Consider the following 113904-nt stretch of genomic DNA (forward strand, 5'->3'; position numbering starts at 1 on the left):
TTTCGTATGGTCTGACGTGCTGCGCCGGCGAGGCTGGTCGATGGGCCGCAGGGGGCACTACCTCATCGGCGCGCCCTGGATCTACCTCCTCCATCTGGAGGCCGAACTGGGCGTCACCACAAAACGCGAGGGTACGATCTGGTATCCCTTCCATGGCTGGGAGAAGAGCTCCGTCAGGGGCGATCACGACCGGCTCGCCGCCGAAATCCGAGATGTCGAGACAGGGCCGGTAACGGTCTGCCTTTACTGGTTGGAATTCGCAAACCTGGACATCCGGCAGGCGTATGAATCGCGGGGATTTCGGGTTATTTGTCATGGTGAGCGCGGCTCCCGCTGGGACAGCAAGGGTCGCGACTTCCTGCGCAAGCAGCTGATCCAGCTGCGGCGTCACCGCAGGGTGGCCTCCAATCGGCTCGGCAGCGCGCTGTTCTACGGCGCGTCCGTGGGCTGCGAGGTCGCGGTGTACGGGGACCCCATGCAGTACGAGGACGAACGTCCCGAATATGGCGGCACCGCGCGCCGGATGCGGCTCTGGCCCGAGTTGCACGGCGTGCGTGTCGATCCGGGGCTGGCGGCCGAGGTGGCGGGGCGGGAGCTGGGATTCGAGTATCAGGCGACACCGGAGGAGCTACGGCGCATGTTCGGATGGAAGCGGGTGCGGTACGCGTGAACGAGGCACCCGAGAACGTCCGGTTGGTCGGGGGGGAGATGCTGCTGTGGTCGGATATGGCCGACATGTCCGGCGGCGTCACCGACTGGCGAGGGGCGGCACTTGAGCTGATCAGGCGGATGGTGCCGGCGAGCGGCAAGGTGCTGCTGGTCGGACCGCACCCGGAGACGGTGGTGGACGAGGTGGTCGCCCAAGCCGGGCTGACGGGGGAGGCGCCAACCGCCCGAGCCGGGCTGACCGGAGAGGCACCGACAGCCGGGTTGACGGGGGAGGCGCTGACAGCCAAGGCCGGGCTGACGGGGGAGGCGCTGACTGCCCAGCCCGGCCTGCTGGGGGAGGCGTCAACCGCCCAAGTTGCGCTGTCGGTGGACGAGACAACCCTCACCCCCTTGGCGGGGCGGGTGGCTGTGCTGGTGCGGTCCTATCCTGACGCCTGCGCCCTCGCCGAACGCCACCCCGCCCTGGACGTCTTCTGCGGCCGGCTGGAGGCGTTCGCCGCCGACGAGCCGTACGATCTCGTGCTGGCGCTCGACGGCCTGCTGCGGACGCATTCCGCCGAGGCCCCGGCCGCGTCCTGGGCCGAGTCGCTCGACGCACTGTCGGCCCTGGTCGCGCCCGGCGGGAGGCTCGTGCTCGGCGTGCACAACGACCTGGGCGTGGACCGCATCCTGGAGGCGCGCCCGGCCGACCGCGACGGCGGTGACGACCAGTGGGCGCCGCACGGTTTCGACCCCAGCTATCCCAGCGGCCCGGGAGCGCTGGACGCCGCGCTGGAGTCGGCGGGGCTGAGCGTGCAGCGCTGCTACGCGGCCTATCCGGCGCGGCAGGCGCCGCGCGCGCTGCTCGCCCGCGAGGCGCTGGCCTTCGACCTGCCGGACGCGCTGGCGTTCCCGCTGGGCGCCAGGGACGGTGACCGCATGCTGGTGGCGGACCCGCTGCGCCTGACCCGCCTGGTGTTCAGGCACCGCCTGGGCGAGGAGCTGGCCCCGGCGTGGCTCGCCGTCACCGTACGGTCCCCGCTGCTCACCAAGGAGCGGAGCGACGCCGACGAGCGCTCGTACCCGGCGCTGCCCCTCGGCCTCGTCCAGGAGGGCGGCACCCTGTACGAGCTCACCCACACCGGCCTCAGACGCCTCCCCGACGGCGGCGAACGTCCCATCCCCGCCGGCCGCGTCCTGGAGGAGATCCTCGTCGAGGCGTGCGCCCGCGAGGACACCGCGACCGTCCGCGAGCTGCTGACCGCCCTCGCGGACTGGGTGGAGGACAGCGGCGACGCGGCGGCGGCGACCGACAGCCTGGTGTACGACGGCGCCCGGTTCGCCCCCATAGGCGACCTCCAGGGCCCGGCGGTCCCGCCCGATCCCCGGATCGTGCTGTGCCGGATCCTGCTGCGGTTCGCCGTACGCCTCCAGGCCGCCGGCCACCACCACCCGTGGCCGTGGCCGCTCGACGCCGACGAGCTCACGCTGACGCTGTGCGGCATGGCGGGCCGCTCCTGCGACCCGGGCGACCTCGACCGTGCCCGCAAGCTGGACGCCGAGCTGGGGCAGCCGGCGGAGCCGGCCGGGCACGCGCCGACGTACCGCGACCTGCTGGGCGCCCGCGACCGTCTCGCGGATCAGCTCACCGCGGCCCTGGCCAGGATCGCGCGGCTGGAGACCAAGCTCTCCTACCGGGAACGCGAGCTGATACGCGCCAAGGGGAAGCTGCGCAGGACCCAGCGGAAGGCGACCGCCTACCGGCGCACGCTCGGCTACCGGCTCTCGCGCCGTCTGGCCCGGCCACGCCGGGTCGCCAAGAAGGTCATCCGCCTGCTGTCCGGCTGAGACGACAAGACGACCCGGACCACCCGACAGGCCCGGACCACCCGACAGGCCCGGACCACCCGACAGGCCCGGACCACCCGACAGGCCCGGACCGCCCGACAGACCCAGACGACGACAGATGACGCAGCGACGACGAGGAGTACACGTGCCGGTTCTCTCGGTGATCGTCCCGTTCCACAACGTCGAGAAGTACATCGGCCCCTGCCTGGACTCCATCCGCGCCCAGACCCTGGATGACCTGGAGGTGATCTGCGTCGACGACGGCAGCGACGACCACGGACCCGACGTCGTACGCGCCAGGCAGGCCGAGGACCCGCGCATCTCCCTCGTCATCCAGGCCAACCAGGGCGTGGGCCGGGCCCGCAACGTCGGCCTCGCCCGGGCGACGGGCCGCTACCTGGCGTTCGTGGACGGCGACGACACGGTCCCGCGTGAGGCGTTCCAGCGGATGGTCGCCTCGCTGGAGGCCACCGGCTCGGACCTGGCCTGCGGCAACGTCATGCGCCTGCACCGCAACCTGCTGGTCCCGTCCTGGGCGCACCGGGAGGCGTTCGCCAAGCCGAGGCGGCGCACCCACATCACCCGCCACCCGCTGCTGATCCGCGACCGGATGTTGTGGAACAAGGTCTACCGCCGCTCCTTCTGGGACCGGCTGGGGCTGAGCTTCCCCGAGCGCATGTACGAGGACCAGCCCGTCGCCATGGCCGCCCACGTCGGCGCGCGCTCGGTGGACGTCCTCGCGAGGGTCGTCTACCACTGGCGCGAGCGCGACGAGCCGGGCACCTCGATCACCCAGCGCAGCTTGGAGGCGGGCAATCTGCGCGACCGCCTGCTGTCGGTGCTGGAGACCGCCGACCTGCTGGCCCGCCGCGCTCCCCGGCTGAAACCCGCCTTCGACCGCGACACCATGGACATCGACATGGGGGTGGCCGCCGAGGCCGTGGCCGGGATGGGCGCCGAAGCGGATCCCGAGCTGGTCGAGCTGATCGTCCGCTACCTCGACGGCGTGTCCCGTGAGGCGTGGCTGAGCGTGCCGTTCGCGCACCGGCTGCGGCTCCACCTCCTGCGCGGGCACCGCCTGCCCGAGCTGGGCGACGTGCACGGGCAGGCCCGCGACGGCCGGCTGCGGCCACCGGTACGGCGGGCAGGGGTCCTGCGCAGGCGCTGGCACGCCTGGCATCCCTGGCTGCCGCGCGGCCTGTCGGATGTCTCCGAGGAGCTGGGCCTCGCCGCCCGCCTGGTGGAGCTCGGCTGGCGGCGCGGCGTCCTGGTGGGCGAGGGCCGGGTCGGTGTCGGCAGCTTCGACGTCGGCGTGGTGCGCCGGGCGCGCGTGCGCGTGTGGCTGGAGGAGCGCCGCACCGGCGAGCGCGTACGGCTGTCGGACCAGGAGTCCGCGCCCGTCTGGGAGAGCGTCGAGGAGGAGGAAGGGGTGCGGCTGCCGCAGCACGTGTTCCCGTTCGCCTTCGCCTTCGACCCGGCCGCGCTCTCGGCCGCCCAGCTCACCCGGCGCGGCCAGTGGGACCTGCGCCTGCAGCTCAGGGGGCACGGGCTGCGGCTGGAGGGCCGGGTGGCCGGGCCGCGCTGGCTGCCGCCCGGCGTCCCCGCCCCGCGCCGCGCGTCGGGCGTGTGGGTGGTGCCGGTCCGCACCGCGCGGGGGGCCTGGGGTCTGCGGCTGCGCCTGGCCGAGGTGATCATCGGCGAGTGCCGGGTGGACGGCGGCGACCTGGTGTTCTCGGGGGAGCTGGCCGACGTCGGCGACGGCGAGCCGGTGCTGCGGCTGCGCCGCAGGAGCGACGGCGAGGAGATGTACTTCCCGGTGGCGCTCGCCGGGCAGGACTTCCACGCGAGGGTGCCGCTCGCCGACCTCGACGAGAGCGTGGGCCAGGAGTCGTGGTGGGAGGTCGTGATCGACCAGGGCAAGGCGCTGCGCCCGCTGGTGCGCACCGGGCAGCGGCCGGTCGCCCTGGTGGCCGACCGGCGTTTCCTGGTGGACCGGAGCGAGGACGGCTGCCTGCTCCTCGCCGAGCGCTAGCCGGAACGGCTAACGCAGGATCGCGGCCAGCGTGTCGACCACGTGGTCCTGCTCGGCGTCGGTCAGGTCGGGGAAGAGCGGCAGCGACAGCTCCTCGGCGTAGTAGGCCTCGGCGGCCGGGCACATGCCCCGCCGGTAGCCGAGATCCTCGAACACCGGATGCCAGTAGACCGGGATGTAGTTGACCTGCACGCCGATGCCGGCCGCCCGCATGCGGTCGTAGACCTCGCGCCGCCGCCCGTGCCGGACGCGCACGGGGTAGAGGTGCCAGCTCGGCGACACGTACGCGCGCCGCGCGGGCAGCGTGAGCCCGGGTACGTCGCGCAGCAGCACGTTGTAGCGGGCCACCAGCTCGGCGCGGCGCTCGCGGAAGCGGGCCAGCCGCCGGAGCTGGCTGACGCCGAGCGCGCACAGCACGTCGGGCAGCCGGTAGTTGAGCCCGAACGCGTGCACCTCCTGGTGCCAGCCGCCCACGCCGGGATCGCGCTGCGCGGCCGGCTCGCGTACGAGTCCGTGGTTCATGAAGCGGGCGGCCCGCAGCCGCAGCTCGGGGTCGGCCGCGGCGACCGCGCCGCCCTCGGCCGTGGTCACGGTCTTGGTGGGGAAGAACGAGAACGTCGTCAGGTCGGCGAGCGTCCCCACCGGCTGGTCCTTGTAGGAGGCGCCCAGCGAGTGGGCCGAGTCGGCGATCAGCCGCGCCCCGGCCCGCTCGGCGACCTCCCTGAGCTGGTCGTAGTCGGCGGGATGGCCCGCGTAGTCGACGGCGGTGACCGCGCGCGTGCGGCCGGTGACGAGCGCGGTCACCGCGTCGGGATCGAGGTTGCCGGTGTCGGGCTGCACGTCGGCGAAGCGCACCCGCGCGCCGAGCAGCGCGGCCGTGGCCGCCGTCGCCACGAACGTCAGCGGCGTGGTGATGACCTCGTCGCCCGGCCGCACGCCCGCCGCGACGTAGGCGACGTGCAGCGCGGCCGTGCCGGAGGTGACCGCCACGCAGGGCACGCCGCCGGTCCAGCGCGCCAGCTCGGCCTCGAACGCGGCCACCGCGGGCCCGGTGGTCAGCCAGTCGCCGCGCAGCACGGTGGTCACCGCCGCCACGTCGCTCTCTTCGACGGAGTGCCGTCCGTAGGGGAGCATCAGCCGGTCACCATGTCGCGCAGGTCGTCGACGGTGAGCCACTGGTCGTTGGTGTCGGAGCGGTAGGCGAACCCCTCGGGCAGCAGCTCCCCGCTCTGCGGCGGGCGGTAGCCCCAAGTGGCGATCGTGGGCTGCACGACGTAGCGGTCGGCCAGCCGCAGCGTGCGGCGGCCGTCGTCGGGGCCGATCATCTCCTCGTGCAGCTTCTCGCCGGGCCGGATGCCGATCTCGTAGAGGGGGCTCTGCGGCGCCAGCGCCTCGGCGAGGTCGGTGATGCGCATGCTGGGGATGCGCGGGACGTAGAGCTCGCCGCCCTGCATCAGCTCGAAGGAGTCGACGACGAACCGGACGGCCTGGTCGAGGGTGATCCAGAACCGGGTCATGCGCTTGTCGGTGATCGGCAGGCTGTCGCCCTGCTCGGCGAGGCGCTGGAAGAGCGGGATCACCGAGCCCCTGCTGCCCACGACGTTGCCGTAGCGGACCACGGAGAAGCGGGTCTCGTGGGCGGCGGCGTAGTGGTTGGCGGAGACGAACAGCTTGTCGGCGACCAGCTTGGTGGCCCCGTAGAGGTTGATCGGGCTGGAGGCCTTGTCGGTGGAGAGCGCCACCACCTTGCGCACGCCGCAGTCGATGGCGGCCTCCACCACGTTCTGGGAGCCGGCGATGTTGGTGCGGACGTATTCGAACGGGTTGTACTCGGCCGTGTCGACCTGCTTGAGCGCGGCGGCGTGCACGACGTGGTCGACGCCGTGCATGGCCCTGGTCAGCCGGTCGCGGTCGCGGACGTCGCCGATGAACCAGCGCAGCCGCTCGTCGTCGGCGAAGAGCCGGCGCACTTCGTACTGCTTGAGCTCGTCGCGGGAGAAGACCACCAGGCGCCGCACCCCGACCGAGTCGAGCGCGTGGCGGATGAAGGCCTTTCCGAACGACCCCGTGCCCCCGGTGATCAACATCGACGACCCATGGAGAATGCTCACGTCGCCCCCTGAAATCGTGTGCCGGGCGGTAGCATAACGCGATCGGCCTATGACGCACTGTCACACGGGGGAATGGGGCTTTCGTGCGTATTGTCGGAATCGTTCAGGCCAGGATGGGATCCACCCGGCTGCCCGGCAAGGTGCTCCGACAACTCGGCGACGGTGGCCGGTCGGTGCTCGGCTGGGTGGTCCGCGCGGCCCGCGAGTCGGCCGCGCTCGACGAGCTGATCGTCGCCACCACCACGCTCCCCGAGGACGACGCGGTGGCCGCCGAGTGCGCCGCGCTCGGCGTCCCCTGCCACCGCGGCCCGGTCGACGACGTGCTCACCCGGTTCACGCAGGCGCTGGAGGAGCGGCCGGGCGAGGCCGTCATGCGGTTCACCGCCGACTGCCCGCTGCTCGACCCGACGGTCGTCAAGGAGGCCGCGCTCGTCTTCCAGGCCGTCCCCGGGCTCGACTACCTCAGCACGAGCCTGGCCCGCACCCTGCCGCGCGGCCTCGACGTCGAGATCATCGCGCGGGCGGCGCTGGAGCGCTGCGACCGCGAGGCCGTCGCCCACCACCGCGTCCACGTCACCTCCCACATCTACACCGAGGCCGCAGGCGACGCCCGGCTGCTCGGGCTCGCCTACCACCCGCTCGCCGCCGACCTCAGGCTGACGCTCGACACCGAGGACGACTGGCTGCTCATCTCCCGCGTGGTGAGCGAGCTGGGCGACCGCTGCGTGCCGATGCGGGCGCTGGTGAGCTGGCTGCGCGCCCGCCCCGAGTTGTGCGGGCTCAACGCCCACGTACGCCAGAAGGCGCTGCAGGACGCGTGAGCGCCGGGCCGCGCGTCGGGATCCGCTGCGACGCGGGCGCGGACAGCGGGGTCGGCCACCTCGTCCGCTGCGTCGCCCTGGCCGAGGAGCTGCGCTCGCGCGGCGCGCGCCCGGTCTTCCTGGGCGCGGTGCGCGACTCGCCCTGGGCGCTCGCCCAGCTCCGCGAGCGCGTGCTCCCGCTCACCCCCGCCCCCGAGTCGCCGGCCGCCCTGGCCGCGCTGGCCCGCGCGCTCCGGCTGGACGCGGTCGTCCTCGACTCCTACCACCTGCCGCCCGGCACGGGCGCGGAGCTGCGCCGCCACGGGCTGCCCGTGCTCGCCGTCGTCGACGGCGACCCGCTCGGCCAGCACGCCGACCTCTATCTCGACCAGAACCTCGGCGCCGAACGCCGCCCGTTCCCCGCCGGGCCGGTGCTGGCCGGCGCCCGTTACGTGCTGCTGCGCGACAGCGTACGGCGACGCGCCCGCGCCCCCCGACGCCCGGACCGCGTCCCGGAGGTCCTGTGCTTCTTCGGCGGCACCGACGCCGCCGGGGTCGCGCCCGCCTGGGCGCAGGCCCTGTGCGCGACCGGCGTGCCGTTCACCGCCACGGTGGTGAGCCCGGCCCCGTTCGCGGCCGGGACGCCGATCACCGTCATCCCGCCCACCGACCGGCTGCCGGAGCTGATGGCCGCCGCCGACCTCGTGGTCACCGCCGCGGGCTCGGCCATCTGGGAGCTGCTCTACCTCGGCGTGCCCACGGCGCTCAGCTGGGTGGCCGACAACCAGCTCATCGGCTACGACGAGCTGGTGGGCAGGGGCGTGGCGGCGGGCCTCGGCCGCGCGCCCGGTCCCGAGGCCGTCGCCGTCCTGACCCGCCTGTTGTCCGACCCGGCCGTCCGCGAGGAGCACGGCCGCCGGGGCGGCGGGCTCGTGGACGGCCGGGGGAGAGAGCGCGTCGCCGACGCCCTCCTGGCCCTGATCAGATGAGGTCCCAGGTCAGCGGCGTGCCCTTCGGCACGTCACGGACGAAACGCCGCCCCGTCACCTCGCGGACCGCGTCAGGCGGCAGCCCCCCGGCGGGCCGGACCGACCGTACGTTGCCGGGCCCCACCTCCTCACCGGCCCGCACGTCGCGCACCACGTAGAGGGAGCGGCGGAAGCGCAGCCCCTCCCGCTCGGACGGCCGCGGCCCGAGCACCGGCTGGCCCAGCGCCTCCCAGGCCCGCGCGCTCTCCGTCACCAGCGCGGCCAGCTCGGCCGGCTCCAGCGAGAACGCGGCGTCCACCCCGCCATCGGCCCGCGCCAGGGTGACGTGCTTCTCGATCAGACACGCCCCCAGCGCCACCGCCGCCAGCGGAACGCCGATGCCGGGCGTGTGGTCGGAGACGCCGACGACCTCGCCGGTGAGCGCGGCCAGCAGCGGCAGCGCCCGCAGGTTGCTCTCCGACGGCGCCGCCGGATAGGAGGCCGTGCAGGCCAGCACCGCGAGCCGGGTGCAGCCCGCCTCCCTGGCGGCGGCCACGGCCGCGCCGATCTCGCCGGCCGTCCCCATGCCGGTCGAGATGATCAGCGGCTTGCCGGTGGCCGCCGCGAGCCGGATCAGCGGCAGGTCCACCAGCTCGGACGAGGCGATCTTGTACGCCGGCACGTCCAGTTTCTCCAGGAACTCGACCGCCGTCGGGTCGAACGGCGAGGAGAAGGCGGCGAGCCCCCGCTCCCGCGCCCGCGCGAACAGCGGCTCGTGCCACTCCCACGGCGTACGGGCCCGCTGATAGAGGTCGTAGAGGCGTTCGCCGCCCCACAGCGAGTGCGCGTCGCCCAGCCGGAACGCCGGCCCGTCGGCGTCGACGGTCAGCGTGTCCGGGGTGTACGTCTGCAGCTTCACCGCGTGCGCCCCGGCGTCGGCCACCGCGTCGACGATGGCGAGGGCCCGCTCCAGGCTGCCGTTGTGGTTGCCGGACAGCTCGGCCACGACGTACGGCGGATGGCCGGGCCCGACGGCCCGGCCCGCGATGGAGATCATGTGTCTTCCCTCCTGAGCTCGATGGCGACGACGTCGCGCGGCACCCCGTCGACGTCCCGGCGGTAGGCGGCGACCTCGGCGAAGCCGAAACGGCGGTGCAGCGACCTGACCGGCGCGTTGTCGGCCAGCACCTCGCCCCGCAGGACCGTGAGGCCGAGCGGGCCGAAGGCGTGGGCGATGGCCTCGCGTTCCAGCCCGGCCCAGGCCCGCAGCAGCGCGCCCGACCGTTCGAGGCCGTCGAGGTCGAGGTAGAAGCCCCAGCTGCCGCTCGCGGGCGACAGGTCGGAGTAGGCGACCACGCCGGCGGGGACGCCGTCGTGGTCGTAGATCAGCACCTGCCGGGTGGCGTCGGCGCGGACGGCCGCCCACCAGCGGGCGTGCTCGTCGGCGCCGATCTCGTGCGTGGTGAAGCTGGCGGCGCGCACCCGCGGGTGGTTGCGCCAGCGCCGCATGGCCGGGAGGTCGTCGTCGTGCGCGCCGCGAAGCATTCCGCCCCCTACCGTTCGTGCCCGTCCTGGTGCTCAACGTAGCCGATCGCGCCGCCGGTAAAGAGCTCTTCAGGCGCGCGTCCCCGGCGCGGGCGGCGCGGCATGCTGCCCTCGAACGCACTCCCGCGAGGTCAAGGAGCCCCATCGGCCATGATCCCCCTGCTCAGCGTCATCGTCCCGTTCCACAACGTGGAGCCCTACATCACCGAGTGCCTGAAGTCGCTCGCCGCCCAGACGCTGGACGACCTGGAGGTCGTCATGGTGGACGACGGCTCCGCCGACGGCAGCCGGCGCGTCGCCGAGGACTTCGCGGCCGCCGACCCCCGGTTCGTGCTGGTCACGCAGCGCAACCAGGGCCCCGGGCCGGCCCGCAACGCCGGGATCCGGCTGGCGCGGGGCACGTACCTGGCCTTCGCCGACGCCGACGACGTCGTGCCGCCGGAGGCGTACGAGCGGCTGGTCGCCAAGCTCGCCGAGACCGGCTCCGACCTCGCCTGCGGGGCGGTGGGGCGGCTCGTGGACGGCGTGCTGGAGGAGTCCACGCTGCACGAGAAGGTGTTCAGGCGGCCGGTGCTGTGCACGCACATCACCGACAAGCAGGTGCTGGTGCGCGACCGCACGGTGTGGAACAAGGTCTACCGGCGCGACTTCTGGGAGCGCGCCGGACTGACCTTCCCCGCCGGGATCTACGAGGACGTGCCGGTCGCCATGCAGGCCCACGTGCTGGCCGGCAGCGTGGACATGCTGGGCGAGGTGGTCTACCACTGGCGGCGGCGCGAGGAGGGGGAGGACTCGATCACCCAGCGCCGCAACGAGCTGTCCAATCTCAACGAGCGCCTGGCCGCCATCCGCTCGGTGCGCGCCTTCCTCGACGAGCGGGCGCCCGAGCTGCTCGACGGGTTCGACGCGCTGGTGCTGGAGAAGGACATCCTCTTCCTGTTCCAGGCGCTGGAGAGGTGCGCGGAGCCGGGCCCGCTGCTCGATCTGGCCCGCGCCTGGGTGGCCGAGCTGGGGCCGCAGGCGGTCGCCACCGCGCCGTCGCTGCGCCGCCTGGAGCTGCACCTCATGACCAGGGGGCTGGTGGCGGAGCTGCGGAAGGTACGCGACTTCCGCCGCGCCCGCGCCGAGTCCGGCACCCGCGTGGTGCCGCGCGGGTGGCGCACCACCGGCTGGTACGGCGACTACCCGTTCTTCCGCGACCGCCGGCTGCGCATCCCCGACGAGGTGTTCGACGCCCGCGACGAGCTCAGGCTGCTGGCCAGGGTCGACGACTGCGCGTGGACGGGCGCGGAGTACCGCGTGCGCGGCGAGCTGGCCGTCCACCGCGTGGACCGCCGCATCGACCGGATGAACCTGTGGCTGAGCGACGGCCGCCGCAAGGTGCCGCTGGAGGTGAGCAGGACGGGCCGCGGCGGGTTCGTGGCCGCGTTCGACCCGGCCCGGCTGGCGGGCGGCGGGGAGGTCTGGCGGCTCCAGGCCCGTACGGAGACCCGCGGCCTCGTGCTGAAGGGCTGGTGCAGGGACGGCGAGGCCGGGGGCACGTGGCGATTCACCGTGCCGGGTTGGTCAAGAACCGGCCAGGACATCCCCCAGTAGTTCCAGACAGTAATCACCGGAGCGCGGCCCGTGTTCATGCTGGTCTGCATGAGGACCTATTCGCTCGATGACGTCCACGAGACACGCAAGCGGAGAGACTCCTGGTGGACCGTGTATTTCGTGGACCCGGTCGCCTGCCGGGTCGCCCTCCCCGTCGCCAACCACACCCGGATCACGCCCAACGGGCTGACCGTCCTCTCGCTGGTCCTCGGCGTGGCGTCGGCCACCTGTTTCGCTATGAACCAGCTCGTAGCGGGCGCCGCGGTCTTCTATCTCAGCTTCATGATCGACTGCGTGGACGGCAAAATCGCCCGGCTGAAGGGCACGGGGACGCCCTTCGGCCTCTGGCTCGACTACGTGGGGGACCGGATCAGGGTCGTGCTGTGCGCCGCGGGTCTGGCGTACGGGCAGTACGCGCTGACCGGCGAGGTCGGCTACGTGGTCCTCGGCGCGGCGGTGGCCGTGCTGGACCTGTTCAGGTACGTCAACGCGCCGCAGATGAAGCGGGTCCGCGAGGCCGTCAGGGACGAGCGCCAGGGGGTGGCGCACGGGCCGGCGGAGCCGCTGGGACCGGCACTGGAGCCCATGGGGCCGCCGGAGCCGGACGATGACACCCAGCCGCTGGAGCGGGTCCCGCGCCCGTCCGGCTTCTTCCGCCGACTGAACAGGTTCCTGGCCCGGCACCGGGTGCGCTCGCACCTGATCAGCGGCATCGAGTTCCACGCGGCGGTGTTCGTGGTCGCGCCTCTTGCGGGGGCATGGGCGCTGATCCCGCTCGCCGCGGCGGCCGGGGTGCTGCTGCTGGCCAACGAGGTCTTTCTTGTCTACCGGATGTGGCGCTTCACGCGCAGGCACGCCGTCGCCTCCTCTCGGGAGAGCCGAGAGCACGTTCTCGTCTAAGTTTTTCGGGGGTTAGTACGAAATGTCCGACAGGCCAGTCTTCGTCATCGGATGCCCGCGCTCCGGCACCACGATGCTCCAGCTCATGCTGCACTCGCACCCGCACATGGCGGTGCCGCCCGAGACCCGCTTCCTCGTACCCGCCTACTACCGCCGCCGCGCCTGGGGCGACCTGCGGATCGCCGCGCGCCGCAGGGCGCTCGCGCAGTGGATCGCGACCGACCGCAGCACCAAGTTCCGCGAGCTCAAGATCGACAAGGACGAGTTCGTCCAGCAGGCGGTCGAGGGCCCCGGCTCGCTCGGCTCCGTGATCGGCACGGCCTTCCGGATGTACGCCGACCGCTTCGACAAGGCCCGCTGGGGCGACAAGCGCCCGAGCTACGTCAAGCAGGTCGACATGCTGCTGCGGCTCTTTCCCGACGCCCAGTTCGTCCATCTCATCAGGGACGGCCGCGACTGCGTGGCCTCGCTGAAGGAGATGCCCTGGTACACCCTGGACTCCTTCCACGCCGTCTCCACCTGGGCCGAGGCGATCGACGCGGGGGTCAAGCTCAAGCGCACCCTGCCCGAGGACACCTACTACGAGCTGCGCTACGAGGACCTCACCGACGACCCCGCGACCGAGCTCAAGAAGCTCTGCCACTTCCTGGAGGAGGACTTCTCCGCCGCGATGATCTCCCCGCGCGAGGCGGCCAGCGTCGCGGTGCCCGAGCACAAGGTCTGGCACAGCAACACGCACGGCGAGGTCATCCGCAGCCGCGTCGGGAGCTGGGCCAACCGGCTGGACGACTGGGAGGTCTCGCTGTGCGAGCACATGCTCGGCGACCGCCTGGAGTCCCTGGGCTACGAGCTGACGGGCGCGGCCAGGCCGGCCAAGGAGCACATCATCGCCGCCCAGAAGACCATGCAGAAGCGCAGGGCCAGCCGCATGCGCAAGCACATGCGCGACCGCTTCAACCGGCTGCGCGAGCCCAGCCCGGTGGCCGCCCTGCTGACCACGCGCCAGCGCTCGCTGGCCGGCGTGCCGCGCCAGCGCACCGAGATCACCGAGCCCGCCATCTAGCGATCGACGTGGGCGAACAGCCGCTCCCAGCCGTCCAGCACGTGGTCGAGGCGGAACGCCTCGGCCCGTGCGCGGGCGTCGGCCCCCAGCCGCCGCCGCTCCTCCACGGAATCCGCGAGCCGGCGCAGCTCGGCCGCGAAGGCGTCCACGTCCCCCGGCGGCACCAGCACCTGGCCCGCCGCGCGCACGCCGCCCGAGACGTCGAAGGCCACCGACGGCACCCCGTGCGCCCCTGACTCCAGCAGCACGACCGGCAGACCCTCGTGCTCGCTGGTGAGCCCCAGCACCGACGCCGACAGGTACTCGGCGGACATCTCGGCGGCCGGGACCAGGCCGCGGAAGACCACCCGGCCGGCCACGCCCTCCCGCCCGGCGTGCGCGCGCAGCCGCTCCCGCTCGCCGCCGTCGCCGATCAGGTGCAGCTCCCACGGCTCCGGCAGGCCCGAACGGGCGAAAGCGCTGATCAGCCGGTCGAACCGCTTGACCCCCTCCAGCCGGCCGACGCCCAGCACCCGGGGGACGTCGAGCGCGGCCATCCGCTCCGGCCAGCGGGCCAGCGGGTTGGGCAGCGCGCGGGCGTTCGGCAGCAGGGCGTGCTCGGCGAAGCTCCAGGCGTCGTCCTCGCTCAGGAAGACCGCCTGGTCGAGGTCGGCGTAGTGCTTCCTGATCGAGCCCAGGTGCCAGCAGCCGCGCGCGTGGTCGTAGGAGCCGTGGTACTGGCCGATCGACCGGAGACCGGCGGGCAGCAGGTCGCGCACCCGGATCACCGCCGACGGCGAGGTCATCACCGCGTACCCGGGCGCGATGCGGCCGAGCAGCCGGCGCAGCCGCCGGTCGGCGCGGACGCGGGCCAGGCGGTTGCCGGGTTCGGCGCGGCTGATCACGTGGTGGTGGTAGCGCGGGCGGTCGACGTACCGGAACGGGGAGCGGGCCCGGTGCAGGCCGATGACGTGCACCTCGTGGCCGCGCCCCGCCAGGCCCTGGGCGAGGGTGTGCGTGACCTGCTGGATGCCGCCCAGCGTGTCGGCGTCCACGCAGGCGAAGACGACCCGGCTCATCGGCGGGCCCCCACCCGGAAGAAGTCGTCGACGATCCGCGCCGCCGCGTCGCCGCGCTCCTCGGCGCACCACAGCTCGCGGAAGGCCGCGTAGCGTCCGGCGTGGGCCGCGTGCTCCTCGTCCAGGCGCCGCAGCACGTCCACCAGCTCCTCGGTGGTGGTGACGCACGGGCCGGGGGCGATGGCGGGCAGGTCGTGGTAGACGCCGCGCTCGGACAGCCGGTAGTCGTCCCAGTCGTCGAGGTAGAACACCATCGGCCTGCCGGTGATCGCGTAGTCGCACATCAGGGACGAGTAGTCGGTCAGCAGCGCGTCCGAGGCCAGCATCAGGTCGTTGACCTCCGGGTAGCGCCCGGCAGGGCGGACGAAGTGCCGGAGGTGCTCGGGCGTCTCGTAGCGCTCGACCGGGTGCGTGCGCAGCACCACCACCCACTCCCCGGCCAGCTCCTCGGCCAGCAGCTCCAGGTCGGCCCGTACCGATCGGCCGCTGCCCACGGCCCGGTCGCGGTAGGTGGGCGCGTAGAGCAGGACCCGCCGTCCCGGCGGAAGGTCCAGGGCCGCGCGTACGTCGCCGGTCGGCTCGCCGCGCACCAGGGCGTCGCAGCGCGGCGTCCCGTACCGGTAGACCTTGCCGGTGTAGCCGTTGGAGGGCACGAAGAGGCGGGAGAACTCCGCGCTCGGCGCCACCAGCGCGTCCCACCGCGCCACCGCCGCGCGCCACTGGGCGCGCGGCCGGTCGAAGTCGGAGCGCAGATCGGGCGCGTCGAAGCCGATCGACTTGATGCCCTGGCCGTGCCAGGTCTGCAGGTAGCGGGTGCCGCGCGGCTTCGGGTAGTCCAGCGGGAAGCCGTGGCTGTCCACCCAGATGCCGGCCCGCGCCATCGTCCAGAGGTGGCGCCAGCTTCCGCGGCGTACCCTGCGGGCGCCGCGCGGGACGTCGGTGCGGCCCTTGGCCAGCGACCAGACGACCTCGATCGGCAGGTCGCGGCGGCGCAGCTCCTCGTAGAGCGCGCGCGGGCTGCCGCAGCAGCCCTTGCCGACGTCGGACTCGAACAGGGCGAGGTCCGGGCGCGGGCGCACCACCTTGACCAGCACCTTGTACGCCCGCAGCTTGTTGCGCGGCGTGCCGATTCGCCGCACGAACGCTCGCCACAGCCGCTCGCGCAGCCGCCGCCCGGTGCGGGTGGCCCGTACGCACAGGTAGGCCGCGTGCCCCTCGGCCTGCACCCGGCCGCCGGGCAGCTCGATCGGCCGCAGGCGCGGGTCCACGATGATCCGGTCGGTCGTGGTGTGCCCGTCAGAGAGGCGGGTGAAGCCGATCCTCGGCTCGCACTTCCCGGCGGGCGTGAAGGCGACCTCGCTGACGTAGCCGCCCTCGCCCGACGGCTCCGGCCTGATCGGCACGCGTACCCTGCCGACCTGGAGGAACGCCGTCCAGTCCGGCGGCAGCGCGCCGAACGGGTCGAAGGTGCGCACGGTCATCCGCACCCGGTCGCCGTCACGGACCAGCTCGCTCGCCTCGTGCCGCAGCCGGGCGGCGGCGAAGGGCAGCTCGGCCAGCCGCAGCGCGGTGATGTCCAGGCCGGGGGAGACCGTCGTCCCCCAGTACGTGCGCCCGTCGAGCCGTACCGCCGCCCGCGGCGCGGCCCGCGGCCCGGTCAGCGAACCGGCCGCGACGCGCAGATCCTCGATCCGGTCGTCGAGGATGAGCCGGCAGCACACCCGCTCCAGGGGCGCGGCCTGCTCCAGCACCTCGGCCGGGATCCGTGCCAGGTACGGCCGGACGATCGAGGCGAACTCCTTGACCCACACCAGGTCGCGGGAGGGCAGCGGGTTGAGGTAGACCCGCAGGTCCTGCCGGACGAAGCGGCGCTGGCGGTGCGGCACCAGGTCGCCGGCCCCGTGGGCGCGCAGCCGGTCGTCGCTCATGCGGGCGGCGAGGACCCGTTGCCGGACGTTGTCCAGGTCGTCCACGCTCAGCGAGATCGAGACGCCGTCGCAGGCGCGGTGCCAGTGGTAGACCGTCCAGGGGACGATCGCGAAGCGGCGGGCGACGGCGTACAGGTCGGCGGCGAAGACGTGGTCCTCGTAGTCGACGTCCTCGGGGAAGCGCAGCCCCCGCTCGCGCAGCCAGGCCACGTCGTAGAGCTTGTTGGTGCTGAAGGAGTCGAGGAACAGCTCCGGGTCCTCGCGGATGCCTTCCACCACGCGGCGGCGGGCGAACAGCGACGGGTAGTACGGCCGCAGCTTGCCGCCGGCCTCGTACAGGCGGGAGATCTGGCCCGAGACGAACTGCGCGCCGGTGCGCTCGATCTCGGCGAGCAGGCTCTTGCAGGCGTGCCGGGGCAGCTCGTCGTCGCTGTCGAGGAACATGACGTACGGGGCCGCCGCGGCGTCCGCGCCGTCGTTGCGCGGCGCCCCGCAGTGCCCGCTGTTGACCTTCCTGCGCAGGTAGCGCACCCGTGGGTCCTGCGCGACCAGGCTCGCGGCCACCTCCGGCGTGCCGTCCGTGCTCGCGTCGTCGGCGATGATCACCTCGAGGTCGCGCAGCGACTGGCGGAGCACGGAGCGCACGGCCCTGGGCAGGCGGGCGGCGTCGTTGTACGTGATGACGACCACGCTGCAGTCCGGCATCCCAAGTCCCCCCGCTGGTCGAACCACCTGCGGGGAGGGCCCTGCCCCCGAGCTGGGGGAAGTGTCCGGACTTGATGGACTATTTGCCGAAAATCAGCGCCGCAGGCGACGGACGACCCAGATGACGATCAGCAGCGCCGCGAGCGCGCCCGCCACCGGCGCCAGCCGCTTGAGCACCGGCTGCCCGGCGATCTCCAGCAGGTCGAGCGCCTCCTCGTCGGGCGAGCGCGAGGTGCGCACCGTGCCCTGGGCGTGGGGCGGCGGCGGCTCGGGAGCGGGCACGGCCGTCAGGTGCCGCTCCTGCTCCACCTCGGCAGGCCGCTCCTGCTCCTGCTCGGTGGGCCGCTCCTGCTCCTGCTCGGTGGGCCGCTCCTGCTCCTGCTCGGTGGGCTGCTCCTCGACCTGCTCGCGGGGCTCGGACAGCAACTCGGCGAGGTTGTCGGCGAACTTGTCCAGCAGCCGCGAGCCCACCTCCGCCATCACCCCGCGGCCGAACTGCGCGGGCCGCCCTGTCACGTGGAACGTCGTCTCCACGGTCACCGCCGTCGACTCCTCGCGCGGCGTCAGCCGGGCCTTGACGGTGGCCGAGGCCGTGCCGGAGCCGCGGGCCTCCTTGCCCGACGCCTGGATGGTGAGCGAGCGGGAGTCCTTGTCCACGTCCTCGAACCTGGCCGAGCCCCGATAGGTGACGGTGATCGGGCCGACCTTGACCTTCATCCTGCCGGTGAACTCGTCACCCTCGTAGCTGTCGAGCGTGGCCCCGGGCAGGCAGGGGGCGATCCGCTCGACGTCGAGCAGCACGGCCCACGCCTGCTCGACCGGAACCGGAACAGTGAACTCGTGCTCGAACCGCATCGCCATCGATCCGCTCCTTCTGCCGATGGTTCCCGACACTACGACGCGGCGGGGGCGCCCCGGAAGAGACGCCCCCGCCAGGTCATCCGGACAGGCCGGTCAGGGCGTACCCGTGGCGGCGCGCACCGCCCGATGGGTCAGCACCCTGGCCAGGTGCCTGCGATAGTCCGGCCGGCCGTGCAGGTCGGCCGGGGGATCGGTGTCCGCCGCCGCCTCCGCGCAGGCCTGCCGCAACCCGTCACCGAGCTCCACGCCCTGGAGCGCGGCCTCGGCCGCGCGGGCCCGGACCGGCGTCGAGCCCATGTTCGTCAGCCCGATCCTGGCCTCGGTGATCGAGCCGTTCGACCGCCTGACCGCCGCCGCCACGCCGACGATGGCCCACGCCTGCGCCGTACGGTGGAACTTCTCGTAGTGGAAGCCCCAGCCCGGCCCCAGCTTCGGGATCTTGACCCCGGTCAGGATCTCGCCGGCGTCGAGCGCGTTCTCCAGGTAGTCGACGAAGAACTCGGCGGCCGGGATCTCCCGCTCGCCTTCCGCCGAGCTCGCCACGAACACGCCGTCCAGCGCCAGCACCACCGCGGGCAGGTCGCCCGCCGGATCGGCGTGCGCCAGCGAGCCGCCGAACGTCCCCCGGTGCCGGATCGCCGGATCCGCCACGTGGGCGGTGGCCAGCGCCACCAGCGGGCAGCCCTCGTTGACCACCTCGGAGCGCATCACCTCGTCGTGCGTGGTCAGCGCGCCGATGTGGACGTGGTCGCCGCGGTCGTGCACGCCCCGCAGCTCCGCCAGCCGCCCCACGTCCACCAGCGTCGACGGGTACGCCAGCCGCAGCCGCAGCAGCGGCAGCAGCGACTGCCCGCCCGCCAGCACCTTCGCGTCCTCGTCGGCGGCGAGGACCCGCGACGCCTCGGCCAGCGAGTCCGGGCGCACATACTCGAACTGCGCGGGGATCATCGGCGCGCTCCTTCCAGCGCCCGCCACACCCGCTCCGGCGTGCACGGCATCTCGACGTCGCGCACGCCGGACGGGCGCAGCGCGTCCACGATCGCGTTCACCACGGCCGGGGTCGAGGCGATCGTGCCCGCCTCGCCGACGCCCTTGACGCCGAGGGGGTTGCTGGTGGCCGGGGTCTCGGTCCGGTCGAGCTGGAACGTCGGCAGGTCGGCCGCCGACGGCAGCAGGTAGTCGGCCATCGTCGTGGTGAGCAGGTTGCCGTCGGCGTCGTAGACGGCCTCCTCGTACAGGGCCTGCGCGACGCCCTGCGCGATGCCGCCGTGCACCTGGCCCTCCACGATGAGCGGGTTCACCACCTTGCCGACGTCGTCCACCGCCACGTACGAGCGGATCCGCACCATGCCCGTCTCGGTGTCCACCTCAACCGCGCACAGGTGGGTGCCGTGCGGGAAGGAGTAGTTGTCCGGGTCGAACGTGGCGTCGGCGTCCAGTTGCGCCTCCACGCCCTCGGGCAGGTCGTGGGCCGTGAACGCGGCGTAGGCGAGCTCCTGGATGGTCCGCTGCGCGTCCGTGCCCCGCACCTTGAAGGCGCCCCCGGCGAACTCCAGGTCGTCCGGGGAGCACTCCAGCAGGTGCGCGGCCAGCGTACGGGCCTTGTCCTTGACCTTGTCGCACGCCCGCAGCACGGCGATGCCGCCCACGACGAGCGAGCGCGAGCCGTAGGTGTCCATGCCCTTGTGGGAGATCGCCGTGTCGCCGTGCAGCACCGTGACGTCCTCGAACGGCACGCCGAGCGAGTCGGCCACGATCTGGCTCCACGACGTCACATGGCCCTGCCCGTGCGGGCTGGTGCCGGTGATGACCTCGACCTTGCCCGTCGGCAGCATGCGGATCGAGCCGTGCTCCCAGCCGCCCGCGCCGTAGTTCGACTCGCCGAGCAGCCGGGACGGCGCCAGCCCGCACATCTCGGTGTAGGTGCTGACGCCGATGCCGAGCTGCACCGGGTCGCCCCGGTCCCGCCGGTCGGCCTGTTCGGCGCGCAGCTTGTCGTAGCCGAACATCGACAGCGCCTTGTCCGTCGCCGCCTCGTAGTTGCCCGAGTCGTAGGTGAGCCCCGCGATCGTGGTGTACGGGAACTCCTCGTGCCTGATCCAGTTGCGCCGGCGCACCTCCAGCGGGTCCACGCCCAGCTCGGCGGCGAGCTCGTCCATCATGCGCTCGATGCCGAACGTCGCCTCCGGCCGGCCCGCGCCCCGGTAGGCGTCGGTCGGCATCTTGGTGGTGAACACGCCGGTGCAGGCGAACTCGTAGGCGTCCATCTTGTAGATGGCGTTGAACATGGCCGCGCCCAGCATCGGCACGCCCGGCGTGACCAGCATCAGGTACGCGCCCATGTCGGCCAGCAGATCCACCCGGAGCCCGCGCAGCCGCCCGTCGGCGTCGGCGGCCAGCCGCAGGCGCTGGAGCTGGTCCCGGCCGTGGTGCACGGTCAGGTTGCCCTCGGAGCGGCTCTCGGTCCACTTGACCGCCTTGCCGAGCCTGCGGGCCAGCAGCAGGCAGAGCACCTCCTCGGCCGTCACCTGCAGCTTCGAGCCGAACCCGCCGCCGACGTCGGGCGCCACCACCCGCAGCCGGTGCTCGGGGATGCCGGTCACCACGGCCAGCATCACCCGCAGGACGTGCGGGATCTGCGTGGAGGTCCACATGGTGAACGTGTCGCCGTCGGTGTCGGCGAGCACCGCCCGCGGCTCCATCGCGCTCGGGATGAGCCGCTGCTGGCGGAAGGTGCGCTCGATGACGACCGGCGCGTCACGGAAGGCCGCCTCGACGTCGCCCGAGACGATCTTGGTGCTGAACGCCTTGTTGCCCGCCTCGTGCACCTTCGGGCTGCCCTCGGTCAGCGCCTCCTCCATGTCGAGCACCGCGGGCAGCGGCTCGTAGTCGACCTCGATGGCCTCCAGCGCGTCGGCCGCCTTGTAGCGGTCGGTGGCGACCACGCAGGCCACGGCCTCGCCGACGTACCGGACCTCGGAGACCGCCATCGGCGGGTGGTCGGGGATGACGATGTCCTCGCTGACCGGCCACGCGCACGGCAGGCTGCCCTGCTCGTCCGCGAAGTCCTGGCCGCTGAAGGCCGCCACGACCCCGGGCAGCCCGCGTGCCCCTGACACGTCCACCCGGGTGATCCTGGCGTGCGCCATCGGGCTGCGCAGGAAGACCACGTGCAGCAGGCCGGGGCGGGTCAGGTTGTCCGTCCACCGCGTACGCCCCGTCAGCAGCCGCGCGTCCTCCTTGCGCCGCCGTGGCCGGCCCAGCTCCGGCGTGGCCGCCGGCTCGTTGACCTGGTCGCTCCGCGCTATCTGCTCGGCCACCGCGCCGGTGTCCAGCTCGCTCACTGCGTGCTCACCGCCTGACCCATCTCCTGGGCGCCACGGCGTACCGCGCGGACGATGTTGCAGTAGCCGGTGCAGCGGCACAGGTTGCCCTCAAGCCCCTGCCTGATGGCGTCCTCCGACGGGTCCGGGTCGTCCCGGAGCAGGTCGATCGCCGCCATGACCATGCCGGGCGTGCAGTAGCCGCACTGCAGCGCGTGCTCTTCGTGGAAGGCCCGCTGCATCGGGTGCATGGCGCCGGCCGTGCCGAGGCCCTCGATGGTGACGACCTCGCAGCCGTCGGCCTGCACGGCCAGCACCGAGCAGCTCTTGACGCTCTTGCCGTCCAGCATGACGGTGCAGGCGCCGCAGTTGCTGGTGTCGCAGCCGACCGGGGTGCCGGTCTTGCCGAGGCGTTCTCTGAGCAGATGGACGAGCAGCAGTCGCGGCTCGACGTCCTCTTCGTAGGTGATTCCGTCCACGGTGACGGAGATTCGGGGCATACGTCCTCCCTCTCAAGGAGCGGGGAAAGGCGGACACACCCGAAATTACGCTTGTGTTACGCCCGGTCAAGGGTCACTTACCGCGGACCGCCCTCGCGACGATCGCCACGAGGCCCGCGAAGGCCAGCCCGAGCACCAGGACACCCATCAGGACCAGGGCATCCGTGAGCGCACGGGTCACCACCAAGATCCCGAGCGCGACGAAGAGCACGCCGCTCAACAGCGCCATCCAGTCCGTACGGTGCACCCGCCGGGGCCGCTCCACCTCGTAAGCTATCCCGTCCCACGGGTCCGTCTCACGCGGCACGCCGCACCTCCATGTCGCCGAGCCCGCCCTTCAGGTCGAGCACGATCGTCGAGACCTTGCCCTCCGGCTTCGTCTCCGGCTCCAGCACCTGGTTCACGCGGACGTTCACGCCGCCGTGGATCCGCTGGTCGATGCGGATGTCGCCGACCCGGTTGCTGGCGTGCAGCTCCAGCCGCACCGTGGGCGGCACGATCACCTCCAGCTCGCCCATCGAGATCCTGGCCTCGACGGACGCGGTCGTGCCCGGAGGCAGCTCCAGCTCCGACAGGTCCAGCAGGCCCTGACCCGCGCCGACGTCGTACACGGGGACCGCGGCCAGCTCGCTCAGCGTGCTCGGCGCCCACTCGGACGGGCCGAAATTACGCGGCAGCCCGCCCACCGCGAGGCCGACGCTGACCGCGAGCGCCACCGCGGCGCCGGCGGCGACCAGCCCCGCGCCGCGGCCCCACCAGGTGGCGACCAGGAGGCCGGCGCCGATGGTGATGAGCATCGCGCCGCCGACGATGGTCGGGCTCACGCCGGCGGCGGACCTGGTCTGGACCGCCACGACGATCCCTCCAATGATGATGGCGAGCAGGATGGTGATGCCGCCGATGAACGACTTGGGGCGAGGCGCGCGCTTCGGGCGGCGCGGCGCGGGGCGGGCGTACAGGGCCGGGTCGTACGGCGAGGAGTAGCCGCCGGCGCCGGCGCGCCTGGCGGGGTCGAGGGGCCGGTAGGGGCCGTTGGGCGCGAACGGCTCGCCGTAGGCGAGTGCGGTCCGCGGCCGGTACGCGCCCGGCTCGTCCTCGGGTGACCGCTGCCCGGCCTCCTGCCGCCCGGCCGGCTCGTGCGCGAACTCGTACGCGGTCGGCTCGTGCGGCGGCACGGGGTGCTCCGCCGTCACGGCGTCCTCCCGGGCCGCTCGGCCCGTCTCGTCCCGGCCCGCTTCGTCCAAGGCCGGCCCTTCCAGGGCCGCGTCGCCCTGGCCGGCGTCGCCCTGGCCGGCGTCGCCCTGGCCGGCGTCGCCCTGGCCGGCGTCGCCCCGGCCCGGCTCGTCCCCGCCCGGCTCGTTCACGCGGAGCTCGTTCACGCGCGGCTCAGCCGCGGGCGTCGCGGGCGTCGCGGGCGTCGCGGGCGCGGCGGGCGCGAAGTGCGCGGTCGGCGCCGAGGGCATGGTGGGCATCGGGTGGGGAGCCGGGCGGACCGGGGGCGTGGGCGGCGGGCTCGCGTACGTCGGCGCGGGCTGCCCGGCCCGCGGCCGCTGCCTCAGCCGCTCCGGCATCGACCGGGCCAGCCCCAGCAGGTCGACCCCGTTGACGTGCGCGGCCAGCAGCGACACCGCCAGGAACACGCCCACCACGAGCGTCCCATCGTCGATCCAGACCGTCGCCAGGTTGAGCCCCAGCCCGAGACCGAGCACCGCCGTCAGCAACGCCAGCACGGTCTCGGCGTCGAAGTCGCGCCGCGTCCACTGCTCGATGATGCCCGGGCTCCCGTTCGGCTCCTTCATCAACAGGAACGCCGCGATGTACAAGAAGAGCCCCACGCCCGAGCCGAGCAGCAGCACGGCGAAGGCCACCCGGAACACCACCGGGTCGATCCCGGTGTGGCGGCCCAGCCCCGCGCACACCCCCATGACGATGCGCCCCTCGCCGCTGCGTCGCAGTACGGTGGGGGGAGCGGCCGGATCCCTGGGCGGAGCTTCTGTCATGCCACCATCGTGGCCCCACCGGCGCACCGCTCGCATCCGGGAGACCCCTGACCCGACCCGGGGGTCGTTCCCTGATGCCCGGTCCGCCCCTTACATGTGACGATGACGGTGTTATGGCTGACCAGAAGACACTCGCCGAGCCGGGCACCGGCGAAAAAGCGCCGTTCCGGCGGATGATGCGCCCGATGGAGGGCCGCCTGCTCGGCGGGGTGGCCCAGGGACTGGCCACGCAGCTCAAGCTCGATCCCGTGGTGATCAGGCTGATGTTCGTGCTGCTCAGCGTGGTGAACGGGGTCGGCATGGTGGCCTACGCCGTGCTGTGGATGGTCACGCCGCGTCAGCCGCACGAGGGGCCGCCGCCGCAGCGTGACTGGAGCCAGCTCGCCGCGTTCACCGCGATCGGGATGGCGCTGGCCGCGTTCGGCTGGCTGACCGGGGCGTCGGCGGGCGGCATCGGCATGTTGCCGTTCGCCGCGGGCGGGATCGGCGCGCTGATCCTGTGGCAGCAGGCCGACCCGGAGCGCCGCCGGAGCTGGATGAGCGGGGCGACGCTCAGCATCAGGAAGAACCGCGTGCGCACGCTGCTCGGCGTGGGGCTGGTGGTGATCGGCGCGATCGGGTTCCTCTACTGGCAGGGCGAGCTGGCCCAGGCCCAGCAGGGGCTGCTGTTCACCGTCGTGGTGGTCGGCGGTCTGGCGGTCATCGCCGCGCCCTGGCTGGCCGGCCTGTGGAAGGAGCTCCAGCTCGAACGGCGCGAGCGCATCAGGCAGGAGGAGCGCGCCGAGGTCGCCGCCATGGTGCACGACTCGGTGCTGCACACCCTGACGCTGATCCAGCGCGTCGCGCACGACCCGCGCGAGGTCACCCGCCTGGCCCGCGCGCAGGAGCGCGACCTGCGCAACTGGCTCTACCAGCCGGCCCAGGACGCCGACGCGACGGTGGCGGCGGCCGTGCGCAGGATCGCGGCCGAGGAGGAGGACGCGCACGGCGTGCCGATCGAGGTGGTGTGCGTCGGTGACGTGCCGTTCGACTCGGGCGGCCGGCTCGCGGCCATGATGAAGGCGGCCCGCCAGGCCATGGTCAACGCGGCCAAGTACAGCGAGAGCGACTCCATCTCGGTGTACGCCGAAGTAGAGGGTGAAGAAGTGGCCGTTTTCGTGAAGGATCGGGGCAAGGGCTTCGATCTCGACGCGGTCCCCCTCGACCGGATGGGGATCAGGGAGTCCATCATCGGCAGAATGGAACGCCACGGCGGCTCGGCCAGGATCCGCACCGAACCGGGCGAGGGCACCGAAGTGATGTTGAAGATGAAGGTGGAGAACGAATGACGCGCGTGCTGATCGTCGACGATCACCGGCTCTTCCGCTCGGGCGTACGCGCCGAGCTCGGCGACTCGATCGAGGTCGTGGGCGAGGCCGAGGACGTCGAGTCGGCCGTCAAGGCGATCGCCGAGCTGCAGCCGGAAGTCGTCCTGCTGGACGTGCACATGCCGGGCGGCGGCGGCCAGGAGGTGCTGCGCCGGGTGCTCGGCGCCGGCTCGCCGGTCCGCTTCCTCGCGCTGTCGGTCTCCGACGCCGCCGAGGACGTCATCGGCGTCATCAGGGGCGGCGCCCGCGGCTACGTCACCAAGAACATCAGCGGCAAGGAGCTGACCGACGCCGTCCGCCGGGTGGCCGAGGGCGACGCGGTGTTCTCGCCGCGGCTGGCGGGGTTCGTGCTGGACGCGTTCGCCTCCTCCGAGGCGCCCTCGATCGACCCGGAGCTCGACTCGCTGACCCAGCGCGAGCGGGAGGTGCTGCGGCTGATCGCGCGGGGTTACGCGTACAAGGAGATCGCGAAGGAGCTGTTCATCTCGGTGAAGACCGTGGAGACGCACGTGTCGTCCGTGCTGCGCAAACTCCAGCTCTCCAACCGCCACGAGCTGTCCCGCTGGGCCACCGCCCGCCGCCTGGTCTGAGGCCGATTCGGCCGGATTTGGACCGTTACAGGATAGTTATCGGCTAGCTGCCTACGAATCAGGCGTCTCGTTTGTCACACAGAGAGGTACCGAATGAGCACTTAGTCCAGGAGTAACCCCCTTGAAGCGCGTCACCCGGATGCTTCCGGCTCTGTTCGCCCTGGTCGTCGCGACGGCCTGTGCGGCGGAGACCGCCCCCATCCCGCAAGCCCGCCCCACGGCGGCCCCCCAGGGCCAGGCCGCCGTCGCCCCGGTCGCGGCCACCACCACCCCGTCGCCCACCCCCACGACCACGGCCAAGATCAAGCTGGGCATCGCGGACATCACCCCGATGGGGGAGAAGACCGAGAAGGTGGGCGTCGGTTTCCCGATCATCGTCACGTTCGACCGTGACGTGAAGACCAAGGACCGCGCCACGGTCGAGGCCCTGCTGCAGGTCGAGTCCGACAAGCCCAACGAGGGCGCCTGGCGGTGGGTGTCGGCCCGCAAGATCATTTATCGGACGAAGGCGTACTGGAAGCCGTACCAGAAGGTGCTCTTCACCGCGCGGCTGTCCGAGCTGCCCGGCAACACCGGCGGCAAGGACGTCTCCCGCCGCTTCGCCGTCGGCTCCCAGAACATCTCCCTCGTCGACACGCGCAAGCACGTCATGAAGGTCTACCGCAACGGCAAGCTGGCCAAGAAGATCCCGATCAGCGCCGGCCGCGGCGGCCTGATGCGCGGCGGCGTGGACGTCTACCTCACCACCAGCGGCACCCACCTCACCATGGGCAAGAAGGCCGTCGAGACCATGACCTCCTCCTGGATGGGCGTGACGGATCCGAAGGACCCGCGCTACTACAAGGAGGAGATCCCCTGGGCCGTGCGGATCTCCGACAGCGGTGAGTACGTCCACCAGAGCGCCGGCTACTACCAGTATCTCGGCCGCTCCAACCAGAGCCACGGCTGCGTCCGCGCCACGCCCGAGGGCGCCAAGTGGTTCTACACGATCGCCCAGCGCGGCGACGTGGTGAAGATCACCGGCACCAAGCGCAAGCTGCAGTGGAACAACGGCTGGAGCTACTGGCAGCTCAGCTACAGCCAGTGGAAGAAGGGCAGCGCCCTGAAGTAGAGCGCCCCGAACGCGAGAAGGCGCGCCGCCGGCAGATCCTGGACGCCGGCGGCGCGCCTTCGCGTCGGTGCCTCTACAACTTCTCCAGCGGCGCGTACGCCAGCAGCAACGTCTTCTCCCCGCCGCTGCCGAAGTCGACCTTGACCTTGGTCTTCTCCGCCACGCCGTCGACCGACACCACCGTGCCGAGGCCGAACTGGTCGTGCGTCACCCGGTCACCGGGCGTCAAGGAGGGCACCTTGCGCCCGCCCGCGCCCGCCGCGCCGCCCCTGGCCGGCGCCGGCCGCGCCGCGGGCTCCCTGCGGGTGGCGGCGCTCCACGCCGACTTCTCCGGATCGGTGCGCCAGTCGATGAGCGTGCCCGGCACCTCGTTGACGAAGCGCGAGGCCGGATTGAACGCCGGCGCCCCCCACGAGCTGCGCACGGCCGCCCGCGTCAGGTAGAGCCGCTGCTGCGCCCGGGTGATGCCGACGTAGGCCAGCCGCCGCTCCTCCTCCAGCTCCTTGGGCTCGCCCAGCGACCGGACGTGCGGGAACACGCCGTCCTCCATCGCTGTCAGGAACACCACGGGGAACTCCAGGCCCTTGGCGGTGTGCAGGGTCATCAGCGTGACGACCCCCTGCCCGCCGTCGGCCTCGGGGATCTGGTCGGCGTCGGCCACCAGCGAGACCTGCTCCAGGAACTCCACCAGCGTGCCCTCCGGGTTGGCCTCCTCGAACTCGGCGGCCACGGAGATCAGCTCGTTGAGGTTCTCCAGGCGGGACTCGTCCTGAGGGTCCTCGGACGCCTCCAGCTCGGCGCGGTAGCCGGTGGCCACCAGCACCTCCTCGGCCAGCGCCGACGGCGGCACGCCCTCGGCCTTGGCGATCAGCTCCTCCAGCATCGCGACGAACTCACGCACCGCGTTGAGCGAGCGCGTGGCCATGCCGTAGGCCTCCTCGGCCCGCCGCAGCGCCTCCCAGTAGGTGATCCGCTCGCGCGCCGCCAGCGCCTCGACCATCGCCTCGGCCCGCTCGCCGATGCCCCGCTTGGGCACGTTGAGGATGCGCCGCAGGGACACGACGTCGCTGGGGTTGGCCAGCACCCGCAGGTAGGCCAGCAGGTCCTTGACCTCCTTGCGCTCGTAGAAGCGCACGCCCCCGACCACCTTGTAGGGCAGCCCGGTGCGGATGAAGATCTCCTCGAACACGCGGGAGGCCGCGTTGGTGCGGTAGAAGACCGCCACGTCGCCCGGACGCACGCCCTCCTCGTCGCTCAGCCGGTCGACCTCCTGGGCCACGAACATGGCCTCGTCGTGCTCGTTGTCGGCGACGTAGCCGACGATCTTGGGGCCGTCGCCCTGGTCGGACCAGAGGTTCTTCGGCTTGCGCGACTCGTTGCGGGCGATGACGGCGTTGGCCGCGGCCAGGATGTTCTGGGTCGAGCGGTAGTTCTGCTCCAGCAGGATCGTGCGGGCGTCGGGGTAGTCGCGCTCGAACTCCAGGATGTTGCGGATCGTCGCGCCGCGGAAGGCGTAGATCGACTGGTCGGCGTCGCCGACCACGCACAGCTCGGACTGGCTGGTGCCGGAGCGCACCTGCTCGCCGTCGGCGGTGCGCAGCTCGGGGTGGCCGACCAGCTCCCTGATCAGGATGTATTGGGCGTGGTTGGTGTCCTGGTATTCGTCGACCAGCACGTGCCTGAACCGCATGCGGTAGTGCTCGGCCACGTCGGGGAAGAGCTGGAACAACGTCACCGTGTTCATGATGATGTCGTCGAAGTCCATCGCCCCGGCCTCGGTGAGCTTGAGCTGGTAGGACTTGTAGGCCTGCGCGAGCGTCTTCTCCAGGTGCGAGCCGGCCCGCTCGATCGCGCTCTCGTAGTCGATCAGCTCGTTCTTGAAGTTGCTGACCTGGGCGGAGAACGAGCGCGGCGGGTAGCGCTTGGGGTCGAGGTCCATCTCGCGGCAGACCATCGCCATGAGCCGCTGGGAGTCGGCCTGGTCGTAGATCGAGAAACTGGACGGGAACCCGAGCCGCTTGGCCTCCCGCCGCAGGATGCGCATGCACGCGCTGTGGAACGTCATCACCCACATGGCCCGCGAGCGCGGCCCGATGAGCTTGTCGATGCGCTCCTTCATCTCCTTGGCGGCCTTGTTGGTGAACGTGATCGCCAGGATCTCGCCCGGATGCACGTCACGCTCGGCCAGCAGGTAGGCGATGCGGTGGGTGAGCACCCGAGTCTTCCCCGACCCCGCTCCCGCCACGATGAGCAGGGGGCTGCCGTGATGGATCACGGCCTCGCGCTGCTGCGGGTTGAGGCCGTCGAGCAAGGGGTGGTCAACAGAGACTTGGGTCGGCACCTACCTAGGTTAAGACGCTCCACCGACAAACGGCGCCCGGAATGCGATCCGCCGGACGCCGGTTCTCCCTCAAGAACACCGTGCGAAAGGGGAGTCATGCTGCCGCAGACCGAGATCAACCGGGTGCTGTACGTGACCGCGCATCCCGACGACGTCGACTTCGGCGCGGCCGGGAGCGCGGCGCTCTTCGTGGACCGGGGGGTCGAGGTCACCTACCTGCTGGTGACCGACGGCGACGCGGGCGGCAACGAGCGCACGCTGGACAACACGGGGATGGCCGAGCTGCGGCGGACCGAGCAGCGCGCCGCGGCGAAGGCCGTGGGCGTCACCGACGTCCGTTTCCTCGGCTACCCCGACGGCCAGGTCGTGCCGTCCCTGGAGCTGCGGCGTTCGATCGCCCGCGTGATCCGGCAGGTGCGTCCCGACCTGGTGGTGACCCACCACCCCGACCGCAACTACCGGTTCGTCGCGCCGAGCCACCCCGATCACCGTGCCGTCGGCGGCGCCGCCCTGGACGCCGTCTACCCCGACGCCCGCAACCCGTACGCCTTCCCCGAGCTGCTGCTGGAGGAGGGGCTGGAGGCGTGGACGGTCCGCGAGGTCTGGCTGACCGGCGGAACCACGCCCGACCATTACGTGGACGTCACCGACGTCATCGACCGCAAGCTCGCGGCCCTGCTGTCGCATGTGAGCCAGGTGGCGCACGTGGAGGGGTTCGCCGAGGGGGTCAAGAGCCGCTTCGCCGCCTGGGGCGAGCAGGCCGGCTTCGGCGCGGGCCGCTACGCGGAGGCGTTCCAGGTCGTCCCCACGGCCTGACCGGGGCAGGCGCGCGTGCTCAGGGGATGGAGCCGGGCGGCGCCACCCAGAGCGCGGGCTGCCCGGTCACCTCGGCGATGAGGTCGAAGTCGCGGTCGTAGTGCAGCACCGTCGCCCTGTGCACCTCGGCGCAGGCGGCGATCAGCAGATCACGCACCCCGACGCCGCGGTGCCGCCCTCGTGCGAGGAGCTGCTGCTGCACCTCCAGGGCCCGCCGCGCCACCGCCAGGTCGAGGGGGAGCCAGACGCACTGCCGCTGGGCGACCAGGGCGGCGCGGCCCTGGGCGGGGTCACGGGCGCCGTGGACCGCCTCCAGATCGATGATGGCGCAGGTGGCCACGGCCCGGGCCGAGAAGAGCGGGCGCAGCGCCCTGGCGACGACCTCACTCGTACGGAGGCGGGCCAGGGCGCTCTTGTCGATCAGGTACATCCGTCCTGGTGGCACCACGCACGCTTCATGATCTCCGGGTCCAGCAGATCCGAGTTGTCCCTCGTCCGCCAGTACTCGAACGCCTTGATAGCGCTCGCCTTCTCCGCGGCCTGCTCGACGATCGCACGGAGCGCAGCGTGCACCGTCTCCGTGATGGTCGCCGTCCCGAGCTTCCGCCGGGCCGCTTCCAGAAGTTCCTGGTCGATGTCGATGACCGTGCGCATGCGGCATCACCTCCGTGCCCTCCATCAGAACAAGTGATCTTGGACGCGCTTCCCCCGGCGGCACCGGCCGTGGGAAGCACGCGCTCACGGAAGGTAGAGCATCGACATGACGAAATTTTGGAGCGGTCCAACAGCAGTGCAGGATCCTCGTCCTGCGAGGCAAGGATCTTCCTTCTCAGAGGGGGTGCGGACCCACTGAGCAAGCAATCATCTTTTGTCGTCCTTTTTCGCTGCGATCCGGGCGAAAAAGTAGCCAAGCGAGTTCGTCGACAGATGCAACATGACGGGAGCCAGCAGGCCACGGCGGCGCCGCAGTTCGCAGAAGAGCACGCCCGCCGCCGCCGTCGACACCACGCTCCCCGCCACCACCCGCGCCGTGTCGAGCCGCGCGGGCGACTCGCCGGCCGTCAGGGCGCCGAGCGCCGGGTTGGCGCGGGCCATGTCGACGGCCGGGAGGATGTGCCACAGGCCGAACAGGGCCGAGGAGAGCGCCGTGGCCGCCCCCGTGCCGTGCCTGCGGCGCAGCATGGCGTACAGGGCGCCGCGGAAGCCGACCTCCTCCAGCAGGACCGTGGCCAGCGGCACCTGGATCAGGGCCTCCTCCAGCAGGCGGGCGCGGGAAAGCGACAGGGCGCGCTCGTCGTGGAAGAGCGGCCTGGTGCGGGGCAGCGCGACCCCGGCGGTGTAGACGGCGGCCACGGCGCCCGCCAGCATGCCGCCCGTGACCGCGCCCCGCCGGCCGTGCTCGAACCCCATCTCCTCCCACGTGGCGCCCGACCTGCGGGCCATCGCCACCAGGGCGGCGGTGGCGAGGGCGGAGGTGAGCGGGCCCAGGCGGGGGGCGACCTTGTTGTTCATGACGTTGGCGGCGGCCAGCACGGCGACGGAGCGGAGGATCACCTCTGCAGGCTACGTCGGCCCCCGCCCGCCCGGCGGTCTCGTCGGTCTCGTCGGTCCCGTCGCCTCAGGAGGCGGCGGAGTCGCGCCAGCCGGCCGGGAAGCGGGAGCGGCGGCGCTCCTGCGGCGTCAGGCCGCCCCAGATGCCGTCCGGCTCGCCCGCGCGTAACGCGTACGCGCGGCACTCCTCCAGCACCTGGCAGCTCGCGCAGACCGCTTTGGCCCGCGCCTCCTGCTGCGGCGAGGGGGCGAGCGGGAAGAAGAGGTCAGGGTCGCTGGACCTGCACGCCCCCCGGCGCAGCCAGCCGATCTCCTCCAGTGGCATGGACCCACCGTACGGCTCCGACATGATCGACCACATCATCCTCCGGGTTGATGGGGGAATACGCCCCGGGATGACCTCCGCTGCCAGGAACGCCGGGGTCAGCAGGCGCCCACGCCGCTCCGGTACCCCTCGGCGAAGGCCGACTGCCGCTGCTCGGCGGTGCCGTGCGCGGCCGGGTCGAGCCAGTCGTCCGTGGGGTCGCCGGCCGCCTCCAGGCTCAGCAGCAGCTCGTCCTCGTCGCCCGGCTCCGCGCGCAGCGCGCCCCCGCTCACCAGGCCCGACAGGGTGGCGCCCGCGTAGCAGTCGGCCTGCAGCTCGGCCTGCACGTTGAGCTGGAACGTCGAGCGGAGCTGGGCCTGGACCGCGTGACCGAACTCGTGCGGGATGATCACGTACACCGAGCCGTCGCCCATGTCGCTCCACAGCCCCTCCATCCAGTCCCGGTCGAAGGCGATGAAGTGGCCGACCGGGCAGTAGAAGGCGTTGTTGGGCACGGCCGGCTGGCCGCCGCAGCTCGGCCCGGCGGAGCCGGAGTAGGGGATGAACTCGGTGATCGGCCGGTAGGTCCGGCCGAGCCGGGCGAACTGCTGCTTCCAGAACTGCTCGCTCAGCGTCCGCGCCGAGACGACGTCGTCCTCGAACGTGTCGTCCTGCTGCGCGTCACCGGGCGGGTTCATCGAGGGCGGCCGGGTCAGGCCGCAGGACAGGACGGAGGCGGCCAGGACGAGCAGGGCGAGCACGAAGCGGAGGGGCGCGCGGGTCACCAGCTCAGACTTCCCACGTATGCACGGGCTCATTCGTATGCATACGCCCGATGTAGTCCAAGGTCATCGCCCGCAGCGCCTCGTGCCGGTCGCCGCCCTCCGCGCGCACCCGGCGTACCTGCCAGTCGGCTCCCGTGACGCCGCTCAGGCAGCGTTCCTCGATGATGCCGAGCAGCCGGTCGGCGACCGGGCGGTCCACGCCCCACAGGGCCAGCCCCTCGTGCGCGGCCGGCAGCAGCCGGCGCAGGATCAGCTCCGACGCGGGCACCTCGCCGAGTCCCGGCCAGTAGAGCCGCGCGTCGAGGCCGTGCCGGGCGGCGGCGGCCAGGTTGTCCTCGGCGGTCCTGAAGGACATCCGGCTCCAGATCGGCCGCTCGTCGTACGGCAGCACGCGCATCAGCCCGTAGTAGAAGGCGGCGTTGGCGGCCACGTCGGCGACGGTGGGCCCGGCGGGCAGGACGCGGTTCTCCACCCGCAGGTGGGGCAGGCCGTCCACGACCGCGTACACGGGCCGGTTCCAGCGGTAGACCGTGCCGTTGTGCAGGGTCAGCTCGTGCAACTGGGGGATGCGGCCCTGCTCCAGCTCGGCGCGCGGGTCCTCGTCCGCGCAGAGGGGGAGCAGGGCGGGGTAATAGGTGACGTTCTCCTCGAACAGGTCGAAGACGCTGGTGATCCACCGCTCGCCGAACCACACGCGCGGCCGCACGCCCTGCGCCTTCAGCTCGGTCGGCCGGGTGTCCGTGGCCTGCTCGAACAGCGCGATCCTGGTCTCGTGGTGCAGCTCCTTGCCGAACAGGTACGGCGAGTTGGCCGCGACGGCGACCTGCGCGCCCGCGATCGCCTGGGCCGCGTTCCAGTGCGCGGCGAACGACTCGGGGCTGACCTGCAGATGGAGCTGGACACTGGTGCAGGCGGCCTCCGGCGTGATGCTGTCGGCGCGGGTGTCGAGGCGTTCCGTGCCCTCGATGCACAGGTGCAGGTCCTCACCGCGGGCGGCGAAGATCTGCTCGTTGAGCAGCCGGTAGCGGGGGTTGGCCGACAGCGAGCCCTCCTCGACGTCCCGCTCGCGCAGGGTGGGGAGGATGCCGACCAGCATCAGGTGGCCGCCCAGGGAACGGGCGCGCTCCTCGGCGTGGTTCAGCCGGGCGCGTACGTCGTCCTCCAGCCGCCGCGGCCCGTCGCCGCCCAGCTCCTGCGGCTCGACGTTGATCTCGATGTTGAACTGGCCCAGCTCGGTCGCCCAGTCCGGGCGCGCGATGGCGGCCAGCACCTCGGCGTTGCACATGGCGGCCTCGCCGCGTGCGTCCACGAGGTTGAGCTCGATCTCCAGGCCCGCGAGCGGGCGTTCGAGCTCGAACCTGGACTCGCGCAACATCTGGGCGAAGACGTCGAGGCACTGGCGTACCTTCTCGCGGTACTTCCTGCGGTCCTCACGGCTGAACACGACGACCGGCACGTCCCTGCCCATATCATGCAATGTCGCATGCCGAGCGCCACATGAACAGGCGGGACGCGCCGATCGACGGGAAAGCTCAGTACGCGTACACGTCGAAGGCGCTCTGCGGGATCTCCTCCGGCACGCCGGCGCCCTCTTCGAGGTCCTTGACGTCCACCCACGCGCTCTCGGCCGGAGCCTTGACGCTCACGCGGGAGCCCCAGCCGGTGTAGCGGGTCTCGGTGACGCCGACGGTCTTGCCGAGCACGCCGAAGTCGAGCGTCCAGGAGGTCCGCAGCAGGGTGACCAGCCCCTTGCCGTTGACGCCGAGCGCGTACGACACCTTGATCTTGCTGACCGGTCCGGTCAGCTTGCTCCCGTACGCCTTGGCGATGTCCTTGTAGGAGATCTCGCCCTTGTACGTGCCGCCCTTGTTGCTCTTCGCCTTCGTCAGCAGCAGCCTCAGCACCTTCGGCTCGAAGACGTCGACAGGCTGGTTCATGGTGGCGCCGGCGGGCGAGTCGGAATAACGCACCCACTTCTTGCCTTCGGGCAGATCCTTTCCGTAGATGCCGCCCTGCACGTACGTGTGACCGCCCACGCTGATCAGCCGGTCGGGGCTGAAGGACGTGCTGCGGCGGTTCTTGGTGGAAACGTCGACGGCGACGACGCCGCTCTTGCCGAACGCGAGCCGGCCGCTCGACTTCTCATTGGCCATGGTCTTTCCGTTGACCTTGGTGCTGGCCGTCTCGGTGAAACGCACGCCGTGACCGGGCACGTACTGCTTGCGCAGCGCCTTGACCGGGTCGATCGGCGCGGCCTGGGCGGCGGGCGCCGCGATCACGAGTGTCGCGGCGCAGGCCGCCGTCAGGCCCGCGAGAAATCGCTTCATGGGATTCCCTTGATTCGGTTATTGAGGGGTCCGGGAATCCTGTCAATCGAAGATCACGAGCATATCTCGACGCCCGCGTACGGCGGTGCTGATTCGGTGCGCAATTCGTGCAGGCGGTCTCCCTCGGGAAGTGAGATGACCGTCACACAAGGGGAGAACCGCGACCCGGTGACCTGGGCAGGGCGCGCTTCGGGCTAGGCTTCACTGGCGGAAACGCCCGGCACGCACGGGGTTGCCCGGGCCGTCGAACATCAGTCGGATAAGCAAGGACGGACCCTCGTGGACCTGTTCGAACATCAGGCGAAGGAGCTCTTCGCTGACTACGGCATCCCGGTGCCGCGCGGCATCGTCGCCAACACCGTGGAGGAGGTGCGGGCGGCGGCCGAGGAGCTGACCGGCCGCGTCGTTGTCAAGGCCCAGGTCAAGACCGGTGGCCGGGGCAAGGCCGGCGGTGTGAAGGTGGCCGACGACGCCGCCGACGCCGTCGGGAAGGCCACCGCCATCCTCGGCATGGACATCAAGGGCCACACGGTCCACAAGGTGCTCGTGGAGGAGGCCAGCGCGATCGCGGAGGAGTACTACTTCTCCTTCCTGCTCGACCGCGCCAACCGCACCTTCCTCGCGATCTGCTCCGCCGCCGGCGGCATGGACATCGAAGAGGTCGCCCACAACACCCCGGAGAAGGTCGCCAAGGTGCCGGTCTCGGCGCTGGACGGCGTCGACCGGGCCAAGGCCCGCGAGATCGCGCAGGCCGGCGGCCTGCCGGAGCGGGCGCTCGACGGCGCCGCCGAGCTCATCGAGAAGCTCTGGAACTGCTTCGTCGACGAGGACGCCACGCTCGTCGAGGTCAACCCCATGATCCTGTCCGCCGACGGCCAGGTGAAGGCGCTCGACGGCAAGGTCACGCTCGACGACAACGCCGCCTTCCGCCAGTCCGACCACGAGGCCCTGGCCGACAAGGCGGCCGAGGACCCGCTGGAGGCGCGGGCCAAGGAGAAGGACCTCAACTACGTCAAGCTCGACGGCGACGTGGGCATCATCGGCAACGGCGCGGGCCTGGTCATGTCGACCCTCGACGTCGTCGCCTACGCCGGCGAGGCGTTCCCCGGCAAGCCCTCCCCGGCCAACTTCCTCGACATCGGCGGCGGCGCCTCGGCCGAGGTCATGGCGGCCGGCCTGGAGATCATCCTCTCCGACCCCGACGTCAAGTCGATCTTCGTGAACGTCTTCGGCGGCATCACCGCCTGCGACGCCGTCGCCAACGGCATCGTCGCGGCGTTCAAGCTGCTGGAGAGCCGCGGCGAGGCCGTGACCCACCCCCTGGTGGTCCGCCTCGACGGCAACAACGCCCAGCTCGGGCGGCAGATTCTGGCCGACGCCGCGCTCCCGCGGGTCGAGCTGGTGGACACGATGGACGAAGCGGCCAAGCGTGCCGCCGAGCTCGCTGCGGTAGGTGCGTGACTTATGGCCATCTGGTTGACGGAGAACAGCAAGATCATCGTCCAGGGCATGACCGGCGGTGAGGGCACCAAGCACACCCGCCGCATGCTCGCCTCGGGCGCCAAGGTCGTCGGCGGCGTCAACGCCCGCAAGGCCGGCATCACCCACGAGGGTCTGCCGGTGTTCGGCACGGTCAAGGAGGCCATGGAGCAGACCGGCGCCGACGTGTCGGTCGTCTTCGTGCCGCCGGCCCACGCCAAGGCCGCCGTCAAGGAGGCCGTCGACGCCGAGATCCCGCTCTGCGTGGTCATCACCGAGGGCATCCCGGTGCACGACTCCACCGAGTTCTGGGCCTACGCCGTCGCGAAGGGCGGCAAGACCCGCGTCATCGGCCCCAACTGCCCCGGCATCGCCTCCCCCGGCGCCTCCAACGCGGGCATCATCCCGGCCGACATCACCACCGCCGGCCGCATCGGACTGGTCTCCAAGTCCGGCACCCTCACCTACCAGCTCATGTACGAGCTGCGTGACATCGGCTTCTCCACCTGCGTCGGCATCGGCGGCGACCCCGTCATCGGCACCACGCACATCGACGCGCTCCAGGCGTTCCAGGACGACCCTGACACCGACGCCATCGTGATGATCGGTGAGATCGGCGGCGACGCCGAGGAGCGGGCCGCGGCCTACATCGAGCAGCACGTCACCAAGCCCGTCGTCGCCTACGTGGCCGGTTTCACCGCGCCCGAGGGCAAGACCATGGGCCACGCCGGGGCCATCGTGTCCGGCTCGGCCGGCACCGCCCAGGCCAAGAAGGAGGCCCTGGAGAAGGTCGGCGTCCGCGTCGGCAAGACCCCCTCCGAGACGGCCCGCCTCATGCGCGAGGTCATGCAGTCCCGCTGAGTCAGGTGGCCCGCTGAGTCAGGTGGCCCGCTGAGTCAGGTGGCCGCGCTGACCTTCTCGCGCCGGCGGCACGGAGGCCGTGTCGCCGGCGCGGGTCACGGGTGCTTTGAGGTAAATGCCGATCGGCGGCGCGTCAACCAAGCTTTGGTTGGGAAAGATTGAGAAAATCGCCTACTGTGACGGCGATTCTCGACCAGCTGCGGACTGCCCCCCGCTCGGTCCTCGGCAAGCTCCCCGGGGTCTCCGGCGACGACGACGAGACCCGCAGGCCGCTGCCGGTCTCGGGCATGCTGGCCGCCGCCTGCACGCTGGGGGTCGGCCTGGCCGCCCTCACCACGCTCACCCTGGTCGGCTGGATCGCCGCCCCGCGTGGCGCGCTGGGCGCGGGCCTGCCGGGCGTCTTCCGTACGGCCGCGCAGCTCTGGCTGGCCGCACACCACGCGGGTTTCGCCATCCCCGGAGGCCGGGTCGGGCTGCTGCCGCTCGGCCTCACCATCCTGCCCGCCATGCTCCTCTACCGGGCCGGGCGGTGGATGGCCCGTGACGCCGACCTGCGGCTGCGCCTGCCCGCCCGGCTGCCCAAGAACAGCCCCCGCGAGCAGGCCAGGGCCCGCCGCCGCGCGCAGCTCGTGCTGGTGGCCCAGGCCGGGGTGTCGCTCGCGGCTCCCTACGCGCTGCTGGCCGGGCTGATCGCGCTCGTGGCGAGCAACGAGATCACCCAGCCGTTCCTCGGCGAGGTGCTGCTCAGCCACTTCGTGCTGGCGTTCCTCGCGGGGGCGCTGGCCACCGCGCGGATGATCGGGCCGTGGCGGGTCATGCTGCGGCTGCTGCCCGAGCGGGTGCGCGCGATGACCGTCGGCACCGCGGTCGCCACCGCGTTGCTGCTGGTGGCCGGGCTGGCCCTGGTGCTGGTCGCCGTCGTGCTCAACTTCGGCCAGGTCAAGCAGCTCTCCGACGTCCTGTCGCCGGGGTTCGTGGGCGGCGTGCTGCTGGCGTTGCTCCAGCTGCTCTACTTGCCGAACGCGGTCATCTGGGCCTCGTCGTACATCTCGGGACCCGGGTTCGCGATCGGCGCCGACACCCTGGTCGCGCCCACCGGGGTGCAGCTCGGCACGGTGCCGAGCCTGCCGCTGCTGGGCGCGCTGCCGGAGAGCGGGCCGGTGCCCGCGTGGATGATGGCGGTGATCGCGCTGCCGTTCGCGGCGGGGGCGGTGGCCGGGGTGTTCGTGGCCCGGATCTCGCCGTCGCCGTCGTACGAGGCCGCGCCGCTCTGGGGGTTCCTCACCGGCGTCTCCGCGGGCGTCGTCGCGGGCGTGCTGGCGGCGCTGTCCGGCGGCCCGATCGGCGGCGGCCGGCTGGCCACCGTGGGGCCCTCGCCCTGGGAGGTGGCGCTGTCGGTCGCGCTGGAGGTCGGGGTCGCCTCCGGGATCTCTGCGGGCGTGACCAACCTGCTGCTGCTCAGCAAGCGCGCCCGTACCCCGCTGGACAAGGCCGCGGTGCCCGTGCGCAAGGCGGGGGCCGCGATCGCCAAGGCGGCCAGCAAGGTCGGCCTCGCCGAGGCCGATCCGCGTCCGCTGCCCGGTCACTGGATGGACGCCACCGAGGCCGACACCCAGGAGATCCCGGTCATCAGGGACGACTGGCAGGACGAGCACGCCACGGCCGAGGCCGAGACCCTGGCCCAGGCCAGGCCGCGCCTGCCGGAGCCGGGCCCCGAGGGGTCCCGCCCGGTCCGCAAGGACATCGTGGACGAGTTCGACGACCGGGGCGGCCACGTCATCTACGTGGACCCGTACGCCTGGGACCGCGACTGAGCAGGCTCAGGTCTGCATGGCGCCCAGGAGCTCCAGCACATCGGGCGGCAGCTTGCGCTGGGCCGCCTCCCTGAACTGCGCGAAGCACTCGCCCTGCGACGAGACCGTGGTCGCGCCCTTCATGCACTCCTGGTAGGCGGAGTATTCGTTCATGAGGTAGAGCTGCATGCCCGTGGCCAGGGCCGACAGCACCAGCGCTATGGAGGACACGCTGATCCCGCCGACGGCCGCGCCCGTGGGTCTGCCCGCCCCCCTGAGCAGTGGCAGCGCCCGCAGCCCCGCCACGAGCGCGAACAGCGCCATGACCAGACCGGCCAGCGGCAACATGAACGTCATGGCGAGCGCCGCGATCGCCAACCAGATCGCGCGGCGTCCCGCCGACTCGGCGGGCTGCTGGCCTGCCGGTGCCTGCACCGGTGTCGACACCTGACCTCCTCTGCGTCGCCGGACCAGGAACAGATACCCTGGCAGCCCCACCCTGTTTCCTCATTGGAGTGTGCGTGTCAAAGGCTGGGCGGCTCGTCGTCCTCGTCTCCGGCTCTGGAACCAACCTACAGGCCCTTCTGGACGCTTCCGCCGACCCGGCGTACGGTGCTCGCGTGGTAGCGGTCGGTGCCGACAGGGAGGGAATCGAAGGGCTGGCCAGGGCTACCAGGGCACAAGTCCCGACTTTTGTTGAAAAACTAGGCGATCATCCGACGCGTGCGGACTGGGACGCGGCCATCGCGGCCAGGATCGCCGCGTACGAGCCCGACCTGGTCGTGTCGGCGGGCTTCATGAAGATCCTGGGCGCGCCCACGCTCCAGGCTTTTCCCGTGCTCAACACGCATCCGGCGCTGCTGCCGTCGTTCCCCGGGGCCCATGGCGTGCGTGACGCGCTGGCCCACGGGGTCAAGGTCACCGGCTGCACGGTCATGCTGGCCGACGAGGGGATCGACACCGGCCCCATCGTCGCCCAGGAGGCGGTGCCCGTGCTCCCGGACGACGACGAGGCGGTCCTGCACGAGCGCATCAAGACCGTCGAGCGCCGCCTGCTCGTCGAGATCGTCGGCCGCATGGCCCGCGAGGGCTGGACGGTCAGCGGACGCACCGTCCGCATCGGCAACCAATCAGGAGGGGAATCCACGTGACTCGCATCGCCATCCGGCGCGCGCTGATCGCCGTCTACGACAAGTCCGGCCTCGAGGAACTGGCCAGGGCCCTCGACGGCGCCGGAGTGGAGATCGTCTCGACCGGTGGCACGGCCGCCGCGATCGCGTCGTACGGGATCCCGGTGACCAAGGTCGAGCAGCTGACCGGGTTCCCCGAGTGCCTGGACGGGCGGGTCAAGACCCTGCACCCGCGCGTGCACGCCGGGCTGCTGGCCGACATGACCAAGCCCAACCACGTCGCCCAGCTCGAAGAGCTGGAGATCGACCCGTTCCAGCTCGTCGTGGTCAACCTCTACCCGTTCCAGCAGACGGTGGCCTCCGGCGCGGCCGACGAGGAGTGCGTCGAGCAGATCGACATCGGCGGGCCCGCGATGATCCGCGGCGCGGCCAAGAACCACAGCACCTGCGCCGTCGTGGTCGACCCCGGCGCCTACGGCGAGGTGTTCAAGGCGCTGGGCGAGGGCGGCTTCACGCTGACCGAGCGGCGGCGGCTGGCCGGCATCGCGTACGCGCACACGGCCTCCTACGACGTGGCCGTGGCCAACTGGTTCGGGCAGACGTACGGCGGGGAGGAGTTCCCGGTCTTCGCCGGGGTCGCGTACGAGCGCAAGGCCACCCTCCGCTACGGCGAGAACCCGCACCAGAGCGCCGCGCTCTACTCCGGCGGCACGGGCGGCCTCGCGGGCGCCGAGCAGCTGCACGGCAAGGAGATGTCCTACAACAACTACCTCGACTCCGACGCCGCCTGGCGGGCGGCCTGGGACTTCTCCGACCCGTGCGTGGCCATCATCAAGCACCAGAACCCGTGCGGCATCGCCGTCGGGGCCGACGTCGCCGAGGCGCACCGCAAGGCGCACGCCTGCGACCCGGTGTCGGCGTACGGCGGCGTGATCGCCGTCAACCGGCCGGTCACCGTCGAGCTGGCCCGCCAGATCGCCGAGGTGTTCACCGAGGTCGTCATCGCGCCCGCGTACGACGCCGAGGCCCTCGACGTGCTGCGCGAGAAGAAGAACCTGCGCCTGCTGGCCTGCCCGGAGGGCCCGTCCGCGCCGACCGAGTTCCGCCGCGTGGATGGCGGTCTGCTCGTGCAGACGGTGGACCGGGTGGACGCGCCCGGCGACGCGGCCGACCGGTGGGAGCTCAAGGCGGGCGCGCCGGCCTCGCCCGAGGTGCTGGCCGACCTGGAGTTCGCCTGGCGGGCCTGCCGCTCGGTGAAGTCCAACGCCATCCTGCTGGCCGACGACGGGGCCACCGTGGGCGTGGGCATGGGCCAGGTCAACCGCGTCGACTCCTGCCGTCTCGCCGTCACCCGGGCGGGCGAGCGCGCGAGCGGCTCGGTGGCCGCCTCCGACGCCTTCTTCCCGTTCCCCGACGGGCTGGAGGTGCTGGCCGAGGCCGGGGTGAAGGCGATCGTCGAGCCCGGCGGCTCCATCCGCGACGACCAGGTCATCGAGGCCGCCGAGAAGGCCGGCATCACCCTCTACTTCACCGGCGCCCGGCACTTCTTCCACTGATCGTCCCCGAAAGGGCGACATGATCCAATAAAGGGCGGCATGAGGAGATCATGCCGCCCTTTGGCAATTTCCGGGGCAAGCATTGGTCATGACCGGTTAGCCTAAAACCCGCTCATCTACCCATCGAGTCTCCGGAGTAACCCTTGCTCGACACGATGCTGCAGGCCTTCGTCACTCTGAACGGCGTGGCGACCAGCCCCTTCGTCCTGCTGATCGTCGCCTTCGCCGGCGCCTATCTCGGCATGCGTGTCGTGGAGATCGTGCCCTTCACCCGCCGCATCATCGAACGCCGCGAGGCCCGCTTCGCCAACCGCGACTGACCCGCTCGCGATTTCGACGGTCGCCTCGCTACCGGGGTCGGCGCCGACGTTCAGCGTGGAACAACCTGAGCGCTCACGCTGGGAAGATCGTCGAAGGCCGCGGAAGAGTCCATCGTGATCACTGTTCTGGCAGTGGCCGCCGCCGTTGCCGCTGTCAGCAGGTCGTACGCGCCGCGAGACTTCCCCGCTCGACGGACATGCGCCATGAGACGAGCGTGGATCCTGGCGACCTCCATGGTGTATTCCTCGACGGGGATCAGCGCGAGGACCTGGTCCACGAAAGCCTGTCGACGGGGTCGGCGGATCTCATCGGCCGACTCCACGCCGACGAGCAACCCGGCCACAGTGATGGTTGCGATCGCCGCCTCATCGGCACCGCTGATAACCGTGTCCGCGGACGCCTTGCCTCGCCCGGCCGCGATGAGGACACCGGTGTCGAGGACCAGACGCCGGGCCATGTGTCCCTCGTCTCGTTGCCGGTCGCTTCGCGGGCCGATGCGACGTCGGCCTCGAAGTCGGCATCCAGCGTTCCACGCTTCCAGCAAGGAACGCCTTGACCATGCGCCCCGGTGCGGTGGGCGCAGGGCCGATCACGGCGATCTGCTTGCCGCCACGTGCCACCACAATCGTTTCCCCGCGCTCGGCCTCATCGAGCACGGTCGCGAAGCTTCGGGAGGCTTCGGTGGCGGTTATCACCTTCATGAAATCAGATTGTCTGATCCCCTTGTTCATCGCTGGATGTTCCACTCCGCGGCGGCGTCTGTAGGCGTTCGTCGTTCAGGCGAAGGACTGCCAGGCCAGGTTCGCGGCGCCGGCCAGTGAGGCGCGGACGCCGAGCGTGCTCTGCCTGACCTGCACCGCCCGGACGAAGGCGAGCCCCGCCACGTCGTCGAGCGCCCGCTCCAACGGCTCGAACAGCACCTTCCCCGCCGCCGACACGCCCCCTCCGACGACCACGGTGCTGACCTCGACCGCCGCCGCCGTGGACGCGATCATCCCGGCCAGCGCCCGGGCCCCGCGCTCGAACGCGGCCACCGCCACAGGCTCCCCGGCGATCGCGGCCTCGGCGAGCAGCCGCCCGTCCGCCTTCGCCGGGTCGTCCCCGGGGATCCAGCCGTTGGCCAGGGCCCAGCGGACGAGGTTGGGGCCGCTGGCATAGTGCTCGACGCAGCCGCGCCCGCCGCACGTGCAGCGCTCGCCCCACGGATCGATGCTCATATGGCCGACATGTCCGGCGTTCCCGGTGGGACCGAGGAGCGGAGCGCCGTCGATCACCAGGCCGCCGCCGATCCCCGTCGACACGACGATCCCGAGCAGCGAGCCGCTGCCCCGGCCCGCGCCGAGCCAGTGCTCGCCGAGCGCGAAACACTGCGCGTCGCCCGCCAGCACCGTGGGCAGGCCCGTACCCTTCCGTACCTCGTCGCGCAGCGGGAACCCGCGCCAGCTCGGCATGTTGACCGGGCTCACGGCGCCGGTGGCGAGGTCCAGCGGCCCGGCGCACCCGATCCCGACGGCGACCGCCGGCGGCCCGTCGCCGGTCACCTCCTCGATCAGCGCCGTCAATGCGGCCATGACGTCCGTACGCGGCGTGGGCCGGGTGCCGGAACGCAACGCGGACCCTTCCTCGTCCACCAGCGCGGCGGCGAGCTTGGTCCCTCCGATGTCGATCGCGAGTACGTAGGGCATCAGTGTTTGTGGTGGTTGTCGGGCTGGCGAGGGTCGCCAGGGTGTTCCAGTCCGGGCACCAGCGCGACCTTCTCGGCACGCGTCCGGTCGAGCCACCGGGCGAAGGTTCTCCGACGGGCGGCCTGCAGAAGATCGGAGTAAGCGGCCTCTGGTGAACGTGGTCGCTGCTGTGGCTGTGGCTGTGGCAATTCTGGCATCGGCGGGATCGCTTCTCCTTCATCCGGCGGTCGTGTCGGAGACGGTGGTGGTGCTGCTGGGGGGCCCGGCGTGACGAGGGCTACGTGCCAGCCCAACCCGTCCTGGACCGGGCCGACCAGAGCGCCGTACGGGTGGCGGGCGATGGCCTCGGCGAGGGCGGCCGGCAGCGAGGCCAAGTCCACCTGACCGAGTGACTCCAGGTCGTCCGCGGTGGCGCGCTCTGCGGTGGCGCGGTCCGAGAACAGGCGATGGCATACGTGGTGGGCGCCGGCGCTCGGTCGGGACGGCCGGGGCCGCCACTCGGCGGGCACCGCGGTGGCCGTGGTGACGTGCTCGAACACGGCCCGCACCCAAGGACTGCCGTTGTAGGCGGCCGCGTTGATCGAGCCCAGTTCGACGGCCGCCAGACGGTCCAGCGGCGGGCCTTCGAGGGGAGCCAGCCCTTCGGCTCTGGCGATGGTCTCGCACAGGACCTCGGTCAGGACGACCTGGGTCAACCACCTGGTCAGTTGGCGGGCCTCGGCGGTGCCCGGCGAGGGAAGGGCGGCCTTGAGCGGGCCGTGCCGGAGGTCGGCGATGCGGCGGTCGAGGAGCTCACGCGGGATTGGACGACCCTCGACCCAGCCCATCACCTGACCGACACCGGGCGCGGTGGCCGCTCCCGTGGCGGGAGGACGGGGAACACCGGCCGTGGGGGTGGCGAGCGGCTGGGCGTGAGGGTGGGAGGTCATCGGGTCACCTCCAGGCGGATGGCCGGGGTGTACTGGCAGCGGCCGTACCACATGACCTTGGCGAGGGCCCAGGCGTGGCCGGTCGGCGCGTCCACGGGGACCCGGACAGGGAACGACACCTCGGCCGTCTCGCCGGCCCCCACGGCGAACCCCTGGATGACCTCCGGGAGCAGGGACCAGGTGCCCCAGGGGGAGGCGAGCTGCGCCTCGCCGCGAATCTCGTCGGCGGTGGAGTTGCGCAACCGGAGCGTGAGGGCGGCGCGGTCGCCGGGGCGCAGACTGAGGGCGTCGGCGGCGGGGGTGACGGACAGGCCGGTGGGCCGGGCGTCGTCGGCGGTGGTGCCCCCGAGAGCGTCGCCCGTGGACGGCGGCGGGCCGGGGACGGGCAGCTCGGGGAGGTCGTCGCCGACGGCGACGGTGGTGACGTCCTCGATGAGCTGGCCGCCCACGGTGGTGCGGGCGGAGACGAAGTGCAGGCCCGTGGCGGGGGAGGGAGGCGGGGTCACGGTCACCGGGAACCGAAGGTGGCCGCCGGGAGGAAGGCGGAAGGGACGCCGGGACGGGGTGACGGCCCAGCCGCCGGGGACGCGGAGGTCCACCACGCCCTCGTGGCTGTCGGCGGTGAGCTGGGAGGACAGGACCACCTCCACCTCGAACGGCTCACTCGTGGCGGGGACGAGACCCGGCGTGACGGACACGGCGATCGGCAGGTAGCCGAGCGGGGCCGGACCCTTGTTGTGCAGCCAGTAACGGCTGTAGACGGGCTGGGCGCGTTCGGCCGTGGCGCCGAGGTCAGGCGCTGCGGGGGGTGGGGGTGGAGCGGGGGTCAGGTAGGTGGCGACCTCGAAGCCGGTCAGGGTGAGGTCGCGTACGGGACTTCCGGCGTCTTCGCGAGCTTCGGGACGTTCGAGCAGGTCGGCGGGGGTGAGGGTGTCGAGGGGGAGGACCGGGGAGCTGAGCTTGACCTGGCTCCCGAGGCCGGTGGACTCGATCAGACGGAGAGTGACACTGCCCCCAGAAGGGGAGGCAGGGCCCGAGCCGGAGGTGCTGGTGGGGGCGGTGGTTGAGGGGAGGGGTGGGTCGGGGAGGTGGCCGTGGGCGTGGGGGTTGCCGGTGGACTTCAGGGTGCTCAGCAGGACGTCGCGCGGCGGCGTGACGGCCAGCAGGGAGTGGGCCGGGGGGAGTGGGCCGTCCTGGGGGCCCAGGACGCGGGGGAGCAGCGGGGTGATGTGCTCCTGCCCCCGTGCGGGCAGGTGCAGGGCGCGCCAGTCGCCCTCGCCCGCCACCAGCGAGTACGCGAACTCATGCGTCCAATGCTGAAGCTGGAACCCGGAGCCGTCCGGCGAGGTACGGCGCGGCGGATCGAGCCAGATGCCCGACGGCCACCCCGTGCACGACCGCAGCAACGACAGGTGCAGCGCCCCCGAAGGATCGACGGCGAAGCCGGGCAGGCCGTAGGTGAGGAGCGCGACCGTGCGTGCGTCGAGGCGTTCGCGGCCCAGCGGGCACAGGGCCTCGATCGTGGCGTCGGCGAGATCGGCCACCAGGTCCTCGACCGGACCGGCGACGATCAGGGCGGGCAGGGCACGCAGGTCGCGCAGGTCGGCGCTGGGCTGCCAGACCTCGGCGAGCGGCCGTTCGGCCGGGACCCAGACCCGGGGCGCGCCGGACTTGAGCGCGTCGAGATAGGCAGGGTCGGCGCGGTCCAGCAGCTCGGCGGCCACCGGATTGGTGTCGGGGCCGCCGAGGACGATGCGTACGTCCGGCAGGTTGGAGTCGACGTCGAGCCAGCCGTAGCGGGTGCCGGGCGCGGTGGACGTGGTCGCCGTCACGCCCGCCCGCGCCAGGGCCACCACCAGGTCGCGGGCCGCCGGGGCGTCGGCGGCGTCGGGCACCACGACCTCGGCCACTCCCAGCGCCCGCGCCCCCGCCTCGCCGAGATCGACCTTCGCCGTGGCGGACAGGCCGAACCAGGTGTTGGCCGGGTTGTCGAGCGTCCACGGGTGCTCGGCCGTGTCGACGTCGGGCAGCGCGAACCCACGGCCCACCACCGCGCCCGCCACGTCGGACACCGGCAGCGCACCTTCGACGAAGGCCGGGAAACGCACCCGCAGCAGGCGGTCGGCGCCCGTGTGGTCGAGTACGCGGGTGGTGAAGTCGATGCGGTCGGAGCCGGTCAGCAGGGTGACGACCTGCTCGTAGGAGATCTCGCCGACCTGGCCGGTGACGGTGAGGCGGCTGCCGACCGGGCTCTGCTCGGCGCGTACGCCCCGCGCGGCGGCCTCACCAGACCCGGTGACCGCGCCCGTGGGGATGAGATGCCACGGACCTTCCCCCATATCCGGATGAGTCGGATATTCGCGGTAGAGGCGCAGCTCGTTCCCGAGCCCGGTGAGCAGCTCGCGCCCGGTGGACAGGTCGACGACCGAGGCCAGCGCGCCGCCCCTGGCCGGGTCGGCGCTCACCCGCCAGCGCTCGTTCGCGATGGTGGCGCCGTCGAGCGGACGCCAGGCCGGCGGCGAGCCCTCGACCACCTGGTACGTCCGCCAGCCCAGCGACGGCACGTCCCGCGCCAGGAAGGTCAGCGTGCCGTCCTCGGCGACCGCCGGCACCTCCTCCGGGGACGGGCCGGCCACGGTGTGCCCCGGCGGCAGCGGCACGCGGACCAGGCCGTCGCGGGCGAACGACAGCGTGTTGGTCACCACCACTCCCGGCCCGGTCAGCCCGATCTGCCCGGTGAGCGCGTCGAGCGCGTTGTCCCTGGCGGCGCTCGCCAGGTCATAGGCCTCCCGCCACCCCGTCAGCAGGTCGATGTAGACCTGGTCGGACTCCGACCCGGTGATCGCGTCGTGGTGCGCGCCGTAGGAGAGCTGCCGCCACACCTTGTCGAGCGCGGTGTGCGGGTAGCGGCCGAGACCGAGCGCCGCCGCGAACGCCGACAGCCGCTCGGCGTCCAGCGCGGCCACCTCGGCGGCGCGCTGGGCCTGCTTGGTGTCGATGTAGGAGACGTCCTTGCCGGTGTAGACCGGGTTCATGTCCCGGGTCTGGGGGCTGTGTCGCGGCAGCTCGGCGCGTACGGCGTCCAGGAAGTCGCGCGGCGTGGCGCAGACGAACCGGGGCCACACGTAGCGGGCCGCCCAGGCGCGATGGATGTCGGTGACCCACTTGTTGGGCGGGGTGTAGTCGGTGCCGACCGGCAGCAGGACGTGCCTGGTCGCGGCCACCGGCTTGAGCGAGCGATAGAGGTCGTAGACCGCCTGGCAGGCGTCCTCCAGGGTGGGCGCGGAGTCCATCCACCAGCCCGCCGAGTAGTGGGCGGGCATGTAGTGGGTGAGCACGCCCCGCCCGGACGGCGAGATCCACTCGAACTCGCTCGGGAACTGCATGAGGGCCGCGTCCTTCTTGGCCTCGCGGAAGTTCTTGCTGATCGGGCCCCACTGGTGGAACGGTCCGCGCGCCCACGCGCTCCCGGTGAGCCCGGCCGCCGCGAGGTAGCCGGGGAACTGCGGATCGTGCCCGAACACGTCGAGCTGCCAGGCCGTACGCGGGTCGCCGCCGAGGATGTCGCGCTGGTAGCCGATGCCGTGGACGAGGTTGCGGATCGTGGTCTCGGCGCCGGTGAGGTTGGTGTTGGGCTCGTTGTAGGTGCCGCCCACCAGCTCGGCCCGGCCCTCGGCCATGAGGGCGCGCAGGTCGGCGCGGCGTTCGGGGCAGGTGTCGAAGAACGGCTTGAGATAGTCGACCTCGGCCAGCACGAAACGGTAGTCGGGGTCGCGCAGCGCCAGCTCGATGTGCGCCTCGACCAGCGCGAACGCGTTGCGCTCCCACAACGGCCTGGTGGTGGCGTCGGCCGAGAGCAGCTCCCACGGGCTGGTGTAGGCGGCCTGGGTGTTCCACCACACGGGGTCGTAGTGGAAGTGGGAGATCAGGTGCATGGTCCAGCCGGGCGCCTCGGCCGTGACCGTGACCTCCAGGGACTCCTCGCCGTCGAGGGTCAGCAGGCAGGGCACCGCCGTGCCGGGCGGCACGGCGACCTCCAGCGGCACCTCCAGGACGCCGGCCGCGTCGGCGGGGACGGTGATCGCTCCGCCCGCCAGGCGTACGCCGTCGCCGCGCAGCTCCAGGACGGCCTCGCGGTCGGCCCGGGAGGCGAGGGTGAGGCGCAGGACCTGGTGCGGGGCGGCCTCGGTGCCGACGAACAGGTCGGTCGGCTCGGCGGAGAGCAGGCGGCGGGAAGGCAAGGGGGACCTCCGGGGTGAAGCGCGGACCTCCGGGTGGAAGGTGGAAGAGCATGCCGGCGCCCGTAACACTAAGCCCTCGTGGTGGCCATGACAACGATGTCATACGCCGCCTGTGGACAACGCCGACCCCGCTCCCGCACCCTGTGGACAACGCCCGGCAAGGGGGAGCGGGTGTGCGGTGGACGGGGCCCGGCATGGAAGGATTGCGGCATGAGCGCAGTGAAACTCGACGGCAAGGCCACGGCCGCAAAGATCAAGGCAGACCTCACGACCCGGGTGGCCGCGCTCAAGGAGCGCGGCATCACGCCGGGCCTCGGCACCGTCCTCGTCGGCGACGACCCCGGCAGCCAGATCTACGTGGCGGGCAAGCACCGCGACTGCGCCGAGGTCGGCATCGCCTCCATCCGCGTCGACCTGCCGGCCACCGCCACCCAGGCCGAGGTGGAGTCGGCCATCGACGAGCTCAACGCCTCCCCCGAGTGCACCGGCTACATCGTCCAGCTCCCGCTGCCCAAGCACCTCGACACGATGGCCCTGCTGGAGCGGATGGACCCGGCCAAGGACGCCGACGGCCTCCACCCGGTCAACCTCGGCCGTCTCGTCCACATGGTCGACGCCCCGCTCCCGTGCACCCCGCACGGCATCGTGCTGCTCCTGCAGGAGTACGACGTGCCGATCAAGGGCGCCGAGGTCGTCGTCGTGGGCCGCGGCATCACCGTGGGCCGCTCGCTCGGCCTCCTGCTGACCCGCCGCAGCGAGAACGCCACCGTCACCCTCTGCCACACCGGCACGCAGGACCTCGCCGCGCACACCCGGATGGCCGACATCGTCGTGGCGGCGGCCGGGGTGCCCGAGCTCATCAAGGCCGACATGATCAAGCCGGGCGCGGCCGTGCTCGACGTCGGCGTCTCCCGCGTCGAGGGCAAGATCGCCGGTGACGTGTCGCCCGAGGTCGAGGAGGTCGCGGGCTTCCTCACGCCCAACCCGGGCGGCGTCGGCCCGATGACCAGGGCGCTGCTGCTGTCCAACGTCGTCGAGGCCGCCGAACGCCTCTGACGCCCCAGGACGGTTCAGGGCTGGAAGTCGGGGTCGACGGTCACGTCCACGTCGAGCAGCAGGGGCTCCTCCCGGGCGGCCAGCGTGGGCACCACTTCCTCCAGCGCCGCCACCAGCCCGGCGTGGTCGTCCACCTTGCGCGCGGGGCAGCCGAGCGAGCGGGCCAGGGCGGCCAGGTCCACCTCGGTGAACGGCGGCCACGGGGCCTTGCCGCCTCGCTGGTCGGCCAGCCGGTCCATGATCGCGTACCGGCCGTTCGCCAGCACCAGGAACAGCGCGCCCACCCGGTAGTGGGCGGCGCTCCACAGGGCGTGCACGCCGTACAACGCCGAGCCGTCGCCTACGACCGCGACCACGGGGCGGTCGGGGAGCGCCATGCGCAGGCCGACCGCCGCGGGGAGGGCGAAGCCGAGGCCGCCCATGGCGGCCGACACGAACCCGAGCGGGTTCCTGGCGGGGACGAGCCGGTGCAGGTCGGGGCGCGAGGACGGGGTCTCCTCGACGAGCACGGCGTCGGCGGGCAGCCGCAGCGCCAGCTCGTGCAGCACATGCGCGGCCCGCAACGGCCGCCCGCCGACGGGCAGAGGAGGCAGCCCGGCCCCGTCCGCCCCGATGGCCGGCGCAGAACCCTCGACGACGGATGCCGCGTCAGGGGAGCCGGGGGCGGGGAGGAGGGCTGACAGGCGGGTGCACAGCGCGGCCGGCGACGCCAGGTACGCCAGGTCGGCCGCGCTTCGATGGGCCTCCGACGGGTCGTCGGTGATGACCACGACAGTCGTCCCCGGCGCGACCAGCGGCCCCGGCACGTACGGGTACTGCCGGAACACCGGCGCCCCCACCGCCAGCACCACGTCGTACGCCCCCAGCACGGCCCGCAGCCGCGCCCGGTCGGCGGGCAGCACCCCGGCGTACTGCGGGTGGTCCTGCGGGAACCCGGCCCGCCCGCCGAACGACTCCTGGAACACCGGGCACCCCAGCCGCTCCGCCAGCGTCACCAGGGACCCCCAGTCCGCCCCCGCCCCGGACACGATCGCCGGCGCGCGCGCCCCGGACAACAGCGTCACGAGCGGTGCGAGGTCGGCGTCGGCCACGCCGGCGGGCCGGACCACCCGCGTGGGCGCGGCGACCACGTCCTCGGCCCATTCGGCGTCCCAGTCGTCCATCGGCACCACGACCAGGGCGGGCCCGCGGCCGGTGACCGCCTCGTGGCAGGCCCGTGCGACGGCGCCGGGGACGTCCTGGGGGCGTACCGGCTGGTCCACCCGTACGGGGTAGTCGCCGGCCAGCCCGGCGAGCCGTCCGGCCAGGAACGGCTCCAGCGCCAGGTGCCGCCGGTCCTGCTGCCCGACCAGGATCACCAGCGGCGCCCGGTTGACCCGGGCGGTGGCGATGGCCCCGACGGCGTTGCCGAGCCCGGCCGTGGTGTGCAGCACGGCGAGGGCGGGGGCCTCGCGCCCGAGGGCGAAGCCGGTCGCCATGCCGACCACCGACCCCTCGTGCAGGGCGAGGACGAAGCGCAGGTCGTCGGGGAGCCCGGTCAGCAGCGACACCTCGGTGGAGCCGGGGTTGGCGAAGATCGTGGTCAGCCCGTGCCGCCTGAGCACGTCGAACGTGGCCTCCCTGACGGTGCCCACCGCGCCTCCCTGTCCCGCCGAGCCCATGCCCGCCCCACCGCCGTGGTACCACGCCAGTACCCGCCGCTCCACCTGACGGAACAGGGCCGACAGCCCGAGCCCGCCGGCCACGCCTCTTCGAGCTCGTGTCAGGAGATCACGGTGCAAGGGATCACGGTCGCTCCTCAGCGGGCGCGGTAGCGGTCGGTCGCCTCGCGGGTGGCCCGGATGGCGGCGTCGGCCCGGTCGTACGTGCGCTGCGCGAGCCCCACGAAGATGCAGTCCACGATCAGCAACTGGCTGATCCGGCTGGCCAGCGCCCCGGGGCGGAAGGCCGTCTCGCGCCCCGCCGACACCAGCGTGTGATCGGCCAGCTCGGCGAGCGACGAGCGCGGGTTGTTGGTGATCGCGACGATCGCCGCCCCCGCCTCGGCCGCGGTGCGGGCGGGCACCAGCACGTCGGGCGTCTCACCGCTGCAGCTGATCGCGACCACCACGTCACCGTCCTTGAGCAGGGCGGCGCTGGTCAGGGCCAGGTGGGCGTCGCTGAAGGGGTGGCTGGACAGCCCGATGCGCAGCAGTTTCTGCGACATGTCGGCGGCGACCAGGCCCGAGGCGGCGACGCCGTACACGTCCACCCTGCGGGCGGCGGCGATGGCCGAGACGACCTCGCCGAGCTGCTCCGGGTCGAGCTGGGCGGCGGTGTCGGCGAGCGCGTCCGACTCGGCCCGCGCGACCTTGGCGATCACATCGGTCAGCGGGTCGTCCGGGCCGAGGTCGCCGGGCACCAGCCGCTCGGGCTCCTTGGCGACGGCGGCGGCGAGGGCGAAGCGCATCTGCGAGTAGCCGGCGAAGCCGAGGGCCCGCGCGGTCCGTACGATCGTGGCCTCGCTGGTGCCGGACACCGCGCTGAACTCGGTGATCGTGCTCCGTACGACCAGCCCCGGGTCGTCGAGGATGATGCGGGCGATGGCCTGGGCCGCCGGGGTGAGCGAGGGCAGCACGGCCCGTACGGCGGCGACGGGGCTCGCCGGTTCGACGGCGCTCATCGGGTCAGCCGTTCGGCCGCGGCCTGGGCGGAGGCGCGGGAGATGCCGTGCGTGGCGACGTGCGCGGCGCCGGTGGGCGGGCCGGGGACGCCGGTGTCCACGACGATCGCGTCCGGCCGGGCCGCGACCGCCGCGTCCACGACGTCCCGCACCCAGGCGTGCCGCGCGGCGTCGTGCACCACCAGCACCACAGGCCGCCCGCCGAAGTCGGGCAGGGGGGCGTCACGGTCCAGGCGGATCTTGGTCGTGCCGGGCAGCAGCGCGGCCAGGGCGGCGGTGATGCCGGTCGGCGTGTCCGGGTCCACGGCCTGGCTGAGCCGGGTGTTGACCTCGACGACGAGCGGCGCCCGGTCGAGCCGGGCGGTCCCGGTCACGGTGAGCGCCGCGCGGGCGGCCGCGAGGCCGACGCCGGGATCGACGTCGGCGCGGGCGGCCTCGCGGTCGGCGGGGCGGGCGGCGTACCAGTCGGACAGCGCCCGCACCCGCCCGGCCGCCTCGGCCAGGCGCTCCTCGGGCAGAAGACCGTCCCGTACGGCGGCCACGACGGTGTCGCCGATCTCGCGCAGCCCGTCCTCGTCGACCACCCCGATGCAGATGGCGTCGGCGCCCGCGTTGAGCGCGCGCACGGCGATCTCGCCGGGCGAGGCCAGCGCGGCCACCGCCCGCATCTCGATGGCGTCGGTGACGACCATGCCGTCGAAGCCGAGCTCACCCCTCAGGAGCTCGGTCAGCGCGGCCCGGCTGAGCGTGGCCGGCGCGTCGGCGTCGAGCGCGGGCACCAGCAGGTGACCGGTCATGACGGACTGAACCCCCGCCTCGATCGCGGCGCGGAACGGCGGGAGGTCGCGGGCGATCAGCTCCTCGCGGGAGGCGTGCACGGTGGGCAGCGCCAAATGGGAGTCGGTGACGGTGTCGCCGTGGCCGGGGAAGTGCTTGGCGCAGGCGGCCACGCCCGCGCCCTGCACCCCCCGTACGAACGCCGCCGTGTGCCGGGCCACCAGGTCGGGGTCGGGACCGAACGAGCGGACCCCGATGACCGGATTGGCGGGGTTGGCGTTGACGTCGGCGGACGGCGCGTAGTCGAGGGTGATGTCCAGCTCCGCGAGCATGCGGCCGATCTGCCGGCCCACCCGCTCGGTGAGCCCGGCGTCGTCCACGACGCCCAGCGCCCTGTTGCCGGGGAAGGAGCTGCCCTCGCCCACTTCGAGCCGGGTGACGGTGCCGCCCTCCTCGTCGATGGCGACGACGACGCCGGGGTTCTCGGCGCGCAACTCCTTGACGAGCGGCGCTCCGATGGCGTTGCGTGCGAACAGCACGACGCCGCCGAGACCCTCGCCCAGCGCGCGGCGCAGCCAGTCGGGGGCGGAGGTTCCCTCGAACCCCGGGTGCAGCACCGCCAGCGCCAGTCTGTACAGGTCACGGCTCATCGGCATTTTCCTTCACGGTTGTTGATCTGAAGGTAATTTTCTGTCATCGTCGGCTTCGATACAACCACTTTCGAGAGGCCACCCCCCATGCCGAGCAGAAGGACTCTCCTGAAGGGTCTCGCCCTCGCGGCCGCCGCCACGGCGGTGCCGCTGCCCGCCTTCGCCGACACCGACGCCGCGTACGTGCCCCCGCTGCACCAGATGCGCGGCATGTGGATCGCGTCCGTCGTCAACATCAACTGGCCGTCCAAGCAGGGGCTCACCGCCGACCAGCAGAAGGCCGAGTATCTCGCCTGGCTGGACCTCGCCGTGCAGCGCGGGCTCAACTCGGTGTTCGTGCAGATCCGTCCGACGGCCGACGCCTTCTGGCCGTCGCCGTTCGAGCCGTGGTCGGAGTACCTGACCGGCAAGCAGGGCCAGGACCCCGGCTACGACCCCCTGGGCTTCGCCGTCGAGGAGACGCACAAGCGCGGGCTGGCCTTCCACGCGTGGTTCAACCCCTACCGGGTGTCGATGCAGGCCGACCCGGCCAAGCTGCACCCCGACCACCCCGGGCGCAAGCACCCCGACTGGATCGTGCCGTTCGGCGGCAAGCTCTACTACAACCCCGGCATGCCGGAGGTCAGGAAGTTCTGCCAGGACGCCATGATGGACGCGGTCACCCGCTACGACATCGACGGCCTGCACTTCGACGACTACTTCTACCCGACGAACACCACGGCCTTCGACGACAGCGCCGCCTTCGCCCAGTACGGCGCCGGCTTCCCCGACCTCGCCGCCTGGCGGCGCAACAACGTCGACCTCATGGTCCAGGAGATGCAGCAGCGCGTGCTCCAGGCCAAGCCGGAGATCGCGTGGGGCATCAGCCCGTCGGGCATCTGGCGCAACAAGGGCACCGACCCGCTGGGCTCCGAGACCAACGGCGGCCAGTCCTACGACAACCTGCACGCCGACACCCGCGGCTGGGTCAAGAAGGGCTGGCTGGACTACATCGCGCCGCAGCTCTACTGGTACATCGGCCAGCCGCCGGCCGACTACTCCAAGCTCGTCCCGTGGTGGTCGGACGTGGCGAGCGGCACCCGGACGCTGCTGTGGATCGGGCAGGCCGCGTACAAGGCGGGCGACCCCGCGCAGGCCGCCGAGTGGCAGGTGCCGGGCGAGCTGTCCAGGCACCTCACGCTCAACCGCGAGCACCCGGAGATCAGCGGCGACATCTGGTACAACGCCAACGACGTCAAGGTCGACAGGATCGGCTCGATCTCGACCGCGGTCAAGGACCACTACCAGCGGCCCGCGCTCGCGCCCGTGCTGCCCAGGCTGGCGGACGGCGAGCCGCCGCGCCGCCCGGTGGTCGCGTACGCGCTGCGCCGCTCGGGCGGCGTCGAGGTGCGGGCCGTCGCCACCGGCAAGGACGAGCCGTTCCTGTTCGCGATCTTCCGCTTCGACAGGCACGCCGCCGACGGCGCCTTCGCCGACGCCCGCAACCTGGTCGCGGTCGTGCCGGGCGACCGCCAGATCCGGTGGACCGACCCCGACGGCAAGCGCGGCGACCACTACTACGCCGTGGCGGTGGACCGGGCCAACCGGACCAGCAAGCCCAGCAACGGTTTCCGGGTCCTGTAAGCAGAACCGGCCGCGCGCTTCGCGGGCGTGCTCCGCGTACGCGCGTCGCCGGCCCGTACCTGAGCGGCGACGAGCACGGCGGGCGACGGCACCGGATCTCGTGAGGATCCGGTGCGCGGCGCTCGCCGCTGCTTCGACCCACGCCGTGGCTCCGAACGCTGCCGGAACCCCTCGCCGTAGCCCCGGTCGCGACGATCTCGCCTACGAAGCCCTGCGGCCCGCCGGTGACGGCTGCTGCTCGGCCGGGGCTCCCGATGACCGCTGCGGGGGGACCACAGGGGTCGGGCGTACCAGGCCGAGCGCGACGACCTCGTTGGCGAGGCGGGTGCGCCGGTTGGTGCCCTCCGGGATCCTGAACTTCTGGTAGAGCCGCAGCAGGTGCTGCTTCACCGCGGCCTCCGTCACGACCAGGTCGTCGGCGATCTCTCGCGCGGTGGCGGGGGCGACGAACGCCTCGTCCGACAGCGCCGGCCGGCAGAGCGAGGTCAGCACGTCGACCTCGCGCCTGGTGAGCTCGGGCGCCGCGGCCCTGCGCAGCTCGACCTCGGGGGTGAAGTCCTCACGGGGGACTCCACCGATGCGACCCCGCGCCGCGCCGAACGAGACGACGTCGCCGTCGTCAAGGACCCTCCGGGCGATCGGCCTGCCGTTCACCCGCGTGCCGTTCCTGGACAGTCCCAGGTCGACGACGTACAGGTAGGGTCCTCGTCTGACGAACTCGGCATGGAGTCGAGACACGCTGGGATCGGTGAGCCGGATGTCGACACCCCGGCCTCTTCCGACCGTCGTGATCTCGGGGCGCAACGGGATCACCTCACCGGTGTCCTCGATGCGTATGAACGGCCCCTCCACGGCAGTTCCTCCCCAGGTAGCCCGCCGTAACTATTACTACAGCTCCGGCTTACCCAAACGAGGGGATGGGGAATCGCCTTTGCCGAAAGGAGAATCGTACGCGAAATTGGTCTTGACCTTCGCGGCCGGTTTTGCCTGCTCACGGGTAGACTTCGCAGGGAGATAAGCGGAGGAAGCAGTCATGGCGGACAAGTCCACGAAAGGTCTCGCCGATGTCGTAGCCGCGTCCACAGCGCTGAGCGACATTGACGGAAAGGCCGGTCGCCTCTTCTATCGCGGATACGACATCCACGACCTGGCCGGCCGTGCCACGTTCGAGGAGGTCGCGCACCTGCTCCAGCGCGGCAGGCTGCCCGACCGCGCCGAGCTCGCCGCCTACTCCGAGTCCCTGGCGGCGGGGCGCGAGCCCGGCCCGCTGGCCGCGGCCAACATCGCCGAGATCGCCGGGAAGCAGACGCCCATGGAGGCGCTGCGCTCGCTGGTCTCGCTGGCGGCCGCCGACGACCCGGACAAGGACTCGACCGCGCACGAGGCCAACCTGCGCAAGGCCGCCCGCCTGACCGCCCAGCAGCCCGTGCTGGTCGCGCGCTACCACGCCGCCCGCACCGGGGGCAGCGTCCCCGACGCCGACCCCGAGCTGAGCATCGCGGGCAACTTCCTGCTCCAGGTCACCGGCCGCCGCCCCGAGCCGCGCCAGGCCGAGATCTTCGACGAGTGCCTGGTGCTGCACGCCGACCACACCATGAACGCCTCCACGTTCGCCGCCCGGGTGTGCGCCGCGACGCTCTCGGACATGCACTCCGCCATCGTCGCCGCCATCGGCACCCTCAAGGGCCCGCTGCACGGCGGCGCGAACGAGCAGGTCATGAAGACGCTGGAGTCGATCCCCGCCGACGGCGTGGCGCAGGCCGTACGTGACAAGCTCGCCGCAGGCGAGAAGATCATGGGCTTCGGGCACCGCGTCTACAAGACCGAGGACCCGCGCGCCACGCACCTGCGCAGGATGTCCGCCGAACTGGCCGAGGCCGCCGGCGACGACACGTACTACCGGATGTCCAAGGAGATGGAGGAGGTCGTCTTCGAGGCCAAGGGTCTCTATCCGAATGTCGACTTCTACGCCGCCTCGGTCTACCACTACCTTGGCATCCCGACCGACCTGTTCACCCCGGTCTTCTCGATCAGCCGCATGTCCGGCTGGACGGCACACGTCATCGAGCAGCACGCCGACAACCGCCTCATCCGCCCGGACAGCGAGTACATCGGTGAGACCGACCAGAAGTGGAAGCCGATAGACGAACGTTGAGCGCCAACGAACGTGAGAGCTGGGGGCCGTACCCGCTGATTCTGGCGGGTGCGGCCGTCGGGGTGTCCGTGACCTTCCTGGTGGACCCGCGCTGGGGCGGGTTCGCGCTCGGGGCCGTCATCATGGTCGCCGCCGCGCTGCGGTTCGCCGGCTACGCCGGTCAACTCGCGATCAGGAGCAAGAGGACCGACGTCACCACGCTGGCCGTCTTCGGCTTCGTGCTGGTCCTGACCTCGTTGCTGCTGGACGACGATCAGCTGAAGGCGATGATCCTGTCCCTTTTCGCCCGATGAGCTGGCCGTCCGATAGCCTCAACGCATCATTTCATCGAAGGGGAACCATTCGCATGCCCAAGATCAAGGTGGAGGGTCCGGTCGTCGAGCTTGACGGCGACGAGATGACCCGGATCATCTGGCAGTTCATCAAGGACCAGCTGATCCTTCCCTACCTCGACGTCGACCTGAAGTACTACGACCTCGGCATCGAACACCGAGACGCGACGGACGACCAGGTCACCATCGACGCCGCCAACGCCATCAAGAAGCACGGCGTCGGCGTGAAGTGCGCCACCATCACCCCGGACGAGGCGCGGGTCGAGGAGTTCGGTCTCAAGAAGATGTGGAAGTCCCCCAACGGGACCATCCGCAACATCCTCGGCGGCGTGATCTTCCGCGAGCCGATCATCATGTCGAACGTGCCGCGGCTGGTGCCGGGCTGGACCAAGCCGATCGTGGTCGGCCGTCACGCCTTCGGCGACCAGTACCGCGCGACGGACCTGAAGATCCCGGGCGAGGGCACGCTGACGCTGACGTACACGCCGAAGGACGGCTCCGAGCCGATCGAGCTCGACGTGTACGACTTCCCCGGCGCCGGCGTCGCGATGGCGATGTACAACCTGGACGAGTCGATCCGCGACTTCGCGCGCGCCTCGATGCGTTACGGCCTGGCGCGCAACTACCCGGTCTACCTGTCGACGAAGAACACCATCCTGAAGGCCTACGACGGCCGCTTCAAGGACATCTTCGCCGAGGTCTACGAGACCGAGTTCAAGACCGACTTCGAGAAGGCCGGCCTGACCTACGAGCACCGCCTCATCGACGACATGGTCGCCGCGGCGCTCAAGTGGGAGGGCGGCTACGTCTGGGCGGCCAAGAATTACGACGGCGACGTGCAGTCCGACACGGTCGCGCAGGGCTTCGGCTCGCTCGGCCTGATGACCTCCGTGCTGATGACCCCGGACGGCCGCACGGTCGAGGCCGAGGCCGCGCACGGCACGGTGACCCGCCACTACCGCCAGCACCAGCAGGGCAAGCCGACCTCCACCAACCCGATCGCCTCGATCTTCGCGTGGACGCGTGGCCTGGCCCACCGCGGCAAGCTGGACAACACCCCCGCCGTCACCGAGTTCGCGAACACGCTGGAGCAGGTCTGCGTCGAGACGGTCGAGGGCGGCCAGATGACCAAGGACCTGGCGCTGCTGGTCGGCGGCGACGCCGAGTGGCTGACCACCCAGGACTTCCTGGGCGCGCTGGACGAGAACCTGAAGAAGAAGATGGCCTGACGGCCACCCCGAGACGGAACGGCCTCCACCCCGCGGCGTGCCGCCGGGCGGAGGCCGTTTCGCATGGTGTGAGCCGGTACGGGCGCCCCCGCCGTCCGGCCTTGCCCAGTCTTGACGGTCACCCGGCGTGGCACAGTTGATCACCTGGGTAAGAGCCCCCTCGTAACAGTCGTGCGCGTCTCGGGGGGTTCGAATGCGACTGCGTTTTCTGGGCGGATTGGGGGTGCTCGCCGCCGCGACGATCCTGACGACGGGGTGCGACTCGCCGCCCGCCGACACCGTCAAGATGGCGGACAGCAAGGCCGACGCGGCCGCCAAGGCCAAGGCGAGCAAGGCCGCCAAGATCCAGCGCGCCGCCGCGGTCAAGGCCAACGAGCTGGGCCAGATCCCGGTCCTGATGTTCCACCGCATCGTGGAGAAGCCGGCCACGACCGACGACCGCTCGCCCGCGCAGTTCCGCGCGGACCTGGAACGGCTGGTCAGGGAGGGGTACGTGCCGATCACGGCCGCCGAGATGGTGGCCGGCAAGATCGACATCCCGGCCGGCAAGCACCCGGTGGTCCTGACCTTCGACGACTCCTCGCCCTCGCAGCTCACGCTCAACGAGGTGGGCGTCCCGCAGAAGGACACGGCGGTGGCGATACTCAAGGAGGTGGCGGCCAAGCACCCGGGCTTCCGCCCGGTCGCCACCATGTACATCACCCGCGACATGTTCGGCAAGACCGTGCGCGAGGAGCAGGCCCAGACGCTGCAGTGGCTCAAGGACAACGGCTTCGACCTCGGCAACCACACCCGCGACCACATCAACCTGCGCGGCCGCTCGCAGAAGGAGGTCGAGGAGCAGATCGGCACGATCGGCAAGCAGATCACCTCGCTGTCGGGCGTCAAGCCCACGACGATCGCGCTGCCGTACGGCAACCAGCCGAAGAACAAGAACTGGGCGCTGCACGGCCCGGGCTACCACCACGACGGCGCGTTCCTGGCCGGGTACACGCCCTCGGCGGCGCCGTTCAGCAAGGCGTTCGAGCCGGCCGGCATCCCGCGGATCAAGGTCATGGAGAAGAAGGGCGACTGCTCCCAGTTCTGCTCGGAGGCGTGGCTGGACTGGCTCAACAAGAACCAGGACATGCGGTACGTCTCGGACGGCGATCCGCGGACGGTCGCGTATCCGAAGTTCAAGAACCCGTACCTGCGCAAGACGTTCGCGACCTGGGCCCTGCCGTACTGACGGGGCCGTACTGACGGGGCCGTACTGACGCTCATCCCCGGGTGGTGAACGAGATGCCCGCGCGCACCAGCCGGTCGATCAGCGCCTGGCCCATCGCCGAGGCGGTGGTGAGCTGGCCCGCCCGCTCCGGCAGGTCGTCGAAGGCCAGGCACAGGGCCGACTCGCCGAGCATCTTGGCCGTCTCGTCGTAACCGGGGTCGCCGCCCGCGACCTCGGTGATCACCCGCTCGCCGCCGCCCTCGCCCAGGAACGTGACCCGGAACCAGCTCTTCGCCCGTTGCTCGGGCGACGGGCCCTGGCCGGGACGCAGGCGGGCGCGGAGCAGGTCGCGGGCCGGCGGGAGCGCCGCGGCCACCGCCAGCGCCCCCGCGCCCGCCGCCACCGCGAGGGCGCGGGGGAGCGTACGGACCGCGAAGTGCTGGCGGTAGGTGAAGTCGGGGCCGTAGCGGTCGAGCAGGCGGGCCGAGCGGCCCACGATCATCGGGTCGAGGGTGGGCATCGGCAGCGCCCAGCCGCCCACGTAACGCACGCCGCCCGCCCTGGAGCTGATCCTGCGGCCCTTCGGGCGGGGCTCGGCCGCGCGGCGCTGTGCGGCGGCCTCGGCCGCCTGGCGGGCCCGGCCCGCGACCGTGAGCACGGTCGACAGCGTGCCGCCTGACGGCCGGCCGTTCACCCGCAGGAAGCCGCTGACGGTGAGCGGGACGTTCTCGGGCAGCAGGCCGACGGTGTGGAGCACGCCGAGGTCCCACGGGATCGAGTCGAAGCCGCAGGCGTGCACGAGCTTGGCACCGGTGCGGGCGGCCAGGTCGTGGTGGCGCAGGTAGGTCCGGTCGACGAACTCGGGCTCGCCGGTCAGGTCGAGGTAGTGGGTGCCGGCCTCGGCGCAGGCGGCCACCAGCGGCTCGCCGTGGACGATGTACGGGCCGACGGTGGTGGCGAGGACCCTGGTCCGGGCGGCCAGGTCGGCGAGCGCGGCCCGGTCGGTCGCGTCGGCGCGCAGGATCGGCACGTCAAGCCCGAGCCGTTCGAGCTTGGCGGGATCGCGGCCGGCCAGCGCCCAGCGCGTGCCGGGCGGAGCGGCGGCGGCGAGGTAGGCGGCGGTCAGCGCGCCGGTGAAGCCGCTCGCGCCGAAGAGCACGATGTCGTAGGGACGGTCCATGATCCTCAAGCCTCTCCGCCGAGTCGCGCCCGCGCAAGGGCCTGCGTTACTCGGCAAATTGCCGGTTTTCGTGACAAAGTGTGGCGAACCGTGACGTCACGAACGGTTAACGGATCCCTGTGAAGTAGCTGGGCGTCGTAAAGTTTGCCTCGTTGGGATCGAGTAAACGTGGGGACAGACGAATGCCGCAGATCGCGCCACTGGTGGCCGGTGATCCCCCTCACCTGGGATCATTCCGGCTGTCCGGACGCATCGGCGAAGGCGGTCAAGGCATCGTTTACCTCGGTGTCAATGACGAGGGCGAGCGCGCGGCCATCAAGTTGCTGCACGTGAAATTCTCCGGCGACACCATCGCGCGCTCCCGCTTCGCCCGGGAGCTCAAGGCGGCGCAGCGGGTGGCGTCGTTCTGCACGGCGCGGGTGATCGAGGCCGACCTCGACGGCGACACGCCGTACATCGCGAGCGAGTACATCGAGGGCCGCTCGCTCAGGGAGCTGATCGAGACTGACGGGCCGCTGAGCGGCACCCCGCTCGACCGGCTCGCGATCGGCACCGCCACCGCGCTCACCGCCATCCACCACGCCCAGATCGTCCACCGCGACTTCAAGCCCGACAACGTGCTGATCGCCGCCGACGGGCCGCGCGTGGTCGACTTCGGCATCGCCCGCATCATCGACTCCACCGGCACGATCACCAGCCGGGCCATCGGCACGCCCGCCTACATGGCCCCCGAGCAGATCGCCGGCGACGACGTCGGCCCCTACACCGACGTCTTCTCGTGGGGGGCCACGATCGCCTACGCCGCGACCGGTCAGGCGGCCTTCGAGGGCAAGTCCATCGCGACCGTGCTCAACCGGATCCTCAACCACGAGGTCGACGTCACCATGCTGCCGGAGCCGCTGCGCGGCGTGGTGGCGGGGGCGCTGGCCAAGGCGCCCGCCGAGCGGCCCTCCGCCGACCAGATCCTGCTGCGGCTGCTCGGGCAGTCCACCGGCGTGGGGGCCTCCACGGCCGTGCTCACGCGCGGGGTGCAGGTCGCGGGCGACGACACCACGCCGTTCAGCCGGGTCAACGCCAGGTCCGTCACCGACCTGCCGGCCCGCAGGGGCACGGGCTCCCTGGTGCAGACCGAGCACGGCCCGCCCGCCCAGGAACCGCACGGCACCACCGGCCAGGGACAGCCCGGAGTGACCGGGCAGGGGCAGCACGGTGTCACCGGCCAGGGCCATGCCGGTGCTGCTGGCCAGGGCCATGCCGGAGTGAGCGGCCAGGGGCAGCCCGGCACCACCGGCCACGGCCATGCCGGTGCCGCTGGCCAGGGGCATGCCGGGGTCACCGGCCAGGGGCATGCCGGGACCACCGGTCAGGGGCACGCCGGCGTCGCCGGCGGGCGGACGCACGAGAGCCAGGCGGCGGCGTTGACCACTCCGCCCGTGCCGCGGACCGGCGACGTCGCCGGCGGGCCGGGCGAGGCCGGGCAACCGGCCTACCCCGCGCCCACCCAGCCGTCGTCGGCGCCCGCGCGCCGGCGCTCCCGGTGGCGGCTGTGGGCGGCCTTCGCTGGCGTGCTCGTGCTGGTCGCCGGCGCCGCGATGGTCGCCGCGATGAACGGCTGGCCCCTGGCCTTCCGCGAACAGGGCGCCGAGCCGACGAAGGCCGGGGAGCCGTCGTACGCGTCCGTGGTGGACAAGGTGGCCACCACCGGAAAGATCGTCATCGGCGTCAAGGGCGACCTGCCGGGCGTCGGGCTGCAGAACGGCGAGGCGTTCGAGGGCTTCGACATCGACCTCGCCCGGCGCATCGCGACAGGACTCGGGGCCAGGGAGACGGAGTTCGTCCGGGTCAGCAGGGACGACCGGCCCGCCGGGCTGGCGCAGGGCAAGCTCGACCTGGTCGTGGCGACGTACGTGATCGACGGCCGCAGCCCGTTCGCCGGCCCCTACTACCTGGCGCACCGCGACGTGCTCGTCCGCGCGGGCGGCGGCGTCGACGAGCTCGACGACCTGGCGGGCAAGCGGGTCTGCGCCCCCAGCAGCCCGTCCGTCGGCGAGGTCCAGGACCGCGTGAAGGTCAAGCCGGTGCTCGCGAGCAACTACGCCGAGTGCATGGACTTCCTGCGCACCGGCAAGGTCGACGCCGTCCCCGGCGAGGACGTGATCCTGGCCGGCTTCGCCAACCGCGAGCCGCTGCGCTACAAGATCCTGGGCGCCAAGCTCAGCAACGAGCGCTACGGCGTCGGCATCCGCCCTGGCGACGCGGCCACCTGCAAGGCGGTCAACGGCATCATCGCCGACCTCTACCGCAGCGGCGCCATGAAGGGACTCATCGACCAGTATTTCGGCAAGGTCGACTTCAAACCCGAGCTACGGCAACCCGCGATGGAAACCTGCGGATGACGAGCGGGTAACATCCCCAACGTCCGACATTCTGCTGCGAGTTAGGGGAAAGGCCATGGCGTCGTCAGCCACTGCGCCCGTCAAGGTGACCGTCACCGGAGCCGCCGGCCAGATCGGCTACGCACTGCTGTTCCGCATCGCTTCGGGTCAGCTTCTCGGCGCCGACGTGCCGGTCAAGCTCAGCCTGCTGGAGATCCCGGCCGCCGTGAAGGCCGCCGAGGGCACCGCGATGGAGCTGGACGACTGCGCGTTCCCGTTGCTGTCCGGCATCGAGATCACCGACAGCCCCGACGTCGCGTTCGACGGCGCCAACGTCGCGCTGCTCGTCGGAGCCATGCCGCGCAAGGCCGGCATGGAGCGCGGCGACCTGCTCGGCGCGAACGGCGGCATCTTCGGCCCGCAGGGCAAGGCCATCAACGACCACGCCGCCGACGACATCCGCGTCCTGGTCGTGGGCAACCCGGCCAACACCAACGCGCTGATCGCGCAGCAGCACGCCCCCGACGTGCCGGCCGAGCGTTTCACCGCGATGACCCGGCTCGACCACAACCGCGCGCTCTCGCAGCTCGCGGCCAAGCTCCAGGTGTCGGTCACCGAGATCAAGAAGATGACGATCTGGGGCAACCACTCCGCCACCCAGTACCCCGACCTGTTCCACGCCGAGGTCGGCGGCAAGGTCGCGGCCGAGCAGGTCGACCACGAGTGGCTGAAGGACACCTTCATCCCGACCGTCGCCAAGCGCGGCGCGGCCATCATCGAGGCCCGCGGCGCCTCCTCGGCCGCCTCGGCCGCCAACGCCGCCATCGACCACGTCTACGACTGGGTCAACGGCACCGAGTGGACCTCCGCCGCGGTCGTCTCCGACGGCTCGTACGGCGTGCCCGAGGGCCTCATCTCGTCGTTCCCCGTCCGCGCCGCCGGCGGGCGTTTCGAGATCATCCAGGGCCTGGAGATCGACGCCTTCTCCCGCGAGCGGATCGACGCCAGCGTGCGCGAGCTGGAGGAGGAGCGCACCGCGGTCAAGGAGCTCGGCCTCATCTGAGCCGCGCCGCCCGTGCCGGACGCCCCTCGCCGACGATCGGCGGGGGGCGTCCGCGTTGCCCGGCGCGTCGGCCGTCCGTATCGCCCGGCTCGCTCGCCGTCCCGTGTCGCCCGGCTCACGGGCCGTCCGTGCCGTCGCTCTGCGCGGGACAGGTCGCCTGCGGGCCGGGATGGGCCGCCTCCGGGGTGGCGAACACCACCCCCGCGGCGGCGAGCAGGCTGCCTGCCACGATGAGAGCGCCAAAGATCGGTTTCGTGACCCTTGGTGAAATGCTCTTCACGTTTCGGTACTACAGCACATATCTCGCCGCCATATGGCTCATTTGCCGGAAAGCGCCTCCCAGGCGTCCGAGACGATGTCGTGCAGCGACGGCCGGGCGGCCTTCCACCCCAGCTCGCGCTGGATCTTCGCGGACGAGGCGACCAGCACGGCGGGGTCGCCGGGCCGCCGCTCGCCGAAGGCCGCCGGGATCTCGTGCCCGGTGACCTCGCGGCAGACCGAGATCACCTCACGCACGCTGAACCCGGAGCCGCTGCCCAGGTTGTAGATCTTGTGCTCGCCGGGCGTGAGCGCCTCCAGCGCCAGCAAATGCGCCCGCGCCAGGTCGGCGACGTGCACGTAGTCGCGCACGCAGGTGCCGTCCGCGGTCGGGTAGTCGGTGCCGAACACGTTGACCGAGTCGCGCTCGCCGGTGGCGACCTTCAGCACGTTCGGGATGAGGTGGGTCTCGACCACGTGGCGCTCGCGGAAGCGGCCGTAGGCGCCGGCCACGTTGAAGTAGCGCAGGCTCACGGCGGCCAGGCCGCGGATGCCGGCGAAGGCGCTCAGCGCCGTGTCCACGGCGAGCTTGGAGGCGCCGTAGGGGTTGGTCGGGCGCGTCGGGTCGCTCTCCTCGATGGGTGCGCGCTCCGGCTCGCCGTACGTCGCCGCCGTCGAGGAGAACACGATCCGGCCGACCCCCTTGTCCCGCATGGCCTCCAGCAGCGCGAGGGTGCCGCCCAGGTTGTTCGCCCAGTAGAGGCCGGGCTTCTCCACCGACTCGCCGACCAGCGACTTGGCCGCGAAGTGGAGCACCGCGTCCACACCGTCCAGCGCGTCACCGGGCTCGGCGATGTCGGCCCGCACGAACCTGGCGCCCTCCGGCACCGCGTCCTCATGCCCGGTCGACAGGTCGTCGAGCACGGTCACCTCGTGCCCCGCCTCGACGAGCTGGGCCGCGACGACGCTGCCGACGTACCCCGCCCCGCCGGTGACCAGCAATCTCATGTGGACTCCTGTTCAAATATGTTTGATTTTGTAAGGCTTGCCGTTCAGCATACGCGGGAAAGCACCCGTATACGCTGCCAACCACCATGTTTGACACCGTCGCGGCCAACGTCGCCCTGGTCCTGCTCTTCGTCCTGATCGGGGGCTTCTTCGCCGCCGCCGAGATCGCGATGGTCTCGCTGCGCGAAAGCCAGATCCGCAAGCTGTCCGAGCGCGGCCGCAGGGGCGAGCGCGTGGCCAAGCTCGCCCGCGACCCCAACCGGTTCCTCTCCGCCGTCCAGATCGGCGTCACCGTGGCCACCATGCTCTCGGCCGCGTTCGGCGCCGACCGGCTGGGCGCGCAGCTCACGCCCGTGCTGCAGGGCTGGGGCGTGCCCGAGGGCTTCGCCCCGGTGCTCGGGCTGGTGCTGGTCACGCTGGCCATCTCGTACGTCTCCCTCGTGCTCGGTGAGCTGGCGCCCAAACGTCTGGCGCTTCAGCGGGCCGAAGGGCTCTCGCTGTTCGTGGCCCCGTTCCTCGACTGGGTGGCCCGCCTGTCGCGGCCGATCATCTGGATGCTCTCCAAGTCCACCGACGGCGTGGTGCGCCTACTCGGCGGCAACCCGGAGGCCGACCGCGAGGAGGTCACCACCGAGGAGCTGCGCGACATGGTGGTCGGCCACCACGACCTGACCCCCGACGAGCGCAAGCTCATCGGCGAGGTCTTCGCCGCCGGCAAGCGGCAGCTCAGGGAGGTGATGCTGCCGCGCACCGAGGTCGAGTTCATGGAGGCCGACACGCCGCTCGCCGAGGCCGCCGCGGTCGCCGCCCGGCTGCCGCACTCCCGCTTCCCCGTCTACCGCACCTCCTACGACGAGATCATCGGCTTCGTGCACGTACGCGACCTGCTCGACCCCGAGCTGTCCGGGCGCGACGAGCCGGTCAGCGCGCTCGTGCCGATCCGCCCCGCGAAGTTCGTGCCCGCCTCCAAGCGCCTGCTCAGCACCCTCAACGAGATGCGCGACGAGGGCCAGCACCTCGCCATAGTGGTCGACGAGTACGGCGGCACCGCCGGCATCATCACCCTGGAGGACCTGGTCGAGGAGCTGATCGGCGACATCAGGGACGAGTACGACATCGAGGAGGACGTGGTCGTCCTGCCCGCCGGCGAGATCGAGATCGACGGCCTGACCAACCTCAACGACTTCGCCGGCGAGACCGGCATCAGGCTGCCCGACGGCCCGTACGAGACGCTGGGCGGCTTCGTCATGGCCATGCTGGGCCACGTGGCGGCGCTCGGCGAGCGGGTCGAGGTGGCGGGCTTCGACCTGGAGGTCATCGAGCTGGACGGGCGGCGGATCGCCCGGGTGCGGGTGAAACGCCGACCGGCCGTTGAGTCGCCGCCCGACCAGGATTCCTGACACAATTGCCTGCTATGGCCAGACCTCGTGTTCTCTCCGGCATCCAGCCCACCGCGGACTCCTTCCACCTGGGCAACTACCTGGGTGCGGTCCGTCAGTGGGTCACCATGCAGGAGACCCACGACGCCTTCTACTGTGTGGTCGACCTGCACGCGATCACCGTGCCGACCGAGCCCGCCGCGCTGCGCCGGCGCAGCCGCGTGGCCGCCGCGCAGCTCTTCGCCGCGGGTCTCGACCCCGAGCAGGCCACCGTCTTCGTGCAGTCGCACGTGCGTGAGCACACCGAGCTCGCCTGGATCCTGATCTGCCTCACCGGCATGGGCGAGGCGGGCAGGATGACGCAGTTCAAGGACAAGTCCGCCAAGTTCGGCGAGAGCGCGGCCAGCGTGGGGCTGTTCACCTACCCCATCCTCCAGGCCGCCGACATCCTCATCTACCAGGCCGACAAGGTGCCGGTGGGCGCCGACCAGAAGCAGCACCTGGAGCTGACCCGCGACCTCGGCCAGCGCTTCAACCACCGCTTCGGCGACACCTTCACGCTGCCCGAGCCCTACATCCTCAAGGAGGTCGAGAAGATCACCGACCTCCAGGACCCGACGGCGAAGATGTCGAAGTCGTCCTCCAGCCCGGCGGGCATCCTCGACGTCCTGGAGCAGCCGGGGCCGCTGCGCAAGAAGGTCATGCGGGCGGTCACCGACACCGGCACCGAGGTCCTGTTCGACGAGGAGAACAAGCCGGGCATCTCCAACCTGCTGCGCATCCAGTCGGCGCTGACCGGCACGCCGATCCCCGACCTGGTCGCCCGCTACGCCGGGCAGGGCTACGGCACGTTCAAGAAGGAGGTCGCCGAGGCCGTCGTCGAGACGTTCACGCCGATCCGCGAGCGCGTCGAGAAGCTGCTGTCCAACGAGGCGGAGCTCGACCGCATGCTCGCGGTCGGCGCCGAGCGCGCGAGGGCGGTCGCCCGGCAGACCATGGAGCAGGTCCGCGACCGGGTCGGCTTCCTGCCCAAGCTCTGACCCCCGGCTCAGGGCCCGGACCCCGGCTCAGGGGCCGAGGCGCTGCCCAAGCTCCGACACCTGACTCAGGGGCCGGACCCCGGCTCAGGGGCCGAGGCGGTGCCCAAGCTCCGACCCCCGGCTCAGAGGCCGAGGCGGCTCGCGAGGTCGGTGGCGGCCGCGAGGTCGTCGGCCAGGGCCTCGCGTTCCGTCTCCGTCAGCTCCAGCGCGGCGGTCTCGGCGAGCAGCGCCGCCGCCGCGTCCCGGTCGCCGGCGCGCAGCCGCAGCTCGGCCAGATAGACCAGGGCGGGCAGCCGCTGCGCGGGCGGCGCCGCCGCGTGCCTGGCGAGGCCCGTCTCCAGCAGCTTGACGCCCGCCGCCACGTCGCCGCGCGCGTCGGCCTGACGGGCGGCGGCCGCGATCACCCGCGCGAGCCGCCCCTCCGCCGGGTCCGGCTCGCCGGCGTCGTCCTCCTCCTTGCGGCGGCTGATCCGCACCCAGTTGCCGCCGGGGTCCACCACGACGAACCCGCCCGACGTGCCCTGCACGCGCCGCGGCCGGGTCATCCTCGGGATCCCGGACACCGGCACCTTGCCGAACGCCGCCCGCAGCCCCGCCGCGAACGCCGCGTGCAGCGCCCCCGTGTCCTGCACCACCACGACCACGCTGCCCATGGACTGCTCGGGATCGAACCCGGGCACGCCGAAGAAGTGCAGCTCGACGCCGCCCCGGCGGACGGCGGCGTACGGGTTGGGCCGCTCCTGGCGGTAGGTGACGTCGAAGCCGAGCGCGCGGTAGAAGGGCAGGACGTCGTCGAGCTGCCGGCAGGGCAGGAGGGGGATGACGGTCTCGCTCATGAAAACATCGTACGCTGTTCGGAGTTTAAGGAGGCCCCTGTCATGGAGTACGCGGGCCGGGGCGACCCCGCACGGACCATGGCCCTGCTCTGGGACGGGCTCCCTGCCCCCCGGCGCGGGCCCAGGCAGCGGCTGGAGCTGGCCGCCGTCGTGGACGCCGCCGTTGCCGCGGCCGACCGGGCCGGGCCGGCCGCGCTGTCCATGCGGGCGCTGGCACAGGAGCTCGGGATCGGCACGGCGTCGCTCTACACGTACGTGCCGGGCAAGGCCGAGCTGCTGGAGCTGATGGTCGACCGGGTGGTGGGCGGGCAGCCGCTGCCCGACGCCACCTCGGGCTGGCGGGCCGGGCTGCGCGGCGTCGCCGAGGCCGACCTGGCCGCCTACCGGGCCCACCCGTGGCTGCTGCAGGTGTCCACCTCGCGCACCGTCTTCGGCCCCCACGTCCTCGCCCGGTACGAGGCCACACTGGCGCTGCTGCACGGGCGCGGGCTGGCCGCGGCGGACGTGGTGGGCTGTGTGGCGGCGGTGGACTCGTACACGCGGGGCGCCGCGGCGGCCGTGGTCGAGGCCGAGCAGGCGCCCGCGCAGACCGGCAGCAGCGACGACGAGTGGTGGGAGCGGCGGGCGCCGTTCCTGGAGGAGCGCATGAACGGGCGCTTCCCGCTGCTCGCCGCGCTGGAGGAGGCCGGGGCGTTCGGGGTGTCGGACACCGCGCTGCCGTACACGTTGCAGCGGGCCCTGGACCGCTTCGCCCTCGGCCTCGGCCTGGTGCTCGACGCGGTGGCCGGACGGATCGCGGCGGGCCCGGGGCGGGCGTCCTGACGTCAGCCTTCCCTGGCCTCCCGGTGCACGCGCAGGAGCGCGCGGAGGGCGGCCAGGCTCGGCCTGGTGAGCCGGAGGTCGCCGCGGGCGGCGGTCCAGCCGGCGTGGTGTCGTTCGAACGCCCAGCCGGGGAACTCCCGTGCGGCTTCCTCAAGCAGTCGTTCCATGACGAGGTCGGCACTCGGCGCTGTGGTCATGAACGCAGCGTGGCACTGGGACGCCGGTCCGTGACGAACTCGGGCGAAAGAACTCCGGGTTCGCCAGGACCGAACTACGAGTTCGGTTCGATCAGTTCTGGATGCCGTGGCGCTCGGCGAGCCGGCGGACCTCGGGCGCCCACGACGGCCTGGCCCGCCGCGCCAGCGCCCGGACCATCTCCCTGAGCAGCAGCTTGTGGTCCAGCTCCTCGGGGGACTCGCGCTCGATCCGCAGCAGGTGCAGCAGGCTGGCGGCGTCGTCGCCGAGGTCCTCGCAGGCGCGGGCGACCTCGCCGAGATGGGTGGTGCGCCGCTCGATGGACGGGGTCGCGGTGAGGTCGATGTCGTCGGCGATGCGCAGCACGTCCTCGGGGCGGCCGGCGTCGTTCTCGACGCTGGCGAGGTGGATGGCGACGTTCGTGGGGCCGAAGAAGGCGAGGTCGTAGACGTCGGAGTGGTCGCGTACGCGCTCGGCGAGCCGGCTCGCGGTGCCGCGCAGGCGCTCGCGCGCCCGGTCGTCGTCGCCCGAGCGGGACTCGCCGATGGCGGCCAGCAGGTGCAGCGCGCCGAGCGCCTTGAGATGCCGCTCGTCGCCGTCGGGCACGTGCGGTTCGAGCAGCTCGATGCCCTGCCTGGCGACGTCGTAGGCGATCTGGTGCATGTCGTCGGACAACATCGACTGCCCGAGGTTCCAGTACGCCCACGCGATCGTCAGCGGGTCCTCGGACTCCTCGGCGAGGCGCATGGCCCGGTCGGCCGCGAGGTGCGCGAGGTCCACCCGCTGCAGGTGCTTGAGCACGCCCCTGGCCAGCATGTACGCGTCCGTGGCGACGCTGCGGGCACGCGGCGTGCGCAGGGCGGCCAGGTTCTCGGCGTCGGTGACCAGGGACGGCAGCGCCGCCATGAGGATCGAGTAGCGCCTGGCCGAGCTGAACCAGGCGCCGCGCGCCGCCGCGACCCGTTCGGAGAGCTGCTCGGCGTCCGGCGGTTCGAGGTCGGGCGCGAGGGGCCGGCAGGTGAACATGGCCCGCTCGATGTCGCTGATCTGCGGCCTGCTGGGCTCGTGCGAGTCGCGGGGCGTCTCGCCGAGCAGCACCGCGGTCCGTACGCCGAGCACCTTGGCGATCTCGCGCAGGAGGGGGAGCGAGGGGGTGCGTTTGCCGTGCTCGATGAGTTCGATGTGTCTGGGGGTGCATCCGGACTGGGTGGCCAGCGCGGTGGTGCTCATGCCCCTTCGCTCGCGCTGAAGCCGGACCATCTGACCGGTCGTGATCTCGGTCATGGGACGTGGCGCCTCCTGGCTCTGTCGCAACTGCCCACAGGCTAGGGCTCCAGGACTCCGCCTGTGAGTGGTTTCGGCACAGCCGAAAAAGGTGAAGGGCGTTCGGTGTCTTCGCAGGTCAGAAAGGTGAAAGGGGTTCGTGTTCAGCGGCGCGCATGGTGCTCGTGGACGCGGGTCAGCAGGTCCGAAAACTGCTCGCGTTCGGCGGGCGTGAGCGGGGCCAGCAACTCGTCCTGGAGGGCGGCGACGACCTCCTGGAGCCGGGCGAGGTGCTCCCGGCCCGGTCCGGTGAGCCGGATGACGTTGCGGCGGCGGTCGGCGGGGTCGGGGGAGCGCTCGACGTGACCGCGCTCGGCCAGCTCGTTGATGACCGCGACCAGGTCGCTGCGGTAGATGCCGGTGCGCCGGCTCAGCTCGGCCTGGCTGACGGGCCCGCCCTCGCGCAGCGCCACGAGCGCGGCGTAGTGCCACTTGCGGGCGTCCAGGCGGGCCAGGCCCTCGCTGACCATCCGGTCGGCCTGCATCGCGACCAGCGACAACGTACGGCTGGGCAGGGCGCGCAGGGCCGCCGGGGTCGGCTGCCCCGCCATGGGGTCGTCGTCCGTCATGCGCAGAGCCTATTGCGTTAGTCGCCCTAACGACCTATCGTTAGGGCAGTAAACGTTAGTCACACGAACGGATCGACGCCATGATGATCGACGTGCTCGGCTCCTCCCTCCACTACGAGGACTCCGGCGAGGGCGTCCCCTTCGTCTTCCTGCACGGCAACCCCTCCTCCTCCCGCGCGTGGCGGGACGTGCTGCCCGGCGTGGCCGCGCCGGGACGCCGCCTGCTCGCCCCCGACCTCATCGGCATGGGCCGCTCGGGCAAGCCCGACCTGCCCTACCGCTTCGGCGACCACGCCCGCTACCTGGACGCCTGGTTCGACGCGCTCGGCCTGGAGGACGTGGTGCTCATCGGCCACGACTGGGGCGGCGCGCTCGCCTGCGACTGGGCGGCCGGGCATCCGGAACGGGTGCGGGGCGTGGCGCTCATGGAGGCGGTCGTCCGCGGGACGAGCCTGGACGAGCTGGGCGAGGGCCCGCGCCGCCGCGCCGAGACCATCCGCGGCCCCGAGGGCGAGAAGCTGGTGCTCGACGGCGACTTCCTCATCCGCTCCGCCTACACCGGCGGCGTGCTGACGCCCCTGAGCGAGGAGGACCTGCGGCCCTACCTGGAGCCCTACCCGACGCGCGAGAGCCGCCGGCCGCTGCTGGAGTGGGCGCGCTCGCTCCCGCTCGACGGGGAGCCCGCCGACGTGGCCGAGCGGGTGACCTTCTTCGGCAAGTGGCTGGGGGCCTCCGGCGAGGTGCCGAAGCTGCTGCTCACCTTCGACTCCTCGCCGACGCTGCTGATCACCCCGGCGGTGGCGCAGTGGTGCGCGGACAACGTGGCGGCGCTGGAGACCCTGCACGTCGGCCCGGCCGGGCACCACGCCACCGAGGACCGGCCGGGCGAGATCGCCGCCGCGCTCGCCGCCTGGGCCGCCCGCCACGGCTTCTGACCAAGGTGTCGTGCCGGTAGGCTCGCCGGTCGGCGGGCGTGCGGCGCGCCGGGCTGGGCAGATGCTCCACCGTGATCCGGTGAGGCCTGGAGGCGTGGAATGGCGAGTCTGTGGCGGCGCGTCGAGGCGGTCCGGGCCTGGGGGCGCCGGACGGTCGACCACTGGCGGGTGCGCAGGCTCTCGCTCGACCACCTCATCCGCGGCGTGCAGCGCTACCAGGGCCAGAACGGCGACCGGCTGGCGGGCGCGGTCACCTACTTCGCGTTCCTGTCGTTCTTCCCGCTGGTGGCGCTCGCGTACGCGGTGCTCGGCTACATGGTGGCCACCAGCGAGACCACCAGGCAGGCACTCGAAGCCGCGATCACCGAGCGGCTGCCCGGCATCGCCGACCAGCTCAACCTCAAGGCCATCGCCGAGGCCAAGGCGACCGCCGGCGTCATCGGCCTGCTCGGTCTGCTCTACGCCGGGCTCGGCGCGCTGGACGCCCTGCGCGGGGCGCTCCGCGAGATCTACATGACCACCCAGCCGCCGCTCAACTTCTTCGTCGGCAAGCTGCGCGACCTGTCCTCGCTCCTGATGATCGGGATCGCCATGATCACGTCCGTGCTGGTCGGCGGGTTCGCCACCAGCGCGACCGACAAGGTCCTGCACCTCGTCTTCGGCAGCGAGTCGCCCCTGGCGACCTTCGGGCTGCGGCTGGCGGGCGTGGTGGCCGGGCTCGCCGCCGACTGGGTGCTGTTCGTCATCCTGCTCGGCTGGGTGGCCAAGCCGGTCCAGCCGTTCAAGGTGATCGCCAAGGGAGCGGTGATCGGCGCGATCGGGTTCGGCGTGCTCAAGCAGCTCGCCACCCTGCTGCTCGCCACGACGCTCGGCAACCCCGTCTACGGCACGTTCGCGGTGATCGTGGGCCTGCTCGTCTGGATCAATTTCTCGGCCCGGCTCGTCCTGCACGTGGCCGCCTGGACGGCCACGGCCGGCTACTGCCCGCCGCCCGCGCCCACACCGGTGCCCTCGCCGATCGTGCGGCCGTCGGAGGAGGGCTCAGAGACGTGAGCCGGCGCGGCGCCGGCGGCGGATCCCGTACACCAGCCAGACGGTCCCGAACAGCAGCCCGCCGCCGATCACGGCCGCCCCGATCGCCTTGGTGCGGTCGGTCTGCTTCTGGGCGGCGGCGTCCAGCAGCGGCGGCTGCTGGGCGGGGGTCACCTGGGTGACCGGGCCGCCGGAGGCCCGCGCCTGCGGCGCGGCCGGCTGCTGGGCCGGCAGCGGGTCCACGAGCTGCCCGACCGGGGTCACCTTGCCCCGCACCGAGAATCCCCAGTCCATGAGCTCGCCGACCTCCTCCCAGAAGTAGCCCTCGTGGCGCATGACGCTCACCACGATCGTGTGGCCGCCGCGGGTGGCCGCGCCGACGAAGCTGCCGAGGGCCTTGGAGGTCCAGCCGTTCTTGACGCCGATCATGCCCTGGTAGCGCCAGAGCAGCTTGTTGTGGTTGCTGATCTGGTACGTCTTGCCCTTCGGGGCCGGGAAGTTCGCCGTCTTGGTGCTGATGTAGCGGAGGAAGTCGGGATTGGCCAGGCCGGCGCGGGCGATGAGCGCCAGGTCGTAGGCCGAGCTGCTCTGGCCGGGCTTGTCGAGGCCGCTCGGCGTCTTGGCGACGGTGTCGTTCGCCTGCAGCCGCCTGGCCTCCTCGTTCATCTCCCGCATGGTCTTGGCCAGGCCGCCGTTGACCTCGGCGAGCGCCATGGCCGCGTCGTTGCCCGAGGTCATCATCAGGCCCCTGAACAGGTCCTCGACCCGGTAGGTGGCCTTCGGCGTGAGCCCGACCGCGCTGCCCTCCTGGTTGCAGGCGTTCTGGCTGGGCCGGATCCTGAGGTTCTTGTTCAGCTTCGGGATCAGGGTGAGCGCGGTCAGCGTCTTCAGGGTGCTGGCCGGCAGGTAGCGCCCGTGGGCGTCCTTGGCGGCGAGCACCTGGCCCGTGTCCACGTCCGCGATGACGTACGACGTAGCCTTGGTCTTGGGCGGCTTCTTGACGCCCTCGGGGGCGACCAGGCCACGGCTGCCCAGCGCCGGACCGCCCACCGGGGTGGCCGGGGCGGCGTACGCGGTCCCGCCGGTGAGCGAGGCCGACGTGACGAACGCCGTGATCAGTACGGTTTTGGTCCACATGGCGGGTCTCAGCGTAGCCCTGGATGAATGCCCATGTGGCGACACATCCCCCGAAGATCCACCTTCGATACTAGAGAGATGGTCATGTCACGAAAGATCGCCGCGTTCCTCGTCGCTCTGGGCGCGTTCATGATCTTTGAATGGATCAACCTCGGCTTCAACCTGGCCGACGGTCACCCCACCGCCTTCTACGTGGTCCACGGCATCCTGATCGCGGTCAACATCGTGCTCGGCCTGGTCCTGATGTTCCTCGGGGTCCGCGCGCTCAGAGTGCGCTGAGGAGGCGCCGGGTGAGCGCGTGCAGCTCGTCCGCCTCCTGTCTGGAGTCGCCGATCGAGGTGAAGCCCAGCTTGCCGTGCTCGGGGATCGCGCCGAGCAGGTGGAAGACGTTGCCGGTGCGGCGTTCGTGGTCGAAGCCGAGACCGAGGCGCTCGGCCGTCCGCATGACCTCGCGGGGCGTGCGGCCGCGCAGGCAGCCGGCGGCGTAGTTGTCGGTCGCGGTGTAGAACTTCGGCTGGCCGCCGGCCATGAGCAGGCCGGTGCCGGGGTCGTAGACGGCGCCGGTGGTCAGCGTGACGGCGCCGTACGGGTGCGTGGTGCCGCCGATGCGCAGGTTGATCTCGCACAGCAGCGCCGCGTAGCCGGCGTCGGCCTTGAGCGCGAAGAAGTCCATGCCGAACACGCCCACCACGCCGCGCTCGGCGAGGACCCGCGCGATGCGCCCGGCGGACGCGTCCACCTCGGCGCGGTACTCGGGGGCGGCGGGGAACGTGCAGCCCTGGTAGACCTGGCCGCTGTCGCCGCCGAGCACCTGGTCGTGCGTGGCCAGCACGCGGGCGTGGCCGCCCGGCGAGATGGCCGCGAGGGCGCTCGGGTAGTAGAGCGGCCGGTGCTCGATGTACTCCTCCACCACCGCGCCCCGATCCCTGATCTTGGCGGAGAACGCCTCCCAGGTCTCGTCGCCGGCCGAGAAGTCGATCCGCGACCGGTCGGACTTGGTGACGATGGCGTTGCCCAGCCCCGAGTAGGCGTCGTTGAGCTTGATGATCACCCGCTCGCCCGGCAGGGCCTCGACGGCCTCCTCGATCTCCAGCGGCGTCCGCAGATCGCCGAAGCCGCGCGCCATGGGCACGCCGGCCTCGTGGCCGATCTCGCGGGCGCCGCTCTTGGAGCCGTAGTAGGCGTACGAGGTGGCCGGTCCGTAGATGGGGACGTTGAGTGACGAGGCGAGCTCCTCCTCCAGCTCGCTCAGCACGAACGGCACCAGCCAGGCGTCGCCGTCGATCTCCGCCCGCAGCTGCTCCAGCACGTCGGGACGGCCGAGCAGGGTCCTGGTCAGCGGCTGGGACCAGGGGTCGTCGAGCGTGATCAGCGTCAGGCGCTTGGCGGCGTCGTCAGGATCGGGCAGGAACGAGAAGTAGTAGTCGATGATGCCGGGATCGATGGGCGCGGAGGAGAGGTAGACCACCTTTACCCCGGGTTCCCGGAGCGTCAGCAGGAGGAAGAGCAAACGCTCCTCGTAGGACCTGGCCGCCTTGATGCGGCGGAGCTCGTCCTGGGGAAGGGAGAGCGAGGGTACGACCACCAGGGTCCCCTCACTCGGCTCGAAGATGCTCAACCCAGCATACTTCTCCCCGAACGGGATAGTAGTGATCATATTGCGAGTGAAACACCGATTCACCCCAAAAACAGCCAGCCGCGAAGTGTGATGACCATGACAGAAGGTGACAGGATTCGGAATCACGCACCACGTTTGGAAGTAGCGACGACGGGTCACCATCTACTGATCCCTTGTGACTATTTCCGGACCAGGCGGAACATCACGTAAGGTGACAAGCAGGGGTTACGGACCTGCAGTCGGCTAACTTTTGGTGTATCTGTCGGCGCGGAGCCGCGGACGAGCGATAGAGTCGAGACCATCGCCACCGGGCTCACGGCCGACCGCTGTGCTCCCTGGCTGCACAGCGGCAGCGCGACCGACGCACGCAAGCCCATGCCGACGATCTCACGCACCCGAACCAGCGGGTGTGTTTTTTGATTCGCCGAGTCGGCCGCTCGACCGGGGGGCGGCCCCACGGCGGGATGACGAGTACGACAGCGCACTAGCCGCGCCGGCTTCAGTTGATTCCAGGGCGCGCGGCATTGGGACGGAGTGGTGACATATGCGGGGACGTGAGCTGCGAGGCGAACTCGACGCGTTCCTGGCCGAGAGTGAGCAGGATCTCGTGGCGTTCCGCCGCGACCTCCACATGCACCCCGAGCTGGCCTTCGCCGAATATCGCACGACACAGCGCATCGTCGAGCGGCTCACCGCCGCCGGGCTGAGCCCGCGGGTGCTGCCCAAGGGCACCGGCCTGATCTGCGACGTCGGCAGCGGCGACGGCCCCACGATCGCCCTGCGCGCCGACATCGACGCGCTGCCGCTGCAGGACGAGAAGGACGTGCCCTACCGCTCCACCGTGCCGGGGGTCTGCCACGCCTGCGGCCACGACGTGCACACGACCGTGCTGCTCGGCACCTCGCTCTTCCTCGCCCAGCAGGCCGCGGCGGGCCTCCTGCCCGGCCGGGTCCGGCTGATCTTCCAGCCGGCCGAGGAGGCCCCCGGCGGCGCCCTTGAGGTCATGGCGCACGGCGGCATCAGCGGCGTGGACCGCATCTTCGGCCTGCACTGCGATCCGCGGGTGGACGTCGGCCAGCTCGGCCTGCGCGTGGGCCCGATCACCTCCGCCTGCGACCGCCTGACCGTCCGGGTCTCCGGCCCCGGCGGGCACACCGCCCGCCCCCACCTGACCGCCGACCTCGTCTTCGCGCTGGCCAAGATCCTCACCGAGCTGCCCGCCGCGCTGTCGCGCCGGGTCGACCCGCGCTCCTCGCTCAGCCTCGTCTGGGGCCGCGTCGAGGCCGGCTCGGCCGCCAACGCGATCCCCGACGACGGCGTGGCCGAGGGCACCGTGCGCTGCCTCGACGAGGAGGCCTGGCACGCCGCCCCCGACCTGATCAAGTCGCTGCTGGAGTCGGTCGCGAGCGCCTACGGCATCGAGGCCACCATGGACTACACCCGCGGCGTGCCGCCGGTCGTCAACGACGAGGTCAGCGTCGAGATGCTCGGCGAGGCCGCCGAGCGCGTGCTGGGCGCGGGCGCGGTCGTCCCGACCCAGCAGTCGCTCGGCGGCGAGGACTTCGCCTGGTACCTCGAGTCGGTCCCCGGCGCGTTCGCCCGCCTCGGCACCCGCTCGCCCGACGGCGTCACCTACGACATCCACCAGGGCACGTTCGACGTGGACGAAAAGGCGATCGCCATGGGCGTGCGCGTCATGGCCGCCACCGCGTTCACCGCCCTGTGGGAGGTCGGGCCGCTCGACTCGACGGTCACCAGCGCGCTGGCGTGACCACCGGCAGCTTCAGCGCCGACCGGCCGGGCGCGACCGTGAACGTCGTGCCCGGCGGGTAGCGCAGGGTGTAGTCGAAGTCGGTGGAGATGATCACCAGGCCCAGCCGGTGGCCCTTCTTGAACACATGATCCGTGGGCTGGAAGTCCCAGGTGAAGTCGTACTCCTTGCCCGCACGCAGCGGTTGCGTGCGGTCCGCGCGGACGCGGTTGCGCACGTCCAGCCAGCCCCGGGTGACGATCTTGTACGGGGTCGTGGCCGTGCCCAGCGTCCGCAGCGCGGTGCAGCCGGTGTCGCCCGGCACGCCCTGCCCGTAACAGAGCGTCTCGCCCGTCGGCACCAGCGTGCCGTTGGCCCGGACGTCGGAGCCGTAATCGACGAGCAGCGCCGTCAGGTACGGCGATGAGCCGTCCTTCACCGAGGCCCGCACCGACACCGTCGGCGTCCCGGAGATCCGCACGTCGGCCGGCAGCTCACCGGTCGTGTACGCGAGCCGGTTCGGATCCGCGCCGGTGGCCTCGACGAGCTGCTCGGCCGTCCTCGTCTTCTGGTCGGTGAACGTCTCGCGCGGCGACAGCGGCCGCGGCAGCAGGCCCAGGTGCCCGCCGGAGCCCAGGTGGAGCGGGACGGCCGCGGTGCCGGGCAGCGGCCACGAGGCGTGCCGCCCCCACTGGCCGGGGCCGATCTCGACGTCGGCCTGAGGCTCGCGCATGATGCCCGAGTCGATGCCGTGCAGCCAGTAGTCGAACCAGCCGTGGAGCTGGCGCAGCCACTCGGCGGTGCGCAGCGAGAACGGGTTCATGTGCGTGCCCTGGTGCAGCCAGATCTTGCGCGGCACGTGCCGCTTGGCCAGGGCGTACCACCACTGGGCGAACTGCTTGGTCTTGACGTTCCAGTCGTTCAGCCCGTGCACGACGAAGACGCTGGCCTTGACCTTGTTCACGTCGTCGAGGTAGTTGCGGGCGTCCCAGAGCGGGCTGTAGTCGCCGGTGATCCGGTCCTGGCCCGTGGTGATGGAGTCGATCAGCGCGCCGCACGCCTCCTGGCCGTTCTGCCTGGTCAGGACGTATTTGGCGAGCACGTCCAGGTCCTCGCCCTGGAAGCCGCCGGGGGCCACGACGCCGCCGTTGGCGCGGTAGTAGTCGTACCAGCTGGAGATCGCGGCGATCGGGACGATCGTCTTCAGCCCCTCGACGCCGGTCGCGGCGACGGCGTTGGGCAGGGTGCCGTTGTAGGAGACGCCGATCATGCCGACCTTGCCGGTGGACCAGGTGGCCGCGACCGGGTTGCCGTCGGCGTCGAAGCCGCGGGCGCGTCCGCTGAGCCAGTCGATCGCGGCCTTCGGGCCCGCGGTCTCGTTGCGGTCGCCGGAGGTCGGGCAGCCGGTGGCCCGGCCGCTGCCGAGGTTCTCCACCAGGGCGATGGCGTAGCCGCGGGGCAGGAAGTAGTTGTCGTAGTAGCCGGCGAAGGGCTCGGCGGCGAGCTTGCTCGACAGCGACCTGAGCGTGGGGAGCGGGTTGCCGTTCTCGTCCACGTCCACGGTGTGGTTGGCGACGTCGTTGCCGCCCGCGTAGTACGGGCTGGCCTCCATGATGACCGGGACCTTGAGCCCGGCGTCGGTCTCCTTGGGACGCAGGATGTCCACGGCGACCCGGTCGGGGGCGCCGTCGTTGTCGCTGTCGGTGCCGGCGACCTCGACGTACACGGTCTGCTTGACGGCGTCGGCCCGGGAGAAGACCGGCTGGGTCGCGTTGTTCTCGACCTTGATCGTGGGGGTGTCTGCTGCTGCGGCGGGGGTGGTGCCGGTCAGAGCCGCGACGAGGAGCGCGGCGAGCGGCACGGCCAGTGCCTTACGGGAGGGCATGCTTGGAATCTCCGCCAAGATCGGCCGTCAAGCAAGAGGTGATTCCCACCCCAAAGTTGGGCAAAACATCACAGCCCCGCTAGCGTGTTCGCTGGCGCGGACCTCAGGTCACGGTCGCGCTTGATGTCGATAACGGAGCGGTTGCGACCCTGTGCGCCGGTTTGGTCTGCCCTGGTCATACAACTATCTTCCGTGCAGGTGCCGTACGTTTATTCGCGCCTGCGATGAACCCGACGGCGGGGAAATGGAAGGGAGTCGCCTTGCTCGGCAAGCGATTCAACAGGATGGCGCTCGGCTCCGTGGCCGGCGTCATGCTCATGGCAGCGGCCGCCTGCGGCGGCGACAGCGGGGGAACCACGGCCAGCGAGGCGCCGAGCAGCGCCGGCGCCTCCAGCGAGGCGGCGAAGGGCGGGCTCAAGGTCGGCCTGGCCTTCGACATTGGCGGGCGCGGTGACAAGTCCTTCAACGACGCGGCGTACGCGGGCCTGGAGAAGGCCAAGACGGAGCTCGGCGCCGAGATCAAGGAGCTGAGCCCCGCGGCCGACGGCTCCAACCGCGGCGACCTGCTGCGTCAGCTCGCCGACGCGGGCTACAACCCGATCATCGGCGTGGGCTTCGCCTACGGCGATGACATCAAGAAGACGGCCGAGGAATACCCGGACATCCAGTTCGCGGTCGTCGACTCCGCCTCCAACGGGCCCAACGTGACCGGCCTGCTGTTCGCCGAGGAGCAGGGCTCCTACCTGGCGGGCGTCGCGGCCGCGCTCAAGTCGAAGGAAGGCCACGTCGGCTTCGTCGGCGGCGTCGAGAACGACCTGATCAAGAAGTTCCAGGCAGGCTTCGAGGCGGGTGTGAAGTCGGTCAAGGCGGACGCCAAGATCGATGTCACGTACATCAGCCCCGACGGCGACTTCTCCGGCTTCAAGGCCCCCGACAAGGGCAAGATCGCGGCCGAGAAGATGTACCAGGACGGCGCGGACATCGTCTACCACGCCTCCGGCGACTCCGGCCTCGGCGTGTTCCAGGCGGCGGCAGCGGCCAAGAAGAAGGCCATCGGCGTCGACTCCGACCAGCGCCAGACGGTCAAGGAGACCGACCTCCAGAGCGTCATCATGACCTCGATGCTGAAGCGCGTCGACGTCGGCGTCTTCGAGTTCATCAAGGCCATCCAGGGCGGCGCCAAGGGCGGCACCGACACCGTCTACGACCTGAAGGTCGACGGCGTGGGCCTCTCCACCACCGGTGGCGAGATCGACGACATCAAGGACAAGCTCGACGCTGCCAAGAAGGACATCGTCGACGGCAAGATCACGGTTCCGGCCAAGCCGTAACCCTGGGCAGGACCGACATCGAGGGCCCGGAGTCAGCTTCGGGCCCTCTCGTCTACCTCCGCCCTGCTCCTAGGAGAGGCGAAATGAGTGCTGACACCCTGGCCACGGCGCGACCCGCCGTAGAGCTGGAGGGCATCACCAAGCGTTTCCCCGGTGTCGTCGCCAACCATGACATCCGCATCACCGTCGCACCCGGGACGGTGCACGCCATCGTGGGCGAGAACGGCGCGGGCAAGTCCACCCTGATGAAGATCCTCTACGGCATGCAGAAGCCGGACGAGGGCACCATCAAGGTGAACGGCGAGGAAGTGTCCTTCCGCTCGCCGAGCGACGCCATCGCCGTCGGCATCGGCATGGTGCACCAGCACTTCATGCTGGCCGACAACCTCACCGTGCTGGAGAACATCGTTCTCGGCGCCGAACCCACCCGGGCCGGGCTGCTCGACACCGGCAGGGCCCGCGCCCGCATCGCGGAGCTGGCCGAGACGCACGGCCTGCGCGTCGACCCCGACCGGCTCGTGGAGGACCTCGGCGTCGGCGACCGCCAGCGGGTCGAGATCCTCAAGGTACTCTACCGGGGCGCCCGCATCCTCATCCTCGACGAGCCGACGGCCGTCCTGGTGCCCCAGGAGGTCGAGGAGCTCTTCCAGAACCTGCGCGAGCTCAAGGCCGAGGGCCTGACCGTCATCTTCATCTCCCACAAGCTCGACGAGGTGCTCGGCATCGCCGACGCGATCACCGTGATCAGGCGCGGCACCACCGTCGCCGCCATGCCCCGCGCCGAGGTGACCAGCGCCCGCCAGCTCGCCGAGCTGATGGTCGGCAGCGAGCTGCCCACCCCCGAGACCCGCGAGTCCACCGTGACCGACCGGACGGCGTTCCGGGTCGCGCACCTCACGGTGGAGGCCGACGGCCACCACCCCGCGCCCAAGAGCGTCCCGGCGAAGGAGTACGTCGCCACGCTGCGCGCCGACGGCACGCGGCTGCTGCTGGACGACGTGTCGTTCGACATCCACGAGGGCGAGATCCTCGGCATCGCCGGCGTCGAGGGCAACGGCCAGTCCGAGCTGATCGAAGCCATCATGGGCATCCGCGCCGCGCACGGCACGATCACGCTCGGCGAGCACGACGTGAGCTCCTGGCCGACGCTGCGCCGCCGCGAGGCCGGCATCGGCTACATCCCCGAGGATCGCCATCGCCAGGGACTGCTCCTGGAGGCCTCGCTCTGGGAGAACCGGGTGCTCGGCCACCAGACCAGGAAGCCCGCAAGGAAGGGCATCTGGATCGACCGGCGCGCCGCCAGGAACGACACCGAGCGCATCGTCAAGGACTACGACGTCCGCACCCCGGGCGTCGAGACCCTGGCACTCGCGCTGTCCGGCGGCAACCAGCAGAAGCTCATCGTCGGCCGCGAGATGAGCGGCGAGCCCAAGTTCCTCATCGCCGCGCACCCCACGCGCGGCGTGGACGTCGGCGCGCAGGCCGCCATCTGGGACCACCTCCGCAACGCCCGCGCCGCCGGCCTCGCCGTGCTGCTGATCTCCGCCGACCTCGACGAGCTGATCGGCCTGTCCGACACCATCCGGGTCATCTACCGCGGGCGCCTCGTGGCCACGCTCGACCCGTCCGACATCACGCCCGAGCGGCTGGGCGGCTACATGACCGGCGCCATCGCCGGCACTGAGGAGACGTGATGCCCGCGGGGCTCAACCGGGCGCTGCTCACCGTGACCGGCGTCGTCATCGCGATCGTGCTGGCCATCGCGATCTCCAGCGTGGCGATCCTCGCGGCGGGCGCCAGCCCGCTGGACGCCTTCGCCGCCTTCTTCGACTTCGGCGACGTCGGGCGGGCCCAGTCGAACGGCATCGCGACCTTCATCAACCGGGCGGTGCCGCTGTTCATCGCCGGGCTGGCCGTGGCCGTCGGCTTCCGCATGAACCTCTTCAACATCGGCGTGGAGGGTCAGTACCGGCTCGCCGCGATCGTCGCGGCCTACGTGGGCTCCACGTTCACCGCGCCCGCGCCGATCCAGATCGCGGTGATCATCATCGTGGCGGCGGCCACCGGCGGCCTCTACGCGCTCATCCCGGCGGTCATGAAGGTGACCAGGGGCGTGAACGAGGTCATCGCCACGATCATGCTCAACTACATCGCCATCAACCTGACGTCGTACCTGGTGCGCGGGCCGTTCGCGGGCGAGCGCGCGGCGGGGCAGCTCACCACGACCACTCCGGAGCTGCCGGAGTCGGCCATGTTCCCGAACCTCAACGTCCTCTTCGACTGGTTCGGGCTGGTCGCGCCCACCCGTGGCGGCGGTCTCCAGGGCTTCCTGCTGGTGGCGATCGTGCTCGGCGTGATCGTCTGGATCGTGCTGGAGCGCACCCGCTTCGGCTTCGACGTCAAGGCCAGCGGGCTCAACGGCCCGGCGGCGCTCGCCTCCGGCGTCAATCCCAAGAAGATGATCATCGCGGCGATGGTCATGTCCGGCGGCATCGCCGGGCTCATCGGCCTGCCCGAGATCCTCGGGGACAAGGGCGCGTTCAACTCCAACTTCACCGCGGGCCTCGGCTTCCTCGGCATCGCCGTGGCGCTGCTCGGCCGCAACAAGCCGGTCGGCATCGCGTTCGCCGCGCTGCTGTTCGCCTTCCTCGACCGGGCGCAGGGCTCGCTGCAGTTCGCCGGGGTGCCGGCGTCGGTGGTCACCATCATCCAGGCGGTGACCGTGCTGCTGGTCGTGATCGCCAACGAGGTCACGAAGCGGCTGGCGCTGCGCATGGAGGAGCGCCGGGCGGCGCAGCAGCTCGGCAGGGACAAGGATCCGGTTGAGGTGACCGCATGACCAGGGTACGCAAATACCACCTGACGCTCATCGGCGTCGCCGCGCTCCTGGTGGTGGTGTCGCTGGTGCGGGTCATCACCGGTTACGAGGACATCACCTCGTCCGGCATGTTCTCCGCGGCCCTGCTGCTGGCCGTGCCCATCGGCCTCGCCGGGCTCGGCGGCCTCTGGGCCGAACGGGCCGGCGTGGTGAACATCGGTCTCGAAGGCATGATGGTGCTGGGCACCTGGTTCGCCGGCTGGGCGGGCTACCAGTGGGGCCCGTGGGCCGCGCTCGTGGCCGGTCTGCTGGCCGGCGCGATCGGCGGGCTCATCCACGCCGTCGCCACCATCTCCTTCGGCGTCGACCACATCATCAGCGGCGTCGCCATCAACCTGCTCGGCCCCGGCGTCACCCGCTTCCTGTCCGAAGTGCTCTACAAGGAGGGCACTCCGGCCTCGGTCGCCGGCGCGGGCATCACCACCTCGCCGCCGATGAGCTCGCCGCCGCCCACGCCGAGCCTGCCGCTGCTGTCGGACGGGCCCGACCTGCTGGGCAAGCTGGAGAGCACGCACTGGTTCCTGCTGTCCGACCTCGCCGGCCTGCTGCGCGGTCTGACGCACGAGGTCAACCTGCTGGTCGTGCTGGCGGTGCTGCTGCTGCCGCTGACGTACTTCGTGCTCTGGCACACCGCCTTCGGCCTGCGGCTGCGCTCGGCGGGGGAGAACCCGTGGGCGGCCGAGTCGCTGGGCGTCAACGTCTACCGGATCAAGTACGTCGCGGTCGTCATCTCCGGCGCGTTCGCCGGACTCGGCGGCGTGTTCCTGGTCTTCTTCGCCAACAAGTACGTCGAGGGCCAGACGCAGGGGCGCGGCTTCATCGGCCTGGCCACCATGATCTTCGGCAACTGGCGTCCCGGCGGCCTCGCGGCCGGCGCGGCGCTGTTCGGCTACGCCGACGGCCTGCAGCTGCGCAGCAAGGAGGCCGTGGTCTCCTTCTTCCTGTTCGGGGCGGTGCTGCTGCTCGCCTACCTGGTGATCCAGATCCGCCGCCTGACCGCGCCGGACCGGCCCGCCGACCTGGCCGCCGGCGCCTCCCGGCAGTATGTACGGATGGCGTTCGCCGCCCTCGGTATGATCGTGCTGTTCTGGCTCTGGCTGACCGTCGAGCGGCTTCCGAACGAGTTCGTCTACATCACACCACACGTGCTCACGCTGCTCGTGCTGCTGGTGGCTTCGCAACGGCTGCGGATGCCCAAGGCCGACGGCGTGCGTTACCGCCGGGGGGAACAGCATTGAGCGAGCACATCCAATGGGAGCCGCTGCGTGAGGCCGCGGCCGAGGCCATGCGGTACGCGTACGCGCCCTACTCGAAGTTCCCGGTGGGGGCGGCCGCCCTCGTCGACGACGGACGGGTCGTCACCGGGTGCAACGTGGAGAACGCCTCCTACGGCGTCGGCCTGTGCGCCGAGTGCGGGCTCGTGTCGGAGCTGCAGCGCACCGGCGGCGGCCGGCTCGTGGCCTTCACCTGCGTGGACGGCCACGGCGAGCTGCTGATGCCGTGCGGGCGCTGCCGTCAGCTCCTCTACGAGTTCGGCGGCGACGACCTGCTGGTCGAGACCGTCGACGGTCCCAAGACGATGACGGAGATCCTGCCGTACGCGTTCGGGCCGCAGGACCTCAGCCGGAGCTCCTGATGGACGCCATCGAGGTCATCCGCGCCAAGCGCGACCGCGGCGAGCTGACCACGGCCCAGATCGACTGGGTGATCGCCGCCTACACGCGCGGCGACGTGGCCGACGAGCAGATGTCCGCGCTGGCCATGGCCGTCCTGCTCAACGGCATGAACCGGCGCGAGATCGCCGACTGGACGCAGGCCATGATCCGCTCGGGCGAGCGGATGGACTGGTCGGCGCTGGACCGGCCGACCGCCGACAAGCACTCGACCGGCGGCGTCGGTGACAAGATCACGCTGCCGCTGGCGCCGCTCGTGGCGGCCTGCGGTGCGTACGTGCCGCAGCTGTCCGGGCGCGGCCTCGGTCACACCGGCGGCACGCTCGACAAGCTGGAGGCCATCCCCGGCTGGCGGGCCTCGCTCTCCAACGACGAGATGCTGGACGTGCTGCGCACGGCGGGCGCCGTCGTGTGCGCGGCCGGCTCGGGGCTGGCCCCCGCCGACAAGAAGCTGTACGCGCTCCGCGACGTCACCGGCACCGTCGAGTCCATCCCGCTCATCGCCTCGTCGATCATGTCGAAGAAGATCGCCGAGGGCACGGGCTCGCTGGTCCTCGACGTCAAGGTGGGCTCCGGGGCGTTCATGAAGGACGTCACGACCGCCCGCGAGCTGGCCGAGACCATGGTCGCGCTCGGCACCGACGCGGGGGTCCGCACGGTCGCCCTGCTGACCGCCATGGACCGGCCGCTCGGGCGGGCCGTGGGCAACGCGCTGGAGGTCGAGGAGTCCGTCGAGGTCCTGGCCGGCGGCGGGCCCGAGGACGTCGTGGAGCTGACCGTGCGGCTGGCGCGGGAGATGCTGGAGGCCGCCGGGGTGTCCGGGGCCAAGGACCCGGCGAAGGCGCTCCAGGACGGCTCGGCCATGGACGCCTGGCGGCGGATGATCATCGCCCAGGGCGGCGACCCGGACGCCGCGCTGCCGCGCGCCGCCGAGACCCTGACCGTGGAGGCGCCCGGCTCCGGGGTGCTGAGCCGGCTGGACGCGTACGCGGTGGGCCTGGCCGCCTGGCGGCTCGGCGCCGGACGGGCCCGCAAGGAGGACCCGGTGTCGTTCGGCGCGGGCGTCACCCTGCACGCCAAGCCCGGCGACCCGGTGCGGGCCGGTCAGCCGCTGCTGACCCTGCACGCCGACGAGGCGTCCCGCTTCGAGCGCGCCCTTGAGGCGCTGGACGGCGGCTACGCGGTGAGCGCCGCCGCCGCGGACCACCTGCCCCTGGTCATCGACCGGGTCACCGCCGCGTAGCCCGTCCCCGGCCTCCCGGTCAGCGGGCCAGGCCGGGGAGGACGGGCACCTCGGCGAAGATCTCCCGGAGGACGGCGCGCTGCGTCGGCAGCGCCTCGGCGTGGCGCGTGCGTCCTTCCTGCGTGATGCACACGAAGACGCCGCGCCGGTCGGAGCTGCAGGCGTCGCGCGAGACCAGCGCGGCCTTCTCCAGCCGCGCGACCACCCGCGAGAGCGCGCTCTGGCTCAGGTGCACCTCGTCGCAGAGCTCCTGCAGCCGGAGCTTGCGGTCATGGTGGACGATCCGGTCGAGCACCTCGAACTCGCTCGGCCCCAGGCCGTGCCGATCGCCCAGCTCGCGTTCCAGCGCGCACATGGCCTTGGCGTGTGTCGCCAGGACGTAACGCCAGGTGCCGACCACGACTTCGTCGTCCATGTCGCGGAGAGTACCATTCGGCCAAACCTCATGCAATGGCATCTAATGCGTGTGCAATAGATGCACGCGCAAGTGATCATTCTGTGCGTCGGCGTCCGGGCAAGGCCGCATATATGCGGATCCCGGCGGTCGGACGGGGCCGGAAAAACGCCCTTCCATCAGGGGAAACGCTGCTTGCGGTGGCGCGCGGTGGGCATTTACCGGGCATGCGACCGTCTTCCCCGTCCGGCGTCCGGCCGTCGCCCTTCCGCGTCGCCGTCCAGCTCGCCGGCATCGCCGCGCTCGCCGTGCTCACCGCGTGCGGCCCGGCGACCCAGACCGCCCTCTCCGGCGGTCCGCCCGCGTCCAGATCCTCGTCGGAAGACCCGCAGGAGGACTCGCCGGAGGACCCGTCCGTGGACGCGGACCGGGGCCCGTCGGGCGGTTCCACGGACTCCGGCGGCAGCACCTCGACCAGCACCAGCGAGGTGGACGTCGAGCGCGACGACATGGACCCGGCCATCGTGACCTCCGTCCGCTACGCCGCCCACGACACCTACGACCGGGTCGTCATCGACCTCGACGGCGACGTGCCCGGCTACAACGTCAAGTGGGTGGACGAGTTCGTGCAGGACGGCTCCGGCCGCCGGATCGACGTGCGCGGTGGCGCCTACCTGCAGATCACGCTCTTCCCCGCGCACGCGCACGACGAGAACGGCGTGCCCACCTGGAAGGGCGGCCCGGTCTACCCGGCCGACCTCGGCAACCTCACGGACGTCGTACGCACCGGCGACTTCGAGGGCCGCGTCGGCGTCGGCCTGGTGCTGGCCAGACAGGCGGCCTTCCAGATCGAGGAGCAGGGCGGGCCGAACCGGCTGGTGCTCGACGTGGCACACTGACCCCGTGGTGAGAAAGATCGAGGGCCCGGCCCGCATCCCCGTTCCTGGCGGAAAGCTCATCGACGAGCACATCGGCCGCGTCAACAGCGGCGACGAGGCGGTCTCCATCGCCCACATGACCGCCCCGCCCGGCTGGGAGGAGCCGCCGCAGACGCCGTCGTTCACCGAGTACACCCTCGTCCTGCGCGGGTCGGTGATCGTCGAGCACGACGGCGGCCGTACGGAGGTCGCGGCCGGGCAGTCGGTGGTCACCGAGCCGGGCGAGCGGGTCCGCTACAGCGCCGGCCCCGAAGGGGCGGAATACGTCGCGGTGTGCCTGCCCGCGTTCTCGCCCGACAGCGCTGGCCGCGACTGACGCCGCTGGTCATATCATGGGCGGATGAGTCCTCAGCTTGACGACATCCGGCGGGCTCCCAAGGTGCTGCTGCACGATCACCTCGACGGCGGGCTCCGCGCCGAGACGATCGTCGAGCTGGCCAGGGAGTGCGGCTACGACCGGCTGCCCACGACCGATTCCGACCAGCTCCGGCAGTGGTTCGAGGAGGCCGCGGACTCGGGCTCGCTCGAACGCTACCTGGAGACGTTCGACCACACGGTGGCCGTCATGCAGACGCGCGAGTCGCTGGAGCGGGTCGCCGCCGAGTGCGCCGAGGACCTCGCCGCCGACGGCGTCGTCTACGCCGAGGTGCGCTTCGCGCCCGAGCAGCACACCAGCATGGGGCTGAGCCTCGACCAGGTGGTGGAGGCGGTGCTGGAGGGCTTCGCGCGGGGCTCGGCCGGCCGGGGCATCCGGGTCGGCACGCTGCTGACCGCCATGCGCCACCAGGCCAGGTCCATGGAGATCGCCGAGCTGGCCGTGCGCTACCGCGACGTGGGCGTGGTGGGCTTCGACATCGCCGGGGCCGAGGCCGGCTACCCGCCCACCCGGCACCTCGACGCCTTCGAATACCTCCAGCGGGAGAACGCCCACTTCACCATCCACGCGGGCGAGGCGTTCGGGCTGCCGTCGATCTGGCAGGCCATCCAGTGGTGCGGCGCCGACCGGCTCGGCCACGGCGTGCGCATCATCGACGACATCGCGGTCGGCGACGACGGCGGCGCCAAGCTCGGGCGGCTGGCGGCCTACGTCCGCGACAAGCGCATCCCGCTGGAGATGTGCCCCACGTCCAACCTGCAGACCGGGGCCGCCGCGTCCATCGCCGAGCACCCGATCGGGCTGCTGCGGCGGCTGCACTTCCGGGTCACGGTCAACACCGACAACCGGCTGATGAGCCGCACCAGCCTGTCGCTGGAGTTCGCCAAGCTGGTGGAGGCGTTCGGCTACGGCTGGGACGACCTGCAGTGGTTCACGGTCAACGCCATGAAGTCGGCGTTCCTGCCGTTCGACGAGCGGCTGGCGCTCATCAACGGGCGCATCAAGCCCGGGTTCGCCCAGCTCAAGTGGCAGCCGTGAAGCAGACCTACCGGTCCAGGTCCGCGTTCGTGATGGCGTGGCTCTGGCTGGCGTTCGTCGCCTTCAACGTCTACGACCTGATCAACAAGTACACCGGCAAGGCGTCGATGGTGGCGCTCGCCGTGCTGGCCGTGCTGACGGTCGTCGTCTACGTCGTCGCGCTGCGGCCCGCGACCGTGCTCACCGAGCACGAGCTGGTGGGCCGCAACCCGCTGCGTACGATCCGGGTGCCGTGGGCGGCGATCGACGACGTCACCGTGTCCCACGCCATCAGCGTGCACCACGGTGACGGCGGCGTGCTGCGCCTGTGGACGCCGATGAGCAGCGCCAGGGAGCGGGCCAAGGCCCAGCGGCGCGGCATGCCGAGCCAGGGGCGGCGGGGCCGGTTCGCGACCGAGCCGACGGTGAGCCGGGCCGAGCAGGCGGCGCAGGAGGCGCTGGCCGGCCGGACGCACGCCGACTGGGTGGGCGACCAGATCCGCGAGCGCGCCGAGGCGGCCCGGCGCCGCACCGGCGAGCAGCCGGTCGAGGTCCGCACCACGTGGGCCTACGACGCCATCGCGGCGGCGGTCGCCGCCCTGGCCCTGGTGATCGCCGCGATCGTCGTCCCCTGACCGCCGCGGCCACAGCGGTCAGCGTTTCCCTGACCGTCGCCGCCCCGGCTGGTCAGCGTTTCCCTGACCACCGCCGCCCCGGCGGTCAGCGTTTCCCGGGGCGGCGCGACTCGATGAAGCGGGCCATGCCCGCCTGGGCGATGCCGCTCGCCTCGACCTGTTCCGCGGCCGCGGTCTCGGCGGCGAAGGCGCGTTCGACCTCGGCGATCGGCGGGCGCAGCAGCGCCAGGTGCGCGGCGGTGGCGGCGCCGGGCTCGCTCCAGCGCCGCGCCCGCGCCACGGCCGTGTCCACCAGCGCCTCCGGGGCGATGAGCTCGTCCAGCAGGCCGGCCGCGAGCGCGCCGGCCGCGTCCAGACGGGCCGAGTCGAGCACCAGCCGCAGCGCCCGGCCGCCGCCGACCAGGCGGGGGAGCAGCAGGCTCGCGGCGTTCGAGATCGACAGGCCGATGTGGTTCTCGGGGAAGAAGTACTCGGCCGCCGCGACGCCGATGCGGGCGTCGAAGCAGAGCGTCCACTCGGCGGCCCCGCCCACGGCCAGGCCGTTGACGGCGGCCACGACCGGCACCCGGCTCTCCAGCACCGCCCTCGTCATGTCGTGGAACAGCTCCACCTCGGCGACGAGCGAGCGCCCTGCGCCCTCGTGCAGGTCCTCGCCGGCCGAGAACGCCCGCCCGGTGCCGGTGACCACGATGCCCCTGCCGCTCCGGCCGTGCTCGCGGACGGCGGCGGCGAGGTCGGCGCGCATGGCGGCGGTGAGCGCGTTCAGCTTGCCGGGGCGGGCCAGCGTGATCACGGCCACCTCGTCGCGGACGGTTGTCTCGATCATCGGCTCTCCTCCTGGAGGACGGGGATGGCGGGGGCTGCGCGCTGGTCGCGGCCGGGCGGGAGCAGGTGGCGCTTCTCGATGCGGGCCGACGGGGTCAGCGAGAACGCCTCGACGAACTCGACGTAGGCGGGCACCTTGAACCGGGCCAGCCGCTGCCTGGCGTGCTCGGCCACGCTCCTGGCCGTCGCCGCGTCGGCGGCGTGGCCGGGGCGGAGCCGCAGGAACGCCTTCGGCAGCTCGCCCCACAGCTCGTCGGGGATCGGCACCAGCGCCGCCTGGAGCACCGCGGGATGCTGGGTGAGCACGTTCTCGACCTCGGCGCACGAGATGTTCTCGCCGCCCCTGCGGACCATGTCCTTGATCCGCCCGGCGTGCACGATCTGTCCCCGGGCGTCGCGGACCCCGAGGTCGCCCGTGTGGTACCAGCCGTCGCGGAGGACCCGGGCGGTGGCCTCCGGATGGTTCCAGTAGCCCTTCATCATGGGCAGGCCGCGGATCAGGATCTCGCCGGTCTCCTCGTCGAGCGTGACCTCCTTGCCGGCCGGCGGCAGGCCCATCCCGCCGGTCCCGACGCACTCCGCGTCGTCCACGGGGACGAGCAGGTCGGGGCCGGTCTCGGTGGAGCCGTACAGCTCGCGCCAGGGCGCGCCCCAGCGCTCCTCGAACTCCCTGTGCAGGTCGGGGCGGATGCCGGAGCAGAGCACGAGACGCATGCGGTTCGCGCGGTCCTCGGGGGCGGGCGGCTGCTTGTGCAGCAGGAGCGGCATGGTGCCCAGCACGTACGTGAGCGTCGCCCCGTGCTCCCGCGCCGCCGGCCAGAAGCCGGAGGCGGAGAACCGCGGCAGCACGACCAGCGGGATCCCGCCGGCCAGGCAGACCAGCGTGGCCCACTGCGGATCCATGTACGAGTACGCCTGCGCCATCATGAGCACGTCGTCGTCGCGCAGCCTTACGGCGTCGGCGACGATGCGCGCGGTTCTCAGCCAGTAGTCGTGGGTGAGCAGGCACGCCTTGGGGAAGCCGGTCGTGCCGGAGGTGTACTGGAAGTTGGCGACGTCCTCGGGCCCGGCGGCGACGCGGGGCGCGGGCGCGTCGCCGGTGAGCGCGTCGAACAGGTGCACGACGCCCGGCACGTGCGGCGCGTGCCCGGCGCTGGTGACGGTGGCGACGGCCCCGGAGTCGCGCAGCACGTGCTCCAGGTCGGCGGCCCGGTAGCGGACGTTGACCGGCACCGCGACGCCGCCCGCCTTGAGGACCGCCAGCCAGGTGAGCGGCCAGCCGGGGACGTTGTCCAGCATGATCGCGACCCGGTCGCCGGGCCGGACGCCGCGCGCGGCGAGCGCGCCGGCCAGCCGGTCCGTGGCGGCGTCGGCGTCGGCGAAGGTCAGTGAGGGGTGACCGGGGAAGCGGAGGAACTCGCGGCGGCCGTACCGGTCAGCGGCCTGCCGCAGCAGGTGGGGGATCGTTTCTGACATGCGGCGGCTCCCAGGGGAACTCGGGCAGCAGAGTGAGGTCGGGGGCGGCGGCGACCCGGACGGAGGCGCGTACGGCGGCCAGCCCGATCGCCACGAACTCCGCGCACACCTGCTCCAGCGTGGAGTCCCCGTCGGGGCGGTACCACTCGCTGGTGCCGGTGCACATGGACATGAGGGCGAGGCGGGTGAGCCGCTGGTCGGCGATGCGGAAGACGCCGTCGGCGACGCCGTCGGCGATGGCGCGTCTCCAGTGGTCCTCGTAGGCGTCGCGCAGGGCGATGATCTCGTCGCGGGCGGGGGAGCCGGGGGTCAGGGAGCGGAGCTCGCCGTCCATGACCCGGGTCGTCATGGGGCTGAGGGCGTGCGTGGCGGTGAGCGAGCTGATCAGCAGGGCCAGGCGGTCGGCGGGGGCGTGGACGTTGCTCAGCATGCGCTCGGTGGCGTCGATGAGCCCCTGCTGCGCGCTGCGCATGAGGTCGGCGAGCAAGGCCTCCTTGCTCGCCACGTGGTGGTAGACGCCGGCGTTGGTCATGCCGACCTCGCGGGCCAGGTCGCGGACGCTGGTGGCGGCGTAGCCGCGCCGGGCGAACAGCAGCACCGCCGCCGTTCTGATGCGCCGGCTCGCGTCCGCGTCCCGGTCCTTGAGGTCCATCGGGGCTCCTACCGAACGTTCGGTCGTACCTCTGCCGCGAAAATACCTCAATCCATGGCGAATCGCCATAGATCGGGAGGCTCAGAGCCCGAGGGCGACCGTGAGATCGGCTCCTACCGCGTTGAGCGCGACGGTGGCGACGGCGCGGGCCTCGGTGACCTCGCCGGTCACCGGGACGACGACCTCCAGGTAGCACTTCAGCTTGGGCTCGGTGCCCGACGGCCGGACCACCACGCGGGCGTCGCCCTCCAGCCGGTAGCGCAGGCCGTCCGTGGGCGGCAGGCCGCCCGCGCCCTCCGCCAGGTCGTCCGCGGCGAGGACCTTGCGCCCGCCCAGCTCCGCCGGAGGGTGGTCGCGCAGCCGGGCCATCGCGCCGGCGATCTGGGAGAGCTCGGCGACGCGGAAGGAGAGCTGCGTCGTGGCGTGCAGGCCGTAGCGGCGGGCCTGGTCGTCCAGCAGGTCGAGCAGGGTGCGGCCGTCGCGCTTGGCGGCGGCGGCGATGGCCGCCACGGTCAGGGCCGCCCCGATGCCGTCCTTGTCGTGGACCGGCAGCCCGGCGTCGGAGCCCACGCTGTAGCCGATGGCCTCCTCGTAGCCGAACACCAGGCCGGGACCGGCCTTGATGATCCACTTGAAGCCGGTCAGCGTCTCGCCGTACCGGACGCCGTGCGCGGCCGCGATCTTGCCGAGCAGGGTCGAGGAGACGATCGTGGTGGCCACCATGCGGTCGCCGGTGGTGTGCGTGATGACGTGCTCGGCCAGCAGCCCGCCGACCTCGTCGCCGGTCAGCATGCGGCAGCCGCCGCCGGGCAGCGGCACGCCGACCGCGCACCGGTCGGCGTCGGGGTCGTTGGCCAGCACCAGGTCGGCGCCCGTCGCGGCGGCCAGGGCGACGGCGAGGTCCATCGCGCCCGGCTCCTCCGGGTTGGGGAAGGCGACGGTCGGGAAGTCGGGGTCGGGGTCGCGCTGCTCCTCGACCGACATCGGCGAGGGGAAGCCGGCGGCCAGGAACGCCCCCGTGAGCGTGGCCGCGCCCACCCCGTGCAGCGGCGTGTACGCCACCCGCAGGTCACGGGCGTCGCCCAGCGGCAGCGCCGTGATGGCGTCGAGGTAGTCGTCCACGATGCCCTCGCCCAGCTCGGTCAGCGTGCCGGGGGCGCCGAGCGGGAGCTGGTCGACCGGGCCGACCGCGTCGATGGCGGCCGAGATGCGGCTGTCGATCGGCGGCACGATCTGCGAGCCGTCGCTCCAGTAGACCTTGTAGCCGTTGTCGCGCGGCGGGTTGTGGCTGGCCGTCACCGTCACCCCGGCGTCGGCCCCCAGGTGGCGGACGGCGAAGGCGAGGACGGGCGTCGGCAGCGGGCAGGGCAGCAGGGTGGCGTGCAACCCCGCGCCGGTCAGCACGGCGGCGGTGTCGCGGGCGAACACGTCGGACTTGTGCCGGGCGTCGTAGCCGATGACGACGTGCTTGCCGGGCCCGAGCACCGCGGCGAGCCCGGCGGCGGCGCGCATGACGGTGACGCGGTTCATCCGGTTGGGCCCGGCGCCCAGCTCGCCGCGCAGCCCCGCGGTGCCGAACTCCAGCTTGGCGCCGAAGCGGTCCTGCAGCTCGTCGAGGTATTCGCGCTCGATCAGCGTGCCCAGCTCGGCCCGCGTGTCGGGGTCGGGGTCCTGCGCCAGCCAGGCGAGCGCCCGCTCGATCAGGTTCACAGCTTGTCCACCACCTTGGCCAGCAGCACGCCCATGCGGGCGGCGGTGGCCCGGCCGACCTCCAGGACCTCCTCGTGGTTCAGCGGCTCGCCCGCCAGGCCCGCGCCCGGGTTGGTGACGAGGGAGACGCCGAGCACTTCCAGGTTGGCCTCGCGGGCGGCGATGGCCTCAAGCACGGTGGACATGCCGACCATGTCCCCGCCGAGGGTGCGCAGCATGCGGATCTCGGCGGGCGTTTCGTACGTCGGCCCGCGGAAGGCGACGTAGACGCCGTCGGCGAGGGTCGGGTCCACCTCGCGGACCAGGGCGCGCAGGCGGGCGGAGTAGACCTCGGTGAGGTCGATGAAGGTCGTGCCGGTGATCGGGTTGGCGCCGGTGAGGTTGATGTGGTCGCTGATCAGGACGGGGTCGCCGACGTTCTGCGTCTCGGGACGCAGACCGCCCGCGGCGTTGGTGAGCACGAGCGTGCGGACGCCGGCCGCCGCGGCGGTGCGCACGCCGTGCACGACGGCGTCCACGCCGAGACCCTCGTAGAGGTGCGTGCGCCCGAGGAAGACCAGGGCGTGCCGCCCGGCGGCGGTGCGCACGACGCGGATCTTGCCGCCGTGCCCGGCCACCGCCGGAGCCCGGAACCCGGGCAGGTCCGTGAACGGGACCTCGCTCACCGTCTCACCGATCGCGTCGGCGGCGGGCACCCACCCCGACCCCATGACGAGCGCCACGTCGAAGGTGTCGAGGCCGGTCGCGGCGTGCAGCGCCGCGGCGGCCTCACTGGCCAGGGTGTATGCGTCTTTGCTCACATCTCAGTAGTTTAGGAGCAGCCTGTCCAGCACCCGAACGCCGAACTGCAGCGCCTCGACCGGCACCCGCTCGTCCACGCCGTGGAACATCGCCGCGAAGTCCATCCCGGCGGGCAGGCGCAGCGGCACGAACCCGAACCCGCGCACCTCCAGGTCGGCGAAGAACGTCTTGTTGTCCGTGCCGCCCGACATGCAGTAGGGGATCGCCCGCGCCGTCGGGTCCTCGGCCTTCAGCGCCGCGATCATCGACTCCACCAGCGCCCCGTCGAACGAGGTCTCCAGCGCGATGTCGTGGTGGATGAACTCGCGCCGCACCTTCGGCCCGAGGAGGTTGTCGATCGTCTTGAAGAAGTCCTCCTCGAAGCCGGGCAGGAAGCGCCCGTCGATCACCGCGCTGGCCTGTCCGGGGATGACGTTGGACTTGTAGCCGGCGCTGAGCTGGGTGGGGTTCGTGGTGTTGCGGAGCGTGGCGCCCACGAAGCGCACCAGCGGCCCGATCCTGTCCAGCACCGGCTGGGGGTCGTCCTCGTCGAACGGGATCCCGAAGGCGTCCGCCACCTCGGTGAGGAAGGTGCGCACGGTCGGCGTGTACGTGAGCGGCCAGTCGTGCTCGCCGATCCGGGCCACCGCGCGGGCGACCTCGGTGACCGCGTTGTCGCCGTTGAGCATCGAGCCGTGCCCGGCGGTGCCGTCGGCGATCAGCTTCATCCAGGCCAGGCCCTTCTGGGCGGTCTCGATGAGGTAGAGCCGCAGCGACGGGTCCACCTCCAGCGAGTAGCCGCCGACCTCGCTGATCGCCTCGGTGACGCCCTCGAACAGCTCGGGGTGGTGGGCCGTGAGGTGTTTGGCGCCGTACACGCCGCCGGCCTCCTCGTCGGCCACCCAGGCGAAGACGAGGTCGCGGCGGGGCCGCCGGCCCTCGCGCTTGAGCTGGCGCAGCACGGCCAGCATCATCGCGTCCATGTCCTTCATGTCCACCGCGCCGCGGCCCCAGATGTAGCCGTCGCGCACCTCACCGGCGAACGGGTCCACCGACCAGTCGGCGGCGTTGGCCGGCACCACGTCCAGGTGGCCGTGCACGAGCAGCGCGGGCAGCGACGGGTCGGTGCCCTCCACGCGGGTGACGACGTTGCCGCGGCCCGGCTCGCTCTCCACGTAGGTGGCCTCGATGCCCACCTCGGCCAGCCGCGCCATGACGACCTCGGCAGCGGCCCGCTCGCCGGGGCCGCTGCCGTCCCCGTAGTTGCTGCTGTCCACGCGGATCAGCTCCACGCAGAGGTCGGCGACCTCCTTCTCGGCGGGCGTCAGGGACTCGGCTGATGTCATGTCGTCTTCTCCAGGGTGAGCAGTCCGGACTTGCGGAGGTGGCCGCGCTTGTAGGCGCGGGTGATCAGGGTCAGGTCGCTGTCGGCGATCTCGTCGTACGAGCCGACGACGCCGGTCATGAAACGGTAGAGGTCGGCCTCGTGGGCGGTGACCACCTGGACGATGAGGGAGTGGGTGCCCGAGGTGGCGGCACAGTAGCGCACGTTGGGATGCGCGGCCAGCCGCTGTCCGACCAGGTCCAGCGCGTACGGCCGGACCTTGAGCCACAGCATGGCCTCCACCTCCAGCCCGAGCAGCGCGGGCTCGACCTCGGCGCGGGGCAGCAGCAGCCGCCGCTCCAGCAGGGAGGAGAGCCGGCGGCGGGCGGTCGGCACGGACACGTCGAGGCGTTCGGCGACGGCGGTGAAGGCGATGCGGCCGTCGGCGGTCAGCAGCTCGGCGATCTCCTGCTCCAGAGGTGTCAGCCGTTCGACGTCGGGCAGTGCGTCCGGGGGCGGCGGCGGGCTCAGCTCGGCGACCTCCTCCTCGGTCAGGTAGGGCGCGTGCCACTCGGCGACGGTGCGGAAGGTGTGGAGGACGACCTGCGTCTGTGTCTGCAGCACTCCGCCGACGGCGCTGATCTCGGTGGACAGGGTGCGGTGCAGGGCCTCACGCGACGGCGAGACCAGCTCGCAGCCGAGGTCGGCCGCGCCGGTCAGGGCATAGACCGAGCGCGTGTCGGGCCGGTCGGCCAGCGCCTCGGCGACCTTGGGCGCGCTGCCCGGCTGTACGTGGACGTGCAGGTGCGCGGGCCGTCCGTGGCCGGTGCGGAAGTCGTCGTAGATGGCCGTGACCCGGACCACGCCCTCGGCGATGAGGCGCTGGAGGCGGCGCGCGACCGTGCGCTCGTGCTCGCCGACGACGCGGGCGATCTCGCCCCACGAGGCGCGCGGGCTCACCTGAAGGGCGGCGACCAGGCGCCGGTCGAGAACGTCCATCCGTGACCCTCCCCATGTCGGGAAAGTAAAAGAATAGCCAGATAATTGACGGAATAGCGCTTACCCCTGCACAGTAAGCCATCATCCACCCGTCAGCAAAGGAGCCTCCGTGGCGACACCCCCTCTGTCGCAATCACCGCTCGGCATCCCCAAGAGCAGGGTCCGTCAGCTCATGGCGGCGAGCATCGGCAACGTCGTCGAGTGGTACGACTGGTACGCCTACACGTTCCTGGCGATCTACTTCTCCTCCCAGGTCTTCCCCAGCGACACGGCCAACAGCCTGGTGCCGCTCCTCAGCTCGTTCGCGGTCTTCGCGGTCGGGTTCTTCATGCGCCCCCTCGGCGGCCTGCTGGTCGGCGCGTTCGCCGACCGCTACGGCCGCAAGTCCGCCATGACGTTCACCATCGTGCTGATGGGCGCGGGCTCGCTGCTGGTCGGCCTGACCCCGACGTACGAGGCCGTCGGCGTGCTCGCGCCGATCATCCTGACCCTCGCCAGGCTGGTGCAGGGCCTGTCGGTGGGCGGTGAGTTCGCGGCCGCGACCACGTTCCTGGTGGAGTCGGCCCCGCCCGGCCGGCGCGGCCTGTTCTCCAGCTTCCAGTACGTGAGCACCACCATCGGCCAGCTCCTCGCCTCCGGCCTGGCCGCGCTGCTGGCCACGGCCCTCGCCGAGAGCGACATGAGCTCCTACGGCTGGCGCATCCCGTTCGTCGTGGGCGCCGTGCTCAGCCTCGTGGGCCTGTGGATCCGCAAGGGCGCCGACGAGACCTCGGCCGTGGCCGAGGACATCAGGCGGGGCGGGACCGAGCGGCCCAAGCTGTTCGACTTCCTCAAGCACCACCCGCGCTCGGCGGCCACCATCGTCGGCATCACGGTCGCCGGCACTGTGGCGTACTACACCTGGACCAGCTTCCTGCCGACCTACGCGCAGATCACCGTCGGCTTCGACAAGGCGGACTCGCTCCAGATCGGCACCATCTCGCTGGTCTTCTTCATGATCCTGCAGCCGCTGCTCGGCATGCTGTCGGACCGGATCGGGCGGCGGCCGATGCTGATCGCGTTCGGGCTCGGGTTCCTGGTGCTGCCGGTGCCGCTGCTCGGGCTGCTCACCACGTCGTACGGCAGCCTGCTGGCCGTGCAGCTCATCGGCATGGTGTTCCTCGGCTGCTTCACCTCGATCTCGGCCGCGGTCAACAGCGAGCTCTTCCCGACGCGGGTGCGGGCGGCGGGGGCCGGGTTCCCGTACTCGCTGACCGTGGCGCTCTTCGGCGGCACCGCGCCGCTCATCGGCACCGCGCTGCAGGAGGCCGGCAACCCCGGCCTCTTCCCGTGGTACATGTCGGCGCTGGCGCTGATCTCCACCCTGGTCTACGTCTTCGTGCTGCGCGAGACCAAGGACCAGCCGCTGAGCTGAGGCCTCAGAACGAGGTGCAGGGGCGCTCCCGCAGCTCCTTGACGTAGTCGTCGGGAGCGCCCGCCCGCTCGGCCGCCTCCGCCAGGCTGCCGAGATAGCGGGCCGAGGGCAGGCCGCCCTCGTAGCCGTCGAGCACGTAGAACCAGGCGAGCACGTCGCCGTCGAGCGTCTGGACCCGCAGCCGCACCTTGTGGTAGGCGCCGCGGACCGCGCCCTCCCACTGGTCGAGCGAGGTCTCCTCCCACTCGGGCACGTCGTAGAGCACGACGAACACGTGCTCGTCGGGGTCCTCGACGATCGTGGCGAGCGCTCCGCCCCAGGCCGGGTCGTGCCCGCCGAAGGTCAGCCGCCAGCCCGGCAACCAGCCGACACCCCGGATCGGGGAGTGCGGGGCGCGCATGGCCATCTGCTCTGGATCGAGGTTGCTGCCGTAGGCGGCGTACACAGGCACAGCAGCCAAGACTAGCGCTTGGAGGGCCGACCCGTTCGATGTCACGCCGGAGCATGGGCGAGAATGGACACGTGACGAGGATCGTGATCATCGGTGGCGGACCAGGCGGCTACGAGGCGGCGCTGGTGGCCGCTCAACTAGGCGGACAGGTCACGATGGTCGAGCAGGACGGCCCCGGCGGCGCGTGCGTGCTGACCGACTGCGTGCCGTCCAAGACGCTGATCGCGACCTCCGTCCGCAAGCAGGCGCTGCTCGACGCGCCCTCCCTGGGCATCTCCTTCGACGGCGGTCTCGACGGCGACGCCGGCACGGTCGGCGTCGACCTGCCGCTGGTCAACAAGCGGGTCAAGGAGCTCGCGCGGGCCCAGTCCGCCGACATCGCGGCCCGGGTCGAGGCCGAGGGCGTCGAGATCATCAAGGCCCGCGGCCGGCTGGTCGATCCGCAGGTCGTGCGGGCCGGCGACCGCACCGTCAGGGCCGACGTGGTGCTCGTGGCGACCGGCGCGACGCCGCGCGTGCTGCCGGGTGCCGAGCCCGACGGCGAGCGCATTCTCAACTGGCGGCAGCTCTACGACCTGGAGGAGTTGCCCGAGCACCTGATCGTGGTCGGCTCCGGGGTGACCGGGGCCGAGTTCGCCGGCGCCTACCGCTCGCTCGGCTCGGAGGTCACGCTGGTCTCCAGCCGCGACCGCATGATGCCCAACGAGGACGCCGACGGCGCCGAGGTGCTCGAAGAGGTCTACCGCCGGCGCGGCATGAACGTCATGGGCCGCTCCCGTGCCTCCTCCGTCAAGCGCACCGCCGACGGCGTCGTGGTCACCCTGGAGGACGGCCGCACGGCCGAGGGCACCCACGCGCTGATGACGGTCGGCATGGTCCCCAACACCTCCGGCATGGGCCTGGAGGAGGCCGGCGTCCAGCTCGACCGGGGCGGCTTCATCAAGGTCGACAAGGTCTCGCGCACCTCCGCGCCCGGCGTGTACGCCGCCGGCGACTGCACGGGCGTGCTCATGCTGGCCTCGGTCGCCGCCATGCAGGGCCGCATCGCGGTGTGGCACGCGCTCGGCGAGGCCGTGCAGCCGCTGCGGCTGGCCACCGTGGCCTCCAACATCTTCACCGACCCCGAGATCGCGGCCGTCGGCGTGGCGCAGCGGGCCATCGAGGCCGGTGAGATCGAGGCCAACGTCGTCAAGCTGCCGCTCGCCACCAACGCGCGGGCCAAGATGCAGGGCTTCAACGACGGCTTCGTCAAGGTGTTCTGCCGCCCGCACACCGGCATCGTGCTCGGCGGCGTCGTGGTGGCGCCGCGCGCCTCCGAGCTGATCCTCGCCGTCTCGGTGGCCGTGCAGCAGCGGCTGACGGTCGACCAGCTCGCGCACACCTTCGCGGTCTACCCGTCGCTGTCGGGCTCGATCACCGAGGCCGCCCGCCGCCTCATGCAGCCGCAGACCGACTCGGGCATCTGACCTCACTCCGCGAACACCGCCGGGGGGCCGACCCCCCGGCGGTGCTTTGTTGTGCTCCTCGGCCGTGCTCAACCGTTGACGTTTGTTGGTATGGGCACCAAACTAACTCACGGAGTTGGCGCAGCCGTTCAAAGGAGCTCCCATGCCCTATCGCCCCCCGTTGGTCGCGCACGAGTACTTCGTCGCGGACCCGCCGGAGCTGCCGGTCCGTACCCGAGGTGAGGGCGGCCTGTCGGCGGTGACCTCGGCCGAGCTGGTCGCGGCCGACGGCGCCGAGGTGATGCTCAAGGCGGTCACCACGACGGAGGAGACGCTGGTCGTCCAGGTGGGCGTGGCCGGCGAGGGCGTGATCCGGGTGCGGCTGTCGGAGGACGCGGCGGCCCGCCCCCGCTCGGCGGCGGCCATCGAGCTGGTGACCCCCGGCACGTACTCAGGGGCCCGTGCCGGGGTCGCGCCGGGCGAGCCGATCGTCGTGGACGCGGGCCCGCTGCGGGCCGAGATCCGGCTCGCCCCGTGGCACCTGCGCTTCACCGACGCCGCCGGGCGCACGCTGGTCGAGCAGGACCGCGGTCACATCGACATCAGCGGCCGGCTGCGTACGCTGCCGTTCGGCCGCTCCAGCGCGGGCGGGAGCGCCGTCGCCTATCACGAGAGCTTCGCCGCCGCGCCCGACGAGGCGTTCACCGGCTTCGGGGAGTCCTTCACCCGGCTGGACAAGCGCGGGCAGCGGCCGCTCATGTGGAACTTCGACGCCTTCGGCGCGGAGTCGCAGCGCGCCTACAAGAACGTCCCCCTCTACCTGTCCAGCCGCGGCTACGGCGTGCTGGTCGACAGCGGCGCGCCGAGCGAGTTCGACGTCTGCCAGTCCACGCACAGCGTGGTGCAGCTGGTGGTGCCGGACGACGTCCTCGACTACTACGTGATCGCCGGGCCGACGCCGCCGGAGATCCTGGACCGCTACGACCGGCTGACCTGCCGGCCCGCGCTGCCGCCGAAGTGGGCGTTCGGCACCTGGATCTCCTCCGGGTTCTGCGTGGACAGCCAGGAGCGGGTGCTGAACCGGGCGCGCACGATCAGGGAGCGCGGGATCCCGTGCGACGTGCTGCATCTGGACACGTACTGGCAGAGCGACGGGCACTGGTCGGACCTGCGGTGGGACCCGGTGAACTTCCCCGAGCCGGAGCGGATGCTGGACGAGCTGCACGGGATGGGGTTCAAGGTCTGTCTGTGGATGAACCCGTACGTTTCGCACCTGAGCCCGGCGTTCGGGCCGGCCGCCGACGCCGGATATTTCCTGAAAAATGAGCATGGTGAGCCGTACGTCGCCGACTGCTGGCACGGCTCCTTCCCCGCCTGCGGCATCGTCGACCTGACCAACCCGGCCGCCGTCGCCTGGTTCCAGGGGCTGCTGCGCGACCTGCTGCGCCAGGGCGTGGACGCCTTCAAGACCGACTTCGCCGAGGGCGTCCCGGCCGACGCCGTGGCCGCCAACGGCATGACCGGCACCGACCTGCACAACGTCTACACCCTGCTGTTCAACGACGCCGTCGCCGACGTCACCCGCGAGGTCAACGGGCACTCCCTCGTGTGGGCGCGCTCGTCGTACCTGGGCGGGCAGCGCCACAGCGCCCAGTGGAACGGCGACACCTACACCAGCTACGCCGCCATGGGCAGCACGATCAGGGGCGGGCTCGCGCACGGCCTGTCCGGCGTGCCGTTCTGGAGCCACGACGCCGGCGGCTTCACCGGCCGCCCCAGCGACGACCTCTACGTCCGCTGGACGCAGTTCGGCGCCCTGTCCCCGCTGGTCCGCCTGCACGGCACGACCACCCGCGAGCCGTGGGAGTTCCCCGCCGTCGAGGAGCAGGCCGTGGCCGCGCTCAAGCTGCGCTACCGGCTCATGCCCTACCTCTACTCGGCGGCCGTCGAGGCGGCGGCCACCGGCGCGCCCATGATGCGGGCGCTCTGCGTGGACTTCCCCGAGGACCCGGTCGCCTGGCAGGTCGACCTGGAGTACCTGCTCGGCCGTGACCTGCTCGTCGCCCCCATGACCTCGCCGGAGGGCGTCCGCCAGGTTTACCTGCCGCGCGGCACGTGGATCGACTACTGGACCGGCGACACCCTCGGCGGCGGCCGGTACATCACCGTAGAGAAGCCGCTCGACCAGATCCCCCTGTACGTCCGGCACGGCGCGCTCATCCCCGTCACCGACGCGGGCGACACCGTGACCGTGCCGGAGGAGATCACGCTCGTCGCCTTCGGGGGCGGCGACGGCACCACCAGCGTGCACGACGAGGACGGCGTGACGTTCGCCGTCGCCACCAGGCACGGCGACGAGCTGCGCGTCGCCGTCACCGGCCCGAAGCGCGTCACCGGGATCGAGATCGTCCCGGTGGCCGGAGCTCCCGCACGGGCCGTCCTTCAGTAACACCCCCCTTGGAGGGATCATGGTGAGATTCAGAGGCGCCGCGGTGCTGGCCGCCGCGGTCCTGGTCCTGTCGGCCTGCGGCTCGGGCTCGGAGACCCCCGCGCCCGCGTCGAGCTCCCAGCCGCGCGTGCTGAAGCTCTGGCACTACGAGAGCGCCGACAGCGCCATGGGCAAGGCGTGGGACGAGGCGATCAAGAAGTTCGAGGCGTCGCACCCCAACGTGAAGGTCCAGTTCGAGGCCAAGGGCTTCGAGCAGATCCAGAAGACGGCCAGCATGGTGCTGAACTCCGACGAGGCGCCCGACATCATGGAGTACAACAAGGGCAACGCCACCGCCGGGCTGCTGTCCAAGCAGGGCCTGCTGACCGACCTCACCGAGGAGGCAGCCAAGCGCGGCTGGGACAAGCTCCTGCCCGGCGGCCTCCAGACCACCGCCAAGTACGACGACCGCGGCGTCATGGGCAACGGCAACTGGTACGGCGTCCCCAACTACGGCGAGTTCGTGATGGTCTATTACAACAAGGACCTGTTCGCCAAGCACAAGGTCGAGGTCCCGACCACGTTCGAGGAGTTCACGGCGGCCCTGGACACCTTCGTCAAGGCGGGCGTGACGCCCATCGCCAACGCCGGCGCCGAATACCCGGCGCAGCAGATCCTCTACCAGCTCGCGCTCACCAAGGCGCAGAAGCCGTGGCTGTCGGCGTTCCAGTCCTACCAGGGCAAGGTGGACTTCCACGGTCCCGAGTTCACCTACGGCGCGCAGACCTTCGCCGACTGGGTGAAGAAGGGCTACATCGCCAAGAACTCCTCCGGCCTCAAGGCCGAGGACATGGGCGTGGCGTTCATGAACGGCAAGTTCCCGATGATGATCAGCGGGAGCTGGTGGTTCGGCCGCGTCGCCGCCACGATCAAGGACTTCGAGTGGGGGCACTTCCTGTTCCCCGGCACCACGCTCTCGCCCGGCTCCAGCGGCAACCTGTGGATCGTCCCCGAGAAGTCGGAGAACAAGGACCTGGCCTACGACTTCATCGACATCACCATGAGCAAGGACATCCAGAACCTGCTCGGCAACTCCGGCGGGCTGCCCGTGGCCGCCGACCCGGCCGCGATCACCGACGCCCGGAGCAAGGAGCTGATCGAGACCTTCAACAAGCTCACCAGCACCGACGGCCTGGCCTTCTACCCCGACTGGCCGGCCCCCGGCTACTACGACGTCCTCGTGGCCGGCGTCCAGAACCTCATCAACGGCAGCAAGACGCCCGAGCAGGTGCTGGACGAGATCGCGGGGCCGTACGAGGACAACCTCGCCGACATAGGCAACTGAATGAGAGTGCGCACGAGGGGATACTGGCTCTACCTGGTCCCCAGCCTCGTCCTGTTCACGGCCGTGATCGTGGTGCCGTTCCTGATGAACGTCGGCGCGAGCCTCACCCGCTGGTCCGGGGTGGGCACGCCGCGCTGGGTCGGGTTCGACAACTACGCCCGGCTGATCGAGGACGAGCGGTTCTGGCAGTCGTTCCAGCACAACGCGGGGCTGATCGTGGCGATGGCCGTCGTGCCGACCGCGATCGGCCTCGTGCTGGCGGCGGCGCTGTTCGACTACATCGGCAAGCGGTTCGGGCCGCGCACGGCCTCGGCGCTGCGCGCGGCGTACTACCTGCCGCAGGTCCTGCCGGTGGCGGTGGCCGGCGTGGTGTGGGGCTGGCTCCTGCACCCGTCGTACGGCGCCGTCAACGAGATGCTCGGCCTGGACCTCGACTGGCTCGGCGACCCCGACCTGGCGCTGGCCACGGTCATGGCCGTCATGGTGTGGTTCCAGCTCGGCTATCCGGTCGTCATCTTCATGGCCGGGTTGCAGCGCGTCGATCCGGCCTACTACGAGGCGGCCGAGATCGACGGGGCCTCCTGGTTCCGGAGGTTCTGGCACATCACGATCCCGCAGATCCGGCCGGAGATCTTCGTGGTGCTGCTCACGTGCACGATCGCCGCGCTCAAGGTGTTCGGGCCGATCTTCGTGCTGACCAGGGGAGGGCCGGGCAACGCGACCATGGTGCCGTCGTACTTCTCGTACCTGAACTTCTTCCAGAAGAGCAACGTCGGGTACGGCTCGGCCATCGCCACGGTACTGGCACTGATCATCATCGTGGTGACGTTCCTGTTCCTGCGGGTCCAGGAGCGTGAGCAGTGAGGGGGCCGGGGCGCTGGGCGGTGCTGGCCGCGCTAGCCGTGCTCGCGGTCGTCATGCTGTTCCCGTTCGCGCTGGTGGCGCTCAACGCGGTCAAGTCGCCGGCGGACTACAGCACGCAGGGGCCGCTCGCCCTGCCGGACGGGCTCTATCTCCAGGGCCTGGTCGACTTCTGGAACCGGGTCGGCTTCGGCGGCAAGCTCTGGAACAGCTTCCTGATCAGCGGCTCCGTGGCGGTGCTCGCCGTGGTGCTGTCGGTGCTCAACGCGTACGCGCTGGGCATCGGCCGGGTCAAGGGGCGGCTGTCGATCCTGGTGCTGTTCCTGGTGGCCAACACGCTGCCGCAGGAGGCGCTGGCCTATCCGCTCTACTACCTGGCCAAGGCCGTGGGGCTGTACGACACCCAGCTCGCCGTGATCATCGTCATGACCGTGATCCAGGCGGCGTTCGGCACGTACCTGCTGAGCGCGGTGCTGGGCCAGTTCCCGAAGGAGATCCTGGAGGCCGCGGCCATCGACGGCGCGGGGCGGCTGCGCGCCCTGTGGCAGATCGTGGTGCCGATCAGCAGGCCCACGCTCAACGTCCTGCTGATCTTCTTCTTCATCTGGACCTGGAACGAGTTCTTCCTGCCGCTCGTCTTCCTCATCTCCAACGACACCCAGACGGTGCCCGTCGCCCTCGCCGTCCTGCAGGGGGAGAAGTACATGGACGCCACCATGTCCAGCGCCTCCGCCCTGCTCGGCATCGTGCCGGCGGTCGCCTTCTTCCTGATCTTCCAGCGCACGCTGACCCGAGGTGTGACGGTCGGCGCCATCAAGTGACGGAGTGCCCATGCGTTCACGTGTCCCCTTATTAGCCACCCTGACCCTGGCGGCCTCGCTGCTCGCGGCGCCGGCCGCCCAGGCGGGCGGTACAGTGGCGGACTTCCCGTTCCAGAACCCGCGCCTGCCCCTGGAGCAGCGGGTGGACGATCTGCTCGGCCGGCTCACGCTGGACGAGAAGCTGGGCCTGCTGCACCAGTCGCAGGCCGCGATCCCGCGCCTCGGCATCGCCTACCACAAGAACGGCACCGAGGCCCTGCACGGCGTGGCCTGGTCCAACGACCTGAACGACGGCTGGCGGCAGAAGTTCGCCAGCGGCACGGTGTTCCCGCAGGCCGTGGGCCTGGCCAGCACCTGGGACCCGGCCCTCATCAAGAAGGTCGGCTCGGCCGTCGGCGACGAGGCGCGCGGCTACAACGCCGCCGACCCGGTGGTGTGGGGCACCCAGGTGTGGGCTCCCGTGGTGGACCTGCTGCGCGATCCGCGGGCGGGGCGCAACGAGGAGGGCTACTCGGAGGATCCGTACCTGACGGGGGCGATCTCGACCGCGTACGGCAAGGGCCTCCAGGGCGACGACCCCTTCTACCTGAAGACCGCGCCGGTGCTGAAGCACTACCTCGCCTACAACAACGAGACCGATCGCGGGATCACCTCCTCCAACCTGACGCCCAAGCTCAAGCACGAGTACTACGAGCAGGCGTTCAAGACGGCGATCTCGGCGGACGCGGCGACCGGCGTCATGGCCTCCTACAACCTGGTCAACGGCCGCCCGAACCACGTCAACCCGGACCTCGACGCCGTGGTCCGCTCGTGGACCGGCAAGACCCTCTACAACGTCAGCGACGCCTGGGGGCCGCACGCGCTCACCGACCTGGAGCACTACTACGACAACAAGCCCGAGGCGTTCGCCGCCGTGCTGAAGTCGGGGCTCGACAGCTACACCATCGACGACAGCAACAGCGGCCCGATGATCACGCATCTCAAGTCGGCGCTGGACCAGGGCCTGATCGCCGAGTCCGACGTCAACGACGCGGTGCGGCACGTGCTGTCGATCAGGACGAGGCTCGGGCACTTCGACCCGGACGGCGGGCCGTACAAGAAGATCACGCCGGCGGTGATCAACACTCCGGCGAACCAGAAGCTCAACAGGGAGACCGCGGCCAAGGCCGCCGTGCTGCTGCGCAATTCCGGGACGCTGCCGCTGGCGAAGCCGAAGTCGGCGGCCGTGGTCGGGCCGCTGGCCGACCGGCTGCACCGGGACTGGTACTCGGGGCAGTTCCCGTACCAGGTGACGCCGCTCGCCGGGATCAAGGAGCGGGTGAGCGACGTGAGCACCGGGCAGGGGCTGGAGCGCGTCGCGCTCAAGCACCTGGCCTCCGGCAAGTACGTCACCGCCACCGGCACCGGCCCCGACGACAACGCCGCGCTGCTCGACACCGCGCCCACGGCCGCCTCCCAGTGGGACCTCACCGACTGGACCGGCGGCGTCTCCACGCTGCGCAACGCGGGCAACGGCAAGCTGCTCGGCGGCGACTGGCGCTCGCTCGACACCGACGACGCCGAGCCCGACGGCTGGTACGTGCAGCAGCAGTTCGCCCTGGAGCGGCAGTCCGACGGCAGCTACCTCATCCGGTACGCCGGTTATGAGACGGTCGAGGGCTGGTTCGGGCTGTCCGACCCGTACGTGACCGTCACCGCGGACGGCGCCCTGGCCCTGGCCCCGAAGGCCGAGGCCGCGAAGTTCGGCAAGGAGGTCGTCTCCGACGGCATCGCCGAGGCCGCCGCGCAGGCCGCCAAGGCGGAGGTCGCGGTCGTGGTCGTGGGCAGCCACCCGTTCGTGTCCGGCCGCGAGTTCCACGACCGGCCGAACCTGCAGCTCGGCGAGGGGCAGCGGCGGCTCATCGAGGCCGTGCGCAAGGCCAACAAGAGGACCGTCGTGGTGCTGGAGACCAGCTACCCGGTCATCGTGGACGCCCCGACGCTGCTGTGGACCACGCACGCGGGCGCGGAGACCGGGCACGCGGTCGCCGACGTGCTCTTCGGCGACGTCAACCCGGCGGGCCGGCTCACCCAGACCTGGCCGGCCAGCGACGACCTGCCGAGCAGGTTCGACTACGACCTGACCAAGACCGGCATGACCTACCTGTACGGGAAGGACAAGCCGCTCTACGCCTTCGGGCACGGGCTGAGCTACACCAGCTTCGGCTACCAGGCGCTCAGGGTCCAGGGCGAGCAGGTGAGCGTCAAGGTCACCAACACCGGCCGGGTCCGCGGCGACGAGGTCGTGCAGCTCTACACGCACCAGCGCGAGTCCCGTTTCGTCCAGCCGGTCAAGCAGTTGCGCGGCTTCCAGCGGGTCACGCTCAACCCCGGCGAGAGCCGCACGCTCACCTTCCCGCTGAAGAAGTCCGACCTCGCGGTGTGGGACCACACGCGCGGCAAGTGGGTCGTCGAGACCGCCACGCATGACGTGCTCGTCGGCTCGGCCTCCGACCGGATCAGGCAGACCACGAGGCTGCGCGTGTCGGGCGAGAGCGTCCCGGTCCGCGACCTGACGCGGACCACCCGGGCGATGGACTTCGACGACTACTCCGGCGTCGTCTTCGCCGACGAGAGCAAGGTCGCCGGCGAGGTCGTCGAGGGCTCGGCGGGCGACTGGGTGTCGTTCACCAAGGCGTCGTGGGGCTCGCGGCTGACGGCGGCGGTGGCGTCGGCGGGCGGCGGCTCGTTCGAGGTGCGCTCCGGCTCGCCGACCGGCCCGCTGCTCGCCACCGTGCCGGTGCCCGCCACGGGCGGGATCTACCAGTACGGGTCGGTGAGCGCGACGGTGAAGGCCGGCTCGGGCGCGCTGTACCTGGTGTTCAAGGGTGATCTGCGGCTGAAGGACTTCGCCCTGGCCCGATGAACCCGGCCCGATGAGCCCGGCCCGATGAGACGTTCCGTGGCGGCCATGAGCATGGTCGTGGCCGCCACGGAACCCTCCTCTTGGATAGTAGAGTTATCTAGTGTATAGATAGTGCTGCTATCCAATGAGGGAGTCGTGATGACGGTAATCGTCCTGCTGGTCGCCACCCTGGCGTTCCGGTCGCTGGGCGCGCTGGGCGTGACCCGGTTCGCCACCTGGCGGGTCAGCGCCGCCCACGGGCTGGCCGTCATGCTGGTCATGACGGCCAGTGCGCACTTCGTCCCGGCGAGCGTGACGTTCATGCCGAACCACGCCGACATGGTGGCGATGGTGCCGCCTTTCGTGCCGTTCCCCGCCTTCGTCGTCTATCTGACCGGCGTGCTGGAGCTGGCCGGGGCGGCCGGGCTCGTGCTGGAGCGCACCCGGCGGGCCGCGGGGATCTGCCTGGCGCTGCTGTTCGCCGCCATGCTGCCGGCGAACGTGTACGCCGCGCTGAACGACGTCACCCTCGGCGGCGAGCCCGCGACCCCGCTGTGGCAGCGCGTCCCCGAGCAGGTCCTCTACATCGCGATCGCGCTCTGGGCGGCTATCGAGGTCCGCGCGCGTAGCCTCGCACGTAGTCCACGGTGAACTCCTTCGGGTACGTGCCGGAGCCAGGACGGAACTCGTAGACGCCGAGCATGAGCTGCATCGGGTAGGCCGGCGACTGCCGCACCGTCCGTACGTGCCGCCCGTCCACCTCGAACGACACCTGCTCAGGGGTCCATTCGGCGGCGTAGACGTGGAACTCGCGGGCGTCGATCGGCAGCTCCTCCACGGTGAAGTCGTCGGTGATGGACGGGTCGCCGAAGGGGTGCACGCCCATGCCGACCTTTGAGCGGTCCGGGCCGACGTCCTTGCCGAAGATCTCGGCGACGCAGATCTCGGCCGAGCGCTCCGGCGCGTCCTCGTAGCCGATCATCCAGAGCGCGACCATCGAGTCCGGGTCGTCGAGGGCCTTGGCGCGCATCTCGATCCGGGCGTACTGCGGCGTGTAGAGTCGCCGCGCGGCCTGCTCCTCGCGGACCGTCAGGCCGCCGCGCCCGTGCTGGCCGACGGCGCTGCCGACCGGCCCGGAGAACACGCCCGTCTGGAGCGAGGACACCCGCAGCTCGCCCTCGGCCTCCGGGTGCCACGCGGGCTGGTCCTCCTCGACACGCAGCCGCAGCAGGCCGCCGCCCAGCCGGTGGCGGGCCCGCGCCGCCTCCCGGCCGCTCCATTGGGGCAGGTAGTAGGGGACCCACTTCGTCTCGTCCAGGCGGTCGCCGTCGAAGGTGTCCTCGAACTCCAGCACGTCAGTTGCTCCTTTAATTCGTTGTACGTCCAAACTATTGACCTCCGACGCCGCGATGTGTGAGCCTTCTGGGGAAGCTCATGCGCGGAAGGCGCGGAGACGGTCAGGGTCTCGCACTCTGCTCGTGCATGGCGGTCATCCGATGCCTTGGGGCCGCCCTCCGGCGTGCCCGGAAAGGAAGAGCCGCGCATGCGAAAAAGGTTATTGGCCTGCCTGGCGACGTTCGCCGTCCTGCTGGTGGTGGCCGTCGTCAGGATGACGCCGGTCTCGGCGGTCGCCTCGGATCCGTACGCGTACAAGAACGTACGCATCGACGGCGGCGGGTTCGTCCCCGGGATCGTCTTCAACCCGACGGAACGCAACCTCATCTACGCCCGCACGGATATCGGCGGCGCGTACCGCTGGAACCAGTCCACCAAGTCCTGGACTCCGCTGCTCGACTGGGTCGGCTGGGACAAATGGGGCTACAACGGCGTGATCAGCCTCGCCACCGACCCCGTACAGACCAACCGCGTGTACGCCGCCGTCGGCATGTACACCAACAGCTGGGACCCCAACAACGGCGCCATCCTGCGCTCCACCGACAAGGGCGACACCTGGCAGGTCACGGCGCTGCCGTTCAAGCTCGGCGGCAACATGCCGGGACGCGGCATGGGCGAGGCGCTGTCGGTCGACCCCAACGACAACCGCGTGCTCTACTTCGGCACGCCCAACGGCAACGGCCTCTGGCGCAGCACCGACTACGGCGCCACCTGGGCCAAGGTCGCCAGCTTCCCGAACGCCGGCAACTACGCCCAGGACCCCAATGACGCCAACGGCTACCTCAGCCACCGCCCCGGCGTCGTCTGGGTGACCTACGACAAGCGCTCCTCCAGCGCCGGCACCGCCACCAAGACCATCTACGTGGGCGTCGCCGACAAGGAGAACACCGTCTACCGCACCACGGACGGCGGCGCCACCTGGTCGCGCCTCGCCGGCCAGCCCACCGGGTACATCGCCCACAAGGGCGTGCTCGACACGGTCAACGGCTACCTCTACATCGCGACCAGCGACACCGGCGGCCCGTACGACGGGGCCAAGGGCGACGTGTGGCGCTACGCCACCGCGACCGGGACGTGGACACAGATCAGCCCCGTCCCGTCCTCCTCCAGCGACGACTACTTCGGCTACAGCGGCCTCACCATCGACCGGCAGAAGCCCGGCACGCTCATGGTCGCCACCCAGATCTCCTGGTGGCCGGACGTCATCTTCTTCCGCTCCACCGACTCCGGCGCCACCTGGACCCGGGTCTGGGACTGGACGTCGTACCCGAACCGCAGCTTCCGCTACACCATGAACATCACCGAGAACCCGTGGCTGACCTTCGGCACCAACCCGCAGCCGCCCGAGGTCACCCCCAAGCTCGGCTGGATGACCGAGTCGCTGGAGATCGACCCCTTCGACTCCAACCGGATGATGTACGGCACCGGCGCCACCGTCTA

At 71.6% G+C, this 113904-nt stretch carries 101 protein-coding genes (2 of these 101 running past the window's edge); 52 read left to right on the forward strand and 49 right to left on the reverse strand.

Going from position 1 to position 113904, the window contains the following annotated elements:
- From ABD292_RS39640 to ABD292_RS39650, 3 genes are all read left to right on the forward strand, one after another.
- Window positions 1-670 carry the 3' portion of a hypothetical protein gene (locus tag ABD292_RS39640; protein WP_344216812.1) on the forward strand. The gene continues 194 nt to the left of window position 1, outside the view, so only the last 670 of its 864 coding nucleotides appear in the window; the start codon falls outside the window, past its left edge; its stop codon occupies window positions 668-670.
- Entirely contained in the window at window positions 667-2496 is a 1830-nt protein-coding gene (locus tag ABD292_RS39645; protein ID WP_344216814.1) for a hypothetical protein, read from the forward strand. Before ABD292_RS39640 ends, ABD292_RS39645 begins: the two co-directional genes overlap by 4 nt.
- A 145-nt stretch (window positions 2497-2641) precedes the next feature.
- A complete protein-coding gene (locus ABD292_RS39650) occupies window positions 2642-4528 on the forward strand; it encodes a glycosyltransferase family 2 protein (RefSeq protein WP_344216816.1) in 1887 nt (628 codons plus the stop codon).
- A 9-nt stretch (window positions 4529-4537) separates the two neighbouring features.
- Here ABD292_RS39650 and ABD292_RS39655 read toward each other — a convergent pair whose 3' ends face one another.
- Both ABD292_RS39655 and pseB read right to left on the reverse strand, forming a co-directional pair.
- Window positions 4538-5662 (reverse strand): DegT/DnrJ/EryC1/StrS family aminotransferase, encoded by a 1125-nt coding sequence (locus tag ABD292_RS39655; RefSeq protein WP_344216818.1) that lies wholly within the window; start codon window positions 5660-5662, stop codon window positions 4538-4540.
- A complete protein-coding gene (pseB, locus tag ABD292_RS39660) occupies window positions 5662-6639 on the reverse strand; it encodes a UDP-N-acetylglucosamine 4,6-dehydratase (inverting) (protein ID WP_344216820.1) in 978 nt (325 codons plus the stop codon). The genes ABD292_RS39655 and pseB overlap by 1 nt, the downstream gene beginning before the upstream one ends.
- An 83-nt stretch (window positions 6640-6722) precedes the next feature.
- Here pseB and ABD292_RS39665 point away from each other — a divergent pair, with 83 nt between their 5' ends.
- The gene (locus ABD292_RS39665; protein WP_344216822.1) at window positions 6723-7460 is read left to right on the forward strand and encodes a cytidylyltransferase domain-containing protein; all 738 of its coding nucleotides are present in this window, start codon (window positions 6723-6725) and stop codon (window positions 7458-7460) included.
- On the forward strand, window positions 7457-8428 hold the full coding sequence (locus tag ABD292_RS39670) for a PseG/SpsG family protein (protein WP_344216824.1): 972 nt from the start codon (window positions 7457-7459) through the stop codon (window positions 8426-8428). Before ABD292_RS39665 ends, ABD292_RS39670 begins: the two co-directional genes overlap by 4 nt.
- On the opposite strand, the gene pseI is transcribed toward ABD292_RS39670, so the two are convergent.
- On the reverse strand, window positions 8421-9464 hold the full coding sequence (pseI, locus tag ABD292_RS39675) for a pseudaminic acid synthase (RefSeq protein WP_344216826.1): 1044 nt from the start codon (window positions 9462-9464) through the stop codon (window positions 8421-8423). The two genes, ABD292_RS39670 and pseI, sit on opposite strands and share 8 nt — an antisense overlap.
- Window positions 9461-9952 carry a GNAT family N-acetyltransferase gene (locus ABD292_RS39680; RefSeq protein ID WP_344216828.1) on the reverse strand — a complete coding sequence of 164 codons (492 nt, stop codon included), beginning with the start codon at window positions 9950-9952 and terminating at the stop codon, window positions 9461-9463. The genes pseI and ABD292_RS39680 overlap by 4 nt, the downstream gene beginning before the upstream one ends.
- A gap of 150 nt (window positions 9953-10102) precedes the next feature.
- Here ABD292_RS39680 and ABD292_RS39685 point away from each other — a divergent pair, with 150 nt between their 5' ends.
- The 3 genes from ABD292_RS39685 to ABD292_RS39695 are packed head-to-tail and all read left to right on the forward strand — an operon-like array spanning window position 10103 to window position 13511.
- Window positions 10103-11548, forward strand: coding sequence for a glycosyltransferase family 2 protein (locus ABD292_RS39685; protein ID WP_344216830.1), 1446 nt, complete (start codon window positions 10103-10105; stop codon window positions 11546-11548).
- A gap of 48 nt (window positions 11549-11596) precedes the next feature.
- Window positions 11597-12448: a CDP-alcohol phosphatidyltransferase family protein gene (locus ABD292_RS39690; RefSeq protein ID WP_344216832.1), complete on the forward strand. Its 852-nt coding sequence runs from the start codon at window positions 11597-11599 to the stop codon at window positions 12446-12448.
- Window positions 12449-12470: 22 nt separating this feature from the next.
- Window positions 12471-13511, forward strand: coding sequence for a sulfotransferase family protein (locus ABD292_RS39695; protein WP_344216834.1), 1041 nt, complete (start codon window positions 12471-12473; stop codon window positions 13509-13511).
- Here ABD292_RS39695 and ABD292_RS39700 read toward each other — a convergent pair.
- The 8 genes from ABD292_RS39700 to ABD292_RS39735 all read right to left on the reverse strand — a co-directional run bounded on the left by ABD292_RS39700 (window position 13508) and on the right by ABD292_RS39735 (window position 23886).
- The gene (locus ABD292_RS39700) at window positions 13508-14569 is read right to left on the reverse strand and encodes a glycosyltransferase (RefSeq protein ID WP_344216836.1); all 1062 of its coding nucleotides are present in this window, start codon (window positions 14567-14569) and stop codon (window positions 13508-13510) included. The two genes, ABD292_RS39695 and ABD292_RS39700, sit on opposite strands and share 4 nt — an antisense overlap.
- Entirely contained in the window at window positions 14566-17202 is a 2637-nt protein-coding gene (locus tag ABD292_RS39705; protein ID WP_344216838.1) for a bifunctional glycosyltransferase/CDP-glycerol:glycerophosphate glycerophosphotransferase, read from the reverse strand. Before ABD292_RS39705 ends, ABD292_RS39700 begins: the two co-directional genes overlap by 4 nt.
- 93 nt (window positions 17203-17295) lie before the next feature.
- Window positions 17296-18063: an SRPBCC family protein gene (locus tag ABD292_RS39710; RefSeq protein ID WP_344216840.1), complete on the reverse strand. Its 768-nt coding sequence runs from the start codon at window positions 18061-18063 to the stop codon at window positions 17296-17298.
- Window positions 18064-18156: 93 nt separating this feature from the next.
- The gene (locus tag ABD292_RS39715; protein WP_344216841.1) at window positions 18157-19011 is read right to left on the reverse strand and encodes an FAD binding domain-containing protein; all 855 of its coding nucleotides are present in this window, start codon (window positions 19009-19011) and stop codon (window positions 18157-18159) included.
- Complete coding sequence (locus tag ABD292_RS39720) at window positions 19008-21383, reverse strand: xanthine dehydrogenase family protein molybdopterin-binding subunit (RefSeq protein WP_344217058.1); 2376 nt, start codon at window positions 21381-21383, stop codon at window positions 19008-19010. Before ABD292_RS39720 ends, ABD292_RS39715 begins: the two co-directional genes overlap by 4 nt.
- A gap of 20 nt (window positions 21384-21403) precedes the next feature.
- Window positions 21404-21886, reverse strand: coding sequence for a (2Fe-2S)-binding protein (locus ABD292_RS39725; protein WP_344216842.1), 483 nt, complete (start codon window positions 21884-21886; stop codon window positions 21404-21406).
- 73 nt (window positions 21887-21959) lie between these two features.
- On the reverse strand, window positions 21960-22193 hold the full coding sequence (locus tag ABD292_RS39730; protein WP_344216844.1) for a hypothetical protein: 234 nt from the start codon (window positions 22191-22193) through the stop codon (window positions 21960-21962).
- Window positions 22183-23886: a PspC domain-containing protein gene (locus tag ABD292_RS39735; protein ID WP_344216846.1), complete on the reverse strand. Its 1704-nt coding sequence runs from the start codon at window positions 23884-23886 to the stop codon at window positions 22183-22185. Before ABD292_RS39735 ends, ABD292_RS39730 begins: the two co-directional genes overlap by 11 nt.
- Before the next feature lie 113 nt (window positions 23887-23999).
- On the opposite strand from ABD292_RS39735, the gene ABD292_RS39740 reads away from it, so the two are divergent.
- From ABD292_RS39740 to ABD292_RS39750, 3 genes are all read left to right on the forward strand, one after another.
- Window positions 24000-25214 (forward strand): ATP-binding protein, encoded by a 1215-nt coding sequence (locus tag ABD292_RS39740; protein WP_344216848.1) that lies wholly within the window; start codon window positions 24000-24002, stop codon window positions 25212-25214.
- Window positions 25211-25843, forward strand: coding sequence for a response regulator (locus tag ABD292_RS39745; protein ID WP_344216850.1), 633 nt, complete (start codon window positions 25211-25213; stop codon window positions 25841-25843). The genes ABD292_RS39740 and ABD292_RS39745 overlap by 4 nt, the downstream gene beginning before the upstream one ends.
- Before the next feature lie 121 nt (window positions 25844-25964).
- Window positions 25965-26954: a L,D-transpeptidase gene (locus ABD292_RS39750; protein ID WP_344216852.1), complete on the forward strand. Its 990-nt coding sequence runs from the start codon at window positions 25965-25967 to the stop codon at window positions 26952-26954.
- Window positions 26955-27027: 73 nt separating this feature from the next.
- Here ABD292_RS39750 and pcrA read toward each other — a convergent pair whose 3' ends face one another.
- Window positions 27028-29265, reverse strand: a complete 2238-nt coding sequence (pcrA, locus tag ABD292_RS39755; RefSeq protein WP_344217060.1) for a DNA helicase PcrA — start codon at window positions 29263-29265, stop codon at window positions 27028-27030.
- A 126-nt stretch (window positions 29266-29391) separates the two neighbouring features.
- Between pcrA and ABD292_RS39760 the strand changes: the two genes are divergently transcribed.
- Complete coding sequence (locus ABD292_RS39760) at window positions 29392-30111, forward strand: PIG-L deacetylase family protein (protein ID WP_344216854.1); 720 nt, start codon at window positions 29392-29394, stop codon at window positions 30109-30111.
- Between the two features lie 19 nt (window positions 30112-30130).
- Here the strand turns inward: ABD292_RS39760 and ABD292_RS39765 are convergent, their stop codons facing one another.
- The 7 genes from ABD292_RS39765 to ABD292_RS39795 all read right to left on the reverse strand — a co-directional run bounded on the left by ABD292_RS39765 (window position 30131) and on the right by ABD292_RS39795 (window position 35078).
- A complete protein-coding gene (locus ABD292_RS39765; protein ID WP_344216856.1) occupies window positions 30131-30541 on the reverse strand; it encodes a PIN domain-containing protein in 411 nt (136 codons plus the stop codon).
- Entirely contained in the window at window positions 30532-30765 is a 234-nt protein-coding gene (locus ABD292_RS39770) for a type II toxin-antitoxin system VapB family antitoxin (RefSeq protein WP_344216858.1), read from the reverse strand. Before ABD292_RS39770 ends, ABD292_RS39765 begins: the two co-directional genes overlap by 10 nt.
- A 207-nt stretch (window positions 30766-30972) precedes the next feature.
- Window positions 30973-31665, reverse strand: a complete 693-nt coding sequence (locus ABD292_RS39775; RefSeq protein WP_344216860.1) for a CPBP family intramembrane glutamic endopeptidase — start codon at window positions 31663-31665, stop codon at window positions 30973-30975.
- A 64-nt stretch (window positions 31666-31729) separates the two neighbouring features.
- The gene (locus ABD292_RS39780; protein ID WP_329585258.1) at window positions 31730-31987 is read right to left on the reverse strand and encodes a WhiB family transcriptional regulator; all 258 of its coding nucleotides are present in this window, start codon (window positions 31985-31987) and stop codon (window positions 31730-31732) included.
- Window positions 31988-32085: 98 nt separating this feature from the next.
- Window positions 32086-32751 (reverse strand): neutral zinc metallopeptidase, encoded by a 666-nt coding sequence (locus ABD292_RS39785; protein ID WP_344216863.1) that lies wholly within the window; start codon window positions 32749-32751, stop codon window positions 32086-32088.
- A 4-nt stretch (window positions 32752-32755) separates the two neighbouring features.
- Window positions 32756-34219, reverse strand: a complete 1464-nt coding sequence (locus ABD292_RS39790) for a glutamate-cysteine ligase family protein (protein ID WP_344216865.1) — start codon at window positions 34217-34219, stop codon at window positions 32756-32758.
- Between the two features lie 64 nt (window positions 34220-34283).
- Complete coding sequence (locus ABD292_RS39795) at window positions 34284-35078, reverse strand: hypothetical protein (protein ID WP_344216867.1); 795 nt, start codon at window positions 35076-35078, stop codon at window positions 34284-34286.
- A gap of 279 nt (window positions 35079-35357) precedes the next feature.
- Here ABD292_RS39795 and sucC point away from each other — a divergent pair, with 279 nt between their 5' ends.
- The 3 genes from sucC to ABD292_RS39810 all read left to right on the forward strand — a co-directional run bounded on the left by sucC (window position 35358) and on the right by ABD292_RS39810 (window position 39232).
- Window positions 35358-36539: an ADP-forming succinate--CoA ligase subunit beta gene (sucC, locus tag ABD292_RS39800; RefSeq protein WP_344216869.1), complete on the forward strand. Its 1182-nt coding sequence runs from the start codon at window positions 35358-35360 to the stop codon at window positions 36537-36539.
- 3 nt (window positions 36540-36542) lie between these two features.
- A complete protein-coding gene (gene sucD / locus ABD292_RS39805; protein ID WP_344216871.1) occupies window positions 36543-37418 on the forward strand; it encodes a succinate--CoA ligase subunit alpha in 876 nt (291 codons plus the stop codon).
- 176 nt (window positions 37419-37594) lie between these two features.
- A complete protein-coding gene (locus ABD292_RS39810; protein WP_344216873.1) occupies window positions 37595-39232 on the forward strand; it encodes a cell division protein PerM in 1638 nt (545 codons plus the stop codon).
- Between the two features lie 6 nt (window positions 39233-39238).
- On the opposite strand, the gene ABD292_RS39815 is transcribed toward ABD292_RS39810, so the two are convergent.
- Complete coding sequence (locus ABD292_RS39815; protein ID WP_344216875.1) at window positions 39239-39658, reverse strand: hypothetical protein; 420 nt, start codon at window positions 39656-39658, stop codon at window positions 39239-39241.
- Window positions 39659-39732: 74 nt separating this feature from the next.
- On the opposite strand from ABD292_RS39815, the gene purN reads away from it, so the two are divergent.
- From purN to ABD292_RS39830, 3 genes are all read left to right on the forward strand, one after another.
- On the forward strand, window positions 39733-40362 hold the full coding sequence (gene purN / locus ABD292_RS39820; protein ID WP_344216877.1) for a phosphoribosylglycinamide formyltransferase: 630 nt from the start codon (window positions 39733-39735) through the stop codon (window positions 40360-40362).
- A complete protein-coding gene (gene purH / locus ABD292_RS39825) occupies window positions 40359-41897 on the forward strand; it encodes a bifunctional phosphoribosylaminoimidazolecarboxamide formyltransferase/IMP cyclohydrolase (RefSeq protein ID WP_344216879.1) in 1539 nt (512 codons plus the stop codon). Before purN ends, purH begins: the two co-directional genes overlap by 4 nt.
- A 143-nt stretch (window positions 41898-42040) precedes the next feature.
- Complete coding sequence (locus ABD292_RS39830) at window positions 42041-42217, forward strand: hypothetical protein (RefSeq protein WP_344216881.1); 177 nt, start codon at window positions 42041-42043, stop codon at window positions 42215-42217.
- Window positions 42218-42267: 50 nt separating this feature from the next.
- Here ABD292_RS39830 and ABD292_RS39835 read toward each other — a convergent pair whose 3' ends face one another.
- From ABD292_RS39835 to ABD292_RS39850, 5 genes are read right to left on the reverse strand one after another with little or no spacing between them, the layout of a single operon-like run.
- A complete protein-coding gene (locus ABD292_RS39835; RefSeq protein WP_344216883.1) occupies window positions 42268-42675 on the reverse strand; it encodes a PIN domain-containing protein in 408 nt (135 codons plus the stop codon).
- A complete protein-coding gene (locus tag ABD292_RS49085) occupies window positions 42584-42949 on the reverse strand; it encodes a type II toxin-antitoxin system Phd/YefM family antitoxin (RefSeq protein ID WP_425565240.1) in 366 nt (121 codons plus the stop codon). Before ABD292_RS49085 ends, ABD292_RS39835 begins: the two co-directional genes overlap by 92 nt.
- Before the next feature lie 45 nt (window positions 42950-42994).
- A complete protein-coding gene (locus tag ABD292_RS39840; RefSeq protein WP_344216885.1) occupies window positions 42995-43903 on the reverse strand; it encodes an ROK family protein in 909 nt (302 codons plus the stop codon).
- Window positions 43903-44832: a DUF7158 domain-containing protein gene (locus ABD292_RS39845; protein WP_344216887.1), complete on the reverse strand. Its 930-nt coding sequence runs from the start codon at window positions 44830-44832 to the stop codon at window positions 43903-43905. The genes ABD292_RS39840 and ABD292_RS39845 overlap by 1 nt, the downstream gene beginning before the upstream one ends.
- Window positions 44829-49073: a glycoside hydrolase family 38 N-terminal domain-containing protein gene (locus ABD292_RS39850; RefSeq protein ID WP_344216889.1), complete on the reverse strand. Its 4245-nt coding sequence runs from the start codon at window positions 49071-49073 to the stop codon at window positions 44829-44831. Before ABD292_RS39850 ends, ABD292_RS39845 begins: the two co-directional genes overlap by 4 nt.
- 210 nt (window positions 49074-49283) lie before the next feature.
- On the opposite strand from ABD292_RS39850, the gene ABD292_RS39855 reads away from it, so the two are divergent.
- On the forward strand, window positions 49284-50129 hold the full coding sequence (locus ABD292_RS39855) for a bifunctional methylenetetrahydrofolate dehydrogenase/methenyltetrahydrofolate cyclohydrolase (protein WP_344216891.1): 846 nt from the start codon (window positions 49284-49286) through the stop codon (window positions 50127-50129).
- 14 nt (window positions 50130-50143) lie between these two features.
- On the opposite strand, the gene ABD292_RS39860 is transcribed toward ABD292_RS39855, so the two are convergent.
- From ABD292_RS39860 to ABD292_RS39870, 3 genes are read right to left on the reverse strand one after another with little or no spacing between them, the layout of a single operon-like run.
- Window positions 50144-51910 (reverse strand): thiamine pyrophosphate-dependent enzyme, encoded by a 1767-nt coding sequence (locus ABD292_RS39860; protein WP_344216893.1) that lies wholly within the window; start codon window positions 51908-51910, stop codon window positions 50144-50146.
- 17 nt (window positions 51911-51927) lie between these two features.
- Window positions 51928-52791, reverse strand: a complete 864-nt coding sequence (locus tag ABD292_RS39865; RefSeq protein WP_344216895.1) for a MurR/RpiR family transcriptional regulator — start codon at window positions 52789-52791, stop codon at window positions 51928-51930.
- On the reverse strand, window positions 52788-54218 hold the full coding sequence (locus ABD292_RS39870) for a glycoside hydrolase family 3 protein (protein ID WP_344216897.1): 1431 nt from the start codon (window positions 54216-54218) through the stop codon (window positions 52788-52790). Before ABD292_RS39870 ends, ABD292_RS39865 begins: the two co-directional genes overlap by 4 nt.
- An 87-nt stretch (window positions 54219-54305) precedes the next feature.
- Here ABD292_RS39870 and ABD292_RS39875 point away from each other — a divergent pair, with 87 nt between their 5' ends.
- Window positions 54306-55841, forward strand: coding sequence for a glycoside hydrolase family 10-like protein (locus tag ABD292_RS39875; RefSeq protein ID WP_344216899.1), 1536 nt, complete (start codon window positions 54306-54308; stop codon window positions 55839-55841).
- Window positions 55842-56042: 201 nt separating this feature from the next.
- Here the strand turns inward: ABD292_RS39875 and ABD292_RS39880 are convergent, their stop codons facing one another.
- Window positions 56043-56693: an FHA domain-containing protein gene (locus ABD292_RS39880; protein WP_020543670.1), complete on the reverse strand. Its 651-nt coding sequence runs from the start codon at window positions 56691-56693 to the stop codon at window positions 56043-56045.
- A gap of 181 nt (window positions 56694-56874) precedes the next feature.
- On the opposite strand from ABD292_RS39880, the gene ABD292_RS39885 reads away from it, so the two are divergent.
- The 4 genes from ABD292_RS39885 to ABD292_RS39900 all read left to right on the forward strand — a co-directional run bounded on the left by ABD292_RS39885 (window position 56875) and on the right by ABD292_RS39900 (window position 60785).
- Complete coding sequence (locus ABD292_RS39885) at window positions 56875-57996, forward strand: citrate/2-methylcitrate synthase (RefSeq protein WP_344216903.1); 1122 nt, start codon at window positions 56875-56877, stop codon at window positions 57994-57996.
- Complete coding sequence (locus ABD292_RS39890) at window positions 57993-58289, forward strand: DUF3017 domain-containing protein (protein ID WP_344216905.1); 297 nt, start codon at window positions 57993-57995, stop codon at window positions 58287-58289. The genes ABD292_RS39885 and ABD292_RS39890 overlap by 4 nt, the downstream gene beginning before the upstream one ends.
- 53 nt (window positions 58290-58342) lie before the next feature.
- Window positions 58343-59557, forward strand: a complete 1215-nt coding sequence (locus ABD292_RS39895) for an NADP-dependent isocitrate dehydrogenase (protein ID WP_344216907.1) — start codon at window positions 58343-58345, stop codon at window positions 59555-59557.
- A 193-nt stretch (window positions 59558-59750) separates the two neighbouring features.
- Window positions 59751-60785 carry a polysaccharide deacetylase family protein gene (locus tag ABD292_RS39900; protein WP_344216909.1) on the forward strand — a complete coding sequence of 345 codons (1035 nt, stop codon included), beginning with the start codon at window positions 59751-59753 and terminating at the stop codon, window positions 60783-60785.
- Between the two features lie 31 nt (window positions 60786-60816).
- On the opposite strand, the gene ABD292_RS39905 is transcribed toward ABD292_RS39900, so the two are convergent.
- Entirely contained in the window at window positions 60817-61944 is a 1128-nt protein-coding gene (locus tag ABD292_RS39905) for a saccharopine dehydrogenase family protein (RefSeq protein WP_344216912.1), read from the reverse strand.
- Between the two features lie 182 nt (window positions 61945-62126).
- Here ABD292_RS39905 and ABD292_RS39910 point away from each other — a divergent pair, with 182 nt between their 5' ends.
- Both ABD292_RS39910 and ABD292_RS39915 read left to right on the forward strand, forming a co-directional pair.
- Window positions 62127-64340: a serine/threonine-protein kinase gene (locus tag ABD292_RS39910; RefSeq protein ID WP_344216914.1), complete on the forward strand. Its 2214-nt coding sequence runs from the start codon at window positions 62127-62129 to the stop codon at window positions 64338-64340.
- Between the two features lie 55 nt (window positions 64341-64395).
- Window positions 64396-65382, forward strand: a complete 987-nt coding sequence (locus ABD292_RS39915; RefSeq protein ID WP_344216916.1) for a malate dehydrogenase — start codon at window positions 64396-64398, stop codon at window positions 65380-65382.
- A 318-nt stretch (window positions 65383-65700) separates the two neighbouring features.
- Here the strand turns inward: ABD292_RS39915 and galE are convergent, their stop codons facing one another.
- Window positions 65701-66648, reverse strand: coding sequence for a UDP-glucose 4-epimerase GalE (galE, locus tag ABD292_RS39920; RefSeq protein WP_344216918.1), 948 nt, complete (start codon window positions 66646-66648; stop codon window positions 65701-65703).
- Between the two features lie 86 nt (window positions 66649-66734).
- Here galE and ABD292_RS39925 point away from each other — a divergent pair, with 86 nt between their 5' ends.
- Both ABD292_RS39925 and trpS read left to right on the forward strand, forming a co-directional pair.
- On the forward strand, window positions 66735-68048 hold the full coding sequence (locus tag ABD292_RS39925) for a hemolysin family protein (protein WP_344216919.1): 1314 nt from the start codon (window positions 66735-66737) through the stop codon (window positions 68046-68048).
- Between the two features lie 14 nt (window positions 68049-68062).
- Entirely contained in the window at window positions 68063-69067 is a 1005-nt protein-coding gene (trpS, locus tag ABD292_RS39930) for a tryptophan--tRNA ligase (protein ID WP_344216921.1), read from the forward strand.
- A 122-nt stretch (window positions 69068-69189) separates the two neighbouring features.
- On the opposite strand, the gene ABD292_RS39935 is transcribed toward trpS, so the two are convergent.
- Window positions 69190-69903 carry a VOC family protein gene (locus tag ABD292_RS39935; RefSeq protein WP_344216923.1) on the reverse strand — a complete coding sequence of 238 codons (714 nt, stop codon included), beginning with the start codon at window positions 69901-69903 and terminating at the stop codon, window positions 69190-69192.
- A 42-nt stretch (window positions 69904-69945) separates the two neighbouring features.
- Between ABD292_RS39935 and ABD292_RS39940 the strand changes: the two genes are divergently transcribed.
- Complete coding sequence (locus tag ABD292_RS39940; protein WP_344216925.1) at window positions 69946-70725, forward strand: TetR/AcrR family transcriptional regulator C-terminal domain-containing protein; 780 nt, start codon at window positions 69946-69948, stop codon at window positions 70723-70725.
- Window positions 70726-70727: 2 nt separating this feature from the next.
- Here the strand turns inward: ABD292_RS39940 and ABD292_RS39945 are convergent, their stop codons facing one another.
- From ABD292_RS39945 to ABD292_RS39955, 3 genes are all read right to left on the reverse strand, one after another.
- Window positions 70728-70922: a hypothetical protein gene (locus ABD292_RS39945; protein ID WP_344216926.1), complete on the reverse strand. Its 195-nt coding sequence runs from the start codon at window positions 70920-70922 to the stop codon at window positions 70728-70730.
- A 91-nt stretch (window positions 70923-71013) separates the two neighbouring features.
- Complete coding sequence (locus ABD292_RS39950; protein ID WP_344216928.1) at window positions 71014-72204, reverse strand: helix-turn-helix domain-containing protein; 1191 nt, start codon at window positions 72202-72204, stop codon at window positions 71014-71016.
- A 143-nt stretch (window positions 72205-72347) separates the two neighbouring features.
- Window positions 72348-72812, reverse strand: a complete 465-nt coding sequence (locus ABD292_RS39955; RefSeq protein WP_344216930.1) for a MarR family winged helix-turn-helix transcriptional regulator — start codon at window positions 72810-72812, stop codon at window positions 72348-72350.
- Between the two features lie 80 nt (window positions 72813-72892).
- Here ABD292_RS39955 and ABD292_RS39960 point away from each other — a divergent pair, with 80 nt between their 5' ends.
- A complete protein-coding gene (locus ABD292_RS39960; RefSeq protein WP_344216932.1) occupies window positions 72893-73747 on the forward strand; it encodes a haloalkane dehalogenase in 855 nt (284 codons plus the stop codon).
- Window positions 73748-73846: 99 nt separating this feature from the next.
- Window positions 73847-74800: a YihY/virulence factor BrkB family protein gene (locus ABD292_RS39965; RefSeq protein WP_344216934.1), complete on the forward strand. Its 954-nt coding sequence runs from the start codon at window positions 73847-73849 to the stop codon at window positions 74798-74800.
- On the opposite strand, the gene ABD292_RS39970 is transcribed toward ABD292_RS39965, so the two are convergent.
- The gene (locus ABD292_RS39970) at window positions 74789-75916 is read right to left on the reverse strand and encodes a D-alanyl-D-alanine carboxypeptidase family protein (RefSeq protein ID WP_344216936.1); all 1128 of its coding nucleotides are present in this window, start codon (window positions 75914-75916) and stop codon (window positions 74789-74791) included. The two genes, ABD292_RS39965 and ABD292_RS39970, sit on opposite strands and share 12 nt — an antisense overlap.
- An 84-nt stretch (window positions 75917-76000) precedes the next feature.
- Here ABD292_RS39970 and ABD292_RS39975 point away from each other — a divergent pair, with 84 nt between their 5' ends.
- Complete coding sequence (locus ABD292_RS39975; RefSeq protein WP_344216939.1) at window positions 76001-76195, forward strand: SCO4848 family membrane protein; 195 nt, start codon at window positions 76001-76003, stop codon at window positions 76193-76195.
- Here ABD292_RS39975 and ABD292_RS39980 read toward each other — a convergent pair.
- On the reverse strand, window positions 76182-77534 hold the full coding sequence (locus ABD292_RS39980; RefSeq protein WP_344216941.1) for a peptide ligase PGM1-related protein: 1353 nt from the start codon (window positions 77532-77534) through the stop codon (window positions 76182-76184). The genes ABD292_RS39975 and ABD292_RS39980 overlap by 14 nt on opposite strands.
- A gap of 544 nt (window positions 77535-78078) precedes the next feature.
- Between ABD292_RS39980 and ABD292_RS39985 the strand changes: the two genes are divergently transcribed.
- A complete protein-coding gene (locus ABD292_RS39985) occupies window positions 78079-79305 on the forward strand; it encodes a M20 family metallopeptidase (protein WP_344216943.1) in 1227 nt (408 codons plus the stop codon).
- Here the strand turns inward: ABD292_RS39985 and ABD292_RS39990 are convergent.
- Window positions 79286-81169 (reverse strand): Xaa-Pro dipeptidyl-peptidase, encoded by a 1884-nt coding sequence (locus ABD292_RS39990; RefSeq protein ID WP_344216945.1) that lies wholly within the window; start codon window positions 81167-81169, stop codon window positions 79286-79288. The two genes, ABD292_RS39985 and ABD292_RS39990, sit on opposite strands and share 20 nt — an antisense overlap.
- A gap of 260 nt (window positions 81170-81429) precedes the next feature.
- On the opposite strand from ABD292_RS39990, the gene ABD292_RS39995 reads away from it, so the two are divergent.
- The 6 genes from ABD292_RS39995 to ABD292_RS40020 all read left to right on the forward strand — a co-directional run bounded on the left by ABD292_RS39995 (window position 81430) and on the right by ABD292_RS40020 (window position 88294).
- Window positions 81430-82500, forward strand: coding sequence for a BMP family lipoprotein (locus ABD292_RS39995; RefSeq protein ID WP_344216947.1), 1071 nt, complete (start codon window positions 81430-81432; stop codon window positions 82498-82500).
- Window positions 82501-82583: 83 nt separating this feature from the next.
- A complete protein-coding gene (locus ABD292_RS40000; protein WP_344216949.1) occupies window positions 82584-84194 on the forward strand; it encodes an ABC transporter ATP-binding protein in 1611 nt (536 codons plus the stop codon).
- A complete protein-coding gene (locus tag ABD292_RS40005) occupies window positions 84194-85339 on the forward strand; it encodes an ABC transporter permease (protein WP_344216951.1) in 1146 nt (381 codons plus the stop codon). The genes ABD292_RS40000 and ABD292_RS40005 overlap by 1 nt, the downstream gene beginning before the upstream one ends.
- Window positions 85336-86616 carry an ABC transporter permease gene (locus ABD292_RS40010; RefSeq protein WP_344216953.1) on the forward strand — a complete coding sequence of 427 codons (1281 nt, stop codon included), beginning with the start codon at window positions 85336-85338 and terminating at the stop codon, window positions 86614-86616. Before ABD292_RS40005 ends, ABD292_RS40010 begins: the two co-directional genes overlap by 4 nt.
- The gene (locus ABD292_RS40015; RefSeq protein WP_091090459.1) at window positions 86613-87014 is read left to right on the forward strand and encodes a cytidine deaminase; all 402 of its coding nucleotides are present in this window, start codon (window positions 86613-86615) and stop codon (window positions 87012-87014) included. The genes ABD292_RS40010 and ABD292_RS40015 overlap by 4 nt, the downstream gene beginning before the upstream one ends.
- On the forward strand, window positions 87014-88294 hold the full coding sequence (locus ABD292_RS40020) for a thymidine phosphorylase (protein WP_344216956.1): 1281 nt from the start codon (window positions 87014-87016) through the stop codon (window positions 88292-88294). Before ABD292_RS40015 ends, ABD292_RS40020 begins: the two co-directional genes overlap by 1 nt.
- Before the next feature lie 19 nt (window positions 88295-88313).
- Here the strand turns inward: ABD292_RS40020 and ABD292_RS40025 are convergent, their stop codons facing one another.
- A complete protein-coding gene (locus tag ABD292_RS40025; RefSeq protein ID WP_344216958.1) occupies window positions 88314-88709 on the reverse strand; it encodes a MarR family winged helix-turn-helix transcriptional regulator in 396 nt (131 codons plus the stop codon).
- Window positions 88710-88915: 206 nt separating this feature from the next.
- Between ABD292_RS40025 and ABD292_RS40030 the strand changes: the two genes are divergently transcribed.
- Genes ABD292_RS40030 through ABD292_RS40045 form a run of 4 tightly spaced genes read left to right on the forward strand, consistent with a single transcriptional unit; the run spans window position 88916 to window position 91654 of the window.
- Entirely contained in the window at window positions 88916-89587 is a 672-nt protein-coding gene (locus ABD292_RS40030; protein ID WP_344216960.1) for an AMIN-like domain-containing (lipo)protein, read from the forward strand.
- Between the two features lie 4 nt (window positions 89588-89591).
- Window positions 89592-89942: a cupin domain-containing protein gene (locus tag ABD292_RS40035; protein WP_329585116.1), complete on the forward strand. Its 351-nt coding sequence runs from the start codon at window positions 89592-89594 to the stop codon at window positions 89940-89942.
- Between the two features lie 24 nt (window positions 89943-89966).
- Window positions 89967-91040 carry an adenosine deaminase gene (locus tag ABD292_RS40040; RefSeq protein ID WP_344216963.1) on the forward strand — a complete coding sequence of 358 codons (1074 nt, stop codon included), beginning with the start codon at window positions 89967-89969 and terminating at the stop codon, window positions 91038-91040.
- On the forward strand, window positions 91037-91654 hold the full coding sequence (locus ABD292_RS40045; protein WP_344216965.1) for a hypothetical protein: 618 nt from the start codon (window positions 91037-91039) through the stop codon (window positions 91652-91654). Before ABD292_RS40040 ends, ABD292_RS40045 begins: the two co-directional genes overlap by 4 nt.
- A gap of 85 nt (window positions 91655-91739) precedes the next feature.
- Here ABD292_RS40045 and ABD292_RS40050 read toward each other — a convergent pair whose 3' ends face one another.
- The 7 genes from ABD292_RS40050 to ABD292_RS40080 all read right to left on the reverse strand — a co-directional run bounded on the left by ABD292_RS40050 (window position 91740) and on the right by ABD292_RS40080 (window position 99420).
- Complete coding sequence (locus ABD292_RS40050) at window positions 91740-92480, reverse strand: enoyl-CoA hydratase/isomerase family protein (protein WP_344216968.1); 741 nt, start codon at window positions 92478-92480, stop codon at window positions 91740-91742.
- Window positions 92477-93955 carry an AMP-binding protein gene (locus ABD292_RS40055; protein ID WP_344216970.1) on the reverse strand — a complete coding sequence of 493 codons (1479 nt, stop codon included), beginning with the start codon at window positions 93953-93955 and terminating at the stop codon, window positions 92477-92479. Before ABD292_RS40055 ends, ABD292_RS40050 begins: the two co-directional genes overlap by 4 nt.
- Entirely contained in the window at window positions 93915-94607 is a 693-nt protein-coding gene (locus tag ABD292_RS40060) for a TetR/AcrR family transcriptional regulator (RefSeq protein ID WP_344216972.1), read from the reverse strand. The genes ABD292_RS40055 and ABD292_RS40060 overlap by 41 nt, the downstream gene beginning before the upstream one ends.
- An 81-nt stretch (window positions 94608-94688) precedes the next feature.
- A complete protein-coding gene (locus ABD292_RS40065) occupies window positions 94689-96317 on the reverse strand; it encodes a phospho-sugar mutase (RefSeq protein ID WP_344216974.1) in 1629 nt (542 codons plus the stop codon).
- The gene (locus ABD292_RS40070; protein ID WP_344216976.1) at window positions 96314-97117 is read right to left on the reverse strand and encodes a purine-nucleoside phosphorylase; all 804 of its coding nucleotides are present in this window, start codon (window positions 97115-97117) and stop codon (window positions 96314-96316) included. Before ABD292_RS40070 ends, ABD292_RS40065 begins: the two co-directional genes overlap by 4 nt.
- Window positions 97118-97120: 3 nt before the next feature.
- Window positions 97121-98443 (reverse strand): M20/M25/M40 family metallo-hydrolase, encoded by a 1323-nt coding sequence (locus ABD292_RS40075; RefSeq protein WP_344216978.1) that lies wholly within the window; start codon window positions 98441-98443, stop codon window positions 97121-97123.
- Window positions 98440-99420 carry an Lrp/AsnC family transcriptional regulator gene (locus ABD292_RS40080; protein WP_344216980.1) on the reverse strand — a complete coding sequence of 327 codons (981 nt, stop codon included), beginning with the start codon at window positions 99418-99420 and terminating at the stop codon, window positions 98440-98442. Before ABD292_RS40080 ends, ABD292_RS40075 begins: the two co-directional genes overlap by 4 nt.
- Window positions 99421-99529: 109 nt before the next feature.
- Between ABD292_RS40080 and ABD292_RS40085 the strand changes: the two genes are divergently transcribed.
- Window positions 99530-100834, forward strand: coding sequence for an MFS transporter (locus tag ABD292_RS40085; protein WP_344216983.1), 1305 nt, complete (start codon window positions 99530-99532; stop codon window positions 100832-100834).
- Window positions 100835-100838: 4 nt separating this feature from the next.
- Here ABD292_RS40085 and ABD292_RS40090 read toward each other — a convergent pair whose 3' ends face one another.
- Window positions 100839-101285, reverse strand: a complete 447-nt coding sequence (locus ABD292_RS40090; RefSeq protein WP_329585090.1) for a gamma-glutamylcyclotransferase family protein — start codon at window positions 101283-101285, stop codon at window positions 100839-100841.
- A 71-nt stretch (window positions 101286-101356) separates the two neighbouring features.
- Between ABD292_RS40090 and ABD292_RS40095 the strand changes: the two genes are divergently transcribed.
- From ABD292_RS40095 to ABD292_RS40125, 7 genes are all read left to right on the forward strand, one after another.
- Window positions 101357-102751, forward strand: a complete 1395-nt coding sequence (locus tag ABD292_RS40095; protein ID WP_344216986.1) for an NAD(P)H-quinone dehydrogenase — start codon at window positions 101357-101359, stop codon at window positions 102749-102751.
- A gap of 142 nt (window positions 102752-102893) precedes the next feature.
- Window positions 102894-105179, forward strand: coding sequence for a TIM-barrel domain-containing protein (locus ABD292_RS40100; protein ID WP_344216988.1), 2286 nt, complete (start codon window positions 102894-102896; stop codon window positions 105177-105179).
- 19 nt (window positions 105180-105198) lie between these two features.
- A complete protein-coding gene (locus tag ABD292_RS40105; protein ID WP_344216990.1) occupies window positions 105199-106503 on the forward strand; it encodes an ABC transporter substrate-binding protein in 1305 nt (434 codons plus the stop codon).
- Entirely contained in the window at window positions 106504-107367 is an 864-nt protein-coding gene (locus ABD292_RS40110; protein WP_344216992.1) for a carbohydrate ABC transporter permease, read from the forward strand.
- Window positions 107364-108185, forward strand: coding sequence for a carbohydrate ABC transporter permease (locus ABD292_RS40115; protein ID WP_329585085.1), 822 nt, complete (start codon window positions 107364-107366; stop codon window positions 108183-108185). Before ABD292_RS40110 ends, ABD292_RS40115 begins: the two co-directional genes overlap by 4 nt.
- A 10-nt stretch (window positions 108186-108195) precedes the next feature.
- Complete coding sequence (locus ABD292_RS40120) at window positions 108196-111090, forward strand: glycoside hydrolase family 3 protein (protein WP_344216994.1); 2895 nt, start codon at window positions 108196-108198, stop codon at window positions 111088-111090.
- A 138-nt stretch (window positions 111091-111228) separates the two neighbouring features.
- Window positions 111229-111720 (forward strand): DoxX family protein, encoded by a 492-nt coding sequence (locus tag ABD292_RS40125; RefSeq protein ID WP_344216996.1) that lies wholly within the window; start codon window positions 111229-111231, stop codon window positions 111718-111720.
- On the opposite strand, the gene ABD292_RS40130 is transcribed toward ABD292_RS40125, so the two are convergent.
- A complete protein-coding gene (locus ABD292_RS40130; RefSeq protein WP_344216998.1) occupies window positions 111677-112423 on the reverse strand; it encodes a glycoside hydrolase family 16 protein in 747 nt (248 codons plus the stop codon). The two genes, ABD292_RS40125 and ABD292_RS40130, sit on opposite strands and share 44 nt — an antisense overlap.
- Before the next feature lie 189 nt (window positions 112424-112612).
- Between ABD292_RS40130 and ABD292_RS40135 the strand changes: the two genes are divergently transcribed.
- Window positions 112613-113904: the 5' end (the start) of a cellulose binding domain-containing protein gene (locus ABD292_RS40135; protein ID WP_344217000.1), read on the forward strand. Its footprint extends 1393 nt past the window's final position; 1292 of the gene's 2685 nt are visible here — the first part of the coding sequence; its start codon is at window positions 112613-112615; its stop codon lies off the right edge, out of view.

This window comes from Nonomuraea bangladeshensis (genome assembly GCF_039529455.1).
Taxonomy (GTDB): Bacteria; Actinomycetota; Actinomycetes; order Streptosporangiales; family Streptosporangiaceae; genus Nonomuraea; species Nonomuraea bangladeshensis.

Excerpts from the sequence above, each read along its gene's own strand:
- ABD292_RS39655 (WP_344216818.1), bottom strand. The coding sequence starts at position 5,662 with ATGCTCCCCTACGGACGGCACTCCGTCGAAGAGAGCGACGTGGCGGCG.
- pseI (WP_344216826.1), bottom strand. The coding sequence starts at position 9,464 with ATGATCTCCATCGCGGGCCGGGCCGTCGGGCCCGGCCATCCGCCGTAC.
- ABD292_RS39680 (WP_344216828.1), bottom strand. The coding sequence starts at position 9,952 with ATGCTTCGCGGCGCGCACGACGACGACCTCCCGGCCATGCGGCGCTGG.
- ABD292_RS39685 (WP_344216830.1), top strand. The coding sequence starts at position 10,103 with ATGATCCCCCTGCTCAGCGTCATCGTCCCGTTCCACAACGTGGAGCCC.
- ABD292_RS39690 (WP_344216832.1), top strand. The coding sequence starts at position 11,597 with ATGAGGACCTATTCGCTCGATGACGTCCACGAGACACGCAAGCGGAGA.
- ABD292_RS39695 (WP_344216834.1), top strand. The coding sequence starts at position 12,471 with ATGTCCGACAGGCCAGTCTTCGTCATCGGATGCCCGCGCTCCGGCACC.
- ABD292_RS39700 (WP_344216836.1), bottom strand. The coding sequence starts at position 14,569 with ATGAGCCGGGTCGTCTTCGCCTGCGTGGACGCCGACACGCTGGGCGGC.
- ABD292_RS39705 (WP_344216838.1), bottom strand. The coding sequence starts at position 17,202 with ATGCCGGACTGCAGCGTGGTCGTCATCACGTACAACGACGCCGCCCGC.
- ABD292_RS39710 (WP_344216840.1), bottom strand. The coding sequence starts at position 18,063 with ATGGCGATGCGGTTCGAGCACGAGTTCACTGTTCCGGTTCCGGTCGAG.
- ABD292_RS39715 (WP_344216841.1), bottom strand. The coding sequence starts at position 19,011 with ATGATCCCCGCGCAGTTCGAGTATGTGCGCCCGGACTCGCTGGCCGAG.
- ABD292_RS39725 (WP_344216842.1), bottom strand. The coding sequence starts at position 21,886 with ATGCCCCGAATCTCCGTCACCGTGGACGGAATCACCTACGAAGAGGAC.
- ABD292_RS39735 (WP_344216846.1), bottom strand. The coding sequence starts at position 23,886 with ATGACAGAAGCTCCGCCCAGGGATCCGGCCGCTCCCCCCACCGTACTG.
- ABD292_RS39740 (WP_344216848.1), top strand. The coding sequence starts at position 24,000 with ATGGCTGACCAGAAGACACTCGCCGAGCCGGGCACCGGCGAAAAAGCG.
- ABD292_RS39745 (WP_344216850.1), top strand. The coding sequence starts at position 25,211 with ATGACGCGCGTGCTGATCGTCGACGATCACCGGCTCTTCCGCTCGGGC.
- ABD292_RS39760 (WP_344216854.1), top strand. The coding sequence starts at position 29,392 with ATGCTGCCGCAGACCGAGATCAACCGGGTGCTGTACGTGACCGCGCAT.
- ABD292_RS39765 (WP_344216856.1), bottom strand. The coding sequence starts at position 30,541 with ATGTACCTGATCGACAAGAGCGCCCTGGCCCGCCTCCGTACGAGTGAG.
- ABD292_RS39770 (WP_344216858.1), bottom strand. The coding sequence starts at position 30,765 with ATGCGCACGGTCATCGACATCGACCAGGAACTTCTGGAAGCGGCCCGG.
- ABD292_RS39780 (WP_329585258.1), bottom strand. The coding sequence starts at position 31,987 with ATGCCACTGGAGGAGATCGGCTGGCTGCGCCGGGGGGCGTGCAGGTCC.
- ABD292_RS39790 (WP_344216865.1), bottom strand. The coding sequence starts at position 34,219 with ATGGGCAGGGACGTGCCGGTCGTCGTGTTCAGCCGTGAGGACCGCAGG.
- ABD292_RS39795 (WP_344216867.1), bottom strand. The coding sequence starts at position 35,078 with ATGAAGCGATTTCTCGCGGGCCTGACGGCGGCCTGCGCCGCGACACTC.
- sucD (WP_344216871.1), top strand. The coding sequence starts at position 36,543 with ATGGCCATCTGGTTGACGGAGAACAGCAAGATCATCGTCCAGGGCATG.
- ABD292_RS39835 (WP_344216883.1), bottom strand. The coding sequence starts at position 42,675 with ATGGCCCGGCGTCTGGTCCTCGACACCGGTGTCCTCATCGCGGCCGGG.
- ABD292_RS49085 (WP_425565240.1), bottom strand. The coding sequence starts at position 42,949 with ATGAACAAGGGGATCAGACAATCTGATTTCATGAAGGTGATAACCGCC.
- ABD292_RS39840 (WP_344216885.1), bottom strand. The coding sequence starts at position 43,903 with ATGCCCTACGTACTCGCGATCGACATCGGAGGGACCAAGCTCGCCGCC.
- ABD292_RS39845 (WP_344216887.1), bottom strand. The coding sequence starts at position 44,832 with ATGACCTCCCACCCTCACGCCCAGCCGCTCGCCACCCCCACGGCCGGT.
- ABD292_RS39855 (WP_344216891.1), top strand. The coding sequence starts at position 49,284 with ATGAGCGCAGTGAAACTCGACGGCAAGGCCACGGCCGCAAAGATCAAG.
- ABD292_RS39865 (WP_344216895.1), bottom strand. The coding sequence starts at position 52,791 with ATGAGCGCCGTCGAACCGGCGAGCCCCGTCGCCGCCGTACGGGCCGTG.
- ABD292_RS39870 (WP_344216897.1), bottom strand. The coding sequence starts at position 54,218 with ATGAGCCGTGACCTGTACAGACTGGCGCTGGCGGTGCTGCACCCGGGG.
- ABD292_RS39875 (WP_344216899.1), top strand. The coding sequence starts at position 54,306 with ATGCCGAGCAGAAGGACTCTCCTGAAGGGTCTCGCCCTCGCGGCCGCC.
- ABD292_RS39885 (WP_344216903.1), top strand. The coding sequence starts at position 56,875 with ATGGCGGACAAGTCCACGAAAGGTCTCGCCGATGTCGTAGCCGCGTCC.
- ABD292_RS39895 (WP_344216907.1), top strand. The coding sequence starts at position 58,343 with ATGCCCAAGATCAAGGTGGAGGGTCCGGTCGTCGAGCTTGACGGCGAC.
- ABD292_RS39900 (WP_344216909.1), top strand. The coding sequence starts at position 59,751 with ATGCGACTGCGTTTTCTGGGCGGATTGGGGGTGCTCGCCGCCGCGACG.
- ABD292_RS39905 (WP_344216912.1), bottom strand. The coding sequence starts at position 61,944 with ATGGACCGTCCCTACGACATCGTGCTCTTCGGCGCGAGCGGCTTCACC.
- ABD292_RS39910 (WP_344216914.1), top strand. The coding sequence starts at position 62,127 with ATGCCGCAGATCGCGCCACTGGTGGCCGGTGATCCCCCTCACCTGGGA.
- ABD292_RS39915 (WP_344216916.1), top strand. The coding sequence starts at position 64,396 with ATGGCGTCGTCAGCCACTGCGCCCGTCAAGGTGACCGTCACCGGAGCC.
- galE (WP_344216918.1), bottom strand. The coding sequence starts at position 66,648 with ATGAGATTGCTGGTCACCGGCGGGGCGGGGTACGTCGGCAGCGTCGTC.
- ABD292_RS39925 (WP_344216919.1), top strand. The coding sequence starts at position 66,735 with ATGTTTGACACCGTCGCGGCCAACGTCGCCCTGGTCCTGCTCTTCGTC.
- trpS (WP_344216921.1), top strand. The coding sequence starts at position 68,063 with ATGGCCAGACCTCGTGTTCTCTCCGGCATCCAGCCCACCGCGGACTCC.
- ABD292_RS39935 (WP_344216923.1), bottom strand. The coding sequence starts at position 69,903 with ATGAGCGAGACCGTCATCCCCCTCCTGCCCTGCCGGCAGCTCGACGAC.
- ABD292_RS39940 (WP_344216925.1), top strand. The coding sequence starts at position 69,946 with ATGGAGTACGCGGGCCGGGGCGACCCCGCACGGACCATGGCCCTGCTC.
- ABD292_RS39945 (WP_344216926.1), bottom strand. The coding sequence starts at position 70,922 with ATGACCACAGCGCCGAGTGCCGACCTCGTCATGGAACGACTGCTTGAG.
- ABD292_RS39950 (WP_344216928.1), bottom strand. The coding sequence starts at position 72,204 with ATGACCGAGATCACGACCGGTCAGATGGTCCGGCTTCAGCGCGAGCGA.
- ABD292_RS39955 (WP_344216930.1), bottom strand. The coding sequence starts at position 72,812 with ATGACGGACGACGACCCCATGGCGGGGCAGCCGACCCCGGCGGCCCTG.
- ABD292_RS39960 (WP_344216932.1), top strand. The coding sequence starts at position 72,893 with ATGATGATCGACGTGCTCGGCTCCTCCCTCCACTACGAGGACTCCGGC.
- ABD292_RS39965 (WP_344216934.1), top strand. The coding sequence starts at position 73,847 with ATGGCGAGTCTGTGGCGGCGCGTCGAGGCGGTCCGGGCCTGGGGGCGC.
- ABD292_RS39970 (WP_344216936.1), bottom strand. The coding sequence starts at position 75,916 with ATGTGGACCAAAACCGTACTGATCACGGCGTTCGTCACGTCGGCCTCG.
- ABD292_RS39975 (WP_344216939.1), top strand. The coding sequence starts at position 76,001 with ATGTCACGAAAGATCGCCGCGTTCCTCGTCGCTCTGGGCGCGTTCATG.
- ABD292_RS39985 (WP_344216943.1), top strand. The coding sequence starts at position 78,079 with ATGCGGGGACGTGAGCTGCGAGGCGAACTCGACGCGTTCCTGGCCGAG.
- ABD292_RS39990 (WP_344216945.1), bottom strand. The coding sequence starts at position 81,169 with ATGCCCTCCCGTAAGGCACTGGCCGTGCCGCTCGCCGCGCTCCTCGTC.
- ABD292_RS40000 (WP_344216949.1), top strand. The coding sequence starts at position 82,584 with ATGAGTGCTGACACCCTGGCCACGGCGCGACCCGCCGTAGAGCTGGAG.
- ABD292_RS40005 (WP_344216951.1), top strand. The coding sequence starts at position 84,194 with ATGCCCGCGGGGCTCAACCGGGCGCTGCTCACCGTGACCGGCGTCGTC.
- ABD292_RS40010 (WP_344216953.1), top strand. The coding sequence starts at position 85,336 with ATGACCAGGGTACGCAAATACCACCTGACGCTCATCGGCGTCGCCGCG.
- ABD292_RS40020 (WP_344216956.1), top strand. The coding sequence starts at position 87,014 with ATGGACGCCATCGAGGTCATCCGCGCCAAGCGCGACCGCGGCGAGCTG.
- ABD292_RS40025 (WP_344216958.1), bottom strand. The coding sequence starts at position 88,709 with ATGGACGACGAAGTCGTGGTCGGCACCTGGCGTTACGTCCTGGCGACA.
- ABD292_RS40030 (WP_344216960.1), top strand. The coding sequence starts at position 88,916 with ATGCGACCGTCTTCCCCGTCCGGCGTCCGGCCGTCGCCCTTCCGCGTC.
- ABD292_RS40040 (WP_344216963.1), top strand. The coding sequence starts at position 89,967 with ATGAGTCCTCAGCTTGACGACATCCGGCGGGCTCCCAAGGTGCTGCTG.
- ABD292_RS40050 (WP_344216968.1), bottom strand. The coding sequence starts at position 92,480 with ATGATCGAGACAACCGTCCGCGACGAGGTGGCCGTGATCACGCTGGCC.
- ABD292_RS40055 (WP_344216970.1), bottom strand. The coding sequence starts at position 93,955 with ATGTCAGAAACGATCCCCCACCTGCTGCGGCAGGCCGCTGACCGGTAC.
- ABD292_RS40060 (WP_344216972.1), bottom strand. The coding sequence starts at position 94,607 with ATGGACCTCAAGGACCGGGACGCGGACGCGAGCCGGCGCATCAGAACG.
- ABD292_RS40075 (WP_344216978.1), bottom strand. The coding sequence starts at position 98,443 with ATGACATCAGCCGAGTCCCTGACGCCCGCCGAGAAGGAGGTCGCCGAC.
- ABD292_RS40080 (WP_344216980.1), bottom strand. The coding sequence starts at position 99,420 with ATGGACGTTCTCGACCGGCGCCTGGTCGCCGCCCTTCAGGTGAGCCCG.
- ABD292_RS40100 (WP_344216988.1), top strand. The coding sequence starts at position 102,894 with ATGCCCTATCGCCCCCCGTTGGTCGCGCACGAGTACTTCGTCGCGGAC.
- ABD292_RS40105 (WP_344216990.1), top strand. The coding sequence starts at position 105,199 with ATGGTGAGATTCAGAGGCGCCGCGGTGCTGGCCGCCGCGGTCCTGGTC.
- ABD292_RS40110 (WP_344216992.1), top strand. The coding sequence starts at position 106,504 with ATGAGAGTGCGCACGAGGGGATACTGGCTCTACCTGGTCCCCAGCCTC.
- ABD292_RS40120 (WP_344216994.1), top strand. The coding sequence starts at position 108,196 with ATGCGTTCACGTGTCCCCTTATTAGCCACCCTGACCCTGGCGGCCTCG.
- ABD292_RS40125 (WP_344216996.1), top strand. The coding sequence starts at position 111,229 with ATGACGGTAATCGTCCTGCTGGTCGCCACCCTGGCGTTCCGGTCGCTG.